At 67.1% G+C, this 114567-nt stretch carries 101 protein-coding genes, 1 tRNA gene, 1 other RNA gene and 1 pseudogene (2 of these 104 cut by a window edge); 31 read left to right on the top strand and 73 right to left on the bottom strand.

Translation table 11 applies throughout. The features are described from left to right. A protein-coding gene (locus RPB_RS10620) for an IclR family transcriptional regulator (RefSeq protein WP_011441006.1) crosses the window boundary here: on the bottom strand, positions 1-826 show its 5' portion. It extends 143 nt beyond the left edge of the window; 826 of the gene's 969 nt are visible here — the first part of the coding sequence; the start codon lies at positions 824-826; the stop codon falls past the left edge of the window. Between the two features lie 514 nt (positions 827-1340). Between RPB_RS10620 and RPB_RS10610 the strand changes: the two genes are divergently transcribed. The 3 genes from RPB_RS10610 to RPB_RS10600 all read left to right on the top strand — a co-directional run bounded on the left by RPB_RS10610 (position 1341) and on the right by RPB_RS10600 (position 5227). Next, positions 1341-2501 carry a TAXI family TRAP transporter solute-binding subunit gene (locus RPB_RS10610; protein WP_011441004.1) on the top strand — a complete coding sequence of 387 codons (1161 nt, stop codon included), beginning with the start codon at positions 1341-1343 and terminating at the stop codon, positions 2499-2501. Between the two features lie 25 nt (positions 2502-2526). Then, positions 2527-4596, top strand: coding sequence for a TRAP transporter permease (locus RPB_RS10605; protein WP_011441003.1), 2070 nt, complete (start codon positions 2527-2529; stop codon positions 4594-4596). A gap of 79 nt (positions 4597-4675) precedes the next feature. Next, entirely contained in the window at positions 4676-5227 is a 552-nt protein-coding gene (locus RPB_RS10600) for a hypothetical protein (protein ID WP_011441002.1), read from the top strand. A gap of 43 nt (positions 5228-5270) precedes the next feature. On the opposite strand, the gene RPB_RS10595 is transcribed toward RPB_RS10600, so the two are convergent. The 4 genes from RPB_RS10595 to RPB_RS10580 all read right to left on the bottom strand — a co-directional run bounded on the left by RPB_RS10595 (position 5271) and on the right by RPB_RS10580 (position 10269). After that, complete coding sequence (locus tag RPB_RS10595; RefSeq protein ID WP_011441001.1) at positions 5271-7379, bottom strand: acetate--CoA ligase family protein; 2109 nt, start codon at positions 7377-7379, stop codon at positions 5271-5273. After that, positions 7376-7744, bottom strand: a complete 369-nt coding sequence (locus RPB_RS10590) for a Zn-ribbon domain-containing OB-fold protein (RefSeq protein WP_011441000.1) — start codon at positions 7742-7744, stop codon at positions 7376-7378. Before RPB_RS10590 ends, RPB_RS10595 begins: the two co-directional genes overlap by 4 nt. Continuing rightward, a complete protein-coding gene (locus RPB_RS10585; RefSeq protein WP_041798189.1) occupies positions 7741-8877 on the bottom strand; it encodes a thiolase family protein in 1137 nt (378 codons plus the stop codon). Before RPB_RS10585 ends, RPB_RS10590 begins: the two co-directional genes overlap by 4 nt. A 177-nt stretch (positions 8878-9054) precedes the next feature. Further along, positions 9055-10269, bottom strand: coding sequence for a CaiB/BaiF CoA transferase family protein (locus RPB_RS10580; protein ID WP_011440998.1), 1215 nt, complete (start codon positions 10267-10269; stop codon positions 9055-9057). 221 nt (positions 10270-10490) lie between these two features. On the opposite strand from RPB_RS10580, the gene RPB_RS10575 reads away from it, so the two are divergent. Then, complete coding sequence (locus tag RPB_RS10575; RefSeq protein WP_011440997.1) at positions 10491-11375, top strand: acyl dehydratase; 885 nt, start codon at positions 10491-10493, stop codon at positions 11373-11375. 190 nt (positions 11376-11565) lie between these two features. On the opposite strand, the gene RPB_RS10570 is transcribed toward RPB_RS10575, so the two are convergent. The 7 genes from RPB_RS10570 to RPB_RS10540 form a co-directional block, all read right to left on the bottom strand. After that, positions 11566-13092, bottom strand: a complete 1527-nt coding sequence (locus tag RPB_RS10570) for a class I adenylate-forming enzyme family protein (RefSeq protein WP_011440996.1) — start codon at positions 13090-13092, stop codon at positions 11566-11568. A gap of 167 nt (positions 13093-13259) precedes the next feature. Then, positions 13260-14429 (bottom strand): acetyl-CoA acetyltransferase, encoded by a 1170-nt coding sequence (locus tag RPB_RS10565; RefSeq protein ID WP_011440995.1) that lies wholly within the window; start codon positions 14427-14429, stop codon positions 13260-13262. 175 nt (positions 14430-14604) lie between these two features. Beyond that, complete coding sequence (gene denD, locus RPB_RS10560) at positions 14605-15591, bottom strand: D-erythronate dehydrogenase (protein ID WP_011440994.1); 987 nt, start codon at positions 15589-15591, stop codon at positions 14605-14607. A gap of 294 nt (positions 15592-15885) precedes the next feature. After that, positions 15886-16809 carry a carbohydrate ABC transporter permease gene (locus RPB_RS10555; protein ID WP_011440993.1) on the bottom strand — a complete coding sequence of 308 codons (924 nt, stop codon included), beginning with the start codon at positions 16807-16809 and terminating at the stop codon, positions 15886-15888. 8 nt (positions 16810-16817) lie between these two features. After that, positions 16818-17771 (bottom strand): carbohydrate ABC transporter permease, encoded by a 954-nt coding sequence (locus RPB_RS10550; RefSeq protein ID WP_011440992.1) that lies wholly within the window; start codon positions 17769-17771, stop codon positions 16818-16820. A gap of 290 nt (positions 17772-18061) precedes the next feature. Then, entirely contained in the window at positions 18062-19387 is a 1326-nt protein-coding gene (locus RPB_RS10545; RefSeq protein ID WP_011440991.1) for an ABC transporter substrate-binding protein, read from the bottom strand. A 100-nt stretch (positions 19388-19487) separates the two neighbouring features. Further along, positions 19488-20552 (bottom strand): ABC transporter ATP-binding protein, encoded by a 1065-nt coding sequence (locus tag RPB_RS10540; RefSeq protein ID WP_011440990.1) that lies wholly within the window; start codon positions 20550-20552, stop codon positions 19488-19490. 238 nt (positions 20553-20790) lie between these two features. Here RPB_RS10540 and RPB_RS10535 point away from each other — a divergent pair, with 238 nt between their 5' ends. The 3 genes from RPB_RS10535 (at position 20791) to RPB_RS10525 (ending at position 24479) form a co-directional block, all read left to right on the top strand. After that, complete coding sequence (locus RPB_RS10535; RefSeq protein ID WP_011440989.1) at positions 20791-22599, top strand: IlvD/Edd family dehydratase; 1809 nt, start codon at positions 20791-20793, stop codon at positions 22597-22599. Between the two features lie 251 nt (positions 22600-22850). Further along, on the top strand, positions 22851-23585 hold the full coding sequence (locus RPB_RS10530; RefSeq protein ID WP_011440988.1) for an SDR family oxidoreductase: 735 nt from the start codon (positions 22851-22853) through the stop codon (positions 23583-23585). Positions 23586-23729: 144 nt separating this feature from the next. Then, positions 23730-24479 (top strand): SDR family NAD(P)-dependent oxidoreductase, encoded by a 750-nt coding sequence (locus RPB_RS10525; protein ID WP_011440987.1) that lies wholly within the window; start codon positions 23730-23732, stop codon positions 24477-24479. A 128-nt stretch (positions 24480-24607) separates the two neighbouring features. Here the strand turns inward: RPB_RS10525 and RPB_RS10520 are convergent, their stop codons facing one another. From RPB_RS10520 to RPB_RS10495, 6 genes are all read right to left on the bottom strand, one after another. Continuing rightward, positions 24608-25402 (bottom strand): cell envelope integrity protein TolA, encoded by a 795-nt coding sequence (locus RPB_RS10520; RefSeq protein ID WP_011440986.1) that lies wholly within the window; start codon positions 25400-25402, stop codon positions 24608-24610. 3 nt (positions 25403-25405) lie between these two features. Then, on the bottom strand, positions 25406-25855 hold the full coding sequence (gene exbD, locus RPB_RS10515) for a TonB system transport protein ExbD (protein ID WP_011440985.1): 450 nt from the start codon (positions 25853-25855) through the stop codon (positions 25406-25408). 3 nt (positions 25856-25858) lie between these two features. Continuing rightward, positions 25859-26800 carry a tonB-system energizer ExbB gene (exbB, locus tag RPB_RS10510; RefSeq protein WP_011440984.1) on the bottom strand — a complete coding sequence of 314 codons (942 nt, stop codon included), beginning with the start codon at positions 26798-26800 and terminating at the stop codon, positions 25859-25861. Further along, positions 26797-27486, bottom strand: coding sequence for a Fe2+-dependent dioxygenase (locus RPB_RS10505; protein ID WP_011440983.1), 690 nt, complete (start codon positions 27484-27486; stop codon positions 26797-26799). Before RPB_RS10505 ends, exbB begins: the two co-directional genes overlap by 4 nt. A 25-nt stretch (positions 27487-27511) precedes the next feature. Beyond that, on the bottom strand, positions 27512-29893 hold the full coding sequence (locus RPB_RS10500) for a TonB-dependent receptor (RefSeq protein WP_011440982.1): 2382 nt from the start codon (positions 29891-29893) through the stop codon (positions 27512-27514). A 251-nt stretch (positions 29894-30144) separates the two neighbouring features. Beyond that, positions 30145-30390 (bottom strand): hypothetical protein, encoded by a 246-nt coding sequence (locus RPB_RS10495; protein WP_011440981.1) that lies wholly within the window; start codon positions 30388-30390, stop codon positions 30145-30147. 308 nt (positions 30391-30698) lie between these two features. Between RPB_RS10495 and RPB_RS10490 the strand changes: the two genes are divergently transcribed. After that, positions 30699-30772 (top strand) — tRNA-Gln (locus RPB_RS10490). A 163-nt stretch (positions 30773-30935) separates the two neighbouring features. On the opposite strand, the gene RPB_RS10485 is transcribed toward RPB_RS10490, so the two are convergent. The 6 genes from RPB_RS10485 to RPB_RS10460 all read right to left on the bottom strand — a co-directional run bounded on the left by RPB_RS10485 (position 30936) and on the right by RPB_RS10460 (position 38625). Beyond that, the gene (locus RPB_RS10485; RefSeq protein WP_011440980.1) at positions 30936-31184 is read right to left on the bottom strand and encodes a hypothetical protein; all 249 of its coding nucleotides are present in this window, start codon (positions 31182-31184) and stop codon (positions 30936-30938) included. 120 nt (positions 31185-31304) lie between these two features. Then, complete coding sequence (locus tag RPB_RS10480) at positions 31305-32498, bottom strand: amidase (protein ID WP_041798668.1); 1194 nt, start codon at positions 32496-32498, stop codon at positions 31305-31307. A gap of 41 nt (positions 32499-32539) precedes the next feature. Further along, a complete protein-coding gene (locus RPB_RS10475) occupies positions 32540-33775 on the bottom strand; it encodes an amidohydrolase family protein (RefSeq protein WP_011440978.1) in 1236 nt (411 codons plus the stop codon). 31 nt (positions 33776-33806) lie between these two features. Further along, a complete protein-coding gene (locus RPB_RS10470) occupies positions 33807-36305 on the bottom strand; it encodes a branched-chain amino acid ABC transporter ATP-binding protein/permease (RefSeq protein WP_011440977.1) in 2499 nt (832 codons plus the stop codon). A 2-nt stretch (positions 36306-36307) separates the two neighbouring features. Then, positions 36308-37177, bottom strand: coding sequence for a branched-chain amino acid ABC transporter permease (locus RPB_RS10465; protein ID WP_011440976.1), 870 nt, complete (start codon positions 37175-37177; stop codon positions 36308-36310). 263 nt (positions 37178-37440) lie between these two features. Continuing rightward, positions 37441-38625, bottom strand: coding sequence for an ABC transporter substrate-binding protein (locus RPB_RS10460; protein ID WP_011440975.1), 1185 nt, complete (start codon positions 38623-38625; stop codon positions 37441-37443). Between the two features lie 281 nt (positions 38626-38906). On the opposite strand from RPB_RS10460, the gene RPB_RS10455 reads away from it, so the two are divergent. After that, positions 38907-39305, top strand: a complete 399-nt coding sequence (locus tag RPB_RS10455) for a nuclear transport factor 2 family protein (RefSeq protein ID WP_245258361.1) — start codon at positions 38907-38909, stop codon at positions 39303-39305. Positions 39306-39346: 41 nt separating this feature from the next. Here the strand turns inward: RPB_RS10455 and RPB_RS10450 are convergent, their stop codons facing one another. The 3 genes from RPB_RS10450 to RPB_RS10440 are packed head-to-tail and all read right to left on the bottom strand — an operon-like array spanning position 39347 to position 43081. After that, a complete protein-coding gene (locus tag RPB_RS10450) occupies positions 39347-40084 on the bottom strand; it encodes a GntR family transcriptional regulator (RefSeq protein ID WP_011440973.1) in 738 nt (245 codons plus the stop codon). After that, entirely contained in the window at positions 40059-41345 is a 1287-nt protein-coding gene (locus tag RPB_RS10445) for an alanine racemase (RefSeq protein ID WP_011440972.1), read from the bottom strand. The genes RPB_RS10450 and RPB_RS10445 overlap by 26 nt, the downstream gene beginning before the upstream one ends. Next, a complete protein-coding gene (locus RPB_RS10440) occupies positions 41342-43081 on the bottom strand; it encodes a hypothetical protein (RefSeq protein WP_011440971.1) in 1740 nt (579 codons plus the stop codon). Before RPB_RS10440 ends, RPB_RS10445 begins: the two co-directional genes overlap by 4 nt. A gap of 74 nt (positions 43082-43155) precedes the next feature. Between RPB_RS10440 and RPB_RS10435 the strand changes: the two genes are divergently transcribed. After that, the gene (locus RPB_RS10435; protein ID WP_041798188.1) at positions 43156-44556 is read left to right on the top strand and encodes a pyridoxal phosphate-dependent aminotransferase; all 1401 of its coding nucleotides are present in this window, start codon (positions 43156-43158) and stop codon (positions 44554-44556) included. On the opposite strand, the gene RPB_RS23790 is transcribed toward RPB_RS10435, so the two are convergent. The 13 genes from RPB_RS23790 to RPB_RS10370 all read right to left on the bottom strand — a co-directional run bounded on the left by RPB_RS23790 (position 44542) and on the right by RPB_RS10370 (position 58758). After that, on the bottom strand, positions 44542-45450 hold the full coding sequence (locus RPB_RS23790) for a glycosyltransferase family 2 protein (protein WP_049824672.1): 909 nt from the start codon (positions 45448-45450) through the stop codon (positions 44542-44544). The genes RPB_RS10435 and RPB_RS23790 overlap by 15 nt on opposite strands. Next, entirely contained in the window at positions 45450-47246 is a 1797-nt protein-coding gene (locus tag RPB_RS10425) for a B12-binding domain-containing radical SAM protein (protein WP_011440968.1), read from the bottom strand. Before RPB_RS10425 ends, RPB_RS23790 begins: the two co-directional genes overlap by 1 nt. Then, positions 47243-47578, bottom strand: a complete 336-nt coding sequence (locus RPB_RS10420; protein ID WP_011440967.1) for a hypothetical protein — start codon at positions 47576-47578, stop codon at positions 47243-47245. The genes RPB_RS10425 and RPB_RS10420 overlap by 4 nt, the downstream gene beginning before the upstream one ends. A gap of 813 nt (positions 47579-48391) precedes the next feature. Next, complete coding sequence (locus RPB_RS10415) at positions 48392-49576, bottom strand: radical SAM protein (RefSeq protein ID WP_011440965.1); 1185 nt, start codon at positions 49574-49576, stop codon at positions 48392-48394. Then, positions 49573-50589 carry a PIG-L deacetylase family protein gene (locus tag RPB_RS10410; RefSeq protein WP_011440964.1) on the bottom strand — a complete coding sequence of 339 codons (1017 nt, stop codon included), beginning with the start codon at positions 50587-50589 and terminating at the stop codon, positions 49573-49575. Before RPB_RS10410 ends, RPB_RS10415 begins: the two co-directional genes overlap by 4 nt. Next, positions 50586-51956 (bottom strand): class I adenylate-forming enzyme family protein, encoded by a 1371-nt coding sequence (locus tag RPB_RS10405; protein ID WP_011440963.1) that lies wholly within the window; start codon positions 51954-51956, stop codon positions 50586-50588. The genes RPB_RS10410 and RPB_RS10405 overlap by 4 nt, the downstream gene beginning before the upstream one ends. Next, entirely contained in the window at positions 51953-53170 is a 1218-nt protein-coding gene (locus RPB_RS10400) for a DegT/DnrJ/EryC1/StrS family aminotransferase (RefSeq protein WP_041798187.1), read from the bottom strand. The genes RPB_RS10405 and RPB_RS10400 overlap by 4 nt, the downstream gene beginning before the upstream one ends. Further along, positions 53101-54045, bottom strand: a complete 945-nt coding sequence (locus RPB_RS23785) for an ROK family protein (RefSeq protein WP_011440961.1) — start codon at positions 54043-54045, stop codon at positions 53101-53103. The genes RPB_RS10400 and RPB_RS23785 overlap by 70 nt, the downstream gene beginning before the upstream one ends. Beyond that, on the bottom strand, positions 54042-55118 hold the full coding sequence (locus RPB_RS23780; RefSeq protein WP_011440960.1) for a Gfo/Idh/MocA family protein: 1077 nt from the start codon (positions 55116-55118) through the stop codon (positions 54042-54044). Before RPB_RS23780 ends, RPB_RS23785 begins: the two co-directional genes overlap by 4 nt. Beyond that, positions 55115-55765 (bottom strand): HAD family hydrolase, encoded by a 651-nt coding sequence (locus tag RPB_RS10385; protein ID WP_011440959.1) that lies wholly within the window; start codon positions 55763-55765, stop codon positions 55115-55117. Before RPB_RS10385 ends, RPB_RS23780 begins: the two co-directional genes overlap by 4 nt. Then, a complete protein-coding gene (gene asnB / locus RPB_RS10380; RefSeq protein ID WP_011440958.1) occupies positions 55762-57510 on the bottom strand; it encodes an asparagine synthase (glutamine-hydrolyzing) in 1749 nt (582 codons plus the stop codon). The genes RPB_RS10385 and asnB overlap by 4 nt, the downstream gene beginning before the upstream one ends. After that, positions 57498-58409: a fatty acid desaturase gene (locus RPB_RS10375; RefSeq protein WP_011440957.1), complete on the bottom strand. Its 912-nt coding sequence runs from the start codon at positions 58407-58409 to the stop codon at positions 57498-57500. The genes asnB and RPB_RS10375 overlap by 13 nt, the downstream gene beginning before the upstream one ends. A gap of 166 nt (positions 58410-58575) precedes the next feature. Beyond that, a complete protein-coding gene (locus RPB_RS10370; RefSeq protein WP_157038799.1) occupies positions 58576-58758 on the bottom strand; it encodes a hypothetical protein in 183 nt (60 codons plus the stop codon). Between the two features lie 176 nt (positions 58759-58934). Between RPB_RS10370 and RPB_RS10365 the strand changes: the two genes are divergently transcribed. Next, a complete protein-coding gene (locus RPB_RS10365; RefSeq protein ID WP_011440956.1) occupies positions 58935-59615 on the top strand; it encodes a hypothetical protein in 681 nt (226 codons plus the stop codon). A gap of 77 nt (positions 59616-59692) precedes the next feature. Here the strand turns inward: RPB_RS10365 and RPB_RS10360 are convergent, their stop codons facing one another. The 8 genes from RPB_RS10360 to RPB_RS10325 all read right to left on the bottom strand — a co-directional run bounded on the left by RPB_RS10360 (position 59693) and on the right by RPB_RS10325 (position 67294). Beyond that, a complete protein-coding gene (locus RPB_RS10360) occupies positions 59693-60514 on the bottom strand; it encodes a hypothetical protein (RefSeq protein WP_011440955.1) in 822 nt (273 codons plus the stop codon). Between the two features lie 53 nt (positions 60515-60567). Then, the gene (locus tag RPB_RS10355; RefSeq protein ID WP_011440954.1) at positions 60568-61098 is read right to left on the bottom strand and encodes a hypothetical protein; all 531 of its coding nucleotides are present in this window, start codon (positions 61096-61098) and stop codon (positions 60568-60570) included. A 210-nt stretch (positions 61099-61308) separates the two neighbouring features. Further along, positions 61309-61686, bottom strand: a complete 378-nt coding sequence (locus RPB_RS25215) for a hypothetical protein (protein WP_041798184.1) — start codon at positions 61684-61686, stop codon at positions 61309-61311. A 288-nt stretch (positions 61687-61974) separates the two neighbouring features. Then, positions 61975-63168, bottom strand: a complete 1194-nt coding sequence (locus tag RPB_RS10345) for a CaiB/BaiF CoA transferase family protein (RefSeq protein WP_041798183.1) — start codon at positions 63166-63168, stop codon at positions 61975-61977. Positions 63169-63457: 289 nt separating this feature from the next. Continuing rightward, entirely contained in the window at positions 63458-63946 is a 489-nt protein-coding gene (gene cynS, locus RPB_RS10340) for a cyanase (RefSeq protein WP_011440952.1), read from the bottom strand. Between the two features lie 42 nt (positions 63947-63988). Beyond that, positions 63989-64906: an ABC transporter ATP-binding protein gene (locus RPB_RS10335; RefSeq protein WP_011440951.1), complete on the bottom strand. Its 918-nt coding sequence runs from the start codon at positions 64904-64906 to the stop codon at positions 63989-63991. Positions 64907-64911: 5 nt separating this feature from the next. Next, the gene (gene ntrB, locus RPB_RS10330; protein WP_011440950.1) at positions 64912-65751 is read right to left on the bottom strand and encodes a nitrate ABC transporter permease; all 840 of its coding nucleotides are present in this window, start codon (positions 65749-65751) and stop codon (positions 64912-64914) included. A 154-nt stretch (positions 65752-65905) separates the two neighbouring features. Then, a complete protein-coding gene (locus RPB_RS10325; protein WP_011440949.1) occupies positions 65906-67294 on the bottom strand; it encodes a CmpA/NrtA family ABC transporter substrate-binding protein in 1389 nt (462 codons plus the stop codon). A 159-nt stretch (positions 67295-67453) separates the two neighbouring features. Between RPB_RS10325 and RPB_RS10320 the strand changes: the two genes are divergently transcribed. Then, positions 67454-69388, top strand: coding sequence for a sigma 54-interacting transcriptional regulator (locus tag RPB_RS10320; protein WP_433993730.1), 1935 nt, complete (start codon positions 67454-67456; stop codon positions 69386-69388). Positions 69389-69483: 95 nt separating this feature from the next. Here RPB_RS10320 and RPB_RS10315 read toward each other — a convergent pair whose 3' ends face one another. The 6 genes from RPB_RS10315 to RPB_RS10290 are packed head-to-tail and all read right to left on the bottom strand — an operon-like array spanning position 69484 to position 77124. After that, complete coding sequence (locus tag RPB_RS10315; RefSeq protein WP_011440947.1) at positions 69484-71802, bottom strand: LamG domain-containing protein; 2319 nt, start codon at positions 71800-71802, stop codon at positions 69484-69486. A gap of 34 nt (positions 71803-71836) precedes the next feature. Next, positions 71837-73486: a branched-chain amino acid ABC transporter permease gene (locus RPB_RS10310; protein WP_011440946.1), complete on the bottom strand. Its 1650-nt coding sequence runs from the start codon at positions 73484-73486 to the stop codon at positions 71837-71839. Between the two features lie 3 nt (positions 73487-73489). Further along, positions 73490-74371: a branched-chain amino acid ABC transporter permease gene (locus tag RPB_RS10305; protein ID WP_011440945.1), complete on the bottom strand. Its 882-nt coding sequence runs from the start codon at positions 74369-74371 to the stop codon at positions 73490-73492. Then, a complete protein-coding gene (locus RPB_RS10300; RefSeq protein ID WP_011440944.1) occupies positions 74371-75111 on the bottom strand; it encodes an ABC transporter ATP-binding protein in 741 nt (246 codons plus the stop codon). The genes RPB_RS10305 and RPB_RS10300 overlap by 1 nt, the downstream gene beginning before the upstream one ends. Then, on the bottom strand, positions 75111-75854 hold the full coding sequence (locus RPB_RS10295) for an ABC transporter ATP-binding protein (RefSeq protein WP_157038798.1): 744 nt from the start codon (positions 75852-75854) through the stop codon (positions 75111-75113). The genes RPB_RS10300 and RPB_RS10295 overlap by 1 nt, the downstream gene beginning before the upstream one ends. Before the next feature lie 10 nt (positions 75855-75864). Continuing rightward, entirely contained in the window at positions 75865-77124 is a 1260-nt protein-coding gene (locus tag RPB_RS10290; RefSeq protein WP_245258338.1) for an ABC transporter substrate-binding protein, read from the bottom strand. Between the two features lie 357 nt (positions 77125-77481). Between RPB_RS10290 and RPB_RS10285 the strand changes: the two genes are divergently transcribed. Continuing rightward, on the top strand, positions 77482-78390 hold the full coding sequence (locus RPB_RS10285; protein ID WP_041798182.1) for a helix-turn-helix domain-containing protein: 909 nt from the start codon (positions 77482-77484) through the stop codon (positions 78388-78390). A gap of 114 nt (positions 78391-78504) precedes the next feature. Here RPB_RS10285 and RPB_RS10280 read toward each other — a convergent pair whose 3' ends face one another. Continuing rightward, positions 78505-78855, bottom strand: a complete 351-nt coding sequence (locus RPB_RS10280) for an S-adenosylmethionine decarboxylase (RefSeq protein WP_011440940.1) — start codon at positions 78853-78855, stop codon at positions 78505-78507. Positions 78856-78959: 104 nt separating this feature from the next. On the opposite strand from RPB_RS10280, the gene RPB_RS10275 reads away from it, so the two are divergent. Both RPB_RS10275 and RPB_RS10270 read left to right on the top strand, forming a co-directional pair. Further along, a complete protein-coding gene (locus RPB_RS10275; RefSeq protein ID WP_011440939.1) occupies positions 78960-80111 on the top strand; it encodes a bis-aminopropyl spermidine synthase family protein in 1152 nt (383 codons plus the stop codon). A gap of 72 nt (positions 80112-80183) precedes the next feature. Next, positions 80184-80651, top strand: coding sequence for a GNAT family N-acetyltransferase (locus tag RPB_RS10270; protein ID WP_011440938.1), 468 nt, complete (start codon positions 80184-80186; stop codon positions 80649-80651). Here the strand turns inward: RPB_RS10270 and RPB_RS10265 are convergent. From RPB_RS10265 to RPB_RS24105, 11 genes and pseudogenes are all read right to left on the bottom strand, one after another. Then, positions 80641-81297, bottom strand: a complete 657-nt coding sequence (locus RPB_RS10265; protein ID WP_011440937.1) for a class I SAM-dependent methyltransferase — start codon at positions 81295-81297, stop codon at positions 80641-80643. The two genes, RPB_RS10270 and RPB_RS10265, sit on opposite strands and share 11 nt — an antisense overlap. 3 nt (positions 81298-81300) lie before the next feature. Then, on the bottom strand, positions 81301-82797 hold the full coding sequence (locus tag RPB_RS10260; RefSeq protein WP_011440936.1) for a Do family serine endopeptidase: 1497 nt from the start codon (positions 82795-82797) through the stop codon (positions 81301-81303). Positions 82798-82986: 189 nt separating this feature from the next. Continuing rightward, positions 82987-83187 (bottom strand): DUF2065 domain-containing protein, encoded by a 201-nt coding sequence (locus tag RPB_RS10255; RefSeq protein ID WP_011440935.1) that lies wholly within the window; start codon positions 83185-83187, stop codon positions 82987-82989. A gap of 274 nt (positions 83188-83461) precedes the next feature. Beyond that, positions 83462-84418: a protease modulator HflC gene (hflC, locus tag RPB_RS10250; RefSeq protein WP_011440934.1), complete on the bottom strand. Its 957-nt coding sequence runs from the start codon at positions 84416-84418 to the stop codon at positions 83462-83464. Further along, on the bottom strand, positions 84415-85587 hold the full coding sequence (gene hflK / locus RPB_RS10245) for an FtsH protease activity modulator HflK (RefSeq protein WP_011440933.1): 1173 nt from the start codon (positions 85585-85587) through the stop codon (positions 84415-84417). The genes hflC and hflK overlap by 4 nt, the downstream gene beginning before the upstream one ends. A gap of 153 nt (positions 85588-85740) precedes the next feature. Next, complete coding sequence (locus RPB_RS10240; protein ID WP_011440932.1) at positions 85741-86280, bottom strand: dihydrofolate reductase; 540 nt, start codon at positions 86278-86280, stop codon at positions 85741-85743. After that, positions 86277-87071, bottom strand: coding sequence for a thymidylate synthase (locus RPB_RS10235; protein WP_011440931.1), 795 nt, complete (start codon positions 87069-87071; stop codon positions 86277-86279). The genes RPB_RS10240 and RPB_RS10235 overlap by 4 nt, the downstream gene beginning before the upstream one ends. 154 nt (positions 87072-87225) lie before the next feature. Then, entirely contained in the window at positions 87226-88230 is a 1005-nt protein-coding gene (locus RPB_RS10230) for a tripartite tricarboxylate transporter substrate-binding protein (RefSeq protein ID WP_011440930.1), read from the bottom strand. Positions 88231-88341: 111 nt separating this feature from the next. Continuing rightward, positions 88342-89859 carry a tripartite tricarboxylate transporter permease gene (locus RPB_RS10225; RefSeq protein ID WP_011440929.1) on the bottom strand — a complete coding sequence of 506 codons (1518 nt, stop codon included), beginning with the start codon at positions 89857-89859 and terminating at the stop codon, positions 88342-88344. 9 nt (positions 89860-89868) lie between these two features. Then, positions 89869-90369 (bottom strand): tripartite tricarboxylate transporter TctB family protein, encoded by a 501-nt coding sequence (locus tag RPB_RS10220; RefSeq protein ID WP_011440928.1) that lies wholly within the window; start codon positions 90367-90369, stop codon positions 89869-89871. A gap of 76 nt (positions 90370-90445) precedes the next feature. Continuing rightward, a pseudogene (locus RPB_RS24105) lies at positions 90446-90765 on the bottom strand (chromate transporter). A gap of 113 nt (positions 90766-90878) precedes the next feature. Between RPB_RS24105 and ssrA the strand changes: the two are divergent. The 5 genes from ssrA to RPB_RS10195 all read left to right on the top strand — a co-directional run bounded on the left by ssrA (position 90879) and on the right by RPB_RS10195 (position 94223). Further along, positions 90879-91247, top strand: a transfer-messenger RNA (tmRNA) gene (gene ssrA / locus RPB_RS24100). 206 nt (positions 91248-91453) lie between these two features. Beyond that, positions 91454-91978 (top strand): SspB family protein, encoded by a 525-nt coding sequence (locus RPB_RS10210; protein ID WP_011440927.1) that lies wholly within the window; start codon positions 91454-91456, stop codon positions 91976-91978. Positions 91979-92070: 92 nt separating this feature from the next. Beyond that, the gene (fumC, locus tag RPB_RS10205; RefSeq protein WP_011440926.1) at positions 92071-93489 is read left to right on the top strand and encodes a class II fumarate hydratase; all 1419 of its coding nucleotides are present in this window, start codon (positions 92071-92073) and stop codon (positions 93487-93489) included. A 264-nt stretch (positions 93490-93753) separates the two neighbouring features. Next, a complete protein-coding gene (locus RPB_RS10200; protein ID WP_011440925.1) occupies positions 93754-93942 on the top strand; it encodes a DUF4169 family protein in 189 nt (62 codons plus the stop codon). Continuing rightward, the gene (locus RPB_RS10195; protein ID WP_011440924.1) at positions 93939-94223 is read left to right on the top strand and encodes a ribbon-helix-helix domain-containing protein; all 285 of its coding nucleotides are present in this window, start codon (positions 93939-93941) and stop codon (positions 94221-94223) included. The genes RPB_RS10200 and RPB_RS10195 overlap by 4 nt, the downstream gene beginning before the upstream one ends. Before the next feature lie 24 nt (positions 94224-94247). Here RPB_RS10195 and RPB_RS10190 read toward each other — a convergent pair whose 3' ends face one another. Further along, positions 94248-98069 carry an AsmA family protein gene (locus RPB_RS10190; RefSeq protein ID WP_011440923.1) on the bottom strand — a complete coding sequence of 1274 codons (3822 nt, stop codon included), beginning with the start codon at positions 98067-98069 and terminating at the stop codon, positions 94248-94250. A gap of 137 nt (positions 98070-98206) precedes the next feature. Then, positions 98207-99634, bottom strand: a complete 1428-nt coding sequence (locus RPB_RS10185; RefSeq protein ID WP_011440922.1) for an FAD-binding oxidoreductase — start codon at positions 99632-99634, stop codon at positions 98207-98209. A 65-nt stretch (positions 99635-99699) separates the two neighbouring features. Between RPB_RS10185 and RPB_RS10180 the strand changes: the two genes are divergently transcribed. Next, complete coding sequence (locus RPB_RS10180) at positions 99700-100233, top strand: thioesterase family protein (RefSeq protein ID WP_011440921.1); 534 nt, start codon at positions 99700-99702, stop codon at positions 100231-100233. On the opposite strand, the gene RPB_RS24095 is transcribed toward RPB_RS10180, so the two are convergent. Beyond that, the gene (locus RPB_RS24095; protein WP_011440920.1) at positions 100230-100403 is read right to left on the bottom strand and encodes a DUF1328 domain-containing protein; all 174 of its coding nucleotides are present in this window, start codon (positions 100401-100403) and stop codon (positions 100230-100232) included. The two genes, RPB_RS10180 and RPB_RS24095, sit on opposite strands and share 4 nt — an antisense overlap. A 318-nt stretch (positions 100404-100721) precedes the next feature. Between RPB_RS24095 and RPB_RS10170 the strand changes: the two genes are divergently transcribed. The 6 genes from RPB_RS10170 to RPB_RS10150 all read left to right on the top strand — a co-directional run bounded on the left by RPB_RS10170 (position 100722) and on the right by RPB_RS10150 (position 106015). Next, positions 100722-103259, top strand: coding sequence for an ATP-dependent helicase (locus tag RPB_RS10170; protein ID WP_011440919.1), 2538 nt, complete (start codon positions 100722-100724; stop codon positions 103257-103259). 8 nt (positions 103260-103267) lie between these two features. Beyond that, positions 103268-103561 (top strand): type II toxin-antitoxin system HicB family antitoxin, encoded by a 294-nt coding sequence (locus tag RPB_RS10165; protein ID WP_011440918.1) that lies wholly within the window; start codon positions 103268-103270, stop codon positions 103559-103561. A 135-nt stretch (positions 103562-103696) separates the two neighbouring features. After that, positions 103697-103891 (top strand): type II toxin-antitoxin system HicA family toxin, encoded by a 195-nt coding sequence (locus tag RPB_RS24090; protein WP_011440917.1) that lies wholly within the window; start codon positions 103697-103699, stop codon positions 103889-103891. An 8-nt stretch (positions 103892-103899) separates the two neighbouring features. Continuing rightward, positions 103900-104190, top strand: a complete 291-nt coding sequence (locus RPB_RS10160; RefSeq protein WP_011440916.1) for a type II toxin-antitoxin system HicB family antitoxin — start codon at positions 103900-103902, stop codon at positions 104188-104190. 140 nt (positions 104191-104330) lie between these two features. Continuing rightward, on the top strand, positions 104331-105251 hold the full coding sequence (locus RPB_RS10155) for an ABC transporter ATP-binding protein (RefSeq protein ID WP_011440915.1): 921 nt from the start codon (positions 104331-104333) through the stop codon (positions 105249-105251). 2 nt (positions 105252-105253) lie between these two features. Beyond that, complete coding sequence (locus RPB_RS10150; protein WP_011440914.1) at positions 105254-106015, top strand: ABC transporter permease; 762 nt, start codon at positions 105254-105256, stop codon at positions 106013-106015. Between the two features lie 79 nt (positions 106016-106094). On the opposite strand, the gene RPB_RS10145 is transcribed toward RPB_RS10150, so the two are convergent. Next, complete coding sequence (locus RPB_RS10145; RefSeq protein WP_041798180.1) at positions 106095-106436, bottom strand: hypothetical protein; 342 nt, start codon at positions 106434-106436, stop codon at positions 106095-106097. A 266-nt stretch (positions 106437-106702) separates the two neighbouring features. Here RPB_RS10145 and RPB_RS10140 point away from each other — a divergent pair, with 266 nt between their 5' ends. Then, positions 106703-107464: a L,D-transpeptidase gene (locus RPB_RS10140; protein ID WP_011440912.1), complete on the top strand. Its 762-nt coding sequence runs from the start codon at positions 106703-106705 to the stop codon at positions 107462-107464. A gap of 37 nt (positions 107465-107501) precedes the next feature. On the opposite strand, the gene RPB_RS10135 is transcribed toward RPB_RS10140, so the two are convergent. Further along, entirely contained in the window at positions 107502-109784 is a 2283-nt protein-coding gene (locus RPB_RS10135) for a spermidine synthase (protein WP_011440911.1), read from the bottom strand. A 360-nt stretch (positions 109785-110144) separates the two neighbouring features. Between RPB_RS10135 and RPB_RS10130 the strand changes: the two genes are divergently transcribed. Beyond that, entirely contained in the window at positions 110145-111755 is a 1611-nt protein-coding gene (locus RPB_RS10130; protein ID WP_041798178.1) for a phytoene desaturase family protein, read from the top strand. Between the two features lie 156 nt (positions 111756-111911). On the opposite strand, the gene RPB_RS10125 is transcribed toward RPB_RS10130, so the two are convergent. Continuing rightward, a complete protein-coding gene (locus RPB_RS10125) occupies positions 111912-112223 on the bottom strand; it encodes a hypothetical protein (RefSeq protein WP_011440909.1) in 312 nt (103 codons plus the stop codon). Positions 112224-112587: 364 nt separating this feature from the next. Between RPB_RS10125 and RPB_RS10120 the strand changes: the two genes are divergently transcribed. Beyond that, on the top strand, positions 112588-113478 hold the full coding sequence (locus RPB_RS10120) for a 50S ribosomal protein L11 methyltransferase (RefSeq protein ID WP_011440908.1): 891 nt from the start codon (positions 112588-112590) through the stop codon (positions 113476-113478). Positions 113479-113498: 20 nt separating this feature from the next. Here RPB_RS10120 and RPB_RS10115 read toward each other — a convergent pair whose 3' ends face one another. Continuing rightward, the gene (locus tag RPB_RS10115; RefSeq protein WP_433993729.1) at positions 113499-113732 is read right to left on the bottom strand and encodes a hypothetical protein; all 234 of its coding nucleotides are present in this window, start codon (positions 113730-113732) and stop codon (positions 113499-113501) included. A gap of 146 nt (positions 113733-113878) precedes the next feature. Here RPB_RS10115 and RPB_RS10110 point away from each other — a divergent pair, with 146 nt between their 5' ends. Continuing rightward, positions 113879-114567 carry the 5' portion of an aminopeptidase P family protein gene (locus RPB_RS10110; protein ID WP_011440906.1) on the top strand. 1141 nt of this gene lie beyond the right edge of the window, so the window shows 689 of its 1830 coding nt (coding positions 1-689); the start codon lies at positions 113879-113881; its stop codon lies beyond the right edge, outside the window.

Raw genomic sequence — 114567 nt, 5'->3', positions numbered from 1 at the left:
TCATCAGGCCGCCATCGGCGTTCTGGATCAGGGCATCGATCGCCGCGCTGAGCCGCAGCAGCACCGGCGCGACCTCGTCGTGGATACGCTGCTCGTCATACATCGCCGCCAGCAGGCCGATATTGACCACCACATAGGTCTGGTACTGCGGCGACCACATCGGCACCGCGATGCCGTTGATATGCGGGCTGAACAGGCCGCAGGAGACCACGTAGCCGCGTTCGCGCAGCATCGCGCGGTTGGCCTCGAGACGATCGCGCAGCAGCGGCGCGTGCTGCGGAAACTCGCGGCTCATCTCCGTCAGCAACGCGTTGGCGACATCCTCGTCGAGCGCCGCGGTGTAGGCGTGGCCGCCGGCGGTCTGCGCCATCGCGATGCGGCTGCCGGTGGTCGAATGCAGGCCGAGCGCATGCGGCGCGCGGGCGTATTCGAAGTACACCAGATGAAACCGGTCGGGGATCAGGAACCCGATCGTGCCGGGGATCTGCTCGGCGACTTCCTGCAGCCGCGTCCGGACCAGATTGCGCAATTGCAGCCCGCGCATCATCGCCGTGCCCATCGCCACCGCGCTCGGGCCGATGCGATATTTCTGGTCGCGCGGCAGATACACCAGCTGCCCCATCCGGGTCAGCGTGTGGGTCAGGCGCGACACCGTCGAGCGCGGCAAGCCGCAGCGGTTGGAGATTTCGAGATTGCCGAGGCGGGTCTCCGCCCCCTCGAAGCAGCGCAGCACGTCGAAGGCGCGCGACACCACCTGAATCACATCGCTTTCGCCGGCGGGGTCACCGCTGGCCTGTCTGCAGAGCCGTTCCGAGCGTCGTCCCATTTTTGTTTTTCCCGCGTGGTTCTTGATGCCGAATGCCCCATGACGGAAGCGCCCATCAGCCCCGCCACGATGCACATTTTTTGATTTCACTCTGCGGAATGAAATTCCACTTACGGACGAAGCTACATCAGCCGATCAGCGACGACAACCTCAACTCGTTCCGCAGTTCGACGGCGTTGCAGCTACTCGACGCAAGATTTTCGGCAGATGCCGCGAAGCGGAAAAACCCGCGATCCGGCCGGCGCCCCGCCGGCGTCGCCGATCGACTTGGCATTCGGCCGCTTCGTCGCCGCCGTCGCTCTCGCCGTGCTGCTGGTCGGCGGCGGGCGTCCGCGCCGAATGCCCGCTGGCGTCCGCCGTCGCCGCGGCGGCGACCTATTGCCGCATCGCCAGACGGCGATCCGCCACGCGCCGCTGCGCACCGTTCGCGCTGCGTCGTTGCTATCGCGAATCCGCAGTGACATGATCGTCGAAACGCAATTCGCCCGAGCGAATGCATGAGGGGGAGAGAAACATGATCCGACGGTTCGGTCCGCTGGCGTCCATCGCCGTCACGTGCGCGACTGTGATTGCAACTCCAGCGCGTGCCGACGAAGCGAAACTGCCGGCGACGTTGGCGTTTACCGCCTATGACACCGGTACCGCGGGCTTCAACATCGCGGTCGCCGTCGGCAAGATGATGAAGGACAAGCTCGCCACCGACGTGCGCGTGCTGCCGGCCGGCAACGACGTCGCCCGCCTCGCGCCGCTGCGCGCCGGCCGCGCGCAACTGGCGTGGATGGGATCTGGCACCTACTTCGCGCAGGAAGGCGTGTTTGAATTCGGCGCCAAGGAATGGGGCCCGCAGCCGCTGCAGATCACCCTCAGCGTGGTCGATTGCAACGGCTCGTCGCTCGGCGTCGCCAAGGACGCCGGCGTCAAGGAGATCAAGGACCTGCGCGGCAAGCGCGTCGGCTTCGTGGTCGGCTCGCCGGCGCTGAACCAGAACGCGCTCGGCATCATCGCCTTCGGCGATCTCACCCAGAAGGACGTCAAGATCGTCGAATTCGCCAGCTACGGCGCGATGTGGAAAGGCCTTGTCAACAACGACGTCGACGCCGCCTTCGGCACCACCATCACCGGGCCGGCGAAGGAAGCCGAGAACTCGCCGCGCGGGCTGATCTGGCCGCCGATGCCGCACGCCGACAAGGCGGCGTGGGAGCGCGTCAAGAAGGTCGCGCCGTTCTTCAATCCGCACATGTCGACCTGTGGCGCCGCGCATCAGCCGGGCAAGCCGATCGAACTGTCGAACTACCCCTACCCGATCGCGACCGTCTATGCGACGCAGCCGGCGGATCAGGTCCACGCCATCACCAAGGCGATGATCGTGAACTACGACGTCTACAAGGACAGCGCCCCGGGCGCCACCGGCCTCGCGGTGAAGACCCAGACCATGAAATGGGTGGTGCCGTTCCACCCCGGCGCGGTGAAGGCGCTGCAGGAGGCCGGGCAATGGAGCCCCGAGGATCAGGCGCACAATGACGCCCTGATCAAGCGCCAGGCCGTGCTCGCCGCAGCATGGAAGGACTATACCGCCTCCGCGCCGTCCGGCGACAAGGAGTTCGTCGACGGCTGGACGGCCGCGCGCGCCGCGGCGCTGCAGAAGGCGAAGATGCCGAACGGATTCGCGCAGTAGCCGCCCCGACATCGACGGGGGCCACATGCGCCGAGACCAGCACGCCTCGCGGCCGACCAAGCGGATCGTGTTCGACGATCCGCATTCGGTCGACAACATGCAGGAAGCCGAAGTCACGCGGGTCCGCTCCCTGCGCGGCGCCTGGCGCTGGGCGCTGATCGCCGCCGCGGCGGCGACGATCCTGCTGTGCATCAACCAGCAATTCTCGCTGCGGTTCTTCGTCGGCTACACCCAGCTCAACACCGAGTATTTCTATCTCCTGATCGCCTTGATGCTGCCGTTCACCTTCCTGATCTTCCCCGGCTCGGCGCGGGCCCGGCTCGACCGCGTGCCGTGGTACGATATCGTGCTGTTCGCGCTGACCGCCGTCTCCGCGCTGGTGCTGATGGCCTATGTCCGCAAGGCCGCCGAGGCCGGCTGGGAGTTCGGCGGCGCGCCGACGCAGGTGTTCGTCGCTGGGCTGGTGATGTGGGCGCTGCTGATGGAGGCGCTGCGCCGCACCGGCGGCTGGAGCCTCGTGCTCTGCGTGTTCCCGTTCACGGTGTATCCGCTGTTCGCCGGCGCCGGATGGCTCGGCCCGCTCGGCGGCTCGCAATCGACGCTGGAACAGGCGACCGCCTATCACGTGCTGTCCGGCGAAAGCCTGCTCGGCATCCCGATCCAGGCCTTCGCCGACACCGTGATCGGCTTTCTGGTGTTCGGCACCGCGCTGATGATGACCGGCGCCGGCAAATTCTTCATCAACCTGTCGTTCGCGATCTGCGGCACGTTCCGCGGCGGCGCCGCCAAGGTCTGCATCTTCGCCTCCGCCCTGCTCGGCATGATGTCCGGCTCGATCATCTCCAACGTGCTGACCGCCGGCACCATGACCATTCCGGTGATGAAGAAGAGCGGCTTCCGCGCCTCCTATGCGGCGGCGATCGAGGCCTGCGCCTCGACCGGCGCGGTGCTGGCGCCGCCGGTGATGGGCGCCACCGCCTTCGTCATCGCGCAGTTCCTCAACGTCTCCTACGCCGAGGTCGCGCTCGCCGCGATCATCCCGGCCGCTCTGTTCTATATCGGCCTGTTCATGCAGGTGGACTCCTACGCCGCGCGGCACGGGCTGGAAGGCATTCCGCGCAGCGAGCTGCCTGCCTTGGGGCAGACGCTGAAGGAAGGCTGGTACTACGTCTTCGTGATCGCGTTGCTGGTGGTGATGCTGCTGCACTTCAAGCGCGAGAGCCACGCGCCGTTCTATGCCACCGCGCTACTGCTGGTGCTCAACCAGATCTTTTCCCGCGAGACGCGCTGGACGCCGGCGACGATCGCCCGGTTCTTCGAGGTCAACGGCCGAACCTTCGTCGAGCTGATCGGCATTCTCGCCGGCTGCGGCCTGCTGATCGGCGCGTTCTCGATGACCGGCGTGATCTCCAGCCTCGCCGGCGACCTGCTGCGGATCGCCGGCGACGACGTGTTCCTGCTGCTGGTGATGTGCGCGGTGACCAGCCTCATCCTCGGCCTCGGCCTGACGACGACCGCCTGCTACATCTTCCTCGCCATCCTGGTGGCGCCGGCGCTGGAGAAGCTCGGGCTGAACCGGATGGCGGTGCACATGTTCATCTTCTACTGGGGCATGCTGTCGTCGATCACGCCGCCGGTGGCGATCGCCTCCTTCGCCGCCGCCGGCATCGCCGGCTCGCCGGCGATGAAGACCGGCTGGGAATCGATGTGGGTCGGCAGCATCATCTATTTCATCCCGTTCTTCTTCGTGATGAACCCGGCGCTGGTGCTGCAGGGACCGGACCCCTATGCCGCCGCGCTCGGCCTGATGGCGCTGGCGGCGCTCGGCACGCTGTTCATCTGCGGCGGCATCCAGGGCTATCAGGTCGGTATCGGCGATCTGCGCCGCGCCGGCGCGCTGCAATGGCCGCTGCGCGTGGCGCTGGTGATCGGCGGCTTCGTGCTGGCGACGCCGGGCGGCGGCATCAACCCGCTGTCGCAGACGCAGATCACCGGGCTCGGGCTGTGCATCCTCGCGCCGACCGTACTGATCGCGCTGCTGCTGGTGCGGCGCGGCGGACGATCGCGAAATATCGCAAGTCCGTCGCTGCGGTGAAGATTTTCGCGATTATTTCACTGGACAGCCTCGGGCCGTCGGCGGAGCATCTCGGCATTTCATAGCCGGGAGTTTTGCAATGCAGCGCATAATGGAAGTGACTTCGGTTGATATCAGCCTGGTCAAGACCAAGCCTCCGCAAATCCTCATCGTCGCCCACGGCACCGTCCCGACGTCGGGATGGAAGACCCCCGAATTGTCGCCGTGGTTCTACGTCCGCCCGCCGGACGACGGCATTCAGGACTTCGACTTCGTCGCCGAGGAGCCGGGCGGCATCGTGCTCGAAGTGATCACCACGGTCGTCGCCGAGACGACCATCCCGCGCGATCCGGCCGACTATTGGGGGCCGGGCCAGCCGCTGCGCGGCGTCCGCATCCACGCCCGCGGCAACGCCAAGGAGGCGTTACTGGACACCTCGGACAAGGCCATGCAGGCGGTCGCCCTGTTCGGCGGCGACGCCACGCCATGGCCGTGGTTGCTGCCCGGCCGGTCGTCCGACTGCGGGCTGACCGGCAAGTCGCTGCGCGTGTATCACTCCGGCGACATCTTGACGCTCGACTATCGGCCGGACCGCGCCAATATCGAACTGTCGCCCACCACCGAACGGATCGTGCGGGTCTGGTTCGGGTAACGACGGAGATTGCGGCGCGTCGTCCGTCCGGCGCGCCGCCACGTCAGACGCCGTGGAACACCACGGCGTCGACCACGACGCAGCCCTGACCTTCGCTGCCGAGCATCACCGGATTGAGGTCGAGGCTGGCGACGCGCGCGGCGGGATCGCGCATCAATGCGCCGACCTTCACCACTGCGTCGACCAGCGCGTCGAGATCCATCGGCGGCTCGCCGCGGACGCCTGCGAACAGCGGCGCGATCCGCAGCGACTGCAATGCGTCGCGCACATCCTGCGCCGTGAACGGCGGCAGCAGCAATCTCGTGTCCTTGACGATCTCGACATATTTGCCACCGTCGCCGACCACCACCACCGGCCCGAACACCGGATCGCGATGCGCGCCGATCATCATCTCGCGGCGGCCGCCGGCCATCGAAGCGACGATGACGCCGTCGAAGCGCGAGCCGTTTTTCGCGATGATCTGCTCCATCTCGGTGAAGATGTCGCCGGTGGTATCGGCCGAATTGACGCCGAGCCGCACCAGGCCGAGTTCGGATTTGTGGGCGATATCGGCCGAACAGCCCTTCACCACCACCGGACCGCCGATGATGTTGAACGCCGCGATCGCCTCGTTGCGCGACAGGCACAACCGATGCGGCACCACCGGAATGCCGCGCGCGGCCAGCAGACCGAGACTGTCCGCCTCGTTCAGCATCGTGGTCTCCGCGGCGGGCGATGCGATCAGCGCCTCGCCCGGCGCCAGCGCCGTGCGGCGCGCGCGTGTCTTGGCCATCAGTTCGCGATGCGCGAGGAACTGATGCAGCGCGGTGACCGCCTCGACTTCGGTCGGAAACACCGAGGTGCCGTTCGCCGCGAAGGCCTGCGCCACGCTCGGCTGCGTCGCCGCCACCACCAGCGGCTTGCCGGTCTGTTTGCCGAACGCCGCCGCATCGCGCGAGAACGCTTCGACGTCGTAGCCCGGCCCCGCCACCGGCACGCCGATCAGGAACGCATCGGCGGCGGGGTCCTCGGCGATCACCGGCAGAATGTCGCCGAACAGCGCGCTGTTCGACAGCAGCGCCGCGGTGAGATCGATCGGATTGGTGGTGGTGGCGAAGCTCGGCAGGATGCCTTTCAGCTTCGCGTCGGTCTGCGGCGCCAGCTTCGCCATCGGCATGCCGACGGAGGTTGCGGCATCCGCGGTGAGCACGCAGACGGCGCCGGAATTGCTGATCGCCACCAGCCGCCGCCCCTGCGGCTTCCAGTCCTTGAGATACAGCTCGGTCGCCTCGACGAGGCCGCGCATGTCCGGCGCGCGCCAGATGCCGTGATGTTCGAAGAACGCGTCGACCACGCGGTCCTCGTTGGCGAGCGCGCCGGTGTGCGATTGCGCCGCCGCCTTGCCGGCGTCGGTGCGGCCCGACTTCAGCGCGATGATCGGCAGGTCGCGATCGAGTGCGATCGACGCCAGCTCTTCGAGATAGCGCTTGTCCGGGATGCTTTCGAGGTACAGCAGCATCAGCTTGACTTCGGAGTCCTCGGCGACCGCGCAGGCCAGTTCGCCGACGGTGATGTCGGAATCGTTGCCGGTGGCGTGGGTGTGGCGGACGCCGATGCCCTTCTGGCGCAGGAAGCCGACCGGCACCGTCGACAGCGCGCCGGACTGGCTCAGCATCGCGACGTGGCCCTTGGCGTCCTCCGCGGCGCGGTCCATGTCCATGAACATCGTCGAGAACGACGCGATCGCGCCGGTGCCGAAATTGGCGAGGCCCTGCGAGTTCGGACCGACGATGCGCATCCCGGCCTTGTGCGCGGCAGCGACCATGCGGCGCTCTTTCGCCTTGCCTTCGCCCGCATCGACCTCACCGAAGCCCGACGCCATCACCACCGCGATCTTGACACCGAACGCCGCGCAATCTTCGACCGCGGCGATGGCGTTGTCACCGGCGACCGCGACGATCACCATCTCGGGCGCTTCCGGCAGATCCTGCAGCGACGCGTAGCTCTTGTGGCCCTGGATTTCGGGCCGGCTGGGATTGATCGGATAGATCTTGCCCGCAAAGCCGAACTTGCCGAGAAAATGCACCGGCCGTCCGCCGACCTTGTTGGGATTGTCCGAGGCGCCGATGATGGCCACGGATTTCGGATCGAGGGCGGCGCGGAGACGGCTCATGCAGAGGTCCTTTCGAAATAGGGAACGAGGCGGCCGGTGAAGCGCGCAAACCGCGCGCGCACCCGGTCGCCGATGGCGAGATCTTGGGCGCCGTGCGCCATCATGCGGAAACCTTCCGCGGTGTCGATCAGAACGATCTTGAAGGGCACATGTTCACGCGCCTCCGGCGTCGCGGCGCGATGCACCAGCGTCGCGGCGTGGACGACGCCCTCGCCGCTGGCGCGCAGCGTGGCGAGATCGTTGCTGCCGCAAGCGGCGCAGAAGTCGCGGCGGAAATACTGCACGCCGCCGCAGGCGGTGCAGCGCTGATCGCTGATGGCCTCGTCGCCGGCGGTCCAGTCGGAGATCATCGCCGGCTCACTCATCGCACCCGCTCCAGGAACATGCTGACATGCGACGACAGCACGCCGCCGTCGCCATGCAGCAACGCCAGCGAGGCGTCGCGGACCTGGCGATCATCGGCCCGACCGGTCATCTGCAGATGGGTCTCGACCAGATGCGCCATCGCGCCACCGACGCCGCAATGGCCGTAGGACAACAGCCCGCCATGGGTGTTGAGCGGCATCGCGCCGTCGCGCGAGAAGTAACCATCGCGGGCGCGCGCCGCCGCCTCGCCGCGGGGCGCGAGGCCGAGATCTTCCAGCAGCATCAGCAGCGTGATGGTGAAGCTGTCATACACCGCGGCGTAGCGAATATCGCCGAGTGCCACGCCGCTCGCAGCTTTGGCACGCGCGATCGACTGCTCCGCGCCGGACGGGCCGTCCGCCGGCATCGCGGTGACGTGCTGATGGGTATGCGCCTGGCCGCAACCGCGGACCTTGATACGATGAGTCGTGGTCGGCTCGCGGCTGACGATCAGCGCCGCGCCGCCATCGGACACAGGACAGCAATCGAGCAGTTTCAGCGGCGTGGCGATCGGCTTCGACGCCATCACCTCGGCGATGCTGATCGGCTCGTGAAACTGCGCACCGGGATGGAGGGCCGCGTGCGCGCGCATCAGCACGGCGAATGCGGCGAGGTCTTCCTCGCTGACGCCGTGCTGGTGCATGTAGCGCGACGCGACCAGGCCATAATACGCGGGGATGGTCGGGCCGAGCGGCACTTCGTAGACCGGGTGGCCGACCTGCGCCAGCGCCTGCACGGAGGCGTCGCGGCTCTGCCCGCTCAGGCGATTTTCGCCGCCGACCACCAGAATGTTCTTCGCCGCACCGCTCTCGACCAGCTGATGCGCCAGCATCGCCATCGCCATCCCGGTGGCGCCGCCGACCTGCACGGCGTGGCAGTAGGCGGGACGAATGCCGAAATGCTCGGCGAACACGGTGGCCAGCATGATGTGCGGCATCGTCGTCGAATAGCCGCACAGCAGCCCGTCGATGTCGGAGCGGGTCAGTTCCGCATCGGCGAGCGCCTGCTCGGCAGCGTCGCGCATCAGCGACAGCGTCGTCGAACCATCGATCTTGCCGAACGGCGTGAGGCCGACGCCGGTGATGTAGCTCATGATGAACGTCCGACGCTTGGCATCATCCTCACTTTCGTCATTCCGGGGCGCGCCCCTTGGCGCGAACCCGGAATCCATAGCCACCGCCGGGAGTATGGATTCCGGGTTCGCGCTACGCGCGCCCCGGAATGACGAACGAGAGGGTGTCTGCGATGGTCAGCGATCACGCGCATCGATTCAACTCGCCACCTTGCCCGCCGCCGGCAGCTTCAACGCGCCGCATCCAGCCAGCGCCTCGATCTCGTCGTCGCTGTAGCCGGCCTCGCGCAGCACCTCCGCCCCCTGCTCGCCCAAGCGCGGCGCGAGGCGCTGGCGCGCGACGGGCGTCGCCGCAAAGGTCGCCGAGACTCTCATGTCGCGGATCGGGCCTTCGCTCGGATGATCGACGACGGGGAAGAAATCGGTCGCGACCAGATGCGGATCGTCGAGCAGGCTTTCGAGATCGTGCATCCGCATCGCCGGCACGTCGGCGGCATCGAGCAGTTCCGTCCACTCCGCCGTGCTGCGCGTCAGGAAGATCCGCGCCAGCTCGGCATAGACCACGTCGATGTTCACGGCGCGCTTGGCGAACGACGTGTAACGCTCGTCGCTCAGCAGATCGTCGCGGCCGATCGCGCGCAGGAAGCTGCCCCACTGCTTGTCGTTGTACACCATCGCGCAGATGTAGCCGTCGGCGGTCTGGTACGGCCGGCGGTCCGGCGACAGGTGCCGGGCATAGCCGCCGCGATCGAGCGGCGGCTCGTAGGTGAGCCCGCCGAGATGATCACCCATCACGAAGCCCGCCATCGTCTCGAACATCGGGACGCCGACGCGCTGCCCCTGTCCAGTGCGGTCGCGATGCACCAGCGCGGCGCAGATCGCGCCGACCGCGGTGAGCCCGACGATGCGGTCGACCAGCGCGTTAGGCACGTAGCGCGGCGTGCCGTCACCGATACGCGCGTTCAGCGCCGGCAGCGCTGTCGCGCCCTGGATTAGATCGTCATAAGCGGGTTTGGCCGCATAGGGTCCGTCCTGGCCGAAGCCGAACAGCCCGGCATAGATCAGCCGCGGATTGATCGCCGCGACCTCGTCATAGCCGAGCCGCAGCCGCGCCATCGCCTGCGGACGCACGTTGTACACCAGCACGTCGGCGCCCGCAATCAGCCGCAGCGCGGCGTCGCGGCCGGCGGCGTGTTTGAGATCGAGGCAGATGCTGCGCTTGTTGCGGTTGGCATTGAGGAACACCGGTCCCATGCCGGGATTCCGCGCCGGGCCGATCTGCCGCGTGACGTCGCCGTCGGGGGACTCGATCTTGACGACATCCGCGCCGTAATCGCCCAGCATCTGGGTCGCGTAAGGCCCCATCAGCACCGACGTCATGTCGACGATCGTCACGCCTGCGAGTGGCCCCATCGTCGCGATCGCTCCCCGGTGCGGATAGCGGCGCTCTCGGGGCGCCGTCGTTCCCGTGTAGCGTGGAGCGCGCGCGAAGATCAAGCGCGCCCGGCCGCATGGCGCCCAGCCGGCCGGCGATGTTCCGCGACACGGAATCGCGTGCGGACATTGACCGCGACGGCGGATGTCTGCATTGAGCGGTCCGGCCCCCGCGCGACCACACCGCCAGAGACCGCCAGATGACGACGCACCACAAGACGTTCCTCGCGCCGCCGTCCTTGCCGGCGATGGGCCTCGGCGCTTTGTGGCCGTCGTCCGGCTGGCACGCCGAGCAGGGCTTCCCCGAATTCAGCTTCATCTGGCGCGACTACCGCATCAGCCGACAGGCGCTCGACGTGCTGCAGCGCCTCGCCGGGCGCAACGACGACGTCACCACCGAGCGGCTGCTGCTGCTGGCGCCGCACGTCACCGGATTCCGCCTGACGCTGGCGATGCTGATGCATCCGCGCTGGCCGATCCCGATCTGGCGCGCACTACAATTGCGCAACCGGATGATCCGTCATGGCGACGTCAAGGTCGCGTTCCCGTCCGACCTGATCGCGCGGGCGATCGCCTGGCGCGTCCATGGCAAAGGCATCGAACTGGACGTCCACGCCCGATTGCTGCAGGGCGCCGATTGCCCCTGGGAAAGCATCACCACGTTCTATTATCGCGGCCGCTTCACGCCGCTGTTTTCGCGCGGCGCAGCGGATGGTGCGCCGTCCGCGTCGCCCGTGGTCGATCCCGCGCTGCCGCCGGTCGCGCATTGGACGGTCGAGGGCGGCCAGCGGCTGCGCTTCACGCGGCTCACCGGCGATACCAATCCGCTGCATCTGCTCGACGCCTATGCGCGCCGGGCCGGCTTCGCCGCGGCCTCCGCGCATCCGCAGCGGATCGCCGCGCAATGCCTCGGGCACCTCGCGCCGACACAGGCGCCGCCGCGCCAGCTCGATCTGTGGCTGAAAGGCCCGGTGTATTACGGCCGCGCCGTCACGCTGCGGCAGGCCGCGGGCGACGACGGCGACGATTTCGCGCTGTGGGTCGACGGCGACGAACGGCCGGCGATGGTGGGCGTGATGCGTTGATCCTGTTACTCCAGAGTGACTCCCGTCCGCAGCCGTCATCCTGAGGTGCGAGCGTAGCGAGCCTCGAAGGATGCGGTGACAGGGACTGCGGCTCATCCTTCGAGGCCTGCCACGCCGCGACGCGGCGTGGCAGGCACCTCAGGATGACGCTCGTGGATAGGCTGGGCCGCTGCCCCAATGACGGCGGAGACTAAGTCACCATCTTGCGCAGCTCGGTCTTCAGCACCTTGCCGTAATTGTTCTTCGGCAACGCTTCCAGATAGACGTAGCGCTTCGGCCGCTTGAAGCGGGCGATGGCGGCGAGGCAATGCGCGTCGAGCGCAGTGTCGCTGGGCTCCGATCCGTCCGCCAGCACCACACAGGCGACCACGGTCTCGCCCCATTCCGGATCGGCGACGCCGATCGCCGAGACCTCGCGCACCGCGGGATGCGTCAGCAGCGCTTCTTCCACTTCGCGCGGATAGATGTTGGTGCCGCCGGAGATGATCACGTCCTTGGAGCGGTCCGACAGCGTGAGAAAGCCGTCCTCGTCCAGGCGCCCGACATCGCCGGTGCGCAGCCAGCCGTCTTTCAGCGTCTCGGCGTTGGCGTCCGAATTGTTCCAGTAGCCGAGCATCACGGTCGGGCCCTTGGCCTCGATCTCGCCGGTCTCGCCGGCCGGCAGCACCTCGCCGTCAGGCCCGGTGATCCGCACCGACAGCGCGCTCTGCGCGGTGCCGACCGAGGCCAGCCGCTGCAGATAGCGCGGATGATCGACATCGGCGTGCAACTCGCGCTTCAGCGACGTGATCGCCATCGGCGATTCGCCCTGGCCGTAGATCTGCACGAAGCGCTGGCCCATCACGTCGAGCGCGTCGCGGATGTCGGCGAGATACATCGGGCCGCCGCCGTAGACGATGGTGCGCAGTCCCTCGCCGCGCTCGCCGCGGCGCCTTGCGGCCTCGACCAGCCGCTTCACCATGGTGGGCGCGGCGAACATCGCGACGTTGCCGAGCTGCTTGCCGAGCGTCAGCACCTCGTCGGGGTCGAAGCCCTTGGAGGCGGGCACGACGTGACGCGCGCCGAACCGGGTGTGGATCATGTTGTAGAGCCCGGCACCGTGCGAGATCGGCGCGGCATAGAGCGCGGCGTCATCGGACGACACCGTGTCGACATCGGCCAAATAGCACAGCGACATCGCGATCAGATTGCCGTGGCTGAGCATCACCCCCTTCGGCCGGCCGGTGGTGCCGGAGGTGTAGAACAGCCAGGCGAGATCGCCGTCCTCGCGCGCCGCCGGCGCCGCCGGCCCGTCGCCGCTACGGGCGCGAATGTAGGCGTCGCTGTCGAGCGCCAGCGTCGCCATGCGGGCCGGCAATTCGCCCGCGGCCTCGTTGAAAGTGTCCGCGGTGTCGTCGCAGATCAGCGCCAGCTTGGCGCCGGAATTGCTGCAGATCCACGCCGCTTCCTTGCCGTGCAGCTTGGCGTTGATCGGCACCGCCACCGCGCCCGCCCACCAGATGCCGTACAGTGCCTCGAGATATTGCGTGCAATTATGCGCGAACAGCGCGACGCGGTCGCCGGAGACGATGCCGTAGTCGCGCTGCAGCGCTGCAGCGAACGAGGCGGCGCGCTGCGCGAACGTCGCGTAGTCCGCCTCGATCGTGGTGCCGGTGAGCAAGGCCGGCGCGGACGGCCGCAGCCGTGCGCTCGCGGCGAGCCATTCGGACAGATTCATCGCAAGCCCCCGCAAATCGAGTGTTCAATGGGGACGCGACTGCCGGCCCGCTTGCCGTCATGGCCGGGCTTGTCCCGGCCATCCACGTCTTTGCCGCGTCCACCGCCGAAGGCGTGGATGCCCGGGACAAGCCCGGGCATGACGGGCGAGAGAGCCATCGCGTTGGATTACTTCGCCGGCTCGAGCACCGAGACGTAGTTGGCGACGGCGGCGCCGCCCATGTTGAAGATGCCGCCGAGCTTGGCGTCCTTGATCTGCATGCCTTCCGGCGCCTGGCCGAGCAGCTGCATCGCGGTCAGCACGTGCATCGACACGCCGGTGGCGCCGATCGGATGGCCCTTGGCCTTGAGGCCGCCGGACGGATTGATCGGCAGCTTGCCGTCCTTCTGGGTCCAGCCTTCCTTGATGGCGCGGGCGCCCTGCCCCTTCGTGGTCAGCCCCATCGCTTCGTACTCGATCAGTTCGGCGATGGTGAAGCAATCGTGGGTCTCGACGAAGGAGAGATCATCGAGCGTGATTCCGGCGTCGGCCAGCGCGCGCTGCCAGGCGACGGTGCAGCCTTCGAACTGCAGGATGTCGCGCTTGGACATCGGCAGGAAATCCTGCGCATGGGCGCGGGCGCGGATGTTGACGGCCTTGCCCATGGTCTTGGCGTTCTCCGCCGAAGTCAGCACCAGCGCGGCGGCGCCGTCGGAGACGAGCGAGCAGTCGGTGCGCTTCAGGGGGCCGGCGACGAACGGGTTCTTCTCGCCCTCGGCGCGGCAGAACTCGAAACCGAAATCCTTGCGCATCTGCGCATAGGGATTGGCCACTCCGTTGTGGTGGTTCTTGGCGGCGATCATGGCGAGGGCGTCGGACTGGTCGCCGTATTTCTGGAAGTATCGTTGCGCGATGATGCCGAACACCCCGGCGAAGCCCGCGGGCGTCTCGCCGTCTTCCGGCAGATAGGAGGCGCGCAGCAGGTTCTTGCCGATTTCCGGGCCCGGCGTCCGCGTCATCTGCTCGACGCCGACCACCAGCACCACCTTGGCGGCGCCGGCCTCGATCGCGCGGATGCCCTGATGCACGGCGGCGGAGCCGGTGGCGCAGGCGTTCTCGACCCGGGTGGCGGGCTTGAAGCGCAGCGCCGGATCGGCCTGCAGCACCAGAGCGGCGGTGAAATCCTGCGGCGAGAAGCCGGCGTTGAAATGCCCCAGCACGATTTCATCGACATCGCCGGCGGCGATGCCGGCATCGGCGATCGCCTCATTGGCGACGCGGACGATCATGCTCTCGACGGTCTCGGCGTCGAACTTGCCGAAGGGCATATGCGCCCATCCAACGATGCTGGCGGTCATGGCGTTTCTCCTCGATCGGGTTGCTGGTTTGGCCGGAATATAGGACGACCGTCAGCCAAAAGCATCCCCCCGTGGGACGCATAAAGACTCGTCATGCCCGGGCTTGACCCGGGCATCCATCACACGAAGAAGCTGGATCGCCGGGTCAAGCCCGGCGATGACGCCTGTGCGTTAGTCAGGCGGCAAAATTCCCGCCCAGTTCGTCCTCGATGTGAATCCGGATGATGTCGTCGAAGCTCTGTTCCGCGGTGGTGAAGCCGAGCGCGAGCGCGCGGTCGGTCGCAAAATTGCGCGGCCAGCCGGCGACGATGCCCATGATCACCGGATCGGGCTCGCGCCTGATCCGCGCCACGACGCCCTTGCCGGCGACGCGTTCGAGCGCCGCGATCTGTTCGCCGACGGTGGCGGCGAGACCGGGCATCGACAAATTGCGGCGCGGGCCGATCGCCTGCGTGTCCATCGTGCCGGCATGGATCAGGAAGCTGACCGCGGAGCGCGGCGAGGCGTGCCAGTGCATCACGTCGTCGGAGACCGGCAGCACCGCCTCGTGGCCGGCGAGCGGCTCGCGGATGATGTTGGAGAAGAAGCCGGAGGCCGCCTTGTTGGGCGTGCCGGGGCGGACGCAGATCGTCGGCAGGCGAATGCCGACGCCGTCGAGAAAGCCCTTGCGGGTATAGTCGGCGATCAAGAGTTCGCAGATCGCCTTCTGGGTGCCGTAGCTGGTGAGCGGCGCGGAGAGGAATTCGTCGCCGATTTTCTCGGGGAACGGCGCGCCGAACACCGCGATCGACGAGGTGAACACCAGCCGCGGATGATAGTCGTCGCCTTCCGCGCGGATCGCGTCGATCAGATGCCTCGTGCCGTCGAGATTGATGCGGTAGCCCTTGTCGAAATCGGCCTCGGCCTCGCCGGAGACGATCGCGGCGAGATGGAAGATCACCTCCGGCCGATGCGCCACCAGCGCCGCCGCCTGCCCCGGCTCGGCGAGATCGCTGACGATCGTCGTGATCGGCATCGCCGCCTTGGCGGGCGTGGCCGGCGCGACCACGTCCTGCAGCGTCATCCGGGTGATCTCGCGATCACCGAGGCGACCGTCGGCGAGCAGCCGCTCCGTGAGTTTGCGCCCGACCATGCCGGCGGCGCCGAGGATGAGGATGTGCAAGGTTGATGTTTCCCTATCGTTCGTCATTCCGGGGCGCGCGAAGCGCGAACCCGGAATCTCTTCCGGGGAGAGATGCTAGTGTGCTCGTGTCAGATTCCCGGTTCGCGCGGCGCGCGCCCCGGAATGACGGCTTGAGATGCTGGGCGTACTTATCATGCCTTGGTGACTCGTCACCATCCTTCGAGGCTCGCTGCGCTCGTACCTCAGGATGACGCTGTGGTTGGAGCCGTCACCCTGAGGTGCTCGCCCGCTCGGGCGAGCCTCGAAGGGCGGCGGCATGTTCTGCACGAGCGACTATTCCTTCACCGCGCCGGTCATCGCCGACACATAGTGCTCGACGAAGAACGCATAGAGGATCACCAGCGGCAGCGAGCCGACCAGAGCGCCGGCCATCAGCGAGCCCCATTTGTAGATGTCGCCGTCGACGAATTCGTTGACGATCGCCACCGGCACGGTCTTGTTCGGCGTCGACTGCAGGAAGGTCAGCGCGTAGATGAACTCGTTCCAGCACAGCGTGAACGAGAAGATGAAGGCCGAGATCAGCCCGGGCACAGCGAGCGGCACGATGATCCTGGTGAGGATCTGCCAGCGCGAGGCGCCGTCGATCAGCGCGCATTCCTCGAGCTCGAACGGGATGGTCTTGAAATAGCCCATCAGCAGCCAGGTCGAGAACGGGATCAGCAGCGTCGGATACACCAGGATCAGCGACAGCGGCGAGTCGAACAGGCCGTAGGCCTGGATCACCGAGGCCAGCGGAATGAACAGGATCGACGGCGGCACCAGATAGGCGAGGAAGATCGCGCCGCCGACGCTGTCGGCGCCGCGGAACCGCAGCCGCACGATCGCATAGGCGGCGAGCACGCTGGCGACGATCGACAACGTCGTCGCGGCGGCGGCGACATACATCGTGTTCCACAGCCAGCGCGGATATTGCGTCTCGAACAGCAGCTTGGAAATGTGCTTCAGCGTCGGCTTGACCACCCAGAACGGGTTGTAGGTGTCCATGTCGATCAGCTGCTCGTCGGGTTTGATCGAGGTCAGCGCCATCCAGTAGAACGGGAACAGCAGGATCACGACGATGATGAACAGCGGCAAATACAGCGTCACCAGCCGGCGCGGCAGCGATTCCAGATAGCTCATGCCCTCGCTGTCGTCGTCCCGGGCGACGGTCGCGGCCTTGACCGCGAGGCGCGGGTCGGAGGCGGTGGTTTCAGTCATGGCGCGCCTCAATCATTGTCGGTTCCTTGCTGCCACTTGCGGCGCTGCATGCCGAACCAGGAGATCGAAATCGCCGCCAGCAGGAACGGGATCATCGCGGTGGCGATCGCCGCGCCCTCGCCGAGCCGGCCGGAGAGAATGCCGCGCTGATAGCTCAGCGTCGCCATCAGATGCGTGGCGTTGACCGGCCCGCCGCGGGTCAGCGCCCAGATCAACTGGAAATCCGTGAAGGTGAACAGCACCGAGAACGTCATCACCACGGCGATGATCGGCGTCAGCAGCGGATAGGTGATGTAGCGAAAGCGCTGCCACGCGGTGGCGCCGTCGAGTGTCGCCGCCTCGTACAGCGACGGCGACACCGTCTGCAGACCTGCCAGCAGCGTGATCGCCACGAACGGCACGCCGCGCCAGATATTGGCGAAGATCACGGATGCGCGCGCCCAATTGGGGTCGCCGAGGAAATTGATGTTCTGGTCGATCAGGCCGAGCTTGATCAGCGACCAGGAGATGATCGAGAACTGCGAATCGTAGATCCACCAGAACGCGATCGCCGACAGCACGGTCGGCACGATGAACGGCACCAGCACCGCGGCGCGGATCATCGCCTTGAACGGCATGTGCCGGTTGAGCAGCAGCGCCAGATACAGCCCGACGGCGAATTTGATGGCGCTGGCGACCGTCGTGTAGAGGATGGTGTTGAACACCGACAGCCAGAAGATCGAATCGTCCCACAGCCATTCGTAGTTCTCGACGCCGACATAGACGCCGTCGCGGCCGATCCGCGCGTCGGTGAAGCTCATCCAGACGCCGAGGAACAACGGATAGGCCAGGAACAGGATCAGGAACGCCGCCGCCGGCATCATGAACCACAGCGCCAGCCAGTTGCGGTTGGTCGAGAGCCGCTGCCACGCGGACGCGCTCCCCTGCGACCGCGCCGGCACCGATGTCTGGATGCTGGTCATCGCGGGGTTCTTTCTGGTGGCGGACTAGGCTGGTTCATCATCACCGACCCGTTGTTGCTCTTGGTCATACCCGGGCTCGTCCCGGGCATCCACGTACTGAGTCGCCATGCCCGTTGCCGTGGATGGCCGGGACAAGCCCGGCCATGACGGTGCGTTCTTAACCCGTCATTGCAAGGAGCACCCGGATCGGCGCTTCGCGCCGTCCGGGCACAGGCTCCACGACGAAGCAATCCAGGGGCTCGTTACGCGTGGCTCTGGATTGCTTCGCTGCGCTCGCCATGACGCCTCCCCTAAGCCCGGAAGATGCGCTTCGCCGCGCGTTCGGCGCTGCTCATCGCCGTCTTCACGTCTTCGCGGCCGGTGCAGTAGTTGGCGAACATGTCGACGACGACGAAGTCGGCGATCGCCGCCGCCGCGTTCTCGCCCATCTGGCCGTCGCCGGCGGGCGTGGAGGCGGTGCGGCCGACGTCGCGATACGGCGTGTTCTTCGGGTCCGCGGTCCACATCGGGTTCTTCTCGAAGTCGAGCAGGAACGGCGACAGATAGCCCTGCGCCGCCTCGACCCACGGGTTGAACTGTTCCGGCTCCATCATGAAGGCGGTGAACGCCTTGCAGGTCTGCGGGAACTTGGTGAAGTTGTAGATCAGGATCGGGAAGCCGAGATGCAGCTCGCGGGTCTTGCCGCTGACGCCGGCGGGCAGATGCGCGTGGCCGATGTCCGCCGCCATCTCCTTGTTGTCCTTCTTCGCCGCCACGTAGATCGAGATGCCGTTGACGGTGAGATAGAGCTGGCCGGCGAGGAACGCCTTGTTGTTGGAGGCGTCGTTCCACGACGCGGTGCCGGGAATGAAGTTCTCGTACAGGCCCTTGACGTAGTCCAGCGCCTTGGCGGTCTCCGGCGAATTGACGACGACCTTGTTGTCCTTGTCGATCAGCTTGCCGCCATGCGCCCACAGCGCCCAGTGCACCCAGCCATTGGCGTCGCCCGAGGCGTGGCCGAGCGCCATGCCGCCCGGCGTGCCGTTCTTGTTCATGGCCTTCATCAGGTCGGAGAAGCCGGCGAGATCCTTGGGGAATTCCTTGTGGCCGGCCTTCTCGGCGGCGCTGATCCGGTAGTTGACGAGGCCGCCGGTGGCGGCGACCGGAATGCCGATCCACTTGCCGTTGTACATGCCGTAGGCCTTGCCCGACTCCGTCCATCCGCCGCATTTCTTGGCGAGATGATCGGCGACGTCGGTGACGTCGGCGCATTTGCTGGGGAACAGGAACGGCAGCGAATACAGCCCCCACACCATGTCGAGCCCCTGCCCGGTGTTGGCCGCAACCGAGGCTTTCGGCTGGATGTCGTCGTAGGATTCGTTGGAGACGTTGATGGTGACGTTGTTGGCTTTCTGGAACGCGTCGACGATCTTCATGAAAGCCAAGTCCTCGGCTTCGACGAAGCGCTTCCAGCGCAGCAGATTGATCTTAGCGCCGGCTTCCGGCTTCCACGGCGAGGTCTGCGCCCAGGCCTTGGCGTAGCCCAGCAACTGATCCGCCGACATGGTCGCCGCCGCGGCCAGTGTCAGCGCGCCACCTTTCAGCAACGAGCGGCGATCGAATGTGAAGTCAGTCATCGTCCGTTCACTCCTCTGTATTGCTTATTTGGTCCTGATTGCGATCGTACTCGTCTTGTCACTTCCTTCGTCGATCCGGAACGCCGTTCGATCGGAACGGTCAGAGCCGCGCGCCGGTCTCCCTGTCGAACAGATGAGCGACCTGCGGCCGCGGCTGCAGATGGATGACGTCACCGGGCTGCACCCGGTGCCGCTCGCGAAACACCGCGATGATCTCCTGCGCGCCGACGCGGGCGACGATCTGGGTTTCCGATCCGGTCGGCTCGACCACCACCACCTCCGCCGCGATGCCGGTGTCGGCGAAGTCGAGATGCTCGGGGCGGATGCCGTAAGTGATCGGACGCCCGTTGCCGCCCGCCGGCGCCTCGGTGATCGGCAGCCGCGCGCCGTTCGCGGTCTCGACGAAGGGCTGGCCGCCATCGACCGTCAGCGTGCCGTCGAGAAAGTTCATCGCCGGCGAGCCGATGAAGCCGGCGACGAATTTGTTGGCGGGGTTGTCGTAGAGATCGAGCGGTGCGCCGATCTGCTCGACGATGCCGTCCTGCATCACCACGATCTTGTCGGCCATGGTCATCGCCTCGATCTGGTCGTGGGTGACGTACACCGTCGTGGTCTTCAGCCGCTGATGCAGCTCCTTGATTTCGGTGCGCATCGCCACGCGCAGCTTGGCGTCGAGATTCGACAGCGGCTCGTCGAACAGGAACACCTGCGGATCGCGCACGATCGCCCGGCCCATCGCGACGCGCTGGCGCTGGCCGCCGGAGAGCTGCCGCGGGAAGCGGTCGAGCAGTTTGCGCAGATCGAGAATGTCGGCGGCGCGATTGACCTTGTCGTCGATCGCCTTCTGGTCGGCACCGCGCAGCTTGAGCGAGAAGCCCATGTTCTGGGCGACGGTCATGTGCGGATACAGCGCGTAGTTCTGGAACACCATCGCGATGTCGCGTTCCTTCGGCTGCACGTCGTTGACGATGCGGTCGCCGATCGAGATCGTCCCGGAAGTGATTTTTTCCAGCCCCGCGAGCATTCGCAGCAAAGTCGACTTGCCGCAGCCCGAAGGGCCGACCAGCACCACGAAGGCGCCGTCCTCGATCGGAACCGTCACGCCATGCAGGACTTCGAAGCCGCCGAATGATTTCCGCACGTCGTGAATCTGCACCGACGCCATACGTCACCTCCCGGGCCGGCCTGTTGAATGCGGTCGTTGCCGCAGGCCGGATGTTTGTTGACGAAGCTCTTACCAGACTTTTGCAGAGCTGTCGCGCCGACAAATTAACTCGCGCCATCGGCATCTCCGCCAATTGCGGAGCCGCACACGGCATGTCAGCATGCGCCGCCGCCGAATGAATCACCATCAATAAGCTCGAGACGCCCGAACAACGGGCGTGTGCGCTGCGGGAGAAACGATGACCAAGATCACCCCGGGGACCGCCCGACGCAAACTGCGTTCCAGCGAATGGTTCAACGATCCGCACAATCCGGCGATGACCGCGCTGTATCTCGAGCGCTATCTGAACTACGGACTGACGCGCGGCGAACTGCAGTCCGGCAAGCCGATCATCGGCATCGCCCAGACCGGCAACGACCTGTCGCCGTGCAACCGCCATCATCTGGAACTGGCGCAGCGCGTGCGCGAAGGCATCCGCGCCGCCGGCGGCATCGCGATGGAATTCCCGGTGCACCCGATCCAGGAAACCGGCAAGCGGCCGACCGCGGCGCTGGATCGCAATCTGGCTTATCTCGGTCTCGTCGAGGTGCTGTTCAGCTATCCGCTCGACGGCGTGGTGCTCACCACCGGCTGCGACAAGACCACGCCGGCCTGCCTGATGGCGGCGGCGACCGTGAACATCCCGGCGATCGTGCTGTCCGGCGGGCCGATGCTGAACGGCTGGCACAATGGCGAGCGCTCCGGCTCCGGCACGGTGGTGTGGAAATCACGCGAGCGTCTCGCCGCCGGCGAGATCGACTACGAGGAATTCATGGAGATCGTGGCGTCGTCGGCGCCGTCGGTCGGCCATTGCAACACCATGGGCACCGCGTCGACGATGAACTCGCTGGCCGAAGCGCTCGGCATGTCGCTGCCCGGCTGCGCCGCGATCCCGGCGCCGTATCGCGAGCGCGGCCAGATCGCCTACGCCACCGGCGTGCGCGCGGTCGAGATGGTGTGGGAGGATCTGAAGCCGTCCGACATCCTGACGCGCGAGGCGTTCGAAAACGCCATCGTGGTCAATTCGGCGATCGGCGGCTCGACCAACGCGCCGATCCATCTCAACGCGCTGGCGCGCCACATCGGCGTCGAGCTTTCGATCGACGACTGGCAGAGCATCGGCCACAAAATTCCGCTGCTGGTCAACATGCAGCCGGCGGGATTCTATCTCGGCGAGGAATATCACCGCGCCGGCGGCGTGCCGGCGGTGGTGCGCGAGTTGATGCAGCACGGCAAGATTCACACGGACGCGCTGACGGTGAACGGCCTCACCATGGGCCAGAACTGTGCCGGCGCGCCCGCGCCCGACGGCGACGTGATCAAGTCCTACGACGGACCGCTGGTGCAGGACGCAGGCTTCCTGGTGCTGCGCGGCAATCTGTTCGAGTCCGCGATCATGAAGACATCCGTGATCAGCCTCGAATTCCGCGAGCGCTATCTGTCCAGCCCGAACGACCCCAACGCGTTCGAGGGCCGCGCCATCGTGTTCGAGGGGCCGGAGGATTATCACGACCGGATCGACGATCCGGCGCTGAAGATCGACGAGCACTGCATCCTGTTCGTGCGCGGCACCGGGCCGATCGGCTATCCGGGTGGCGCCGAAGTCGTGAACATGCAGCCGCCGGCGGCGCTGATCAAGCGCGGCATTCACTCCCTGCCCTGCATCGGCGACGGACGCCAGAGCGGCACCTCGGGCTCGCCGTCGATCCTCAACGCGACGCCGGAGGCCGCCGCCAATGGCGGGCTCGCGATCCTGAAGACCGGCGACCGCGTCCGCATCGATCTGAACACGGGCAGCGCCAATATTCTGATCAGCGACGACGAGTTGAAGCAGCGCCGCGCCGAACTCGAGGCGCATGGCGGCTTCGCCTACCCGAAGCACCAGACGCCGTGGCAGGAACTGTATCGCCAGACCGTGGGCCAACAGGCCACCGGCGCCTGCCTCGAACTCGCGACGCGCTACCACGACATCGCCGGCACGGTCGGCGTGGCGCGGCATAATCATTGATGCGCCCGTGCTGACGAAGGACCTCTCCTCGCGTAGCAGCCGAACCTCTCCCCGCGTGCGGGGAGAGGTCGGAAGTTGCGCGCAGCGCGACTTCCGGGTGAGGGGGCGCTTCGACACGGCCGAGCCGCTCGGCCTCGCCGAGACGCCCCCTCACCCCAGCCCTCTCCCCGCACGCGGGGCGAGGGAGCGCACCTCATGCGCGGCGAGGGCCAACACCTAGCTCAAGCAAGAAATGCACGAGAGGAAACACCATGTCCGACCGACTGAAAGGCAAGCGCGCATTCGTCACGGCAGCGGCGGCGGGGATCGGCCGGGCGTCGGCGATCGCGTTCGTGCGCGAGGGCGCCGAGGTGTTCGCCACCGACATCGACGAGGCCGGGCTCGCCTCGCTCGCCAAGGAAGGCATCGGCGAAGCGGCGAAACTCGACGTACGCGACAGCGACGCGGTGGCCGCGATCGCAAAGCAGGTCGGCGCCGTCGACATCCTGCTCAACGCCGCGGGCTTCGTGCATCACGGCACCGTGCTCGACTGTTCGGACGCCGATTGGGACTTTTCGTTCGACCTCAACGTCAAGTCGATGCACCGCACCATCCGCGCGTTCCTGCCGGGGATGCTGGAGAAAGGCGGCGGTTCGATCGTCAACATCTCGTCCGCCGCCGGCGTCTTCAAGGCGGCGCCGAACCGCTACGTCTATGGCGCGACCAAAGCCGCGGTCGCAGCACTCACGCGCGCGATCGCCGCCGACTTCATCACCCGCGGCATCCGCTGCAACGCGATCTGCCCGGGCACGATCGAGACGCCGTCGATGCTCGGTCGCGCCGCCGCCGCGGGCCCTCAGGGCCGCGAGATGTTCGTGGCGCGCCAGCCGATGGGTCGGCTCGGCACCGCCGAGGAAATCGCAGCACTCGCGGTGTATCTCGCCAGCGACGAAAGCGCCTTCACCACCGGCGTCGCGCACATCATCGACGGCGGCTGGACGTTGTAAGGCTCTCTCAATGATTGGAGACCGTCATTGCGAGGAGCGAAGCGACGAAGCAATCCATAGCGCCGAGCACGTGCCGCGGGATTGCTTCGCTTCGCTCGCAATGACGGAGAGATACTGAGAATTGGACAGAAAGGCGCGTCAACCATGAACACCATCGATCTCAACCATCGCTGCGCCGTGGTCACCGGCGGCGCGCAGGGGTTCGGGCGGGCGATCGCCGAGCGGTTTGCGGCGTCGGGTGCGCGGGTGGCGATCTGGGATCACGACATCGCGCTGGCCGAGACCACCGCCAAGGAAATCGGCGACGATGTCGTCACCGCCTATCAGGTCGACGTCACCGATCCAGCCGCGGTCGACAAGGCGCGCGACGCGACGATGGCAGCGTTCGGCAAGATCGACATTCTGGTCAACAATGCCGGCATCGCCGGCATCAACAAGACGGTGTGGGACACCGACTACGAGGAATGGCGTAAGGTGCTGCGGATCAATCTCGACGGTCCGTTCATCGTCTGCAAGTCGATCGTGCCGTTGATGATCGCGCACAAATACGGCCGCATCGTCAATATTGCCTCCATCGCCGGCAAGGAAGGCAACCCCAACGCGGCGCACTACTCGGCCTCGAAAGCCGGGCTGATCGCGCTGACCAAATCGCTCGGCAAGGAGCTGGCGTCCTATGACATCGCCGTCAACGCGGTGACGCCGGCGGCGGCGCGGACCGCGATCTTCGATCAGATGACGCAACAGCATATCGACTTCATGCTGTCGAAAATCCCCAAGGGCCGCTTCGTGCTGGTGGAAGAACTGGCCGCGATGGTGGCGTGGCTAGCGTCGGAAGACTGCGCGTTCTCGACCGGCGCGGTGTTCGACATTTCGGGCGGCCGGGCGACGTACTGAACGAAGGCTGTACGACCAACCGTTCGTCATTCCGGGGCACGACAGCGAAGCTGGCGTGAACCCGGAATGACGAACGAGATCAAGTGTTGTGCGGGGCGCGGTACGGCGCGTCAGGGGAACGGGTCGAACTACCCCCTGCCCTTCGTCCTGAAGATCACCGGCAGGCTGAAGGTCAGGCCTTCGTCGGCGATCAGCGGCGGCGGGGCTGGGACCGGGTCGGAGCGCTTGATCATGTCGAGGGCGGCCTGATCGAAGGCGGCGTCGCCGGAGCCTTCGACGATCCGGGTCGAGAGCACGTGGCCGACCCGGTCGAGCTCGAAGCTGACCACGATCCGCACGTTCTTCTGGCTGCCGTCCTTCGGATAGCGCTTGTGCTTGTCGAGATAGGCGACGAGCTCCTTCTGCCAGGTGGCGCGGATGCGCTGCGCGGCCTGACCGACGCCCTGGGCGGGCGCGACCGAGCGCGGGCCTTCCTTGGCGGTCTCGTTGCTCGGCATCGCGGTGGCTTCGGCGGCGACCGACTCGGTCGAGGCCTGCTGCTGCACCACGGCCTTTTCCTTGACCTCCTCGTCGGGCTTCTTCACCTCCTGCGTGGTGACGACCCGATCGGCCTCTTCGGTCTCCTGCGGGACGTCCTTGGGCAGGTCGGTTTCCTGCACCTCGGCCTTCTGCTCGTTGAGCGCCGGTGACGCGGCCGACGCATCGGTGTCCGGACCGGGCGGCAGATCGGTCGCCTCGTGCTTCGGCGACATCATCTCGAGGCCGACCTCGATCGCCGGCGCGCCGAGCGCGTCGTCGTCGACCTCCACATCCCGATTCGCCATCGCCAGCGCGACGCCGCCGACATGCAGCGCGACCGCGGCGACGCCGGCGATCAGCCAGAGCGTGCGCGAGGACTGGTGGGAGAAATCGTACTCGGTCATGCGCTACTGCGCCTCCGGAGTTCGCCCTGGCACGCCTTCCAGCGCCACCAGCTTGATCTTGGCGTAGCCGCCGGTGCGCAGCATTTCCAGCACGTCCATCAGTTCGCCATACGGCACAGCACGGTCGGCGCGCAGGAAGATGAAGCGGTCCTTGGTCATATCCGGCATCGCATCCAGCGTCCGCACCAGATCGACGCGCTTGACCTGCTCCTCGCCGATCGCCACCGCCAGATCCGGCTTGATGCTGACATAGGTCGGCTTGTCCGGGCGCTTCTGCGGCGTCGCGGTCGAGGTCGGCAGGCTGACCGGCAGATCCACCGTCGACAGCGGCGCCGCGACCATGAAGATGATCAGCAGCACCAGCATCACGTCGATGAACGGCGTGACGTTGATCTCGTGGGTCTCGTCGAAATCGTCGTCGAGGCCGTCGGAATCGTTGAGCGAGACCGCCATCGCCTACTCCGCCGCGCGCGCGTGCCGGCCGGTGCCGTGGCTGCGATCGAGATCGCGCGACAACAGCCGCAACGCCGCGCCCGACGCCCGCGCCACCATTTCGAGATAGACCTTAATCTCGCGCGAGAAGTGATTGTAGATGATCACCGCCGGAATCGCCGCGACCAGGCCGATCGCGGTGGCGAGCAGCGCCTCGGCGATACCGGGCGCCACCACCGCCAGATTGGTGGTCTGCGATTTCGAAATGCCGATGAAGCTGTTCATGATGCCCCACACCGTGCCGAACAGGCCGATGAACGGCGCGGTCGCGCCGATGGTGGCGAGGAAGCCCATGCCGTGGCGCATGTGCCGCGACTCGGCGCGGACGATTTCGCTGAAGCTCGACGCGGCGCGCTCCTTGATGCCCTCGTCGCTGGCGAGCCCGGCCGAGACCCGCGCCTCGCGCAGCGCCGCCGCGAGCAGCATCGACACCGGGCTGGTCTTGTCGCCGAGCGCGAGCTGCGCTTCGGACATCGATCGCGCGTCGGCGATCTGCTTCAGCGCCGAGCGCAGCCGCCAGCGAGCGCGGCCGAGTTCGATCTTCTTGGCGATGAGGATGGTCCAGGTGATCATCGAGGCGAGCGCCAGACCGACCATCACCGCCTTCACGACGATATCGGCCTGCAGGAACATCGACCACGGCGACAGTTCCGTGAGACCCGGCGCCACGCTGCCGTTCGGCGTGGTCCCGGAGGCAGGCAAGGCCTGGGTTGCGGCCTGGGTCGCGCCGGTGGTCTCGGGCGCGGTCGTCCTCTCCGGGGCGGCCGCCGGCTGTGCGGCGGAGGGCGTCGACATCGCCGGAGACGGTTGCGCGGGCGCCGGCTGCGCAAACACCGACGCCATCGGCGCGAGCATGATCGCGGCAACCAATGCGACGGTGATCGATCGAATTTTCGACAGTTTCATACTTCGGCCCAGTAGCGGATGAGGTTGTGATAGATACCGGTCAATTTGACCGTTTCAGGGTCATCTCGTCCCAGCCGCTCGACGAGAGCCTGAATGGCCCCGTCGAGGTCGTAGATCATGCTGCGCGCATGGGCATCTCGTATCATGCTCTGCAGCCAGAAAAAAGACGCGACCCGCGCACCGCGCGTGACCGGCGTGACCATGTGCAGGCTGGTCGACGGATACAGCACGCAATCTCCCGCCGGCAGCTTGATCTCGTGCGAGCCGTAGGTGTCTTCGATCACCAGTTCGCCGCCGTCGTATTCGTCCGGCTCGGAGAGGAACAACGTCACCGACAGATCGGTACGGATCCGCAGCCCGGTGAGCGGATCGCCGCGCACCGCGTTGTCGACGTGAATGCCGAAATGATGATTGCCCGCCGCGGCATAGCGGTTGAACAGCGGCGGGAAGATCTGCAGCGGCACCGCCGCCGAAACGAATTTCGGATTGGCGGTCAGCGCCTGGATGATGCGACGGCCGAGCGCACGGGCGAGCTCGCCGTCGGGCGGAAGCTGCTCGTTGCGCTTGACCATGGCCGACTGCGCGCCGGCGGTGGAACGGCCGTCTTCCCAATCCGCGGCATCCATGACGTGGCGGAACTCCGCCACCTCATGCCTGGACAACACATCGGGAATGCAAACCAGCATGGCAGCTCCGGTGGCGACGCGCGTGTCAGAGCGCGGCGCGCAAACTGAGCCAGACCGAACGGCCCGGCGCGATGAACACGAACGGCGAGTTGCTGCGATAGAACGCGTCGTAATAGGTCGTGTTGAAGATGTTGTTGACCGACAGCTTGGCGGTCAGGTGCTTGTCGACCTTGAATTCGACGAAGCTGTCGAACCGCCAATGCTCCGGCAGCACGTTGCCGTTGATGGCGCCGAAGGTGCCGCCGTAGATCTTCGAGGCGTAGGTCGCCTGCCCGCCGACCTCCCACTGCTCGCCGATGCGATATTTGGTGAGCACGTTGAACGACTGGTGCGCGATGTTGGCGAGCTTGGCGCCGACCTGGGTCGGATCGATCGATTGCAGCACCTCGCTCTCCATCAGCACCAGACCGCCGAACACGCTCCAGCGCTCGGTCAGCTTGCCGGAGACGCCGAGGTCGATGCCGCGCACGCGATAGACGCCGGTGGACAGGATGGTGCTGCCCTGGGTCTCGCGCGCGTTCGATTTCTCGGTCTGGAACAGCGCCCCGGTCACCAGCAGGTGCCGATCGAACAGTTCCCATTTGGTGCCGACCTCCGCCGCCTTGTTCAATTCGGGCGACAGCGCCTGGAAGGTGGTGTTGTTGACCACGAGGCCGCCATAGGCGGTGCCCGAAGCGTCGAGTTCGGCGCCGACCGGATTGCTCGAGGTGGCGTAGGCGGCGTAGAGGCTGGCGTAAGGCAGCGGCTTGACCACGCCGCCGACATTGTAGTTCCACATCCCGGACTGCACGCCGGTCGATGTGCTCGCGGTGTGGCCGGTGATGCTGTAGTCATCGTAGCGCACCCCGCCGTTGAGGATGACGAAATCGTTCCAGTTCGCGGTTTCGATCAGGTAAGCGGACTTGGTGTCGACGGTGATGAAGGTCGGGTTGTAGGCGCGCTGCGGCGTGCTGGCGAACTCGAACTCGTTCGGCGGCGACAGCAGCGGCACGGTGATGCGGCCGCCGGTCTGGAACCCGGTCAGTTCCGAGGTCAGCCCCGCATAGGTGTCGCGCATCACGCTCTCGCGCGAGATTTCGGCGCCGCCGATCAGCGCGTGTTTCACCGGACCGGTGTCGAATTTGTAGGTCAGGTCGGTCTGGTTGGCGAGCACGTTGGTGACCTGATAGCGACTCTGCGAGGCGAGCTGCACGGTGGTCGCGGTCGGATTGCTCGGCAGTGTGCCGATGTAGTCGAGCACCGAACGGCCGGCGCGCGAACGATTGCTCAGCGTCAGATCGGGGGTGATGGCGAACTCGCCGATCACGGTGCCGAAATCCTGCTGCGCCTTCTGGAAGTCGCGATTGATGAAGCCGTAATAGGTGTCGCGCGGAACGTTGACGCTGGTCGAAGGCTTCCGCAGCGTGGTGTTGTAGGGCACGCCGAAATCCGGCAGGCCGTCGAGATCGGTGTGGACGTAGTTGGCGGTGACCTTGACGGCGTCGGTCGGCGTCCACTTCACCGCGGCGAGCGTGCCCCAGCGGTCGTCATAGACGTAGTTGCGCCCGGCGACATTGGCCTTCTGATACAGGCCGTCGAACCGCACCGCGAGCGTCGGGCTGATCACCTGGTTGACGTCGACGGTGACGCGCTTGGTGGCGTCGGTGCCGAAGGTGGTCTCGGCCTTGGTGAAATTGCCGGCGGTGGTGGCCTGCTTGGTGACGATGTTGATGGCGCCGCCGGCGGTGCCGCGGCCGGCCATGGTCGAGGCCGGGCCGCGCAGGATCTCGACCTGCTCGGTGAAGAAATTCTCGCGGATCGAGATCGCGGGATCGCGGATGCCGTCGATGAACACGTCGTTGCGGGCATCGAAGCCGCGGATGAAGAAGCGGTCGCCGAAGGCGTTGCCGCCCTCCCCGGTACCGAGCGTGACGCCGGCGGTGGAGCGCGCGATGTCGCGCAGCGAGGTGGCGTTCTTGTCTTCCAGGATCTCTTTGCTCAGCACGGTCACGGTGCGCGGCGTGTTCAGCAGCGGCTCGGTGAACTTGGTGCCCGACAGCCGGTCGACCTTGTAGGGCGCATCCGCGTCGGCATAGGGGTTGCGATCCGCCGACAGCGCGCCGGCATTCGGGAACGGTACCGGCGCCACCTGAGCCGGCTGAGCCCGCCGCGCCGCGCGACGCAGCGCGGTGCGGGCACGGACCTGGTCGGGCGTCGGCTTCGCCGCCGGACGCGGTCGCGCCACCGGGGCGTCGACGGTGACCGCCGGAAGGCTGGATTGTTGCGCCTCGGCGCCGCCGATCGACGCCACCGCGATCATGCCGGCGACGGCCGACACTTTGCGGCCGTAGTGATTGTCGAGTTCGTCGTTGAAAGTCCGGATCGATGCTTCCGCGCGCAACGATCTCGGCGCCTTTGCCCCATTCATATCGCCCATCGCCCCCGAAAAGTGCAGTTGCTAATTACCTGCAGCTTCCCGTGGTATCGGCCGCCATTTTGAGGGTCAACTTGCGCGCGCCTTTGTCGCATTGGAATCACTCAAGATCAAAATGGTTCTAAACAAACACCTCCGCAAACATCCGGAGACGACCGGCCGAAAAATCGGATTGTGCCGAACAGACAAGCATTTGCGCAATCCTTGCGCGTCGGCATGCGGTGCGCGGATAGTGAGGCCTGGTGTCACTCGGACGGCGGGCTCGGCGGCTTCATCAGCGAGAACAATTCGTCGACGGTCTGCTGCGCGATGATGCGGACGCGGTCGGCATCGAGGGCTCCGCCGATTCTGATTCCGCTCACCACCGCGCGGATCTCGTCGCGAAATTCGCTGAGGAAGCGCAGCGGGTCAGGTTGATCATTGGCGACCCGCGCGATCAGGCCGGTGATCAGAATCTGGCACGCGATCATTCGCCCGTTCAGCTCTTCCATACAGCGCTCCGAGGGGCCGCGGCGACGAAATGGCCACACCCGCTGCGGCGGATATGACCGAGCGCGGCCCTGCAGACAATTGGAAGAGTTCTCAACTGCCACGGTCGCCCCTGTCGGCCGAGGTCGCGCTGGCGGCGAAGGGAGGCGCCCGCCTCTGCACAGCCGAGCCGGCATTCGCCATCAGGAAGCCCTTGCGGGGACCGGCCGAGCCCGTTAGAAGTCGCCCCACATCCGAGGCGCCCGGCAGATCGATTCAGCCCGCGCCCCGGCACCAGCGTAAATGCCTGATTTCGTGAGGCATTTTCCGGTGGGGAATGGTGTAACGGTAGCACAACAGACTCTGACTCTGTTTGTCTAGGTTCGAATCCTAGTTCCCCAGCCATTCCGGATCGAGCAGCCGCCTCGACGCATTCAGCACCCGGCCGTGGCCGCGATCGACCGGAGAGGTTTTCGTGAGTCACTGCAGGGCCAGCCGCCCCGTGATGCGGCCAGCACCACACGACACGTACCCGCCGGCTCCACCTCAGCGCAATCACCCGCTCTCCCTACAGCTCCGACAGATCGCTCGGCACATCGCCGAACGCCTTGAGCAGCACCGCGTCGTGAAACTCGCCGATCAAGGGATCGCCGGTGCGGCTGAACGCGACTGCGCCGGCATTGCCGCTGGTCCGCGCCAGCACCTCGGCCCTGCGGATGGCAGCGGATGCGCTCTGGCACTCCGCCGGCTCACCCGGCACCACGCCGTCGTCCGCCGCAGCGAAGGGCAGCGCCACGTAGTAGGTGAGATCGGCCATCGAATCGCCCTCCGGGCCTGACTGCGCGGCGAAATTGTTCACACTATGTTCTTATCGAGTCAAGCGGCGCGCGAGGCCGACGCGGTGCGCGGCGAAGCGGTGAGACGCGCGACGCCGGCCTCAGCGCGGCTTCGTGCTCCCCGCCTCCAGCTCCGCCGCGAGCGCCAGCAGATCCTCGTCGCAGGCGCGACCGCCGATCAGCGAGAGGCCGATCGGGCAGTCGTCGAGCGTGGCGAGCGGCAGCGACAGTTGCGGCAGGCCGGCGTGGCCGGCGGGGCAGAGCAGTTCGAGCGAGCGGGCGCGGAAGGTTTCCAGCGCCTCGCCCGTGCTGTTGCGCAGCGGCGCGATGCCGGGGGCGGTCGGCGCGATCAGCACGGCGTCGTCCTGCAGCAGCGTCCGCATCGTCGCCGTGATGGTGTCGCGCAGCGCTTTCGCTGCGACGACTTCGGCCGGATCGAGCACCGCGGCGGCGGCGAAGCGTTCCTTGACGCCGGGGCCGAACGCCGGCTTCACCGCGTTCACCCACGCGCCATGCGCCGCCCAGGCCTCGGCGGATTGCAGCACGCGAAACGCATTGCGCCATGCCGGGCGCTGATCGCCCGCGACCTCGACCGGCTCGGGCTCGCCGAGCATCGCGGCGAGCTGCGCGAGCCCGGGCTGCAACACCTCGACGACGCGCGGCTCGAGCGCGGCGAACAGATCGCGCGCGATCAGCACGCGCTTGGGCCGCCGCGGCGCGCGGACGCCGTCGAGCAGCACCTCACCCACCCGCGCCATCAGCGCAGCGCTGCGCGAAAACCAGCCGACGGTGTCGTAACTCGGCGCCAGCGGCACCGCGCCGTCGAGCGGAATCCGCCCATGCGTGGTGCGGATGCCGTAGACGCCGCAATAGCTCGCCGGCAGCCGCACCGAGCCGCCGGTGTCCGAGCCGATCGCGAAATCCACCAGCCCGCCGGCGGTGGCCGCGGCCGAGCCGCTCGACGAGCCGCCCGGAATCCGCCCCGGCGCGGCCGGATTGATCGGCGTGCCGTAATGCGCGTTCTCGCCATTGAGGCTCCACGCCATCTCGTCGGTGTGGGTCTTGCCGACCATGGTGCCGCCGGCGGCGAACAGCCGGTCGACCACGGGCGAGGATTGCGTCGGCACCGGATGGGTCGCCAGCCATTCCGGGCTGCCGGCGCCGGTCGGCAGACCCGCGACGTCGAAGAAATCCTTCACCGCGAAGGTCAGCCCGGCCAGCGCGCCGCTGTCCTGCGTCCGCCGATCGCCCCGGCCATGGGTGCAGAACGCGTTCAGATTGTCGTCGACCGGCATCGTCATCTCCGTGAGTTTCTTGTTGTCGCCGCGCGGCGAGATCAGTTCGGCTTGTGCAGGATTGCGGCGGGCTTGTCGAATGTGCGCAGGCCGCGCTTCAGCCCGAACAAAGGCTGCGCGATCTCGCAGACCGCCTGCGCCTTGGTGGCGCAATCCAGCACCACGAGATCGGCCGGATGGCCGACGGCGATGCCGTAATCCGCGCGGTTGATCAGCTTCGCCGAGCCCGACGTCACCATGTCGAGGCAGCCCGTGAGATCGGCGGTCGCCGCGACCTGGGTGATGTTGGCGTAGAGATTGATCATCCGGATCAGCGAGCAGTCGCCGAACGGCGTGAACGGGTTGAGCACGTTGTTGGTCGAGATGCTGCAATTGACGCCGTGATGACGCAGCCAGTGCGCCGGCGTCACGCCGCGCGGCACGTTGAACTCGGCGTCGCGGCCGGTGAGAAACAGATCGGTCGCCGGCAGCACGGTGACGGCGACGCCGGCGTCCGCAAGGCGCTTGGCCGCGGCGTCGAATGCGGCCTTGGGCATCGCCGACAGCTTCGTCACATGCCCGATCGCGACGCGGCCGCCCCAGCCGGTGGCGTCCGCCATCCGGCAGACCTCGTCGAGATCGAGATGCGCCGGGTCGAGGCCGAAATCGAGATGGAAGTCGATATCGACGCCGAACTGTTTGGCCATCTCGAAGATGCGGCCGATCTGGCCGTGGGAATCCTTGTCCATATAGGGCGCGCCGCCGACCACGTCGGCGCCCTCGCGCAGCGCCTGCAGCATCACCGCGTCGCAGCCGGGATCGTCGAGCAGGCCCTCTTGCGGAAACACGCAGAGCTGCAGATCGATCGCCCAGGCATAGTCCAGCTTCAATTGCTTCAGCGCGCGAAAGCTGGTGAGCCCGACCCGCGGGTCCACTTCAACGTGGGTGCGCATCTGATTGGTGCCGTTCTTGATCGCCTTTTCCAGCGTCTGCGACGCGCGCTGGTACACGTCCTCCTCGGTGAAGCCGCGCTTGGCTTTCACCACTTCGGCGATGGCCTCGTCGAGCGTACCCTTCTCGCAATTGCAGCGGCCGAGCAGGCAGGATTTGTCGAGATGGATATGGGTTTCGACGAAGCCCGGCACGACGAGGCGGCCGCCGCAATCGTGCTCCGGCGCGCCGGTCGCCGGCAGGCCCGCCTCGATCGCGGCGAAGCGTCCGGCCTTGATGCCGATGTCGAGCGCCGTCTCGGGACGATCGACGACGGCGGCGTTGCGGAGAATGAGATCGAACGTCACGGAAGGACTCCTGAACAAGAACGGGCGCGCGTCACTGCGCAGCTTCGGCATGGCCGAGATAAGCGGCCTCGACCTCGGGATCGCTGGCGAGCGCCGCGGCGCTGTCGTCGCGGACGATGCGGCCGCTGTCGATCACATAGCCGCGGTCGGACACCGCCAGCGCCAGCACGGCGATCTGGTCGACCAGGAGGATGGTGATGCCCTCGTCGCGCAGATCGGCGAGCACGTCGTAAAGTTCGTTGATCATTGCGGGCGCAAGCCCCAGCGACGGCTCGTCGAGCAGCAGGATGCGCGGCTTCGCCATCATGCCGCGCGCGATCGCCAGCATCTGCTGCTCGCCGCCGGACAACAGCCCTGCCCGGCTGTTCAGCCGTTCGCGCAGCCGCGGAAACCGCTTCAGCACGGCTTCGATCTCGGCGGCGTAGTCGACGTTGGTCCGCGTGTTGGCGCCGAGTTCGAGATTGTCGTAGACGCTGAGTTCGGGAAACACCTGGCGGCCTTCCGGCACCAGCGCGAGGCCGCGCGCGGCGATACGATGCGCCTCGATCGTCTCGATGCGTTCGTCGTCGAGAATGACGTCGCCCTGCACCGGGCGCAGCAGGCCGGAGAGCGCGCGCATCATGGTCGATTTGCCGGCGCCATTGGCGCCGATCAGCGCCACCATCTCGCCGGGCCGCACTTGCAGATTGACCTTTTGCAGCACCGGCGCGGCGCCATAACCGGCGACCAGATCGATCACGTCCAGCACCGCGTCGCGCGAGCCGTCCCACGGCGTCTCGCGGCCGCGCGCGCGCATTTCGGCGCCGCCGAGATAGGCGGCCAGCACCTTCGGATCGCGGCGGATGACGTTGGCGGTGCCGGCCGCGATCGGCGTGCCGGCGTCGAGCACCACGACGTGGTCGGAAATCCCCATCACCAGCCGCATGTCGTGCTCGACCAGAATGACGGCGATTCCGAGATCGGCGATCCGGCGCAGCAGGCCGCTCAGCGCGTCCTTGTCGGCCGCCATCAGCCCGGCGGCGGGCTCGTCGAGCAGCAGCACGCGCGGCCGCATCGCCAGCGCGCGGGCGATCTCGACCAGCCGGCGATCGACATGCGGCAGATCGCCGGCGACCGCGGCCAGCGCGCCGCGATAGCCGACGAAATCGATCAGCGCTTCGGCCGCGGCCTCGTCGGCGTCGTTGGCGGCGAAGGCCAGCATCGAGCCGAGCCGGCCGCGGCGCATCGCGATCAGCACGTTGTCGCGCACGCTCATGGTCTCGAACAGCTTGGTGGTCTGATAGGTGCGGCCGATGCCGGCGCGCGCCACCTTCCACGCCGGCTCGCCGGCGAGTTCCTGCCCGCCAAGCCGGATGCTGCCGGCGTCGGGCTTGTAGAAGCCGCCGATCATGTTGAGCACGGTGGTCTTGCCGGCGCCGTTCGGGCCGATCACGCTGGTGACCATGCCGGGCTCGGCGATGAACGACACCTGCGAGGCCGCGCGGATGCCGCCGAAGCTGATGCCGATGCCGCTCACCTCGAGCGCGCCGCGCTCGGGCGACGCGGCGAGAAACGCGGCGACATCGCCGGGCTGCGCCGGCCGCGGATCGATCCGGCGCACCAGCCGCGCCAGCGTGCCGAGGATACCCTCCGGCGCCAGCCACAGCACCAGCAGCAGCAGCAGCCCGAAGAACAGCAGCCGATATTCGGCGAGTTGCGACAGCATCTCCGGCAGCACCACGGTGATGGCGGCGCCGACCACCGGGCCGAGCACCCATCCGGCGCCGCCGACGATGCAGGCGAACAGGAACAGGATCGACTGCGAGAACGGAAACGAGTCCGGCGCGACGAAGGCGATCAGCGCCGCGAAGATGCCACCGGCGATGCCCGCCAGCGCCGCCGACAGCACGAACGCCGCCGCCTTGACGCTGACCGGATTGAGCCCGATCGAGCGTGCCGCGATCTCGGCGTCGCGCACCGCGACCATCGCCTTGCCCCAGGCCGAGCCGGCGAGCCGATAGAACAGATAGGTCGAAGCACCGGCCAGCCCGATCGCCAGCAGGGCGATCTCGCGCTCGGTGAACATGGTGCCGGCCAGCGTCGGCGGCGGCAGCCCCATCAGGCCGTTGGAGCCGCCGGTGAGGCCGCGCCATTCGATGGTGAGATGCTGAACGATGAAGGCGAAGGCGATGGTGATCATCGCGAGATAAGGCCCGCTGACGCGCAGCGCCGGCAGCGACAGCAGCAGACCAATGGCGCCGGCGATCACGCCCGCAAGCGGCAGCGCCAGCCAGAAACTCAGTCCCTGCAGGGTCAGGATCGCCACCGTATAGGCGCCGATCGCGTAGAAGCCGACATGGCCGATCGAGATCTGCCCGGTGAGCCCGACCAGCACATTGAGACCGACGCCTACGATGCAGGTGAGCGCCACCATCGCCAGCACGAACGGCAAATAGCCTTCCGCCCGCGCGGCGTAGAGCGCGGCGATCGCGGTGAGGATCAGCACTGTCGCCGGCATCGCGTAGCTGCGCAATTTCGTCGGAAGCGTCATCGTCAGACCTTGTTGATCGCGGCGTGGCCGAACAGGCCGTTCGGCCGCAGCGCCAGCGCCAGGATCACCACCGAAAACACCACGATCTGGGTGTAGACCGAGCCGAGGAACGAGGTGACCAGCGCCTCGATCAGGCCGTAGGCGAGACCGGCGATCACCACGCCCCAAGCCGAGCCCATGCCGCCGAGGATCGCCACCGCAAACGCCTTGATGCCGAACAGCGTGCCCATCTCCGAACTGACGCTGAACAACGGCGCGATCAGCAGGCCGGCGAGACCGGCGAGCGCCGTCGACACCATGAAGGAGATCGCGATCGTGCGATGCACGTTGATACCCATCAGCCGCGCGGCGTCGGGGTTCTGCACCACCGCCAGCAACGCCTTGCCGCGCCGCGTATGGCGCAGCAGCAGATGCATCACCGCGGCGGCGCCGATCCCGACCAGCGGGATCACCAGTTGCAGCGGATACACGCCGGCGCCGAAAAGCCGGATCGGTTGGCTCGCCCAGTCGGAGGGAAAGCCGCGCGGCTCCTTGCCGAAGGTGAACATTACCGCATTGTCGAGCACGATGCCGGCCGCGACGGTCGCCATCAGCCAGGCATTGGAGCCGCGCACCACGAACGGCCGCACCAGGATGCGCTCGACCACCAGGCCGAACAGCGCGCAGACCCCGAGCGCCGCGACGATCGCCAGTGGCATCGGCCAGCCATATCTGACCCCGAACGTGTAGCCCAGCACGGCGCCCAGCATCATCGCCGAGCCCTGCGCGAAATTGACCGTATTGGACACCACGTAAGTGATGTGGAAGCCCAGCGCGATCAGCCCGTACATGCTGCCGAGGCCGATGCCCGAGATGATGGCGGAGGTGAGCATGGGAATCCTTAGGAGAGAACGTTTGGTACCAACCTCTCCCCGCCCTTTGCGGGGAGAGGTCGACCGGCGAAGCCGGTCGGGTGAGGGGCCAGGCACGAAGCCGCCTTGCAACCAGTCTCTCGGGTCACCCGGTCTGCGCACCATCCGACCCGAAAGCTATCCGATCGGTCGGCGCCGTGCCTGGCCCCTCACCCGACTCGAACCGGCTTCGCCGCTTCGAGCCACCCTCTCCCCGCCAAGAGCGGGGAGAGGGAAGAGGGCCGTCAGTTCGTCAGCGGCAGGATCTCGGCGCCCTTGAAGTAGGTGAACAGATAGTCCGAGGGCGACAGCGCGTCGTGATTGTCGGCGGTGAAGGGCTTGTTGTAGGTCTTGATCAGCCCGTCATAGCTGCCGATCTGGTAGAAGCCTTCGCGGACCTTCGGGCCTTCGGTCGAGCCGGCCTTGGCGATCGCCAGCGCGGTGAGATGCATGGCGTCGTAGGCATTGGCGATGCCGACCGCGGGGGTGACGTCGGCGGCCGTCTTGACCTCGGGATATTTCTTCTTCAGCGCGTCGAACAGCGCCACGGCTTTCGGGCTGGTGTTGCCGGAGAAGCTGAAGGTCTGGATGAAGTGGACCTTCTCGGCGCTGGGGCCGGCCAACTCCGTGAAACGCCCGCCGGCCGGGCCCCAATGCGACACCACCGGCACGCTCCAGCCCATCCGGTCGAGCGACTTCACCACCTGCGCGGAGGGCGCGACATTGGCGACCATGAACAGCGTGTCGGCGCCGGCGTCCTTCAGCCGGGTGAGCTGCGGCACGACGTCGACGTCGCCGGTCTCGAATTTCTCGATGCCGGCGGCGGTCATCTTCTTGGCGTCGAGCGCGCTCTTCAGCCCGGCCTCGTTGGATTCGCCCCAGGGATTGTTGATGAGGATCATGCCCGGCTTCTTGGCGCCGTATTTCTTGACCGCGTAGTCGACCAGCGCGATGTCGACCAGTTCGTCGACCGCGGAGACGCGGAACACGTAGTTCTCCGGCGCGCCGTTGCGGGTGATCTTGGTACCGGCGGCCCAGACGCCGATGAACGGCACCTTGGACTGATTGGCGAACGGCACGATCGCCATCGACACCGGCGTATCGATGCCGCCGAAGTAAGCGGCGACCTTCTCGCGCTGCACCAGCTCGCGCGCGGCGATCACGCCCTTGGCGGGATTGCTCTCGTCGTCGCGCACCACCAGTTCCAGCTTCTTGCCGAGCACGCCGCCCTTGGCGTTGATCTCGTCCAGCGCCAGCGACAGACCGCGGACGATGGCCTCGCCGGACTTCGCCGACTGGCCGGACATCGCCGCCACCAGGCCGACCTTCAGGGTCTCCTGGGCCGATGCCGGCCCGACAGCGATCAGTGCCAGCGACGCGGCGCCGGCCGCGAGCAACAGGCGACGCGAAATATGGGAAGCGAAACTCATCACGGGCTCCTCGCAGGATGAAAGATCGCATCCTGGCTAGCAAGCGCTGTGCCATCCCGGAGATCGGCGCCAAGCCGCCGGAATTCGCGAGAAAGCCCACTGAGACCGCCGTTTTTCGCGACCGCTGCCCATTATCCAGACAGCGCCCGCACAAATCGTATACAATTTTTGTTGGAAACGGATACGATATCTGGCACCGGGCTTGCTTGGACCGCCCCGCCCGTTGTCGCATGTTCAGGAGAATTCCCGTGTCATCATCCCGCGCCGAAACCGCGCCGTCCATGGATCAGACCGCCGCAGCCGCGGCGCTGGTCGAACGTTTTCTCGTGGCGTCGATGGTTCCCGACCCCGAGACGGCCGGCACCTTCATGGCTCCCGACGTGGCGATCACCTTCACCGGCGGCCGCAAATTCCAGCATCCGCGCGAGGCGACCGCGTTCAACGCCGGCCGCTACAAATGGGTGAAGAAGAAGATGGAGCGCACCGACGTCGCGCCCGGAAACGGCGAGACCATCGTCTACAACACCGGCACGCTGTACGGCGAATGGCCCGACGGCACGCCGTTCGAGGGCAATCGCTATGTCGACCGTTTCGTGGTGCGCGACGGCAAGATCGTCAAGATGGACGTCTGGAACGACAGCGCCGAGCGGTTGCTGACCCGGCACGGCATCGAGGCGTAAGCATTGCGAGCGAAGCGAAGTCATGACGCTGTTGGCGCGGCTCAACGCTTCTTCGCGCCGGCTTTCCTGGTCTTCGGCAACGCGGCCTCTTTCGCATAGGGCGACAGGATGTCCTGGATGTCGCGCGCTTCCGGGGCGTGCGGCACGATCAGCGCGCGCTCGGCCACTGCGTCGAGATGATGATCCATCAGCGCGGTGGCGCGGGTGGCGTCGCCCGACGCCAATGCGGCGATGATGGCGCGATGCTCGCTGACGGCGCAATCGGCCGAATGCGGCCGGCTGTACAGCGCGAGAATCAGTCCGCAGCGCGAGGCGACCTCGCTGACATAGCGCGCCAGCACCGGATTGCCGGTCATCTCGGCGAGCCGGATATGGAACGCGGTGGCGAGCCGGATCGACAGCGGCACATTGCTGCCCCTCGCCTGCTGCTCGGCGTCGACATGCTGCTCGAGTTGCCTGATCTGCTCGCGCGTCAGCCGGCCGGCGAGCCGCGCCACCACCAGCCGCTCCAGCCCGATCCGGACGTCGAAGATGTCGCGCGCCTCGTTCCAGCTCGGGGTCGCGACCGCGGCGCCGCGATTGCGGCGCAGTTCGACCAGCCCTTCCGCGGCCAACCGGCCCAGCGCGGCGCGGACGATGGTGCGGCTGGCGCCGAATTTCTCGCCGATCGCGTCTTCGGGAAGCTTGGCGCCGGGCTGCAGCGCCTGCTCGATGATGGCGTGCCACAACGCCTTGTAGATGACCGCGCCGCGATCAGGAGCTCGTGGGGATTTTGCCATCGCATCGAAATCGCTGGAGTACCTCGCGTGATTGCCACAGCGCCGGCCCGAATGCAATTTGCGGCGACAGGACGATGACGCGCGCGCCGTCGATCATCAGTTCGGCCGGCCAGTCGTGGCCGAGGAAGTTCAGCGGGCTCGCGTGCTTGGCATAGGCTCCGCAATTGGCGAACGCCAGCAGGTCGCCGGCGGCGAGATCGCACGGCAGCTCGGCGGCGCCGGCGAGGCGATCGATCGGCGTGCACAGCGGCCCGGCGATTTCGGTCGGCTCGCAAGGCTCCCCCGATCGCGCGCCGACCCGCGCCACCGCCACCGGCCGGCGCAGCGACCGCATCGTTCCGGACAGGCCGAGCACGTGATGAATGCCGCCGTCGAGCAGCGCGTAGCGCACGCCGAACGACCGCTTCACATCGACCACGCGCGCGACGTAGCAGCCCGCGGGCCCGACGAGATAGCGCCCGGATTCGGCGGCGAACTGCAGCGGCCGGTCGCCGAACACGCCGGCGAGCGCGGCGAAACACGCGCGGACCGGCGCGAGATCGAGCGGCGCGTCGTCGGCGTAGAACGGCGCACCGAAGCCGCCGCCGAAATTGACGAACTGCAGATCGAAGCGCGACCCGAGCGACGCCGCCACGCGCGCAAAGGCGTCGAACCGCGCGATCAGCTTCGCCGGATCGAGCGTCTGCGACGCCTGGTGATTGTGCAGGCCGACAATGCGCAGACGATCGAGCCGCGCGGCGCGCGCTGTGACCTCGTCCAGCGCGTCGGTATCCATGCCGAACGGCGAAGGCCCGCCCCAGCCGCCGCGGCGTTCGCCGCCCGGCCCGAGATTGACGCGCAGGGCGACGCGCACCGTCGCGCCGCGCGCGACGCACAGCGCCTGCAGCGTGTCGAGCTCGGCGACGGATTCCGCCTGCACCGCGAAGATGCAGGCCTCGATCGCGCAGCGCAGCTCCGGCGCGGTCTTCGCCGGGCCGGAGAACACGATGCGATCCGGCGCGACGCCGCAGGCGAGCGCGAGCCGCAATTCGCCGCCCGACGCCACTTCGGCGCCGAGGCCCTCGCCGGCGAACAGCCGGATCACATCGGGCGCGGGATTGGCCTTCACCGCGAAGAACAATCGCGCGCCCGGCGGCAGCGCCTCCTGCAATCGCGCCGCGGCGGCGCGCATCGCCGGCGCGTCGTAGATGAACAGCGGCGTGCCGTGGCGCGCGGCGAGCGTCGCGACCCGATCGGGATCGAACGCGGCCGGGGCGCTCATCGCGGTGGCTCGTCGCCGGGCCGCAGCCGCAGCGTGCGCGCCAGCACGGCGATGTCGAGGCCGGCGGCGACCACGACCGCGACTTCGGACGGATACGGCCAGCGCCAATCCGCCAGCGACAGAAACGGTGCAGGTCCGCCGTCGGCCGCCGCCGGCCAGCGACGGATTCGCGGCGCCACCGGCCAGCGCGACGACGCCACCAGCATCGCGTCCCAGCCCCCGGCCTCGACCTCGGCGCGCAGCGCGACGCCGTCATGCGTCACGGTCGCGGTGACGGGTAGCGCCGCGGGACGATCGGCCACGATCTCGCAGCGGCCGCAATTCAGCAGCACGCGCGGCGCGATGCCGAGATGATCGAGGTCCGCCGCAAATCGCAGCGCCGGCGCGCCGCAATGCGGACAGGCCTCCTTGCCGTCCGCCGCCATGGTGGCGTGTGGAATCCACAGATCGCGCAAGCTGCCGCGGGCGGCGGCGTAGGCAACGCAAGCGCGGCGCAGGCGCGCCCGCGTCGCCGCATCCTGCGACTGCCGATAGCCCTGCAGCGCGCTGCGCAGATATCGCCGCAGGCTCGCCTCACGCCGCGCCGGCTTCGGCAGCATCTGCGACACCGGCCCGTCGCGCACGCAGAGTTCGATCAGACGCGCCGCCGGATCGGCGGCGGCGAGCTGCACGCCGCGCGGCGGCCTGCGGGGCCGCGCCGCCCGCGGCTGCGGAGCCTCAGTGCGCAGCGGCGCGATCCGCAGATCCGGATCGCCGAACAGACAGAGCTGATAAGCCGCGCGCTGCGCATCGGCGCGCGCATTGACCGCGGCGAGCGCCTCACCGACGGTCGCACCCGCCATCAGCCGATCGAGCAAAGCGGCCGGCAGCGTCGCCGGCGCCATCGTGATCCGCCATGTCGTCAGCAGCGCCGCGATCGACGGACTTTCCGCGAGCAGCACGCCCGCGCCCCACACCCGCCCGACCAGCCCGTGCTGCGACGGAAAGCCGATGCAGGTGTTCCAGATCAGCACCCGCGCGGCGATCTGCGAGACGGTGAGCTGCGCCGCGCGATGCGCATCGGAGCCGAGGTGGTGCCGGTTGCGATAGCAGCGCGCGGTGATCCGGCACACCGGCGCAGCGTCGGGGGGCCGCGCGCGCCACACGTCGTCGACCGGGCACAGGATCAGCGGCCCGAGATCGCCGTCGATGCCGTCGCCATGGCCGTGGATCAGCACCACGCTGTCGCCGCGGCCGAGCGCGGTGCGGATCTCGTCGGGGCGTGACCTGCGCCCGAGCAGCGTCGAGTCCGCGGCCGTCATGGTCTCGATGTCGAGGCCCGGAATCAGCTCGACCCGATGCGGCCGATCCTCGCCGCCGGCGGCGAGCGCCGCGGCGCAGCTCAGCAAACGGCGGCGCAGCCGCTCCGGCGTCGCGCCGATGATCAGGCCCGGATAGGCGTCGCGGCGTTCACCGTACAGCGCGTCGATCATTTCGTCGTCGATCCGCGCGGTCAGCGCGACGATGACCTTGCAGCGGGCGAGCGCATCCGCGCCGGCCGTCGTCGTGACCATGTATCGGCGACCCGTCAGCTCCGCATACAGCGCCGCTGCGGACACAGCCTCGTCGCCGAGGGCGACGATGTCGCCTGCGTCGGGCCGAGCTACACCTGCGCCGCGCACTTCGATCAGCAGTTCGTCTCCGCTGCTACACGACGCGCGGATCATGCTGCGATCATCGCGATTGAAGTTGCGCATCTGCACAATCTTTGCGAGTATTTCCTCATCGACGCGCGTACCGCAAGCGTCGTCCGCTCTCCCGGATCGTCGCGATGACCTATCGCTCGCTGGAACGCGCCAACGCTTACTTCTACGATCCGGCGCGGCGCCGCGCGGTGATCGCGCGCCATGGCGGCGTCGGCTATCTGTCCTCGGGCGTCAATCATCTGCAGACGCCGCGCGTGCTGCTCGATCTCGCCGCGCGCGAATTGCGCGAGCGGCGGCTGATCGAGAACTACACCGCGCCCGGCGGCGCGCTCGGCATCGGCGCGGCGATCGCCTTCGAGATGCACGACCGGCTCGGCCGCCCGGCCCGCGGTGCGATCGCGCCCGCCAATGTCTGCCTCACCGTCGGCGCCACCGGCGCGCTCGCCGGCGCCTTCCGCTATCTGGCAGACGAAGTCTGTGCCCGCAGCGCGCTGGTGCTGGGGCTGAACTACAGCTTCTTCTCCATCGTCTGCGACGAGGTCGGCATCGCCTATCGCATCGCGCGGTCCGAGCTGCGCGACCGCCTGCTGCCGACCGCCGACGAGGCCTGCGCGCGGATCGCCGCGGAGCGGCCGGACGTCGTCGTGCTGTCGCAGCCGACCAATCCGTCCGGCGAGACCTACGACTCCGGCGAATTGCGCCGTGTCGTCGACGCCGTCGCGCAGGCCGGCGGCTGGCTGGTGTTCGACGAGGTGCCGTCGCTCGCCGCCGCCGACGAGGACGATCTGCCGGCGCCGCTTGCGGACGACACGCTCGCGACGTTTCCGCCGCGGCTGATCTGGATCGGCAGCTACTCGAAATCGCGCAGCCTCGCCGGCCTGCGCGCCGGCTATCTGCTGGCGGCGCAGCCGGTGGTGGATTTCGTCCGCAAGCACAATGAGCGGCAATCCTGGTCGCCGGTCAATGCCGGCTCCAGCGCGCTGACCGCCGACATGATCCTGCGGGTGATGGCGCGGCGGCTGCGCCGCTCGCCGGGCCGCGACGCGCAGCGCATCGTCGCCCGCACCGCGCGCGACGCCCGGCACTATCTCGAACTGTTCGCGCCGTTCTCCGACGATTTCGCCCGCTTCGACGGGATCTGGCGCTTTCTCGACGGCGAGTTGGACTGGCCGACGGCGCTGGAGAGCTACACGGCCGACCTCGCCACCATCGGCGCGACCTGCCGCGCCAACTGGAGTGACTTCGAACAGCGGATCGGCCCGTATCTCGCGCACCGCATCGCCTTGCAGTCCGGCTTCAACCATTGTGTCCGGCTCGCGACCGGGATGACCGAATGGGACTTCGTCACCGCCGCTTTCGACCAGGCGGGCACCGATTTCTACACCGAGACGGTGTTTGCCGATCACGACGACGCCTCCTCGACAGACTTCTGGGTCCGGGTCTCCTGCGCCGCCGAGCCCGACATGTTCGAACGCGGCGTCGATCGTCTCGCGCACTTCCTCGACGCCGCGTCAGCCCGCCGCTGACAGCGCCGGGCGCCGGTCGTCGGCGAGGATCAGCGCCTGCACCTCGCGGATCGCGGGGTCGCGGTGCTTGGCGAAAAACAGATCGAAACTGTCGTCGAAGCTCGACAGCGAGGCGCCACGCGGATGATCCAGATGCGCCGAGTAGATCCCGTCGGCCTCGACGAAGCGCGCGCCGCCGCGCCACAGCCGGTAGCCGAGCTCGATCGCCTCGGCGCCCCAGCGCAGGCCGAATGCCTCGTCATAACCGCCGCTCTGCATAAACAGCGCGCGCGACAGCGCGACGCCGGAGCCGGAATAGCCGAGCCATGGAAACCGCGGCGGCCGCTGCGCCAGCGCCGCCGACACCAGCCGCTCGAAGCGATTGCGATGCCGGCATTTTCGCGTGATGGCGGGCCAGTCATCGGTGATCATCGCGCGGGAGATGCGCTCGCCGAAAAGCCGCGCGTCCGCCGCGCGGCCGTCGTAGCGCAGGCCGCGCTCGGGATCGCGAAACGCCGCGAGATAGCGCAGCTGATACACCGGCGCGCGGACGACGCGATCGGGACGGCCGCCGCACAACGTCACGCAACGCGCGACATAGTCCGGCGACAGCAGCACGTCGTCGTCGACGAACAGCAGCAACTCGCCGCGCGCCGCCGCCGCGCCGCGATTGCGCGCCGCCGCCTGGCCGATGCCTGCGGTCCGGATCAATTCGACCTCGAGACCCTGCGCGCGCAGCGGCGCCAGCAAGGGTTCGATCGGCGCGGCGCTGCCGTCATCGACCAGGATGGTCTCGATGCGGCGTGCATTGCCGCTGCGCTGGCACAGCAGTGCATACAGCATCAGCACCAACCGCTCCGGCTTGTCGCGGGTCGGGATGATGATCGAGATCGCCGGCGGCTGCGACATCGCCATCACGCGGTCGAAACGATCTCGCCCAGCCGCGCGCCGATGGCATGACCAGCAACGGCGCGGCGGCGGCCGGTATCCTGCAAGGCCACATGCAGACCCTCCGGAAAGAAGCGGCGCTCCTGCGCCTCGACATGAGCCAGCGCGAGCCCGCGCAGATCCGGCTGCGGCGCGCGCGCCTGCTGCATCGCGATCGCCTGATCGATCAGCAGCCGCATCAGCGCGGCGAGCGACGCCCCGATCGAGCGGCGGAACGCGGCGAGCCGGCGCACCAGTTCGAGGCGATCGGTCCGGTCGCCGCGGCGCGCCTCGCTGCGCAGGCTCTTCAGAAACGGCGGCAGCACCTCGTCGATCAGCACCGACCAGCGATTGGCGGCGGCGTTGAGCGCGCGCCAGAACGCCGCGACATAGACATCGTCGATGCCGACGTGCTGATAGGTCACGGTCTCGCACCAACGATGAATATCGGCGTCGGAATAGCCGACCGCGGGCGGCGTCGGCCGGCCGTGCACGCTGTCGTAGCGGCGCGCGGCGGCGGTGCCGCAATGGACCTTGAGCTTGTTGACCAGCCACAGCGGCTGGCCGCTGCGCCACAATTGGTTGCGCTCGATGAAGCCGATCGTCTCTTCGATCTCGGAGAGGTCGGACTCCCAGTCGAGCAGGATCAGGCTCGGCATCATCTCGATGCGCAACCGCCGCGCCAGCGCGATCGCGGCCTCGTTCTGCGCCACCGTCTGGCCTTTGGCCCAGCGCTTCAGCGTCCGCGCCGAGCCGGATTCCAGGCCGAACAGGATCTGGTCGAAGCCGGCGGCGCGCAGTCTGACCAGAGTCTCCGGGATCAGCGAGTCGACGCGGCATTCGGCGTGGAAATGGATCGCGAGCCGGCGGCGCAGGATCTCGTCGGCGAAGCGATGCATCCGCGCGTTGCTGTCCTCGCCATAGCCGAGGAAATTGTCGTCGGCCATGTAGAAGCGGCTGACGCCGTGATCGCGCACCAACTCTTCGATCTCGTCGACCACGTCGACCGGATCGCGCATCCGGTAGACGCCGCTCTTCAGGCTCCGCACGCTGCCCGGCACAGTGCAGAAGGTGCAGAACGCCTTGCAGCCGCGCGAGGTGGTGAGATAGGCGCTCGGCGCCGGCAGGCCGCGGGCGCGGATCGACGCGAGGCCGTCGCGCGCCGGATGCGGCAGGCGGTCGAGATCGAGCGGCGCGCCGCGCGGATTGCGGACGATGCCGCCCGGGCCGCGATGCGCCAGCGCCGGCACGTCGCTCGGCGCCTCGCCGCGTTCGATCGCATCAGCGAGCCGGCTCAACGCCGCCTCGCCCTCGCCTTCGACGACGTAGTCCACGAAGGCGAAGGTGCCGAGCAGTTCCTGCGACAGCGCGGTGGCGAGCGGACCGCCCAACACGATGGCAAGACCGGGCCGCGCCGCCTTCAGCCGCCGCGCCAGCACCAGCGCATTGCCGAGTTGCAGATCGTACAGCACCGAGAGGCCGACGATGCGCGGCGCGAAGGCCAGTAGTTCGGCGAGCAGCGCATCGTCGTCCAGCCCCTCATTGGCGGCGGACAGCACGCGGACGATGCGGCCGTCGCGCCGCAGCGTCGCCGCGAGATATTCGATGCCGAGAAATTCGCGCGACAGCGTGAAGTCCGAGCCGAAGGTGGCGACGCTGTCGCAGATCTCCGCGTAGCTGCGCAGCATCGTCTCGCGATGCTCGCGATCGGGATCGCCGGCGAAGGGCTGTTCGCGCGGCCCGACCAGCGCCACCCGCAGCGGCGCGCGCGCGGCGCCGGTCATGCGCCGGCCGACCCGATCGCCGGCGTCGCGAGCTCATCGGCGTGCGCCGCCAGCCATGCGGCCCAGGTGGCGACCGAACACAGCGACGGATCGAGCACGGCTTCGTCCGGAATATCCAGATTGAGATCGGCCTCGGCGTTCAGCACGAATTCCAGATAGTCGACCGAGTTGAAATCCAGCGAGGTGAAGGTCGCGGTCGACAGATCGACATCGTCCGGCAGGCCACCCTTGGCCGCGAGAATGCCCCCGAGAATGCGGGTCAGGGCTTCGCTGAGCGTGTCCGCCCGCGTGTCGGGCGGCGTCGCGAGGCTCGTCGGATGGGCCTGGACCATGGCTGCGACCTCCCTGCCGGCGCCGCAAGCGGCGCAACTTCTGTGATAACAGCGCCAGCTTTGCAACTTATACGGTTTCTGTCAATCTGATTTCCCGTATTGGTTGTATTCATCGACGCGTCGCTGCGCGCCGATCTGGCAGAGGCCCATGTCCGACTTGATCGACGAGAACCGCGCCTGGGGGCGCAGCATGTTGCGCGAATTCGCCGCCAAGCAGCAGCTGGTGCCGATGGCGCATATGTTCGGCGCCACGATCGGCACCGCCGACATGCGCCAGCTCCGCGCGCTCGCCGCCGCGATCCGGGCGATCGACGACGGCCTCTGCGACGGCGAGGCGCTGCGCCGGCTGCTGCGTTGCGAGGGTGATGCCGGATCGGCGGGCGCGATGCTGCGTGCGGCAACGCCGACGTTGAACACCGAGGAAGCCGGCTTCGCGCTGGCGCTCGCCTATCTGCCGTTCGAGGTGCCCGATGCATTCGCGGCCAATGCGCTGCGCCGCGCCTCGCTGAAGCGGATCGCCGCGTTGATCGACCCGCGCGCGGCGCTGACGCCGCGGACGCGACTGTTCGTCGCCCAGCAGCTCGCGCCGGCGACATCGCTGGACCGGCTGGTCGCCGCCACCGCATCGGTCGCGGCCTTGCGCGACAACTCCGCGCAAGCCGATCATGCCGAACTCTGCGCGCCAGAAGCCCGCGACCGGCTGCGCCGGCTCGGCGCCGCGACCGAGGGCTGGCTCGCCGACAAAGCGGCGTTCGCGGCGGCGCTGCAGGCCTGCCTCGCGCACGACTGGCCCGGCGCGCAGGCGCAGGCGGCTCAGGTCGCGGCGCGCGCCGGCATCGCCATCGGCGACGCCGATCCGCCGGCGCTGGCCGATCTGCTGCTGATCTCGCTGCTGCCGAGTTGCGATACGATCGACGCCGTCAAGCGGCTGACGGCGGCTTCGCGTAGTTCGACCAGCCGCGCCCGGGCCGCGGCGGAGTGATACAGCGGCAGCCGCGCCAGCGCGTCGAGCTCGATCTCGCCGTCGAGATACAGATTGAGCATGTCGGCGGCGCTGAAACAGTTGCGACAGACCGGCACCCGCGGCCGCTCGCGCGTCAGCAGGTCGTACATCTTGTGCGTGCCGACCCGCGCCGCGACCGATGCGGCGCCCTCTTTGCGCAGATCGCCGATTGCACCGGTCCAGCCCACCGGGCACGGCGTCACCGCGCCGGTGTCGAAGAGTTGCACGGCGGCCGTGACGAGATGGCAGCGCCGCTCGCGCTGCGCGCCGCCGGCGTCGAGGAAATCCGCGAGCGTCGTGTAGTAAGCGGCAGGCCCGAGCACGTCGGGATGTGTCCGCACGCAGGCCCGCAGCGTCGCCGCGAAGGCGCGGCGCGCCTCGGCCGGAAACAGCACTGCGGCAGTGACGCCGCGCACCGGGATCGGCACCGCGACGATGCGGCAAGGCTGCGCTGCCAGCACGTCGAGAAAGGCCGGAAAGCCCTCGGCATTGGCCGCGCTGATCACGCTGGTGATCTCGACCGTCTCGCACGCCTGAACCATCGCCGCGAACGCCGCCATCACCCGGGCGCCGATCCGCGGCGAGCGCCACCGCATCGCGTTCATCGCCGCGCTATGGCCGTCGAGCGACAGGTTGAACGAGACGTTGCCGCGCCGCGCGATGCGCTGCACCGTCGCGGCGTCGAGTTCGGTGCCGTTGGTCAGCACCTGGACATGCGCGTAGCGCTGCGCCAGCTCGGCGATCAGCTCGGCGGCGTTGGCGAGCAGGAACAATTCGCCGCCGCTCAGCTTGATCAGCGGCGCGTCGACCTGCGCGGCGAAACCGTCGAGCATCGCCAGCACCTCGGCGATCGCGATGGTCGCGCCCCTGCCGCGCCGCGACGCCGAGGTGACGGCGCCGTAATCGTCGGCGTCGGCGACGCTGGTGCAATAGCTGCATTTCAGGTTGCACCAGTTTCCGGCGACGATCAGGTCGTGATACAGCAGATGCTTCATCCGCCATCCTCCGCTTGCACTTCATCGCCGCTGCGCCGATAGCAACGCTCCACCGCGCCGCGCTGCGCAATCCGTGCGGCGTGGGCGATGCAGAGTTCGATCTGCGGCGCGCGCAGCCGCGTCTTGAAGATCGCCAGCGCCGCGCGCTTGCGCTCCAGCGCGGCGGAGATATCGCGGAAACGCGGCGCGCGCTCGCGCAGCTCGACGCCACCGCGCCAGCCGGCCGCGGCGTAAGGCAAATCCTCGTAGTAAGCGACGGCGCCGGGCGACAGCCCGAGCGCCGCCGCGATCGCCGGCCCCGCCAGCGCGACGACCACGTGATCGAGATGGCCGCCGATCGCGGCCGGCGCGTACAGGCTGCCGATCGCTGCTCGGCCGAGCGCGTTGCGGATCGCCGCCACGGCGCGCTGCGCCACGGCGTCGATCTCGCCCGCAAACCGATCGGCGACATCGCGCGGCGGCCACCCCATCGTCGCCGACAGGCCGAGCCGATGCCGGTCCTGCGCGCCGGCGAGGCCGAGCGAGACGGCATCGTAGCCGAGCAGACGGCCGGCCAAACGATCCTCGGCGCAGGCCACCGCATCGAGCCGCTCGGGCGGCACGCGCAGCCCGGTCTGATAGGATTGCGAGGTGAACGCGTTGACCACCAGCGTGCGGCGTCGTGCCTGCGCGATGGTGCCGCCGAGTGACAATGCGGCGTCGTCGATATGCGGTGACAGCACCACGTCGACCGGCGCCGCGCGATCGATCGGCCGGGCCGGCGGCAGACGCAGCAGATAGCCGGCCTCGATCAGATCGCGCGCGGCGGCGCGCTCGCTGTCCGACAATTCGTCGTCGTCGAATTCATGCCCCTCGGCAAAGCGCGCGACCAGCGCGCGGGCCGGCGCCGGCAGCGCGATCACTCGGCCGCCGAGCGTCTGCAGGCCGTCACGATGCGGCACGACATGCGGCAGCAGCGCCACCGCGTCGCGCGCGCAGCGATCGATTTCGATGCTGCGCCCGGCTGCGTTCATCGCGGCTCGCCTTGCATCTCGCCTCGCGCCGCCCCGCGGCGCAGCCGCGCTTCGGCGAAGCTGCGCAATTGGTCGCGATCCGGTTTGCCCGCCGCCGTGCGCGGAAATTCGGTCCGGGTCAGCACGATCATCGGCGTCTGCGGCATCGCAGCCAGGCTGATATCGGCCGCCGACACAGCCTCATCGCGGCACTCGCAGATCAGCACCAGATCATGGATCTCGCCGCGCTGCGGCCGTGGCAGCGCCAGCGCCACCGCATCGCTGACGCCCGGCGCCGCCCGCGCCTGCGCCGCCAGCGCGGCGCAATCGATCAGATGGCCGTTGATCTTGACGCGATCGTCGATCCGTCCGCGCAGCCACACCCGTTGATCGTCGTCGACCTCGGCGAGATCGCCGCTGCGCCACAGGCCGCGCTGCATTGGTGGCGTCGCGGTCTTGCCTTCGAGGCTGAGGATCGGGTGGTCGAGATCGACGATCAGTTCGCCGATGTGGTCGCCCGGCCGGGGCGACACGACACGGACGCCGCGGAACGGCCGGCCGAGGCAGCCCTCGGGCAGCGACTGCGCCGCGCCGAAACTCGCGCCGGTTTCCGACGCGCCGTAGTTGCGCGCGAGGCCGCAGCCGAATGCGCGGCGAAACTCCGCGTCGAGCCGGCCCGGCACGGCGCCGGCGCCGGCGATCACCAGCTGCGGCGCGCACCGCAGCGGCTGATCGCGCTCCTGCGCCGCCTCGATCGCAAGCCGCGCCATCGGCGGCGTCAGCACGACGATGTCGGCGCCGCCGCGCAATGCGTCCGCCAGCGCGCGTGGCCGGAACACCGGCGCGACTTGCACCACGCAGCCGGCCGCGAGCAGACCGAGCATCGCGCCGAATGCAAACGAGTGCGTGATCGGCGCGGCCAGATAAGCGCGCGCGCCGGCGGCCGGCGCGTAGCACGCGGCATAGCGCTCCGCCTCGGCCGCGAGGCTCTCGAACGACCTGCGCGCCAGCTTCGGCCGCCCCGTCGTTCCCGACGACGTATGGATCACAGCCACAGCGTCGGTGCGCGGCGACGCATCGTGCAGCACCGCGCCGTCCGGCCAGCTCCGCACGCGAACATCGGCCGGCCAGTCGCCGCAGCGATGCGGATCGACGCCGAACACCGCAACGCCGCCTTGCGCCCACACCGCGAGCGTGGCGCGTACCAGATCGGCGCCGGCAGGCTCGGACAACACCACGCGGTCGCCCGGCGCGATCCATCGCGCCGCCGGATCGGTCTCGGCGTCGTGCCAAGCCTCCGCGATCGTCACGTCGCGGCCGTCCGGCAGCAGCACCCGTCCGCGTCGGATCAACGCGATCAGATCATCGATGCGGCGCGGCGCGCTCATGCCGTCTCCGACAGCGACAGGGGCGTCGCGGCGCGTTGCGGCTGTCGCAATTCGCCGATCGCGCGGGCGATGTCGGCGAACAATTCGTCGTCGCCGAGCAGGATCGGATGCGCGAACCAGATCGCCGCACGCGACGCGGCGGCGGCGACCGGCGTCGCGATCCGCGCGTAGTCCGGCGGCGGCGTGGACGATCGCTGCAACCGCTGCAACGCCGGCGGATCGAACATCCCGGTGCGGTGGATCTCGGGAAAGCAGCGATACGCCGGAATGCCGAGGCCGCGCAGCTCCGCCGCCAATTGTCCGGCGTCGCGGCCGCCGAACGCGGCCGGATCGAACCACGCCATCGTCATGTAGCGGCCGTGGGCTTCGACATAGTCCCGGCGCGCCAGCGGCGTCAGTCCGGCGGCGCGCAGATGCGCCTCGAAACACGGCGCCGCGCGCTCGCGCTGGGCGCCGAGCGCCGGCAATCGCGCGAGCTGGCCGTGCAGCAGCGCCGACTGGAATTCGGTGAGCCGCATATTGGTCGCGGGCATCAGATGCCGATAGTCGGTGTCGCCCTTCGGCCGGCCGCAGGAATGCAGCGCGAAGCTGCGCGCGGCGAGATCGGGCCGGTCCGTAGCGATCGCGCCGCCCTCGCCGCACGTCATCAGCTTGCCGGACTGGAAACTGAAGATCGCGGCATCACCGAACGTGCCCAGCGCCTTGCCGAACGCGCGCGCGCCATGCGCGTGGGCGGCGTCCTCGAGCAGCGCCAGGCCGTGGCTGCGGGCGAGCGCGATCAGGCGCGACAGGTCGCAGGAATGGCCGGCCATATGCACCGGGACGATGCAGCGGGTGCGCGGCGTGATCGCCGCCGCCACTGCGTCGACATCGATGTTGAGCGTGTCACGCTCGACATCGACCGGGATCGGCCAGGCGCCGATCCGCAGCACCGCCGACGCCGTCGAGATGAAGGTGCAGGCCGGCACGATCACCTCGTCGCCCGGCTGCACGCCGAGCGCATCGAGCGCCAGTTCCAGCGCCAGCGTGCCGTTGGCCACGACACGGACATGCGCCGCGCCGAGCGAGTCCGCGAAGGCGGCTTCGAACGCGTCGCCGATGCCGCCGTTGCCGCGCCACCACCGGCGCGACTGCAGCACCTCGATCAGGCGCCGCTCGTCCGCGTCGTCGAAACGCGGCCAGGCTGGTATCCGTTCGGAGAACTGACCTTGCATCGTGGATCGCCTCTCGCTGCTGGTGGGGATATTGCTGCCGAGGTTGACGCGCGCGGCGCGAGGCCCCGCGCCAGACCGATCGCCGCGCCGACCAGCGCGGCATCGTCGCCATGATGATGCGGCGCGATCGCGAGCGCGACGCCGCTTCTTTTCAATTCGGCCGCGATCCGGTCGAACAGCGGCGACAGGCCGAGGCCGCCCGCGATCACCACGCGTTCCGGATCGAATAGTGCCTGCAGGATCGCCAACGCCTCCGCCAGCGCGGCGGTGGCGCGATGCAAGGCCGGCTCTGCGCGCGCATCGCCGAACAGAGCGCCGCCCCCGTGCCGTTGCAATGCCCCGCCGGAGGCGACCGCCTGCAGGCAGCCGTCGCGGCCGCACGCGCATCGCAGGCCGGCGGCGGACGGCACCGGCATGTGGCCGGCATCCATCGCCGCGTGATGCGCGCCCACGAGCGGCCGCCCCGCGATGACGACGCCGCCGCCGATGCCGCTGCCGATGCTCAGGCATAGCGTGATCGCGTCCGCGGCGCCGTCGACATCATCCGCCGACAGCGCCGCCGCGGTGGCGTCGTCGAACAGCGCGAGCCTCGCGACGCAGCGGAGCGCATCGGTCAACAGCGGCGCGCCTTCGTAGTCGCGCCGGTTCGGCCAGCGCCGCACCACGCCATCGCTGTCGAGTTCCGGCGCGGTCGCCAGCGCCACCGCTTCGGCGCAGCCGGCACGCCGCCAGGCGGTCTCGATCAGTTTGCGCGCCTCGGCTGGGCCGTCCGGCGTCGGCACCCGCGCCTTGCGGTCGATCCATCGCCCGTCCGGCGCGACCCGCGCGGTGCGCAGCCAGGTGGCCCCTAGATCGACGGCGAAGATCGCGCTCATGCCGCCGCCTCCCGCAAGGCGCCGCCGAGCGCGGCGGCGAACCGCAGCGCGGCGGCTTCCTCGTCCGCGCCGGCGCGGACGCAGCGATGAAAATGTCGCAGCAGGGTCGCGAAGGCGCAAAGTTGCAACTCGGGCCCGGTTTCGAATGTGGTACGGATCTTGTCGCGGCCGTGCAGCCGCAGCACCACTTGCTGATCGCGCTCACGGCGGTTGTCGGAAAATCCGAACAGCCCGCTGAGCACGGCTTCGCCCCGCGCACCGCGCGCCTCGAGCCGCACCAGATCGCCGCGCGCGCTGTCGATCCAGGCGACGCGCAGGCCGATCCGGCAGCCGTCGACCGCCAGCGTGGCGCCGAAGCGATCGTCGGTGTCGTAGGCCAGCGACCCGGCACGGACCTTGCTGCCCTCGACATACCAGGAGGCGCCCGCGCCACGACGCTGTGACGCGCGTTGCACCATGGCGACGTCGATGCGTTCGGCGCGCCAGCGCAGCGCCGCGCCGGCGAGGTCCAGCAGATGATAGCCGAGATCGGCGAACACGCCGGTCCAGCCGTCCGCGCGGCGCAGATGCCACGGCGCCGACGGCACGCCGTGCTCGCGACTCCAGACCAGATCGAGTTCGGTGAGCGGACCGAGCAACGCGACCTGATCGAGCCACAGTCGTGTATCATCGCGAAAGCGGCAGGCGACGCCGCTGACCAGCGCCGCGCCGCTCTGCGCCGCAGCCTGCAGCAGCGCGGCGTCGGCCGTGTCGCGCACCACCGGCTTCTCGACCAGGCACGAGATGCCGGCGGCGAGCAATGCGGTTGCGTGGTCGAGATGACAGGCGTTCGGCGAGGCGATCACCGCCGCATCCGGATGCGCGGCGAGCAACTCCTCGAACGAATCGCAGCGCCGCGCCGCCGGCCACGCATGTGCGGCCCGCTGCAGCGCGGCCGGATCGGGATCGAAGACCGCCACGACCTCGAACAGCGCCGAAAGCTCCGCCAGCGCCGGCTGATAGCAATGCCGGATCACCCAGCCGCAGCCGCACAGGCCGAGCCGCAGCGGTTCCTGCCGCAGCGGCGCCGTCATCGCGCCGGCTCCAGCCGGCGGGCCTCCTGCGCCAGCGCGACGACGAGGTCGGTGACCTCGCCGGGCGTTGCGACCTCGATAACGCCGGCGCGATCCGTGACCTGCGGGCCGCCGCCCCAATGCGCCAGCATCGCGATGCGCCCGGCATTGCGCGCGGCGGCCAGATCGATCGCGGTGTCGCCGACGAAGGCCAGCGCCGCGCCGGCGCCGAGCCGGCGCTCGCACAGCCACAGCCCGTCGGGCGCGGGCTTGCCCGGCGCATCGTCGGCGGTGACGACCGCGTCGACCAGCTCGATCAGGCCGGTGGCGGCGAGGATCGACAGCGTACGCGGCCGATCCTTCCCGGTCACCACGCCGAGCTTCAATCCGGCGCTGCGGATGTGCTGCAACATCGCCACGACGCCGGGAAATGCGCGGGCCTTGGGATCGTGGAGACGCGCGGCGGCGCGAAACGCCGCGGGGAAGCCCGAGGGAAAGCCGAACTCGGCGACGATCGCTTCCAGCGGCATTCCCATCCGCGCGCGAAAGTCGGACAGCCGGGCGCGGCCGTCGAGCGCGTGGTCGGCCGCGGCTGCGAGGAAGGCGGCTTCCACCGCCTGCCAGCTATCGATCAGCACGCCGTCGAGATCGAACAGCACCGCGGTCATGACGCGGCCGCCTGCGCGATCGCGCTCGCGCCGGCGCGCGACGATCCGGCGATCTCGGCGAACACGTCGTCGATTTTCACTGCAGCGCCGCCGCCGTCGAGATGGATCCGGCGGAACAGTTCGAACAGCACGACATCGGTCTTGCTGGCGAAGCCCGCGCCGAACGGCAGACGACGCAGCGCGTCGTCGGGCACCGCGTGATCGCAGGCCTGGGCAAAGCGCGCGGCGTGGCCGCCGGAGGCGTGCGGCATCATCATCTTGGCGCGCAGCGCGCTGTCGAGCAGATGCGCGCCGTGGCGGCGCACCGCGGCGCGGCGCAGCAGCCGCTTGGTGATGCCGAGCGACGTATCGACGATCTCGCCCGGCGGCACGCGCCGCACCACCGCCTGCACCACGGGGTCGAGATAGGGCACCCGCATCTCGACGCCCGCGGCCATCGACAGATGATCCACCGGATCGAGCTGGGCGCGCTCCAGCAGATCCTGCAGCGAAATGTCGAGCGTGGCGCGGATGCCGGCGGCGCCTTTCGCGGCGGCTTCGAGCAGGCCGTCGCGAATGGCGCAGGCGCGGTCGCTGGGAACGAGCCCCGCGGCCTGCGCGCGCGCCTGGCCGTCGGTGAGCGTGGCGATCGTCCCGGCCGGATCGTAGTAGCCGCCGAGCGTCTCGTCGGCGCCTTCGCCGTTGAGGCAGACTTTGGCGCAGCCGCCGATCACCTGGCACAGCAGATGGAAGAACGGCCCGGCATGCAGATCGGGCGCCTCGACCGCCGCGATGGTCGCCGGAATTGCCGCGAGGTAATCGTCGAAGCCGAAGGTCAGCAGCGTGTGATCGGCGCCGATCGCCCGCGCCACGCGCGCGGCGGCGACGGCGTCGGGATGCTCGGCGGTGTCGGCGACGGTGAAGGTGCGCAGCCTGCGGCCCGACAGTTCCGCCGCGGTGCAGGCCAGCATCGCGGAATCGATGCCGCCGGACAGCACCGCCACGACCTCGGTGTCGGCCTGCAGATGGCTGTTCGTCGCCGCCAGCAGCGCGTCGACGAAAGCGAGTTCGGCCTCGTCCTCGCACAATTGCAACTGCGGCGGCGGGGTGCGTAGTTGATACGGCCGCGGCTCGGCGACGTGCAGCCCCTGCCCCCAGTTTACCGTCAGCAGATGGCCGGGCGGCAGCGTCGAGATCCCGGCGAAGAAGGTGTGGCGGCCGGTCGGATAGCCGATCGCGATGAAATCGGCCAACGCCGTCTCGTCGAGACGCGGCGGGCCGAACCAGCGCAGCAGCGCCTTGGCCTCCGAGGCGAACGCGAATTGCGCGCCGCGCTGCGCATAGCGCAGCGGCTTGATGCCGAGCGGATCGCGGATCAGCGTCAGCCGCCCGCGTTCCAGCACCGCGATCGCGTACATGCCGGACAGATGCGTTGGCAGATCCAGCCCCCATTCGAGGAAGCCGCGCAGCACCACTTCCGTGTCGCAGCGCGTCGCGAAGCGGTGCCCGCGCGCGATCAGCATGCGGCGCAATTCGTCGGCGTTGTAGATCTCGCCGTTGAACGCGACCGCGGTCTGCGACAGCGGATCGCGCATCGGCTGCGCGCCGCGTTCGGGATCGACGATCGCGAGCCGCGCCGCGCCGATCTCGCAGGCGCCGTCGCGATGCGTGCCGAGCCCATCCGGGCCGCGATGGCGGATGGCGTCGAGGATCGGCCGCACGTGCGGCGGCGCATCGAGCGAGACGAGTCCGGCTATGGCGCACATCGCGGCGGCTCCGTTCGCGTTGCGGTGGATGCGGATGCGCGCAGGCACGCGGCGATGCCGCGCGCCGTCTCGGCCATCGCCTGCGACAAGGTCAGGCTGTCGGCGCCGGCGCGGCGACGCTCGGCGTGGAAGGCGGGCAGTTGCGGGAACGGCAGGCCGGGTTCCAGATGATGCTCGATGTGATAATTGTCGTAGTGGACCAGATAGTTCCACCACGCCGGCGCCCGGTAGCTGCGCGAATTCTCGGTGATCCGGCGCGTCAGCCGCGGCCGGCCGATATGTTCGTGCACCGTCATCAGGAAGTGCACGGCCGGCGCGACGATCAGCGCCGGCACGATCCAGCCCCACAGCAACAGCCGCGGATCGATCAGCGCCGCGAGCGCGAGCAGCGCGAGCAGGATCAGCGCGGTGGCGACGAACTCGGTCCTCGCCCGATCGCGCGCAGGGGCCTTGAGCACATCGTGCCGGCGCCCGGACAGCAGCGTCGCCGTGGCGCCGATGAAATCGCGCAGCCGCGTCGCCGCGAAGACATGGCCGAGCAGCGCGCGCCGGTTCGAGAAATCCGCGCAGCTGCGGTCGAACACATCCTGCGGCGTGCCGACATAGCGGTGATGATGCAGGTGGCGGACGCGGGTGTCGGTGAAGGTGGTGAGCATCGGCAGGCCGAGCAGCGAGCCGGCGAGCCGGTTGCCGGCCTCGGTCGCGAGGAAGATGCCGTGCAGCGTCTCGTGCTGCAGTTCGAGGCCGTGGGCGTAGACGATCCCCAGCAGCAGCGCCGCTGCGATCCCGGCCGCCGTCCCCGGCACGACGACGATCGCCGCGAGCAGCGCAACGATCGCGCCGAGATAGATGGCGAGCCTGAGCGGCGCATGCGGGTTGGACGGGACACGGCTCGGCATGACGAACTCCTCCGCAATGTCGGACGGCGCGTCGTTGGTGAGATCATCGCGCTCGGCGGGCCTTGATCATCGCCCGCGGCCGCGCGGCCCGGCGCGGCGCCACCCGCAGCCACCGCCCGCACGCGAGAGGCGGCCGGCGCGTGGCGCCGCGGGCGGGCGAGCCCGCCTACCAGTGGAGCTCGTCGCAGACGTCGAGGTCGACGCCGCGCGACAGCAGGTCGACGCGCAGGCGCGCCAGCTCCGCTTCGGCGGTGTGCAGCTTCTCGAGCGCCGAATGGAATTGCTGCAGCCCCTCGAGATGCTCCTTGGACCGTTCGATCTGCACGCCTTCTTCCGCACTGCCAGACATCGTGTCCTCCATGAGTTTGCGCGGGTCGATGATGCAACCCATGATTGTATAACTCGAAATTGCACAACTTGAAAGAGTGTTTCTGTGCGGCACACGCGGACCGCGTCCGGCCGCAAACGCGCGGCGCACGTCAGCCGGACTTGCCAAGCGCACGAACTAGGTTTATATTCCTTGTTATGCGATATCCATTCGAACCCTCCATCATCCGTCTCCGCGTCACGCCCGACCCGAAGTCGGATTCGCCGCCGCCGATCCCCGGCGGGCGCCCGCGCGGATCGCGGCGGCCGCATACCGACGCCAAGGCGGCGGAGGTGCGCCGGCTGATCGAACAGACCGAGCTGACCTACAGCCAGATCAGCGCCAGGACCGGCGTCGGCCGCGCCAGCATCAGCCGCTGGAGCCGCGACGGCGCCTGGACGCGCCCGCCCTTCGCGCCGCGCGCCACCGACCGAATGCCGACCGCGCGCGCCAGCCAGAAGCTGAAATTGCGGACGCTGGCCGAGCGGCTGCGCCAGCTCGCCGAGCAGATGGTCGTCAGGCTCGAGGCCGACGCCGGCACCGATGTCGACCGGCTGATGCAGGCGTTGCAGGTGCTGAAGATGGCGCGACTGGAAGCGATGGGCCGCCGGCGCCGCCGCCGCGAGCCCGCTGACCGGACGCGCACCATCGCCGACTGGCTGTCGGAAGACGAGGCCATCCGCACCGCCCTGAAGGAGATGCGCCGCGGCGGCGTCGACCTCGAACACATCCCGCAGGAGGCGATGGACCTGCTGACGGCCGCGAAACGCCCGGCGGAGGAAACCGACCTCGGCTATAGCGGCAGGGGGCGGCGGAAGCGGCGACGGGACTTCGAATAATGTCTCGCCGGAGCGCGCCGCGCACCGAAACGGAGTTCGGCCACGCGTGGCCCAGGCGCATCCGGCGCGCGCTACTCTTAGATCGCCTGCAGTCCCAACAACTGACGCACGCCGACCGGGCCGGCGTTCGGCCGCAACTGGCGAAGCCCGTCACGAAGTTGCGGAGCCGTCGGCCTTCGACGTGATGCGTGGGCGCGGACCGAAACCACGCGGGCGAACTTCATCACTTCGAACGTCAGATCCGTTTGCGCGATCGCTCCGCACTTCTCGATGTCGTGGGTGGCCTCGTCGTCGTAGTGACGGGTGACCTTGCTGGCCTGTTCCGGCCCGACGCCCGAAGGAAGAGATGGGCGATCGACGAATTCGAGTTGCCCGAGTCCCGTGCCAGTGAAGTCCACGCCGCCGCCGAGCACGACGCCGTTGCAGGGCCCGTTCGGCTTCCAACCGAGAGCTGTCGCGATCGGACTTGGAATCAGTCCCAGCGCTTTTCCCAGTATTTCGCCGATCACGCCCAAGGCGAGACCAGCCGGGCCGGCGACGAAGCCGACCGCCGCGACCAACATTTTGTCCATGATTTCGATCTGAAGCTTCTCGGCTTTCGGATCGGGAATCTGCGTGTCTCCGATATTGGTCACCGAATAGAACACGCGGATGCTGTCCTCGGGCTCGATATCGAAAGGTCCGACGAGAAAATCGCGATCCCAACTTCCAGTACCGACCGTTGCGGGGACGAACGCCATGTCGATGGTGCCGCCTCCGAACGCCGCCGATCGGCCAGAGCATTGCCCACGCACCACCTCGTTGATGGCGACGGCGAACGTGATGATATCGTCATCGGTGTGGCGGCTACGGAGTGAAATGGTCGCAAGCGTTTGCAACCGGAAACCGAAGAGAGCCATCTTGGTCCTCCGTCCAGATCTTCAATCCAATGGTTGTGATCGGTGATCTCGCATCAGTCATCACGCGTTCCTGCGACGGGTGCGCCTGCGGACAGCGGCTGCCAGTAGACTTCGTCGCCCTGGCCCAGCCCGATACGTTTTCCGATACAGATCCAGAGGCTGACATCATTCAACAAGGCCTCCGGCGTGATCGTTGCATTCTGAACGACGATGATGTCGCCGACATTGCCGGTGCGCGGCAACGCGTTGTCGGGAGAGTCGATTCTGTGCAGCCGCAGTCGACCACGGACGCTCAATCCGCCGTCGATCTGGGCGCGGCCTTCAATCCGCCCGTCACCCTTGATTCTGGTCGGGCCACGAATATTGGCGCCGCCTTCGATCGTGACGTTGCCCGGATAGTCGCCGGCGAAATTGAGGGTGAGGCCGTCGCTTTCGTCGTGGACCAGCGCGCGCCGGTGTCCTTCCGCGCTGCTGCGGCGAGCGCTGCTGTCCAACATCAGATCACTCGCGTTCACCTTCAGCACGTTGGATTCGATGGTGACCCACCCGGTTCCCTCGGAGTCCAGCTTGATATCCGAATTCATTCCCACCTCCCTGATGTTGAGTGTCTGCATGACGACGGGTCGACGATCGTGACTTTCATCACGGTCGCGTAACGGTCTCTCGCAGAGCGTTCTTCGCGGAGTAGTTGGGGCGGCACCTCTTCCGAAGGTGCTTTCGCTGAACAAAACAATCGTAAGAAAAATTTCCGAGTATCACTTCCGTCAAAGCGCCGTAACTGTAACATACCTTTTCTATACGCCAAGGGACCTTCGGCCAATCTCGTCATGATGCTGGCCAGGCGGCGCGTAGGGGTCACCCTGGTTCCATTTCATCTGATGACGCGGCGGGATCGCCATACTCAGTGTGCGTGAGGAGCGCTGGCGCGCCGCATGGCGTTGTGCGCGCCGCCGCCCTCTCCTAACCGGCGGCCGGATCGAGCGCCGCCATCGGCCCCGCCTCGCCGGCACCGAGAAGTATTCGACGTGGCGGGCTGGCTTGTTGTTGAACAGCAGCCGGGTCACGTCCGGCCGTGCATCGTGGCCCACGGGGTCGACCGAGGCCTTGGCGAATGCGATCAGGCCGAGATCGATCTCCGCCAGCACCAGCCCTTCCTCGTGGAGATCGAGCATGTGGTCCCCGCGCAGGCCAGGGCGATCGCATCTGAACGTTCGCGCTCGCGGCGCGCATCACCCTCCCCCTCGAAGGAGAGGGTGAAGAGAGCCCGGTGCAAGAGCCTCGAATTCCATAGGCGATTGCTGCCGCGCAGGCGGGAACCCATACGCCGCAGCGTCTCCATTGCCCGCTGCGGCTGAGGCCATCTTTAGCTTGCCAAGCCGGGGGTTATGGGTCCCCGCCTGCGCGGGGACGACTCGTTGCGGATGCGGCGGCTGAATGGTCGGTCGTGGTAACTTACTCGCTCACCCCTCCCCGACCGCGCCGGCATCGACCAGCGCATCGATCTCGTCATCGCTGTAGCCGGCCTCCAGCAGCACCTCGCGCGAGTGCTCGCCGAGGCGTGGGGTCGGGCGGTGCAGGCTGGGGGGCTCTTCGGAAAATTTAGTCGCGGGGCGCGCCTGACGGATCCGGCCTTCGCTCGGATGGTCGATCGCGGCGAAGTAATCGACCGCCTTGAGGTGCTCCTGCTCGGCGACCTCGCTGATCCTCGCAAACGAAGTGTGCGGCACGTCGAGCCGCAGCAGCAGCTCTTCCCACTCCGCGGTGGTGCGGCTCGGCGCGATCTCGTTCATCGCCGCGTAGATCCGGTCGATGTTCTCGGCGCGCGCCACCGGATCGCGCACCTGCAATTCGTCGATCAGTTCGGCGCGGCCGACCGCGGTGAAGAACGCGCACCAATTGTCGCCGGAATACGGCAGCATCGTCATCCAGCCGTCCTTGGTGCGGACCGGCCTGCGCTCCTTCATCCGCTTGTAACCGGCGGGGCCGATCGGCGGATCGAACGCATAGCCGCCGAGCATCTCGATGCTGTTGAAGCCGGCGATGGTCTCCAGCATCGGCACTTCGACGAATTGGCCGCGGCCGGTTCGCTCGCGACTGAACAGCGCCGCCGACACCGCGCCGGCGAGCGCCTGGCCGCAGATCTTGTCGCCGATGAGGCTCGGCACGAAATGCGGTTCGTCGTCCGAGCCGATCGATGACGCCAGCCCCGACGCCGCCTGGATGATCTCGTCGAACGCCGGCCGCGCCGCCCACGGCCCGTCCTGACCGAAGCCGGTCGCCGCCGCATAGATCAGCCGCGGGTTCAACGCGCAACAGTCCTCGTAGCCGAATCCGAGCCGCGCCATCGCGGCGGGGCGCACATTGCTGAGCAGCACGTCGGCGCCCGGGATCAGCCGCCGCAGCGCCGCCTTGCCGTGCGGATGCTTGAGGTCGAGCGCGAGGCTGCGCTTGTTGCGGTTCACTGCCATGAACTGGCCGCCCATGCCGCGATGGCGGAACGCGCCCGAGTAGCGCCACATGTCGCCGGCCAGCGACTCGACCTTGATCACGTCGGCGCCCCAGTCGCCGAGAATCTGCGCCGCATAGGGGCCGAACAATACGCTGGTCAGATCGAGAATGCGGATGCCGGCGAGCGGCCCGGTCGGTGTTGTCATGGCTGTCCACGATGGGGAGTCGGCGAGATTCTGCCGGCGACCATACATGTCCGGCCGCGACCGAGATGTGGGCTCGGCGTCGCATCGGCATGCGATTTTCGCAAGGACGAGAGCCGAGAGGTCGAGGTGGCCCGCCGTGGGCTGTCGGCGCCCGTCTCCATCAACCCGTCATCGGGCCTCGTCCCGGCCACCACGCCTTACTGCACTGCAAGGCCAAAACGTCAATGCCCGGCACGAGGCCGGGCATGATGCATTGAACTGTGGTCGGTCGCGACGCAGCGAGTCCGCCTCACTCCTCCTTGAAGCCGTATTCCTGGTTGTTGCCGGTCGCGCCGTAGTATTTGTAGGGCAGGAACTTGCCCGACATCGTGATCTTGACGCGGTCGCCCTTGGGGTTGGGCAGGCGGTCCATCACCATGTCGAAATCGATCGCCGACATGATGCCGTCGCCGAATTCCTCTTCGATCAGCGCCTTCCAGGCCGGGCCGTTGATCATCACCAGTTCGTAGAAGCGATAGATCAAGGGATCGGTCGGCGGCATGGTGATGCCCTCGCCGCGCATCGGCACCTCGTTGAGCATCGCGATCTCGACCTTGGACAGGCCGAACAATTCGCCGGCGGCGGCGGCCTGCGGCTTGGTCAGCTTCATCTGGCCGAGGATGGCGCCGACCACCAGCACTTCGGAATGGCCGCCGATCTTTTCGCAGATGTACTTCCAGGTCCAGCCTTTCTCGCGCTTGAGATCGACGAGCTTTTCGGTGAGTTGCGCACGCTTCATGATGAGTTCTCCGTGAGGTGGTGATGATGAAAGAGGATGGCGTCAGCGCGCGCGGAGCTGCGCCGGAGCCGACGCGCCGGCGCCGTTCGCGGCCGGCACCAGAGCGGGTTCGCCGAGGCCGGGGCGCACCACCGGCACGGCGAGCGGATCGTGGTTCGGATTGGCGGCGGCGAAGGTCTTGCTGCGCGTCACCAGGAAGTCGACGATGTGGTTGCGCAGCGCGTAGTAATAAGGATGCCGGTGCAGATCGATCCTTGCGCGATCCTTCGGCAGCGGGTTCTCGACGATCTCCGCCACCACGGCGCCGGGGCCGTTGGTCATGAGGAAGATTTTATCGGCGAGATACATCGCCTCGTCGACGTCGTGGGTGATCATGAAGGTGGTCTGGCCGGTCTCCAGACAGATCCGGCGGACCTCGTCCTGCAGCGAGCCGCGGGTCAGCGCGTCGAGCGCCGAGAACGGCTCGTCCATCAGCATGATCTTCGGCGTGATGCTCAGCGCGCGGGCGATGCCGACGCGCTGTTTCATGCCGCCGGACAGTTCCGAGGGCCGCTTGTGCTCCGAACCGGTCAGGCCGACGAGGTCGATGAATTGCTGGGCGTGGGCGCGGACGCGCGCCTTGTCCCATTTGCGCCATTTCGAACTCACCGCATAGGCGACGTTGCCCATCACCGTGCGCCACGGCAGCAGCGCGTGGCTCTGGAAGATCACCGCGCGGTCGAGGCTGGTGCCCTCGATCGCCTGGCCGTCGACGATCACCGCGCCTTCGCTGGGCGCGTCGAGCCCGGCGAGGATGTTGAGCACCGTGGTCTTGCCGCAGCCGGAATGGCCGATGACGCAGCCGAACTCGCCGCGCGGCAGCGACAACCAGAGGTTCTCGAAGATCGTGGTGTCGCCGGCGCCGGCCGCGCCGGGATAGCGCTTGGCGATGCCCTCGATCGAAATGAACTTGTCGATCATCGCGCTCACTCCGGAAACGTGACCATGCGGGTGAACCGCGCCAGGATCTGGTCGAGCAGCATCCCCACCACCCCGATCAGCAGGATCGCAATGATCACATTCACGATCGACAAATTATTCCATTCGTTCCAGACGAAGTACCCAATACCCGTACCCCCTACTAACATCTCGGCGGCGACGATCACCAGCCAGGCGATGCCGATCGAGATCCGCATGCCGGTGAGGATGGTCGGCGCCGCCGCCGGCAGGATCACGGTGAAGGCGCGCCGCACGTTGCCGACTTCCAGCGTGCGCGCGACGTTGATCCACTCCTTGCGCACCGAGGCGACGCCGAACGCGGTGTTGAGCAGCATCGGCCACACCGAGCAGATGAAGATCACGAAGATCGCCGACAGGCTCGAATCCTTGATCGTGTAGAGCGCCAGCGGCATCCAGGCGAGCGGCGAGATCGGCTTCAGCACCTGAATGAACGGGTCGAGCGCCTTGTTCATCAGCGGCGACATCCCGATCAGGAAGCCGAGCGGGATCGCCACCGCGACCGCGATCAGATAGCCGATCGCCACCCGCGCGATCGAATAGCCGAGCTGGATGCCGAGCCCCTTATCGTTGGGGCCGTTGTCGTAGAACGGCCGCTGGATGTGCTCCCAGAGCTTGGCGCCGACGTCGAGCGGACCCGGCATCGCCGATTTGCCCTGGGTCGCTGTCGCGCCCATCAGCGCGGCGTATTCCGGACTCATCTGGGCCACGGCGCCGGTGCCGCGCGTCGCCAGATGCCAGGCGCCGATGAAGGCCGCGAAGATCACCAGCGAGACCACGGCTGCACGAATGCGAAGGGACTTCGTCATGAGGACTCTCTGCTCTCTCCCGCTCGCCGGGAGAGAGGCGGCATGAAGGAATGGAACGATGATTTCGCAACGAGGATGCGCCCCCTCGCCCGGCTCACCGCGCGGAATCGTCCGCGCGCGCGTGCTGGAATAGCAGGGAGCGCATCCCCGGCCATCACGAGGCCTTCTTGATCTTGAAGCTCGCGAGATATTCTTCCGGATTCGAGCCGTCGAACGACTTGCCCATCACCGAGAACGACCGCGAGGTCGTGGTCGGCGGGGTGAGGCCCGCTTCCTTCATCAGTTTCGCGGTGTCGGTCGCCAGATAGACCTGCTCGGCGATCGCCTTGTAGTCGACGTCGCCCTTGACCTGTCCCCAGCGCTTCATCTGGGTCATGATCCAGACCGCGAAGGACTGCCAGGGGAACGGGTCGAAGTCGATCCGGTTCGGCTGCTTGATGATGTTGCCGAGGCCGTCCGCATAGGTGCCGGTGAGGATCTGCTCCAGCACGATCGCGGGCTGGTTCAGGTAGTTGGCCGGCGCGATCGCGGCGGCGATCTCCTTGCGGTTCTCCGGCTTGTGGGCGTAGGCGGTGGCCTCGATGATCGATTTCAAGAGCGCGCCGTAGGTGTTGGGCATCGTGGTGACGAATTCCTTCGACGCGGCGAAGGCGCAGCACGGGTGGCCGTCCCAGATCTCCTTGGTCAGGATGTGGATAAAGCCGACGCCGTCATACACCGCGCGCTGGTTCATCGGGTCGGGCGCGAGATAGCCGTCGATATTGTCGGCGCGCAGATTGGCGACCATTTCCGGCGGCGGCACCGCGCGGATCTGCACGTCGACGTCGGGATCGAGGCCGTGTTCGGCGAGATAATAGCGCAGCAGATAGTTGTGCATCGAATAGTCGAACGGGACCGCGAATTTGAATCCCTTCCAATCCTTCGGATTGCGCTTGTCCTTGTGCTTCATCGCCAAAGTGATGGCCTGGCCGTTGATGTTCTCGACCGCCGGCATGGTGTAGGGGATCGGATTCGAGCCGACGCCCATGGTGATGGCGAGCGGCATCGGCGACAGCATGTGCGCGGCGTCGTATTCCTTGTTGATGGTCTTGTCGCGGATCACCGCCCAACCCGCGGTCTTGATGACTTCGACGTTGAGGCTGTATTTCGAATAGAACCCCATCGGGGCGGCCATGATGATCGGCGTGGCGCAGGTGATCGGGATGAAGCCGACCTTGAGGTCCTTCTTCTCCAGCGGACCGCCGGAGGCGAACGCCTCGGTGGCGGTCTGTAGCGGAAAGAACTGCGAGATCGCCGCCAGAGCGGTTGCGGCGCCGACCGATTTCAGAAAGGCGCGCCGCGAGGCGTCTTGCGGAAACATCGCCCGCATCACCGCGGAGGCGACCACGCCCTCGAACTTCTTGTCGTCGCTCTCCAGCATTGTCGGCTGCAGCGCCGACGACGGATCCGCCGCATGTTCGGCTTCGTTGACGTGCCGGCCGCAGCTACATCCGCCTGCGGTGAGGCGACGGTTGGGATCGAACGGATTGTCGAACGTGGACATGAGACCTCCTGCGCTGTTTGATCAGATCTAACGCAAGGAGCATGCCAGCTCGGCTTTCGGGACCTTCGCCTTCAAACGGCGACAGGCTCGCCGACTTGTTTGCTACGAAATCTCGTAGTATACGATTTTTCGGAGTCGAATTACGAGATCTCGGAGCAAGTGGTGGATCTGCCGGTACCCTTTTCCGCAACCGACACCGATCTGCGCGCGGAGGCCTTCGACGGGCTGATCGAGGCGGCGCTGTTGCTCGATCCGGCCGCCGACCAGATCCTCGAGGTCAATCCCGCGGCCTGCGCCCTGCTCGGCTACGACCGCGCCACGTTGCTGCAGACCCGGATCAGCGCGCTGCACGACCGGCAATTCCCGGCGCTGATCGTATTCACCCAGGCGGTGTTCGACCGCGGCAGCTATTGGACCCACGCGCTGACGCCGAACCATGGCGCCGGCACGCCATTGCGGGTCGAATATGCCGGCCGGGCGCTGCAATCTCGCGGGCGCACACTGCTGCTGCTGACGATGAGCGACCTCGAGCAGCGCCGCCGCCGCCATATCGACGCAGCGGCCGACGATTACATGCGCGACGGACTGCCGGCGTGGCAGCGGGTCGAGCGGGTGTTCGAGGATATCGAGCGCGAGAACCAGTTGATCCTGCGCGCTGCCGGCGAAGGCATCTACGGCGTCAACGCCGAGGGCCGCGCCACCTTCGTCAACCCGGCGGCGGAACGGATGCTCGGCTGGTCGGCCGAGGAGCTGGTCGGTCGGTCGATCCACGCCGTGATGCACCACACCCATCACGACGGCCGTCCCTACGCCGACCACGACTGCCCGATCTACGCCGCGTTCCGCGACGGCGCGGTGCACACCGTCGACGGCGAAGTGTTCTGGCGCAAGGACGGCAAGCCGGTGTGGGTCGAGTACACCTCGACGCCGATCCGCGACCGCAGCGGCGTGATCGTCGGCGCCGTCGTGGTGTTTCGCGACGTGAGCCAGCGCCGCGAGGCCGACGAGAAGCTGCATGCCGCGCTCGCCGAAGTCGACCGGCTGCGCGAGCGGCTGCAGCTCGAGAACGATTACTTGCAGGAAGAGATCCGGATCGAGACCAATCCGCGCGGCATCATCGGCCAGAGCGAAGCGATCCAGACCACGCTGCGCCAGGTCAAGCTGGTGGCGCCGACCACCGCCGCGGTGCTGATCACCGGCGAATCCGGCACCGGCAAGGAACTGATCGCGCGCGCCATCCACGACGCCAGCACCCGCAGCGGCCGGCCGCTGATCCGGGTCAATTGCGCCGCGATTCCGCGCGAATTGTTCGAGAGCGAATTCTTCGGCCACACCCGCGGCGCCTTCACCGGGGCGGTGCGCGACCGCATCGGCCGGTTCGAGCTGGCCGACGGCGGCACGCTGTTCCTCGACGAGATAGGCGAGATCCCGCTGGAGCTGCAGGGCAAGCTGCTGCGCGTGCTGCAGGAGGGCAATTTCGAGCGGGTCGGCGACGAGCGCACCCGCAATGTCGACGTCCGGCTGATCGCCGCCACCAATCGCGACCTGAAGCAGGAGGTGCAGCGCGGCCGTTTCCGCGAGGATCTGTACTTCCGGCTCAACGTGTTTCCGATCGAGTCGGTGCCGCTACGCGATCGCCGCGAGGATATTCCGTTGCTGGCGCAGCACTTCCTCGCCAGCGAGCGGCGCGAGCTGAAATCCGGACTGCGGCTGTCGCAGGGCGACGTGCGGCGGCTGATGCGCTACGAGTGGCCGGGGAACGTCCGCGAATTGCAGAACGTGATCGAGCGCGCCACCATCCTGGCACAGAACGGGCGGCTGCGGATCGATTTGCCGGAGCCGTCCGGCCACCATCCCGCGCCGAACGCCGGCCGGCAGAAATCCGAAACGCGACCCGCGGTGATGACCGCCGCGGAGCTGCGCGATCTCGAGCGCGCCAACATCGTCGCCGCGCTACGCGCGTGCAACGGCAAAGTGTTCGGCGACGACGGCGCAGCGGCGATGCTCGACCTCAAGCCGACGACGCTGGCGTCGCGGATCAAGGCATTGGGCATCAGCGCGACACGGGCCGCGAACGGCAGTGCAGTCGACTGAGATAACACGACCGACCCTTGCCTCGCGCGACAGATCGCCGCTGTTTGCGGCGGAGTACGCCACCGCAACTCCCCAAATTCACCGGCCCGGCGGACTCATCGCCATTGCTTTTCCTCGGCCGACCACGCCCAACCCGGCAGTTTCCCCGGCTTGCTGAATGCCGTGACGACGTTCGCCAGCAGGCGCGATACGTTGTTGTCGAAATTCTGGTACGGCAAAGATTGACTGAAGGCGATCGATCCGGTCGAAAACACCGCGCCGTCATTCGGAGCCGTGAAATAGACCATGTCGGCCCGCACACGATAGTCGTGCGATCCGGACAGCCCTGGATAGGGATAGAGCACCTCCTCCACCACTGTCTGATAGTTGTCGCTGTGTCCGCCGGAAGAGGCGACGATCAGCGAATGCGGCGGGGTGCCGAGCGTCAGATCGTAGCGATCAATCTCGATGCCGCCGGCGGCGCCCTGCGCCAGACCGAAATCGCCGATGATCTCGCCCTCGATGCCGTCCATAATCCATGACACGCGGCGATGCCAGCTATCCGGCATCCGCCGGAACGGCCGCGCCGAATCGAAACCTTCCGAGATGAAGCCGACGCCGAAGATCTTCTGCGGCGGCCGCCCGAGATCCTTCCACAGGCCGCTCTTCTGACCGGTCGTCGCCAGATAGTACTCGCCGGGGCGCGCCTGCCATGCCCGCATGCCGGAATTCAGCTTCCGCACTTCCATGCACCACGGATCATCGCTGTGGTAGCCGACGTTCCAATAGAAGCCGTTGCCGCCGAGATAGATGAACCGGCCGCCGGCGGCGATGTAGTCTTCGGTGGCATCGAGCATCGCTTCCGAGGTGTATTCCGGATGCGTCCCGCTCAGCACCACATTGTACGGCTTCAGCGCATCGGCCCCCTCCCGATGCAGATCCTCGTCGGTCGTCAAATCGTAGTCGTAGCCCATGTGCTCGAGCCAGGCGATGATCGACAGATCCGCCGGGAACTGCCAGGTCACGCCCATCGACGACATCCGCGCCTTCGGACGCATATTCAGGATCGGCCGGCGATAGGTGCTGTAGCAGACGCCTGCGCCATCGGCGTGATGGTCGTACAGCGACAGACCGAACTCGGCGGTCTGGTACAATTCGATGTCGACCTCGGAGAGGATCGGTGATTGTCCGGCGAGCGGCTGCATGATCTCAGCGTCGAAACTGAGATGCTCGTTGGCATAGGCCAGGTAGCTGCCCGTCGGCACCAGAAACAGAATCGGCGCTTTCGGCGCGACGGAGCGGACGAAGAACACGATGTATTCCTCGCGCATGCCCTTGGCGTCGCCGGTGCGCAGCCGGAACGCATAGGCGCCGCTGCGCAGATCCGGCAGCTTGATCGACCGCGTCAGCTCCCACTTGCAATCGATGATGGCATCGTCGTGAAACTCGATGCCACCATATTGCTCGGGCGCGAGCCGGAAGCAGTCGTCGCGGCCCTGCCAGTTGAACCCGGTCTGCGCGCGCACCGGGCGATTGTAGCCCTCGGCGTGCAATCCATAGGGCCCGACATCGATGACCCGATCGCCGATGCCCTGCGCGGTGTAGCCCTGCGCCGTGTCCCAATAGGCCAGCAGGCCATTCTGCGGCGCCAGCCCGGTGTCGCGATAGCGGTCGAGTTCGTCATGCGTCAGCACCCGATCGAACACCGCGGGCCGGTCCAGTTTGCCGTTCAGGCATTGGGTGACGAAATCGCCGCGCAGCGTGTGATGATCCCGCGCGCCCGCGAGCAGGAACGGCACGTCCGGCGGATTGACCGGGCGGAATCGCAACGTCTCGCGCACATGCGAGCGGAAGTCGACATTGGCGACCTTGCTCAGCAGCGAGTTATAGCGGGTCGCTACCCCCTCCTGATACAGCGTCGCCACGCCGGTCGTTGCGTCGAACGTCGCCGCGACGAAGTACCAGTTGTTCTTCAGAACCGGCACTTCGGCGTCGAGATAGTCGACCTCGTGGCCGTCGCCGAAGCCGAATTCGAGAAAGCCGTCCGGGTTGAGCCACAAACCGTAGCCACGGTTGCCGAACGCGTCCCACTTGCCGAGCAGGCATTGCCGTCGGCCGCCGCCCGGGCTGTTCGGATGCACGAAGATACAGAGACTGAAGCTGCCGTTCGGCGCGAGGCGCTGTTCCGGATCGGCCACGGTGAGAAACGAGCCGACCTGGGTGAACTGCTTGCGAACCCGCCACACCCCGTTGGCTTCGCAGGCGATCTCCTCCTCCCGATAGCCCGGTCCGGCCGGATGCGCGTCGCCATGGATCAGTCGCACCAGCTGCGCGTCGACGACGTCGGTGCCATCGGCGTGCACGAAGAACGAGATGTCGTCGCCGGGCTTGACCGAAATCTTGTCCGCGTATCCAAATACTTTCTTTTCGGCCATGGCCTCAGGCTTCTCCAGCGACTGACAGAGCGGATTAGGTTTCGAGCAGATCCTGGACGCGACGCAGGAACAGCGCGTGATAGGCTTCGTCCGGCGTCTCGTAATTGCGGTCCTCGACCATGCGCGGCGCGGTGCCGCGATGACCCGATAGCGCGACGATGCGATAGGCCTTGAATTCCTCCAGCACCATGATCGCGTATTTGTCGATCTGGCCCTGGCGGCGGAAGTAGATCAGCAGGCGTTCGAGCGCTTCGCTGTGCTGGCCGAGCGGCTTGGACTTGTGCTCCGCGATCACTGCGTCCGACACAAGACGCTTGAGGAAATCCCGCTGCATCTTGTCGAAGCGGCGGAAATACACCTGGTCCTTGTCTTCGACTTCGGTGGCCTCTTCGGGCAACATCTCGCCTCCTTTCTCGGCTCGGGTCGATCGCCGTTCGCTCTTCTTTTTGTCGCGCCAGGCTCGGAACTGCGCCTTGATGCCGAAAATGCCGCCGCGCAGGAACAGTACGACGCCGAGCATGATGGCGCCGATCAGGACGAAGCGCAGCGGACCGAGATCGATCAGCACGCGATCGATAAACACCACGATCAGCGTGCCGGCGACCGCGCCCTCGGCGCGCCCGATCCCGCCGATCACCAGCATCGCCAGCGACAGCAGCAGCGTGTCGAACGAGAACAGATTGGGCGACGCCCCGCCGAAATGGACGGCGTAGAAGCCGCCGATGAAGCCGAGCGCCGCCGACGAGATCAGGAACACCATGATGCGGGCGCGGATGAAATCGACGCCGCAGGCCTGCGCGAAGCCTTCTTTCTTCTCCTGCGCCATCCGCAGCAGCCGGCCGAGCCGCTTGCCGTCGACGAAGCGGTAGAGCGCCAGCGCGAGGATCATCACGAACAGCGCGACGTAGTACCCCAGCAGCAGCCGGTTGGATTGCGACAGCCACGCCGGCAGATAGCTGGGCGCGCCGTACAGGCCGCCGGTCGCCGAGCCGAACTGGCGCGACTGCACCACATAGACGCGGCACAGCTCGACCACACCCAGCGTCAGCAGCGCGTAATAGAACCCGTCGAGCCGCATCGCCGGCAGCGCGATCAGGACGCCGAAGGCCAGCCCGATCAGCATCCCCGCGAACGGCAGTACCCACCACGGCAGCCCCAGCGTGATCGCCATATAGGTGGTGCCATAAGCGGCGGCACCGACCACCGCATAGGTCGCGAGCGAAAAGATGCCCGCGGTGCCCACAACCAGCATCCAGCACAGGTTGATGGCGGCGTAGATCGCGAACACCGAGGCCGCCGACATCACGGTATTCCACATGCTTCCCGGCACGAACAGCGGCATGATGAAGAAGGCGGCGAGCGCCAGCATCCACCAGATCGGCCGCTTGTCGACGATCGTCTTCTCGCGCCGCATTGTCTTGGGGTTGTACTCGCCCCGGATGTCGAGTACGCGGCGGCGCGTCGGCCAGTACCGCGTCCGCGTCCACAGCGCGCCGCCGTGGCCGGGCCACTTGTAGTAGTAGCGCAGCCGGCCGACGGGATACATCTTCGGCCGAAACCGCGTGGTTTCGTTCCAGGTCACCTGATGCGACAGGAATGGGTTGGTCGCCACCTCGCGCGCCGGAGTCTCCGGATGCTGCGAGTCGGTCGGGTCGATCCAGATCGGAGCGGTGGTGTCGGACATCGGCTATGCCTCGCGCGCCTTGTCGAGAATTCCGGAGATCCCGCGCGGGCGGATCAGAAGCACGACGATGATGAGCAGGAACTGCGTGATCAGAACGTATTGGCCGCCGAGGAAGGTCGAGGTCAGCGACTCGTTCACCCCCAGCATGATGGCGCCGATGATCGCTCCGGGGATGCTGCCGAGGCCGCCGACCAGCGCGATGCTCAGTCCCTTGATCATCGGCGTGATGCCGCTGAACGGCGCGACGTAATAGGTCTGCGCCAGCAGCACCGCCGCCAGTCCGGCGAGCGACCCGGTCAAGGCCATCACGTAGATGCTGGTGCGGCGGACGCCGATGCCGACGATCGAGGCGGCGTGCGGGTTCATCATCATCGCCCGAATTTCGAGGCCGCGGCGGCTGGAGCGCATCCACAGCAGGATCAGGGTCAGCAGCAGGATCGCCGACAGCGAGGCGCCGAGCTTGTCCGAGGTCACGACGACGCCGAGGATGTCGGCGTTCCAGTTGCCGAACAGCCGCGGCAGCGATTTCGCCCGGGGTCCGAACCACCACAGCAGGATCTGATTGCCGACCAGGCTGATCGCCAGCGTGGCGATCAGCGCGCGCAACGGGAAGTTCGGCTTGTCGTGGATCGGAATGAAGGCGAGCAGACAGACGATCAGCCCGCCGAGCGCGCCGGTCAGGATCCCTGCCGCCATCACGACGACCGGATACGGGCCGATATACACGCTCGCCATCCACGCCCCGTAGCCGGACAGCGCAAAGATGAAGCCGTAGGCCATATTGACCAGGCCGAGGCTCGACCAGGTGACCGAAATCCCGATCGCCAGCGTCCCGTAGATGCAGGCCAGCGTGATCGCGTTGGTGACGATGAAACCCCAATTCATCAGCTGCGCTCCGTCGACATGGACTTGGAGGCCGAGGCCTCGCCCTTCAGCTTGCCGGCGTGCATTCCGATGATGCGATCGACGCTGCCTTCGAGCAGCGCGACGTTCTGTTCGGCGATCACCATCGCCGAGCCGCCGAGCTCGACCGCCATCAAGGCATCGACCACCGAGCGGCCGATCTTCGGCGCCAGCCCGAGCGACGGCTCGTCGACCAGGAACAGTTCGGCGTCGGACATCAGGCCGCGGCCGATCGACACCATCCGTCGCTCGCCGCCCGACAGGCGGCCCACCGGAATCTTCATCAGCTTCTCCAGCGGCGGGAAGATCTGCAGAATTCGCTTCTTGCGGATGCCGCGCTCGGCCCAGGCGCTCTTGGTGAAGGCGCCGCTGTCGAGATGCTCCTCGACCGTCAGGCCGTGAAAGATCTCATCGCCCTGCGGGATCAGCGCCAGACCTCTCCGCACAATTAGATGCGTGTAGCGGCCCGGCCCCTGGCTGCGGGTGCGGCCGACCTCATAGCCGTTGAGCTTGATCGATCCGCGCTGCCAGCCGGTGAGCCCGGCGATCGCCTGAAACAACGTCGACTTGCCGTGGCCGTTGAGGCCGACCAGACCGATCCGCTCGCCGGCGAAGACGGTGAGATCGAGGTCGTGGATCACCCGCATCGGTCCCCAGCCGGCGGATAGTCCCTTGACGTCGAGCACCGCGGGGCGCGCCGTGGCCGTCTCGGGCATACTCATCAATGCAGCCCCCCGCCGGCATCGGTCTCGAAATACGCAGCCTTGACGCGCGGGTTGAGCAGGATCTCCGCAAGCGATCCTTCGGCGATCGTCTCGCCGGCATCCATCACCAGCACCCGATCGGCAAGCGTATCGAGCAGCTCCATCCGGTGCTCGATCAGCACGATCGCGATGTTCAGTTCCTTGGCGAGCACCCGCATGATGTCGTCGAGTTCGTCGATCTCGGAATTGATCAATCCCGCGGCCGGCTCGTCCATCAGCAGCACCGACGGCCGCCGCATCAGCAGACAGGCAATCAGCAGTTTGCGGCGGTTCAGCGTGTCGAGCCGATCCGCCATCATCGCGCCCGGAATCCGGAAGCCGACCAGCCCCGCGCCCCATTCGGCGTCGTCGGGCGTCAGATACGGCCGATACGCCTGCCGCGCCGCTTTCAGAACCTGCGCGACGGTCATGTCTTCCGGCACGATCGGGGTCTGGTAGGTACGGCCGATGCCGAGACGCGCCCGCCGGTGCAGCGGCAGGCCGGTGATCTCGCGGCCGCCATAGGCGACCGTTCCGCTCTTGGGCGAGATGCGCCCCGACAGCACTTCGAACAGGCTGGTCTTGCCGGCGCCGTTCGGCCCGATGATCCCCAGCACCTCGCCCGGCTTCACGTCGAGCGAAATGCCGCGCAGGATCGAACGTCCGCCGAGATCGAGACCGATCTGATCGCAGGAGAAGATCGCGGATGCGGCCATCGTCATCGACCCGGCGTCACCACCACGGCGCCTTCTGCAGCTTGTTCTCGACGAGCACGTCCGGATAGATGATCTTGTGCTCGTTGTTCTGGACCTGGAAGAACAGTTGCGCCATGCCCTTCTCGAGCTCAGCGGCTCCGATCGCATCACCCGTGTCCGGATAGTGCGCACATTCCTGATAGGGATTGTCCATGCTCATGAAGCCGCAGACGCCGCGATAGGAATTCTTGCGGATCCAGTCACTGACGCCCTTGAAGTTCGACGGATCGCCGACGGCCTCCCAGGCGGCCTTGAGATAATACGTCGTGTCGTAACCGTTGCCGGTGTAGCAAAGCCCCATGATGCCGGGAAACCGCTTCTTGTATTTGGCGCGGAATGCCTTGCCCTTCTCGTCCGCATAGACGCCGAGCACGGTGCTCCAGACGAAGCCTTCAGCGGCGGGCCCCGACAGTTCGAGGAACTCGGGCTGCGACGGTCCGTATTGCAGATAGACGAGCGCGCCCTTCAACGGATCGGCGCTGTACTGTTTGACGAAGGCGGCGTATTCGGCGGCGACCCAATGGTCGATCATCACCGCCCCGGCCCCGACCTTCTTGATCTCCTGGATGACTGTGCCCCAGTCCTGCACCGGATACTGGATGTCGGTGATGCCGGCGAGCTTGAACTCGCTCTTGGGGAGCGACGCCTGCAGCGCCTTCGAGATCGTCTGGTTGTAGGCGATCTGTTCCTGGACGATGTGCACGCCGTTATTCAGCGGCTTCCACACCCCCTGGTCCTTCATCGCTTTCAAAAACACCGGGAACGTGTGCCCGTAGTGGACCTCGGACGGGTCAGTCTGAAACACGTGCGAGTATTTGTCGGGCTGCTTGGCGACGAGATCGGTCATGTTGCGCTGAGTGAGGCCCCACAGAAACGGCGCCTTGTAGCGCGCCGACACGTCCGCCACCGGGACCGGCGTGAACACGAAGGCGCAGGACATCGCGTGCACCTTGGCGTCGATCAGCTTGTTGATTGCAACCTGCCCGCTTTCCGGGGACAGCGGGTCGATATCGACCACGACGGCTTTGACCTGACGCCCGAGCACGCCGCCGGCGCCGTTGATTTCTTCCAGGGCCAACGTCGTCCCGTTCAGATAGTCCTGATGATCCGCGACGCCCGCCTGGGCGGTTTGAGCCGTCGGAACCCCGAGCAGGATCGGATCTGCCGATGCCGCACGCGTGACGCCGGACACGAATGGGGCGGGAAAAGCGGCAGCGGCCGTGCCTGCTGACGCCATGTGAAGCAGTTTTCGACGCGAGACCTTGCTGACCATAGACCTCTCCCTGACGAGCGTCCCGGCGGGCGCTCATGTTTCAGAACGTCCGCATCATAAGTAGCCGATCAAAGTCCGGTCTTTCACTGGAGGGCACCTTCTCTACAAGGCCAGCGCACTGCTGATCGACGCCGCAGCGGCAAAGCCCCGTTGAAACGGCACACTTCTTGCGTTTGTATTTCTCGCATTTGTATGTCTGGCGTTTGTATCGAGCCGATCGGGACGTGCCGATCAATCGGGGTCGCTGTGATGAATCAGAGGAATCACTATTCGACGGCCGCGCTAACCGGGTCTGAAAGCATTGCAGCGTGGCGGCAGGCCATGGCTGAAGTGTATTATCGCCTCGATATTCAGGCCCGCCACGATGACCGCGTGGTCGGCGAACTGATCGACGTTCAACTCGGCTCGCTGGGACTGTCCAACTTCAAGGCGGATGCGCAACGGGTGATCAGGCGCAAGGAGTCCGCGAAGATCGACGGGTCCGAAGACTTCGTCTTTCTGTTTCCGATCCGAAAGGGCTTGCAATACGAGCAGCGGGGACGCTCGGGGCTAGCCATGCCCGGAACCGTCTTTCTCCTCAACTCTGCCGAAAATTACGTCATCGACGTTCCGGACGGGTCCGAAAACATCACGATCAAGGTCGACCGCCGCCTTCTGATCGATCGGGTCAAAGGGATCGACGGCCTGTGCGCCTCGATGAATATCGCCAACTCACAACTCGTTCCGGTTGTGACAACGCTCGGCGCGCAATTGCTCAATCTTCCGCCGGGAGAGCACGCCGACCGACTCCAGCAGTCGGTGATCGACCTGATCTGCCTGATGCTGGACTTGCGGGAATCGGCACAAGACAAGACCTTCATCAGGCAGACGCTGGCCTCGTCGCTGTACCATCGGATCGATGCTTACCTGCAGCGCAACCTGCACGATTGCGACCTGTCGCCCGATCACGCCGCGCGAGAGCACAAGATCTCGGTCCGCTACCTGCACAAGGTGTTTCACTTTCACGGCACCTCGTTCGGCCAGCGCCTCCTCGAACTCAGATTGCAGCGTGCGCATTACGTCATTTCAAGACATGGCGCCACCACCACCATCAATCTTGGTCAGGTGGCCTATGAATGCGGGTTCACGAGCCAGTCCTATTTCTCGACCTGCTATCGGAAACGCTTTGGCTTGACGCCACGCCAGACCGGGAAGTCCGATCGACAATCCGCCGCCGACGCCGGAAGCTGAATCAGTCGCGGGACCAGGCCACCCCACAGCCGTTGACGGCGCAATGCAGGCGCGACGCACCGCCGTCAACCGCGGGCGCGGATGTGCCGAGCCGATCGACCGGATTCGAGCCGCTCAGGGCCGCGCGGCGATCTTGCGCGGCACGTGGTGCACCGTCATCTCGCCGTCGGGGCAGACGCTGCGCTTGACCTCGGCGAGGACGCGGTTGAAATCCATCTCCGGATTGCACAGCAACACGTCGAGCAGCAGCAGCCGGTATTCCGGCCAGGTGGTCAGCACAATGTGCGACTCGGCGAGGAACAGCGCGATGGTCAGCCCATGCGGGACGTAGCGCACCTCGTAGGAGCCGATGATGGTCGCGCCGACGCTCTGGACCGCGGCGCGCGCGGCCGCTACCAAGGCGGCTTCATCCTCGATCACCGGCAGGCAGTCGTACAGTTCCGCCAGCGCGTGGGTCATCAACATCGGCGATCGGTCCTCAATGGCGGTTCAGTTTCAGCGCCTGTTTGGCACGGATGGCGGCGCGGGCCAACCGCGGCGCTGCCCGTTGTTTTGCGGAGCCGTCGGCCATGGCTGACCCCGAAATCCTGAAAACCATCGCCGAGGCGACCCGGCTGCGCGAAGGCCCGGCCGGCGTCGAGGCGATCCTGCGTGCGGTGTATCGCTCGGGCTCGCTGCGGCTGCAGGACGTCGCCCGCGAGGCCCGGCTGCCGATGCCGATTGCCACCGCCGTCCGCCGCGAACTGGAGAAGGCCGGGCTGCTGGAGCGCAAGCAGGGCCTGGCGCTGAGCCCCGAGGGCCGCGACTTCGTCGAGCGCGAACTCGGGCTCGGCATCACCATCGACGTCACCTGCCCGGCCTGCGCCGGCCATGGCGTGGTGATCCCCGCGGATTTCCAGGCGCAGGTCGGCCGGCTCGCCGCCATCATCGCGCAGGCGCCATCGGTCGATGTCACGCTGGATCAGGCGCCGTGCACCCCGGAGACGTCGCTGCTGCGTGCGCTTCTGATGCTGCAGGCCGGCGCGCTGGAAGGCCGCCGGGTGCTGCTGCTCGGCGACGACGATTCGGTGTCACTGGCGATCGGCCTCGTCGGCCAGGCGCTGGGCAAGGCCGACCTCACCCGCGGCGTGGTGGTGGTCGACGCGGACGAGCGCCGGCTCGCCTTCCTGCGCGAGAATGCTGCCCGCGAAGGCATCGCGCTGCGCACGCTGCATCACGATCTGCGCCAGCCGCTGCCGGCCGAGTTGCAGGGCGCGTTCGACACCATCGAGACCGACCCGCCCTACACGCTCGAAGGCGCGAAGCTGTTTCTGACGCGCGGCCGCGAGGCGCTGGCCGGCGACGGGCTGTGCTACTTTTCGTTCGCGCAATGGCCGCCGCGGCAGATGCTGGCATTGCAGCGGGTGTTTCTCGATCTCGGCCTCGCGGTGCAGACGATCCGGCCGGGCTTCAACGCCTATGCGGGCGCCACCGTGCTTGGCAATGTCGGGCAACTGATCGAACTCGCCGCCGCGGGCCCGGCCGCCGCCGCATTGCCGGCGTGGCAGGGACCGCTGTACACCGCCGAGATCAATCCGCGGATCCGCGCCTATGTCTGCACGTCATGCGGCCGCGAGGCCGTCCTGGGGCGCGGCTCGACGCCGGAGACGATCGAGGCGTTGAAGGATCAGGGATGCGCGAATTGCGGCGGGCACAGCTTCCGCCGCAAGACCGGCGGCTGAACCCGCGGAAAGACGGACTTGCCCGCCGCAGCGGTTCGTGCGAACGCGGCGGCTGAATTCTGGAGTTGAACGATGACCGACAAGCCCCTGCACACGCTGCGCCCGCTGGAGCGCGCGGATCTCGAGAAGATCGGCTGGATGGAAGCCGAGATCGCCAAGATCTCGTTCCCGGACGATCCGATCACCGATGTCGGCTTCTATGTGAAGAAGCTGGAGAAGCTGTTCGGCGACAAGGAAGCCGCGACCTTCGTCGCCGAGCGCGACGGCGAGATCGTCGGCTGGTCCTATGTCAGCATCCGCCGCAACTTCATCACCAAGCAGCCCTACGGCGACTATCACAGCATCTACATCGACCCGTCGCAGCGCGGCTCCGGCCTGTCGAACCTCTTGATGAATTCGGTGTTTGACTGGTGCAAGGCGCAGAAGCTGGATCATGTGGTGTTCCGCACCCGCGCCACCAACGAACCGATGAAGGGCGTGCTGGCCCGCGTCGGCTTCGTGCCGACGCAGATCTATCTGGAAAAGCCGCTCAAGGATTGAGCGCGGCATCGGCGCCGGGCGCGCGCTCTTCCGCAGCACCGCGCGGCAGCACGAACACGTCGTAGCGCACCGTCTTGCCGGCGATCTGGTAGGACGGCTTGCGCACGCCGGCGAGCGGCTCGGCACGCAACGGCCATTTCAGCACGACCCGGCCGCAGCGCGCCGACAGCGCCGCCTGCATCAATTCGCAAACGTCGGGATCGGCGCCGACCAGATCGCGCAGCAGCCGCATCTCCTGCTTGACCAATGCCGTCTTGGTCCGCTCCGGATGCATCGGATCGACGGTCACGACATCGGCCTGCAGGGTCGGAAGCAGGTCGCGCGCATCGCCCTGGATCAGAGTCATCCGGGCGACGACGCCGGCGAGCTCGGCGCTCTCCGCCTGCGCCGCGGCGAGCCCTTGCGCGAGCAGCGCGTGCACCTGCGGCGACCGCTCGATCAACGTGACGCTCGCGCCCATCGACGCGAGCAGGAAGGCATCGCGGCCGAGTCCTGCGGTGGCATCGATGACCTGCAGCGCGCGGCCGGGCGCCATGCCGGTCGCCTTCAGCAGCGCGTGGCTGCGGGCGGCGCCGGAGCGCAATTTGTAACCGACCGCGCCGCCGACGAAGTCGATGGCGAGCGCAGATCGGCCGGCCGCGGCCATCGTCTATTGCAGGCTGAGCGCCACGAAGCGCAGTTCGCCGGCTCCGTTCGAAACCAGCAGCAGCACCGACTTCTTGCCGTCCTTCTTGACCTGATCGATCCGCTTCTTGATATCGGCGGCGCTGGTGACCGCTTCCTGCGCCACTTCGACGATCACGTCGCCGGCCGACAGCCGCTTCTCGGCGGCATCGGAGCCGGTGTCGACGCCGACCACGACGACGCCCTTGACGCTGTCCTTGATCTTGTACTTGCCGCGCAGGTCCTTCGACAGCGCGGCGAGGTCGAGCCCGAGCGCCTTCTGTGTCACCGGCTTTTCCGGCTCCGGCTGCGACTTCGCGGAGGCCGGCTGCGGCTTGGCGCCGTCGTCGAGGCGGCCGAGCGTGACCTGCTTGGTCTCTTCCTTGCCCTTGCGGATGATCACCACGTCGACGGTCTTGCCGACCGCCGTGTCGGCGACCACGCGCGACAGATCCTTCGGCTCCTTGACGTCCTTGCCGTCGAACTTGACGACGACGTCGCCGGGCTCGATGCCGGCGGGCTTGGCCGGGCCCTTGTCGTCGATGCCGGCGACCAGCGCGCCGCGCGCCGGCTTGATGTTGAGGCTTTCGGCGATCTCGTCGGTGACCTGCTGGATCCGCACGCCGAGCCAGCCGCGGCGCAGCTCGCCGAACTGGCGGAGCTGATCGACCACCCCGACCACGGTCTTCGAAGGCACCGCGAATCCGATGCCGATCGAGCCGCCGGACGGCGAGATGATCAGCGTGTTGACGCCGATGACTTCGCCGTCGAGGTTGAACAGCGGGCCGCCGGAATTGCCGCGATTGATCGCGGCGTCGGTCTGGATGTAGCTGTCATACGGCCCCGAATTGATGTCGCGGTTGCGCGCCGAGACGATGCCGGCGGTGACCGTGCCGCCGAGCGAGAACGGGTTGCCGATCGCCACCACCCATTCGCCGAGCCGCAGCTTGTCACTGTCGCCGAACTTCACCGCCACCAGCGGCTTGTTCGCCGGCGGCTTGAACTTCAGCACCGCCAGATCGGTCTTCTTGTCGACGCCGACCAGCTCCGCCTTGATTTTGGTGCCGTCGTTCATGATCAGGTTGATCTCGTCGGCGTCGGCGATGACGTGATTGTTGGTCACGGCAATGCCGGCGGTGTCGACGATGAAGCCCGAGCCGAGCGAGTTGGTCTTGCGCGGGCCGCCACCGCCCTTCTCGCCGCGGCGGTTCTTGAAGAAGTCCTCGAAAAACTCCTCGAAGGGCGACCCCGGCGGCAGATTCGGCTTGGCGCTGTTGCCCTCGCTGGGCGCACTCTTGGCCTCGACGGTCTGGCTGGTCGAGATGTTGACCACGGCGTCGATGACCTTCTCGGCGACGTCCGCGATGCCCTCGGGGCCGCGGGCCTGCGCCGGCGCCGCGGTCAAGGCGGCAGCCGCGCCGAGGCACAAAGCCGTCAGCAGAGGCTTGAACCGGAAGCTCAAGGCGGTGATCGCAACGGGCATGATCGGAACATCTCCTGCATCGAGGCCGGGCAAATTGGGCGCAGCCGCTTGAAAACTCTGCGCCCGATCCGGGGACCGGCGCACGCATCGGAATCGATCGAAGCTACCCCATCCGCTGCACCGATTGCGGCGAAAAACGGACGTCCGTGCTCACGATGCCGTTGAAAACCGGCCGATCCTGTCCGCGGGTCAGCGCCGGACCATCCAGATCAGGATCAGGCCGAGCACGGCCGAGACGATGCCGACCACGCGCAGGATATTGTCCGGAGTCGCCAGTGCGCTTTTCATCGCGCGCCGCATCCAGTTCGGGCTCGCGGCGAAGATCAGTCCTTCCAGCACGAACAACACACCCACCCCGATCAGGAGGTCGGCGAACGCGAAAGACCCCATACGACTGTATCCTCCCGGCCGGGAGACTTGCCCGACAGCCATTATCGACGAAAGCGCAGGCCCAAGCCTGCGCTTCTGAATTCGGGTCTGTTTTAGTCCAGCCGATCGGGGAACGCAAAACGCATTCCAATATCGAGATCCGCTCGCAAAGATACCGTTGACGCCGGTTTCGCGCGAAATGGTTTCGCGGGAAACGGGCACCGGATCGGGTCATGACGACCCGTCACGACGGCGATCCGGTGCCCGGTTCTGGTTTCGATCAGAACCGGAAACGCTAGCGCGGCGCGGCGGCCGGTTCAGGCATTGCCTGCCCCGTCCCGCCCGGCGCGGGAGCCGCCGCAGTCGCCGGCCGTATCGCAGGCCTGCCGGACGAATTGGCGAAGAAGCGGAAGAACTCCGAATCGGGCCGCAGCAGGAAGCGGGTGTCCGAGCTCTTCAGCGACTGATCATAGGCCGTCATCGACCGATAGAACGAGAAGAATTCCGGGTCCTTGCCGTAGGCGGCCGCGAACAGGCGGTTACGCTCGGCGTCGCCCGAACCGCGGATTTCTTCGGCCTGCGAATTCGCCTCGGCGACGATCACGGTCGCCTCGCGGTCGGCCCTCGAACGGATCTCCTGGGCCTTCTGGGCACCCTGAGCGCGGAACTCGGCGGCCTCGCGCTGACGTTCGGTCTGCATCCGCTGATACACCGCCTGGCTGTTCTGCTCCGGCAGATCGGCACGGCGGATACGCACGTCGATGACCTGAATGCCGTAGCCTTCCGCCTCGCGGTCGAGCTGGGCACGAATCCGCTGCATCAAGCCCTCACGCTCGTCGCGCACCACCTGAATGAAGGTGACCTCGCCGAGCACGCGGCGCAGCGCCGAGTTCAACAGCGTCGTGAGCTGGATGTTCGCGGCCGGGATCGACCCGATGCTCTGGTAGAAGCGCAGCGCATTGTTGATGCGATAGCGCGCGAACGCATCGACCACGAGCCGCTTCTGATCGGACGCGATGACTTCCTGAGACGGATTTTCGAGATCGAGAATCCGCTTGTCGATGCTGATCACGGTGTCGATGAACGGCGCCTTGAAATGCAGGCCCGGTTCAGTGACGACGCGCACCGGCTCGCCGAGCCGGACGAGCAGCACCTGCTCGGTCTGGCGGACGGTGAACAGCGACGACCAACCGACGATGATCGCGACCAGGAGGACGATCAGGGCGACGATACCTGCGATTCCGGTCTTCATCGGCTGCCTCCGCCCTGGGTCTGCTGGTTCTGCGGCTGCGTCGGTGTAGCCGGCGCCGTGCGGCGCGGGCTCAACTCACTCAGCGGCAGATACGGCACGATGCCCTGGCCTCCCCCGGGGCCAGACCCCGAATCGTAAACGAGCTTCTCGGCCGGGCCGAGCACACGCTCCATGGTTTCGAGATAGATCCGCTGACGGGTCACGTCGGGCGCCTTCCTGTATTCTTCATAGACGTCGAGGAAGCGCGCGCTCTGGCCCTTGGCCTCGGCGACCGCCTGTCCTTTGTAGCCTTCGGCGGCCTGGATGATCTGGGCGCCGCGACCCTTGGCGTCCGGGATGACCCGGTTGGCGTAGGTCTGCGCCTCGTTCTGCAGCCGCTCGAGGTCGGCGCGCGCCGCCTGCACGTCGCGGAACGCGTCGATGACCTGCAGCGGCGGGTCGACCTTCTGCATCTGCACCTGCTGGATGAGAACGCCGGCGCCGTAGCCGTCGAGCGTCTTCTGCATCAGTTCCTGGACGCCGCCCTCGATCGTGGTTCGGGCGCCGGTCAGGATCGGCTGGATGTTGGAGCGGCCGATCACTTCGCGCATCGCGCTTTCGGCGACGGCCTTCACGGTGCCTTCCGGGTTCTGGATGTTGAACAGGAAATTGCCGACGCCGTCGGGCTTGATCCGCCACAGCACGGCGAAGTCGACGTCGACGATGTTCTCGTCGCCGGTCAGCATCAGGCTCTCTTCGGGAACGTCACGCACCGTCGTGCCGCGCCGCGCGGGGTCGTTGATCATCGTCATGCCGATACTGATCGTCGACACGCGCAGCGCCTTCGGCAGCAGTACGGTCTCGATCGGATACGGCAGATGATAATTCAGGCCCGGCTGAACGGTGCGGACATGCTTGCCGAAGCGCAGCACGACGCCGAGTTCTTCGGACTGTACCCGGAAGAACCCGGACAGGCCCCAGATCGTCAGCGCGCCGAGCACCGCGATGGCGATGCCGAGACCGCTGAAATAACCGCCGGGAAGCAACTGCTGAAGCCGGTCCTGGCCGCGACGGAGCAGATCTTCCAGGTCAGGCGGCCGCGGCCCCGATCCCGATGATTGCGGCCCGGAGCCCCATGGCCCCTTCGGACCAGAACCCCACGGTCCTCCGCCTTGATTCTTCCACGGCATCAAAAGTCTCCTCAGCGGTCCGGCGATCGTGCGGACCCCAATTCGTGAACGGCTTTATAGGGGACGGGCCCGGCAGGCACAACGCGCGTCGTCACTTGTCGCGAGCTAAGCCCTGCCGCAATTTTGTCAATGTGGATCGCGCGGTGCTCAAGGTTAACGTGCAGTGCAGCGTCGATAGGTCACATACGAGACATCGGCGCTGTCCTGGGGGCCGGCTGCGTGATGCGTCCGAGCCGTTTCCTCCCACTGCGACGGGTCGAGCGCGGGAAAAGTCGCATCGCCCGGCGGGCTCGCATGTACCTCGGTCAATTCGATCCGAGTCGCGCGCGGCAGCCAGTGCGCATAGATTTCCGCGCCGCCGATCACCGCGATTTCGGTGGCAAAACGCCGCATCGCATCGCCGCATGCGACTTGCTCCGCGGCGTCGAATGACGGCACGACCACCACGCCGTCCGCATGGAAGGTCGGGTCTCGGGTCACCACGATATTGGTTCGTCCCGGCAACGGCCGGCCGATCGACTGATAGGTCTTGCGACCCATGATGATCGGCTTGTTCAGCGTCAGTTGCTTGAAGCGCTGCAGGTCGGATTTCAGCCGCCACGGAATCGCGTTGTCCCGCCCGATCACGCCATTGTCGGCAACCGCCACGATGAGGACGATCGACAGTCGCGAGCTAACTCCCGGGCTACTCACACCGCCACCTCCGCCTTGATGTGCGGGTGCGGATCGTAGCCGTGCAGGGTGAAGTCTTCGTAGCGGAAGCCGAAGATGTCGGTCACGGCGGGATTGATCGCCATCGCCGGCAGCGCGCGCGGGGCGCGGGTCAGTTGCAGCCGCGCCTGCTCCAGATGATTGGAATACAGATGCGCGTCGCCGAGCGTGTGGATGAAGTCGCCGGGCTTCAGCCCCGTGACCTGCGCCACCATCATCGTCAGCAGCGCGTAGGACGCGATGTTGAACGGCACGCCGAGAAACACGTCCGCCGAGCGCTGATACAATTGGCACGATAGCCTGCCGTTCGCGACGTAGAACTGGAACAGGCAATGACACGGCGGCAACGCCATCTTCTCGACATCCGCCGGATTCCACGCCGTGACGATCAGCCGACGCGAGTCCGGGTTGCGCCTGATCATGTCGACGACATGGGCGATCTGATCGATGCTGCGGCCGTCCGCGGTCGGCCACGAGCGCCATTGCGCGCCATAGACAGGGCCGAGGTCACCGTTGGCGTCCGCCCATTCGTCCCAGATCGTGACGCCGTGGTCGTGCAGATATTTGATGTTGGTGTCGCCCTGCAGAAACCACAGCAGCTCGTGAATGATCGCCTTGAGCGGTAACCGCTTGGTGGTCAGCATCGGAAAACCGGCGGCGAGATCGAACCGAAGCTGATGGCCGAACACCGACAGCGTGCCGGTGCCGGTGCGGTCGTGTTTTTCGGCGCCGTCGCTCAGGATGCGTTCGAGCAGGTCGTGGTACGGAATCATCGGTCGGCGGTGTCCGGAATGGCGCCGGCGTGGCGTCCGCCGGGAGCGGTCGCTGCGCGAGGCTGCGGATCTTCGGATTTCATGCCGAAAATACCCCTGCCGGTCGAAACAACAAGGTTTGATCGCGGCAGGTCAGCTGTCTTCAACCGTTTTGTCAGTCGCTGGCTCGCTTCAGCACCTGCCCCCATTTCTGCAGCTCGGTCCGCAGGTGCGCGTGAAGCGCGTCCGGCGTGCGCTGGTCCGGCGGGGGAACGATGCCGCCGAGGCCGATCAGCGGATCGCGGACCTCGGGCCGGTCCAGCGCCCGCATCACCGCAGCGTTCAAGACGCCGACAATTGCCTCCGGCGTGCCTTTCGGCACGAACATCGCGTTCCAGGCTTCGACCTGGAACGCCGGCAGACCGGCCTCGGCGGCGGTCGGCACGGTCGGCACGGCAGGATCACGTTCCGGACTGGCAATGACGTAGGCCCGCACCGCGCCTTCCCGCAGCGGCGGCACCACGTTGACGATCTGGTCGCACATATAATCGACCTGCCCCGCCGCCAGAGCATCCATCGCCGGCTTCGTTCCATTGAACGGAACGCCGGTGGGATCGATCCTGAGCAGATGATTGAGCAGCGTGCACGAGGCATAGGACACCGATCCGACCCCCGCATGCGCCATATTGAGGACGTGGGTGTGGCCCCGCACGTAAGCGACGAATTCGCCGAAATCGGCCGCCGGGAAATGCCGACGCGCCACCAGCAGCACCGGCATTCGTGTCAGCAGCGCGACCGGTGCGAAATCGGCATCCGGATCGTAGCCGAGCTTGGGATACAGCGCGACCGCCGCAGCATGGGTCCCCATATGACCGACGATCAGCGTATAGCCGTCGGGCGCGGCCCGCGCCGCGCGCTGGGTCGCCGTGGTGCCGCCGGCGCCGACGACGTTCTCGATCGCGATCGGCTGGCCCAACGTCTTCGACATCTCGGCAGTGACGATCCGCGCCACCACGTCGGTCGGGCCGCCCTTTGCGAACGGAACGATCACGGTGAGCGGACGTGCCGGATAGTCGGCCGCTGTTTGACCGACCGCCGGCTCGCCCGCAAGCGACGCCGAAACCGCGATGACGAGACCGACGACGCGCCTGGACGCGATCGCGCGCGCGATGCAATGCATGTTCCGCCTCCGGCAGAAATTCCTTGCCAATATCGAGATGATCGGGAGCGAATGACCCGATCGAGTATATCAGACAGTTCACGACGCTGACGTCTGCGTCGCGCAAATCGATCAGTTCTCGGACTCGACGAAAACCTCGTCGCGCTTGCTGCGCAGCGACGGAAGCACCGCGAGCACCAGAAGTCCTGCGGCTACCGCGAGCAACGTCGCCGACAGCGGCTGGGTCACGAAGATCGTCGCGTCGCCGCGCGAAATCAGCAGCGCCCGGCGCAGATTCTCCTCCATCAGCGGTCCGAGCACCATTCCGAGCAGCAGCGGAGCCGGTTCGAAATCGTGCTTGACCAGCCAATAGCCGATCAGTCCGAAAATACCCGCCATCACGACGTCGATCGGCGCATTGTTCACCGAATAGATGCCGATGGCGCAGAATACCACGATCGCCGGAAACATCAGCCGGTACGGCACGCGCAGCAACCGTACCCAGACTCCGACCAGCGGCAGGTTGATGATCAGCAGCATCAGATTGCCGATCCACATCGAGGCGATCATGCCCCACACCAGTTCCGGCTGATTCTGCATCACCTGCGGTCCCGGCACGATGCCGTGAATGGTCATTGCGCCGACCATCAGCGCCATCACCGCGTTCGGCGGAATGCCGAGCGTCAGCAGCGGGATGAAAGACGTTTGCGCAGCGGCATTGTTGGCGCTTTCCGGCCCCGCCACGCCTTCGATCGCGCCCCGGCCGAACCGGTAGGGCGTCCGGGAGATCTTCTTTTCCAGCGTATAGGCCGCGAACGACGCGATCACGGCGCCGCCGCCCGGCAGGATGCCGAGAATCGAGCCGAGCACGGTCCCGCGGGCGATCGCGGGCGCGGCGTCGCGCAGATCCTTCCGGGTCGGCATCAGGCCGGTGATCTTCTGCTGCACCAATTGCCGATCGGCCTCGGTGCCGCCGTCGAGGTTGCGAATGATCTCGGCGAAGCCGAACACCCCCATCGCTACGGTGGCGAAGCCCAGACCGTCGGCGAGTTCGGGAATGCCGAAGGTCATGCGGGACGCGCCGGTTTCGATGTCGGAGCCGATCATCGACAGCAGCAGGCCGAGCGCGATCATCGCGACCGCCTTGAGCACCGACCCCTTCGCCAGCACCACCGCGAAGATCAAACCGAGCACCATCAGGGAAAAATATTCTGCCGGCCCGAACTCCAGCGCCAGCTTGGTCAGCGGCGCGCCCAGCACCGCGATCAGCACGGTGGCGAAACAGCCGGCGGCGAAGGAGCCGATCGCAGCGATCGCCAGCGCCGGACCGGCCCTGCCCTGCTTGGCCATCTGGAAGCCGTCGAGGGTCGTGACCACCGAGGTCGCCTCGCCCGGAATGTTGACCAGGATCGATGTGGTCGAGCCGCCATATTGCGCGCCGTAATAGATACCGGCGAGCATGATCAGCGCGCCGATCGGCGGCAGGCCGAAGGTGATCGGAAGCAGCATCGCCACGGTGGCGATGGTGCCGATGCCGGGCAGCACGCCGATCAGCGTGCCGACCAGGGCGCCGACGAGACAGAGCCCGAGATTCATCGGCGAGGCCGCGACCTGGAAGCCGAGCGCGAGATTGGAGAACAGATCAAGCATCGCGCGCGCTCACCGGATCAGGACAGACGGATACAGCGGCATCGGCAGCCCCAGCGCATAGGGGAACAGCAGGCTGCAGCCGATCGTCAGCGCGATGCCGACGAGGACGGTTTCCTTCCAACGCGTCTCGGGGGTTCCGAGCGCGGCGATCAGGAAGCTGGCGAAGGCGGAGATGATCAGTCCGAGCGGGCGAATCGAGACGGCGAAACACAGGATGGCGAGGCCGACGAACAAAGGTCCGCGCCAGTGAAATTTCGCCATCGGTTCGCCGTCGACGAGGACGGCGGTCACCGTGAGGACGATGCCGATCCCGAGCAGCAGCAGCGCGAAGATCCGCGGCGCCGTGCCGGCGCCGAACGAAAAGCCCTGCATGCCCTGAAGATCGCTCGATGCCCACAGCGCGAAGGCAGCCACCGCCACCAGAGCGAGGCCGCCGATGAAATCCTGCGGTCCGCGAATCCATTTCGGAAACAGGGATTTGTCCGAGATCCCGCTCGGCGTGTCGCTCATCGTGTCCTCCCCGTTGCCGGGCTTCGTCGCCCGTTTTTGTTATCGGCGGCGTGGCCGTCCTGCCTACTCAGTTTCGTCAGACAACGCCAGCGAAACCCAGAGCGCCGCCGGCGATCAACAGCCACAGCGGATTGAGCCGTGTTGCCGCCGTGAGCATTGCGGCGGCCGCGGTGACGAGCGCGGTCGGACGGCACATCGCCGGCGTCGCGACTTTCGCACCGGCGATTCCGGCGACCTGATAGCCGATCAACGTGACGATCAGGACGTTGGGGATGCCGGAGACGATCGCGCGATCGCATAGGCGTCGGCGAATTGAACGTCGGCGTGAGGCACCTCGACGACGATGCGATGGATCTCCGGCACCGCGGCGTTGGCGCCGATCGCGAACAGCGACATCCGGGCGAATGTCGCGGCCAGACGGCTCCCTACCAACGACCACCGGCATTCTTGCCGGCTGCCTTTTCCCCTCCGGCCGGGCTGACCGGATAACTTACGTTTTGCCGGCGAACGCCCTTCCGCCCCAAGCCATTGCCCCCTATATTGGGAAGGTCGGGGCAACCCGACTATGGAAATAAATGGCCGTCGTAATAAACCATTCGGACCCGGGGGCAGTACCCGGCGCCTCCACCCAAGCCCGCCTGTTTCGAGTTGGAAGCGCGGGCTTCGGCGGGGGCGAAACAGGATCGACGAGGGCGTAAAGGGCTTGCTTTTTCCCGGTATTGTTCCGCCGTTATCGGGCTATGCAATAGTTGCCAACGACAACTATGCTCCGGTTGCTCAGGCTGCGTAACGCAGTTTGAAAGACCAAGTCTGAAGTCCTGACGGGTTAAGCTCCGTTTGGCGGGGTTCGGAGGCACCTGGCAACAGAAGCCTCCACTTTACTTTTCCTCCACCTCCCCTGGTGCCTTCCGTCGACGCCGGGGAGCACAATAATTCCAACGTGATGCCTGCTGACCCCGGGCCTTTGCCGGGTTACGATCCGTCCGGTCGGCGCGAGTCGGGCCCTGATGCCGATGGTGATCAGTGTCGAAACGTCCGGCGACGGGACCAGCGAGCACAGCACGAGGCGGGCACAGGACAGGTCATGGCCACCGATCACATCCGATACGACGTCCTCGCGCGCGAAGCCTTGCGCGGCGTGCTGCGGCAGGTCCTGACCGACGTCGCTCAGCACGGCCTGCCCGGCGAGCACCACTTCTTCATCACCTTCCTGTCCAAGGCCGATGGCGTGAAGCTGTCGCCACGGCTGCTGGCGCAATATCCGGAGGAGATGACCGTCATCCTCCAGCATCAATTCTGGGATCTGGTGGTGACCGAGGATCGTTTCGAGGTCGGGCTGTCGTTCGGCGGCATTCCGGAGCGGCTGGTGGTGCCGTTTTCGTCGATCAAGAGCTTCTTCGATCCGTCGGTGCAGTTCGGCCTGCAATTCGAAGCCGGTGACGGCGCCGCTGAAGCTGCCGACACCGACGCCCCGGAGATCGCCCCCCCGGCTCCGAGCCCGGCTTTGCCCGCCGCGGCCGATTCCGGGCCTGCCGAAATTGCCGCCGACGAGGCGGTCAAATCCGAAGGCGCCGAAGTGGTGCGGCTCGATCGCTTCCGCAAGAAATAGGGTTTCGCGCAGCCGTCGCGCCCCCTCCGCCGGCCGCGGCGCGGCCTGCGGGGTTCTTTACGATTCCCCCGCTGACCGACAGGACGACCGCGATGGCCCGTAAGCCCGATGCCCCCAAGCTGGGGGCGACCCGCAGCGAAACCGACAGCTTCGGTCCGATCGAGGTCGCCGCCGACCGCTACTGGGGCGCGCAGACCGAACGCTCGCGGCAGAACTTCCGGATCGGCCGGGAGCGGATGCCGATCGGCCTCGTGCACGCGCTCGGCATCGTCAAGCTCGCCGCCGCCGAGACCAATCGCGAACTCGGCCTGCTCGACCAGCGCCGCGCCGGCGCCATCGTCCGCGCGGCACGCGAAGTGATCGACGGCAAGCTCGACGATCACTTCCCGCTGGTGGTGTGGCAGACCGGCTCCGGCACCCAGACCAACATGAACCTCAACGAGGTGATCGCCAACCGCGCCAACGAGCTGCTCGGCGGCGAGCGCGGCAGCAAGACGCCGGTCCATCCCAACGACCACGTCAACATGAGCCAGTCGTCGAACGACTCGTTCCCGACCGCGATGCACATCGCCGCCGCGCAGGCGATCGTCGCCGATCTGATCCCCGGCCTGACGATGCTGCACGACGCGCTGCGCGCCAAGGAGAAAGCCTTCGCCAAGATCGTCAAGATCGGCCGCACCCATACCCAGGACGCCACCCCGCTGACGCTCGGCCAGGAGTTTTCCGGCTACGCCGCGCAGGTCGCGAGCAGCCTGGCCCGGCTGAAGCTCGCGGTGAAGGAACTGTATCCGCTGGCGCAGGGCGGCACCGCGGTCGGCACCGGCCTCAACACCCACCCGAAATTCGCCAAGGCGTTCGCCAAGCGCGCCGCCGCGCTGACCGAGCTGCCGTTCGTCACCGCGCCGAACAAATTCGAGGCGCTGGCGAGTAACGACGCTTACGTCTCGGTGCACGGCGCAATCAACGCCGCCGCGACCGCGCTGTTCAAGATCGCCAACGATATCCGCCTGCTCGGCTCAGGGCCACGCTCGGGACTCGGCGAGCTGATCCTGCCGGAGAACGAGCCGGGCTCCTCGATCATGCCCGGCAAGGTCAACCCGACGCAATGCGAAGCGCTGACGATGGTGTGCTGCCAGGTGTTCGGCAATCACACCACCATCACCGTCGCCGGCAGCCAGGGTCACTTCGAACTCAACGTCTACAAGCCGGTGATGGCGCAGGCGATGCTGCAGTCGGTCGGGCTGCTGGCCGACGCCGCGCGGTCGTTCACCACCCATTGCGTCGACGGCATTCGCGCCGACGAAGTCCGGATCGGCGAACTGATGCAGCGCTCCTTGATGCTGGTGACCGCGCTGGCGCCGAAGATCGGCTACGACAACGCCGCGAAGATCGCCAAATCCGCGCATCAGCGCGGCACCACCCTGAAACAGGAGGCGTTGCGGCTCGGCCTGGTGAGCGAAGCCGAGTTCGACCGGCTGGTCCGTCCGGACAATATGACGCATCCTGGATGAGCCGTGCCGTCGCGCAGACTGACCAAAAATGCCATTTTGGAAATTGATGTAAATCATATCCCTTGCTCGTGCGGATTGATCAACTTGATCTCGCAGCGTTGTGATTTGGTAATTTTAATCCGCCGTCGGCGGGCCGGAATTAGCAGCAACCTGCAGCGGTGAGGACTGTATTCTTGATGGTGATCGAGCCGCCTATGGCTTCGTGCATTCGTGCCCGGCCCTGAGCGACGCCCGTTGCCGATTAGTCGATAATGGGTGTTCGTAATGGTGGATGTGGTCAATTTGAGACGTTTCAAGAAACGGGCGGAGCGGGAAGCAGCCGCGAAGCTCGCCGACGTCAATCGTGCGCGATTTGGCAGGACCAAATCGCAGCGTGCGAGCGACGAGCATCGGGTCGGTCGCGCCAATGAACTGCTGGATCAACATGTAATCGGTGGCGAGGACGCGTCATGAAATCGCCGGTCGTCAAACGATCGATCGTGGTCGCGGGCCACAAGACCAGTGTCAGCCTCGAAGAGGCGTTCTGGAACGGCATGAAGGAGATCTCCGGCGTGCGGGACATGACTTTGTCCGAGCTCGTCGGTGAAATCGACGGCAATCGTCAGCAGGGCAATCTGTCGTCGGCGATTCGCCTGTTCGTGCTGGACTACTTCCGCAGCCGCGCGATGCAGCAACCGCAGCAGCCACAGCCCGTGGTCGAAGCCAAGGTCGATAGCAGCATCGTGGCGCACTGATCGACTTCGTCGGTTGGTGCGCAGTTAGTTGGCCGCCCGCGAATTGTTCGGGGGCGTGAGAACCAAAGGCGGGCGCGACCGGGACGGTCGCGCGTCGCCCGGTGCGGGTTTGATTTCCAGAGCCGGCGGTAGCGGCGCTAGCTTCTCGCGTGTGCCGGGCTTGTCGCTGGTCGCGGCTTGGGGCGGCCCAGCTTGGGGCGTCGCGGTTCGGGGCGGCACGGCTTGGGGCAGCGGTGCAACGGGCACAGGCTTCGGCGTGGCGGCCCGTGGTGATGGCTGCGATGGCGACGGCTGTGACGGCGCGCGGCGCGGGTCGGCATCCGGCAACGGCACCAGCGGTGAGGCCGCGCCCTGCTGCGACTCGGTCGGCGCGGGCCCGTTCGATGGCGCTGCCTTCGACGGCGCTGCTGGTGCAAGGCTGTTCTGCGCCGGATTCGCTGCGGCAATCGGCGCCGCTCCGTCGGAAGCCGGACGCGACGCCGGCAATGCCGGCGGTTTCGCCTCCTGCTCCAGGCTTTCCAGCTTCTTGGTCTCGCGATCGATCCGCTGCACCGTCAACCAGGACGACAGCGCCGACAGATCGACGTTGCGCGTCAGCCGCTCCGGCGGGCCGGCTGCGAAAATCCGGATGTCGGGCGGAAGCCCCGGGCCGGTGCCGGTCAGCGCCAGCGTGGCGCGCAGATCGGCCTGCCCCGCCGGGATGTCGTAGCCGCCCGAGATCACCGCCCGCGCGCCCTTGGCGGTCAGCGGCGTGGCCGCGACCCGCAGACGCCCGTCGGCGAGGCTGAGCGGGAACTGCGCGCTGTCGACCGCAAGCGTTCCACCCGACAGAACCGGCTCGACCATCCGGGCGAGGCTGGCTTCGTCGATCGGTGTCGGCGACTCGCCGGCCCGCATCGCGACCTCGAACGCCTTGGGATCGAGCCCAGGGATTTGCGCCCGCTCCAGCGTCAGCGTGCCGCCGCCGGCCAGAGCGCCGCCCAGCGCCGAAGCGCTGCGGCCGACGCTGTCGAGCGTGATCTGCAGCGACGCTTTGGCCGCCGGCATCGCCTGCTCACCGTAACGCAGCGCCGACGCATCCGCACCTGCCAGCCCGACATCGGCGTCGAACGCGACGCCGGCATCGCCCGGCCTGGCGTGCAGCACGACTTTGGCGTCGCCGCCGCCGAGCTTGCCCTTGGCGTCCAGCGTCAGGGTCCGGCCGTCGTGGCGCAATAGGCCGCCGAACGGCTGCAGCTCGGCGCCCCCGGGCAGCGTCGCGCGCAGCGCCTGGAAAGCGACCTTGCCGCGCCAGCCATGCAGCAGGCCGCGGCCGAGCGGCTCGGCCGGATCGTGGCCGGTGACGCCGAGCGCCAGCTGCAGCGCCGGCCCGAGCGCCAGCGCATCGAGACCGGCCTCGCCATCGACGCCGATCTCGTCGCCGAGCGTCAGCGCCAGCCGCCCGCGCAGACGCGCGCCGCCGAGGCCGGCGTCGATCTCGTTGAAGCTCCACTGCCGGCCGGCGACCGCGAGCCGCGAGGTCGCGCTGATCCTCGCTGCATCGCCGCCCGCCGCAGCAAGGTCGAACAGCGGCGCCAGATCGACCCGGCGCGCATTCAGCGACAGCGTCGCCTTCGGTTCGGCCGCCCACGGCTCGACCGGGCCGTCGGCCGCGATGTCGAGAGCTGCGCTCGTCAGATGCGCCTTCACCTTCAGCGGCCCGCCCCACGCGCCGGACGCGGCGAGGTCGAGCGTACCGCCGCCCTCGCCGGCGGCGATCGCCCGATCGAGCCCGAGCAAGGTCAACAACGAGACGCCGCGCTCGGCCGACAATTTGCCGCTCAGGCTGATGTTGCTGCGACTGAGCGCGTCCGCCTTGAGATCCCCGATGTCGGCGCCGCTCGGCGTCGCCTTCAGAGTTACCGTACCCTTGAGCGGCCGGCTGTCGATCTGCGCCACCGCGCCCGCATTGACCTGCCCGGCCTTCGCCTTGTCGGCCTCGAGTGTCAGCGCGATCGAAATCCGCGCATCGCCTGGCGCGGCGCCGGGCCCCTCGCCGATGGTCTTCAGCCGTGCGGCGATGGTCGGCGCGACCTGATCGAGCGCGTCGGCGATCGGGCGCAGCGACGGCGCGAGCGCCGCGAGATTGAGCCGACCGATGGCGTTGGCGCGATCGAGCCGGCCGTCGCCTTGCAGCGTCACGCCGCTTGCACTCCGGGCCTCGAGCTGATCGAGCGAGACGGTGCCGGGTCCGTAGCCGAACTTCGTCCGCAACGGCCGCCAGATCTGGCCGCCGGATGTGGCCTCTTCGAGATCGAGCGCGACGCTCGCCTGCTCCGGCCAGTTGTCGCGCGGACCCGCCAGCGAATGCCACAATTCGGTGGCGGCATCGAGATCGACCCGGTCGCCCGCCAGCACGGCCTCGATCCGGCCGCCGCGATCGACCGTCCGGCTGGTGGCGATGCGGCCCCGCAGCGTGCCGCCATCCGCCTCGATCGTCAGCGGATCGATCGTGACCGCGTCGGTCGACGCGGCGACGCGGCCCTGCATCCGCAAGGGCTTCGCCGGACCGACCCGTGTCGGCGCGCGCCCCTGCAGCCACGCGGTGAGCAGATCGGGATCGGCGGACTCGATCGTCAGCGTACCGTTGAACTGATCCGACGCGCCGGCCGGCCCGCCACCCCCGCTCAGCGCCAGCCGCGAACCGCCGGGCGCCCGCAGGGCGAAGCGATCGATCCGCCACATCGCGCGGTCGGAGCGCAGCTCCGCGGCAATTTCGGTCAGCGGCCGGCCGCCGAGCATGATCTGCTCGGCGTCGAGCACGAGCCGCATCGGTAGCGGCGGCTGCGGCGTCATGCCGATGCGGTCGCGCAATTGCCGCAGCCAGCCCGCCGGGTCGTCGCCCTCCGCGGCCAGCAGCCTGTCGCCGTCGAGCTGGCGCGCCGCCAATCTGGCGGTGAGCAGCGGCGCTGCGCCGAACCGGACGTCGCCGGAACCGGCGAGCTTCAGCGCGCGCTCCTCAGCCCCCCAGCTGACGTCGAGCTGATCCAGCGCCGCCAGCGCGGGATCGGCTTTCACCTTCGCCGAGATCCGCCACGGCGTGCGCGAGCCGTCGGGCGCGGCCGTCGCCGAGAGCATGGCGGTGCCCTCGAACCGCGGCGAGCGGCCGGCGAATGCCAGCACGCCGTCGAGATCGGCCGTCACGCCACGCCCGGCCTGATCGACCGTGAGGTGCAGTCGCGTGCCATCGTTCGTCGCCTGACTCGTCCCTTGGCTCGCCGCCGCCCGCCCGGCCGACAGCCGGAACGGATAGCGCGTGCCGTGCATCAGGAAATTGCCGTCGCCGCGCAGCGAGGTGCCCTGGGCGCGCAGATCGCCGGCGAAAGCGATGTCGCTGAGTTCGAGCGTGGAGCGGCTGGCGGCGTCGTGCAGCGCGATCCGGCCGGTCAGATTGAGCCGGTCGATCGACAGCGCGGCGAGGTCGGACAGGCCGGAGGCCGGCCAGTCGAGCCGGCCGTCGGCATCGAGCCCGAGGTCGAGCGCAAAGCCGTTGACCGAGAGTTCGTCGGCGCGCCATTCGCCGCGCATCAGCGCGCCGAGGCTGAATTCGACATCGAGCTTGGCGGCGCGGATGCGGCCGGGATCGTTAGCGCCGCCGATGGTGACGTCGCGCAGCCGTAGCGTCGGCGTCGGCAACAGCCTCGCGTCGAGGTCGCCCGCGACCCGGACCGGCGCGCCGGCGAGCCGCGTCGCCTCGGTCTCGAACTGATCGCGGAACTGATTCCAGTCGACCACGAAAGGCCCGACCAGGGCGGCGAGCAGCGCCACAATCAGCGCGATGGCCAGGCCGAGCAAGGTCGTCTGCAACGCGTGTGTCCCCCCGGGCGATCAGCCTGCCCCGGCCAACGATCATTAGCTCCGTCTTATCAACGCATAACAACGAATGATGGCGAACTCACAGCAATTTCCGCCGCACATCAGGGTGAGGCGGAAATATCAACACTTCAAAGCCCTTGCGGCAGGATCTTGCCGGGATTGAAGATGTTTTGCGGGTCAAGCGCCTGCTTGATCGCGCGCATCGCCTGCAGCGCCTCGATGCCGAGTTCGGCTTGAAGATATTTCTGCTTGCCCTGACCGATGCCGTGTTCGCCGGTGCAGGTGCCGTCCATTGCCTGCGCCCGCTCGACCAGACGGTGCATGAACTCATCGGCGCGCGCCATCTCGTCGGCGTCGTTGACGTCGCATAGCAGCGAGCAATGGAAATTGCCGTCGCCGACATGGCCGACGATCGGCGCCAGCAGGCCGAGCCGCGCCATGTCCTGCTCAGTCTCGGCGACGCAATCGGCCAGCCGGGAGATCGGCACGCAGACATCGGTGGCGACCACGCCGACGCCGTCGCCGGGCCGCAGCGCCCGCACCGACCAATAGGCGTCGTGCCGGGCCTGCCAGAGCTTGTTGCGGTCTTCGGGCCGCGTCGTCCAGGTGAAGTCGCCGCCGCCGCAATCCTTGGCGATCGCGCCGAAATTCTTCGACTGCTCGCCGACCTCGACCTCGCTGCCGTGGAATTCCAGCAGCAGCAGCGGCGTCTCCGGCAGCGTCAGCTTGGAATAGGCGTTGACGGCCCTGACCTGGGACTCGCTGAGCAGCTCGATCCGCGCCAGCGGGATGCCGGTCTGGATCGCCAGGATCACCGCCTGGCAGGCGTCGGTGACCGACGAAAACGAGCACGAGGCCGCCGCGATCACCTCGGGGATGCCGCGCAGCTTGATGGTCAGTTCCGAAATGATGCCGAGCGTGCCCTCGCTGCCGACGAACAGATGCGTCAGGTCGTAGCCGGCGGCGGACTTTTTGGCGCGGGTGCCGGTGGTGATGATCTCGCCGTCGCCGCGAACGACTTTCAGCGCCAGCACGTTGTCGCGCATGGTGCCGTAGCGGACCGCATTGGTGCCGGAGGCGCGCGTCGCCGCCATGCCGCCGATCGAGGCGTCGGCGCCCGGATCGATCGGGAAGAACAGGCCCTGGTCGCGAAGGTCCTCGTTCAGAGCCTTGCGGGTGACGCCGGGCTGGATCACGCAGTCGAGATCCTCGGCATGAACGCTGAGGATCTTGTTCATGTCGCGCAGGTCGATCGAAATGCCGCCAGCCGGGGCGTTGACGTGGCCCTCCAGCGAGGTGCCGGTGCCGAACGCGATCACCGGCACGCGGTATTTGGCACAAATGCGCACCACGTCCTGGATGTCCGCCGTCTCCTGCGCCATCACCACCGCGTCCGGCGGCTGGTTCGGCAGCCAGGTGGTGGTGTGGCCGTGCTGTTCGCGAACCGCGAGCGACGTGACGAGACGGTTGCCGAACCGCGCCGCGAGCGCTTCAATGGCGCTGGCCACGGCCTGCGGCTCGGCGCGCTTCGGCGTGTTGGTGATGGTCAGGCCCACGATAAAAATCCTCCGGATCGGATCGACCGTGGCAAAGGATACCGGAGGGGTCAAGGGAGGAGCATTTGACTTTGGAAGCAGATCGCAACGTCGACGCCGGCAGCATCGCCGCGCCGTTCGTCACCACCGTGATGCAGATCGAACCGGCCTGGATCGACTACAACGGCCACCTCAACATGGCCTACTACAATGTGCTGTTCGATCGCTCGATCGATCAGATGTGGCTCGAACTGGGGATTGGTCCGGACTATCTGAAAACCCGCGGCGGCTCGACCTTCACGGCGGAGTGCCACGTGCGCTATCTGCGCGAGGTGCATCTCGGCGACCCGGTGCGGGTGCACGTCTACCTGATCGCAGCGGACGAAAAACGCATTCACACCTTCGAGGAACTGCGCCACGCCGAGGAAGGCTGGCTGTCGGCGACGTCCGAGAACATGACGATGCATGTCGACATGGGCGTCCGCAAAGTCGCGCCGTTTCCGCCCGACATCCGCGCCCGGATCGAGCGCGTCGCCGAGGCGCATCGCGCGGCGCCGCGGCCCGAGGGCATCGGACGAAGCATCGCAATGCCCTCGAAGCGCGCGGAGCCGGTGCGCTAGACTCGCGTGCGGCCGCGAACCAGGCCGACCACCGCGGAGACTAGGAAAAGCACGATCGCGATGAAGAAGATCACCTTGGCGATTTCGATCGAGGCGCCGGCGATGCCGCCGAAGCCGAGCAGACCCGCGATCAACGCGACGACCAGAAAAGTGACAACCCAACCCAGCATGAGACCATCTCCGTTTCGCTTGGGACTTGTCCGCGCGGGACGTCCCTGAGGACCTTGGCTCGGCGAGCGAACAGCCGCGCCGTCTGGCGAACCAATCCGTCGCCGGAACGAAAGTTCCGGCGCGTTTCCGTGCGCGCAGGGCCATAATTTGCAGCGTGTTTGCGGAACGAAAATTCGTGGACGCCTGTGTTTGCGGGGCCGCCTTGCGCGGGACAACCTGTCGTTTCGGGCTCGCAGACCCCATATCGCCGGATAATCCTGCTATGAAGGCTCCCCATCGCAAGCCCGCGGTGCCAACGTGGGTCAAAGACGATTCGCATGACTGAACCGAACAAGCGCGCCAATCCCGACCTCTCCGGCTATCAGCCCGCCGCCGGCGGCATCGCCGCGCGGGCGCGCGCCTCCGCGGCGCCGGCCTATCTGTCGGGGCTCAATCCGGAGCAGCGCGAGGCGGTCGAGACGCTGGACGGCCCGGTGCTGGTGCTGGCCGGCGCGGGCACCGGCAAGACCCGGGTGCTGACGACGCGGATCGCCCACATCCTCTCCACCGGCCGCGCCCGCCCCGCCGAGATCCTGTCGGTGACCTTCACCAACAAGGCCGCGCGCGAGATGAAGCTGCGGCTGGGGCAGATGCTCGGCCAGGCGGTCGAGGGCATGCCGTGGCTCGGCACCTTCCATTCCATCGGCGGCCGCATCCTGCGCTATCACGCCGAACTGGTGCAGCTCACCTCGAACTTCACCGTGCTCGACACCGACGACCAGATAAGGCTGCTGAAGCAGCTCCTCGCCGCCGACAATATCGACGACAAGCGCTGGCCGGCGCGGATGCTGGCCGGGCTGATCGACGGCTGGAAGAACCGCGGCCTGACGCCGTCGCAGGTGCCCGCCGGCGAAGCCGCGAGCTTCGGCAACGGCCGCGGCGGCAAGCTCTACGCCGCCTATCAGGAGCGGCTGAAAGTGCTGAACGCCGCCGATTTCGGCGATCTGCTGCTGGAGAACATAAGGCTGTTCCGCGAGCACCCCGACGTGCTGCGGCAATATCAAAGCCGCTTCAAGTTCATCCTGGTCGACGAGTATCAGGACACGAACGTCGCGCAGTATCTCTGGCTGCGGCTGCTGTCGCAGGCGCCGTCGTCCTCCTCGTCGTCATTGCCGGGCTTGACCCGGCAATCCATCATTTCTCAAGAAGATGGATCACCGGGTCGCGACGCTTCGCGTCGGCCCGGTGATGACGACAGAACAAGCGGCGATGTCGCTGCGCCTTCCTCGCCCCCCAAAAACATCTGCTGCGTCGGCGACGACGATCAGTCGATCTATGGCTGGCGCGGTGCCGAGGTCGACAACATCCTGCGCTTCGACCACGATTTCCCCGGCGCCAAGGTCATTCGCCTCGAACGCAATTATCGCTCGACCGGCCACATCCTCGCCGCCGCCTCGCATCTGATCGCCCATAACGAAGGCCGGCTCGGCAAGACGCTGCGCACCGAGGACGTCGACGGCGAGATGGTCACCGTCACCGGCGCGTGGGACTCCGAGGAAGAAGCCCGAGGCATCGGCGAGGAGATCGAGCAGCTGCAGCGCCAGGGCCACAAGCTCAACGAGATCGCCATCCTGGTGCGCGCCTCGTTCCAGATGCGCGAATTCGAAGACCGCTTCGTCACCCTCGGCCTGCCCTATCGCGTCATCGGCGGTCCGCGGTTCTACGAGCGCGCCGAAATCCGCGACGCGCTGGCGTATCTGCGCGTGATCAATTCGCCGGCCGACGATCTCGCCTTCGAGCGCATCGTCAACGTGCCGAAGCGCGGCCTCGGCGACGCCACCGTGCAGCTCTTGCACGACCACGCCCGCAAGCGCCGCATTCCGCTGTTCGAAGCGTCGCGGCTGGTGGTCGAGACCGACGAGCTGAAGCCGAAGGCGCGCAGTTCGCTGCGCGGGCTGATCGAGAATTTCGAGCGCTGGCAGGTGCAGCGCAACGCGCTGTCGCATACCGAACTCGCCGAGATCGTGCTCGACGAGAGCGGCTACACCGAGATGTGGCAGAAGGACCGCTCCGCCGACGCCGCCGGCCGGCTGGAGAACCTGAAGGAACTCGTCCGCTCGATGGAGGAGTTCGAGAACCTGCAAGGATTTCTCGAACACATCTCGCTGGTGATGGACCGCGACGGCGCCGCCGACGAGGACGCCGTCAGCGTGATGACGCTGCATTCCGCCAAGGGCCTGGAATTCGAGACGGTGTTCCTGCCCGGCTGGGAGGAAGGCCTGTTTCCACATCAGCGCGCGCTCGACGATCAGGGCCGCGCCGGGCTGGAAGAAGAACGCCGCCTCGCCCATGTCGGCATTACGCGGGCGAGGCGCCGGGCGAAGTTGTACTTCGCCACCAACCGCCGCATCCACGGCACCTGGAACACCACGATCCCGTCGCGCTTTCTCGACGAACTGCCGCAGGCCAATGTCGAGATCACCGAGTCGAAAGGCGGCTCCGGCTGGGGCGGCATGAGCGGCTACGGCCCGTCGCGCTTCGACAATGTCGAATCGTTCGGCTCCAGCTACTCGACGCCGGGCTGGCAGCGCGCCCAGGCGCAACGTAAAAACGGCGGCGGCCGCAGCGGCGGCGGCGGTTTCAGCGAAAGCGGCGCGTCCTACTCATCCAGCCCCCGCCGCGCCCCGTTCACCATCGAAGGCGAACTGGTCGCCAAATCCACCGGCACCGACTCCGACTTCACCGTCAGCGACCGGGTGTTTCATCAAAAGTTCGGCTACGGCCAAGTGACGAAAATCGACGGCAACAAGCTCACCATCGCCTTCGACAAGGCCGGCGAAAAGAAGGTGGTCGATAGTTTCGTGCAGCGGGTGTAGAGGCCACGATGGTTCACTACGTCGCCTTGATCCACCAGGACGCTGACGGCAGCTACAGCGTGTCGTTTCCCGATATCCCCGGGGTCGTCACCGCCGGCGAGACGCTGGAAGAGGCGAAGGAAGAAGCCGCCGAGGTGCTCGTCTTCGCGGCCGAGGATTGGACCAACCCGGATGGCTCGACCGTGTTCAATCCGCCACGCACGATCGACGAGTTGCGCAAAGACCCCGCCTTCGTCGAAGACAGCAAGGACGCAATCGTCGCCCTGATCGAATACCCCGCCCGTGCCCACGCGGCGGAATAGATGCTTCGGAGAGGATATCACTTTCGACAAAGCCGCTTGGTTTGCGCGATGCCAAAAATTTTCTTGGGGATTCGTCGGTTGACGTGCTCTGCATGGCTTTAGCTTCGGAGGTCATCGAATCACAGGAGATGACCCGTGCTTGCAACGAGCCGCGACATTGTCCGCCGTCTTGAACGTGAAGGCTGGACCTGCGTCCGCATCACCGGATCGCATCACGTTTTCAAGCATCCGGATCGCAAGGATATCGTAACTGTGCCGCATCCCAAGAAGGACTTGGGAAAGGGGCTTGTTCGTGCCATTTATAAGGGCGCAGGCTGGAAGCCCGATTGAGGTTCGCCATGACCCACTACATCGCCATCATCGAAGAAGCCGGACCGGAATTCGCGGTCGGTGTCTGGTTTCCCGATCTGCCGGGCTGCGTCTCGGCGGGCGATGATGTCGACGAGGCGTTGCGCAATGCGCCCGAGGCGCTGGCGCTATATCTCGAAGAGGTCGAGCAAGAGGGCAAACCGCTGCCGAAGCCGCGCACGCTGACCGAGTTGAAGGCCGATCCCGAAGCGGCCGAGGACATCCGGAATTACATCGTCGCCCTGATCGAATACCCCGCCCGCGCCCACGCGGCCGAATAGGAGCCGCCGCGGCGCAGGGATTGCTGGCGCATTTGGCGCCACCTGTCGGTTGCGCCCGCCCGCCTGCGTCCTTATGTAACCGACCCGCGTGACAGGCTGTGCCCGCAGCCTCTTGTTCAGCGTCCCAGCCTGCGAGCCCCATGGCCCCGATCATTTCCATCTCCAATCTCAGCAAGACCTATGGCACCGGCCGCAAGGCGCTGAACGGCATCGACCTCGACATCATGCGGGGCGAGATCTTCGCGCTGCTGGGGCCCAACGGCGCCGGCAAGACGACGCTGATCGGCACGATCTGCGGCCTCGTCAATGCCACCGAGGGCAAGGTCAGCGTCGACGGCCACGATATCGTCGAGGGCTATCGCGCGGCGCGCGAGATGATCGGACTGGTGCCGCAGGAGCTGCACACCGACGCGTTCGAATCGGTCTGGGACACGGTGACGTTTTCCCGCGGCCTGTTCGGCAAGGCGAAGAACCCGGCCCATATCGAGAAGGTGCTGCGCGACCTGTCGCTATGGGACCGCAAGGACAGCAAGATCATCACGCTGTCCGGCGGCATGAAGCGCCGGGTGATGATCGCCAAAGCGCTGTCCCACGAGCCGCAGATCCTGTTCCTCGACGAGCCGACCGCCGGAGTCGACGTCGAATTGCGCAAGGGGATGTGGGAGGTGGTGCGCGCGCTGAAGGCGACCGGCGTCACCATTATTCTCACCACTCATTACATCGAGGAAGCCGAGGAAATGGCCGACCGCGTCGGCGTCATCAACAACGGCGAACTCATCCTGGTCGAGGAAAAGGCCGCGCTGATGCGGAAGCTCGGCAAGAAGCAGCTCGAACTGTATCTCGACGAGCCGCTCGGCGCGATCCCGCCGCAGCTCGCGGCCTACGATCTGGCGCTCGCCGACGACGGCCGCAAGCTGGTCTACACCTACGACACCCGCGCCGGGCACACCGGCATCACCGCGCTGCTCGGCGACATCCGCGCCGCCGGCATCCGTTTCCACGATCTCGACACCAGCCAGTCGTCGCTGGAAGAGATCTTCGTCAGCCTGGTGAGGGCGTGAGCATGAACCATCGGGCCATCAAGGCGATCTATCTGTTCGAGATGGCGCGGACCTGGCGGACGCTGATGCAGAGCATCGTCTCGCCGGTGCTGTCGACCTCGCTGTATTTCATCGTGTTCGGCGCGGCGATCGGCTCGCGGATCGATCAGATCGAGGGCGTCAGCTATGGCAGCTTCATCGTGCCCGGGCTGATCATGCTGAGCGTGCTGACGCAGAGCGTGGCGAACGCGTCGTTCGGCATCTACTTCCCGAAATTCACCGGCACGATCTACGAGATCCTGTCGGCGCCGGTGTCGTTCCTGGAAATCGCGCTCGGCTATGTCGGCGCGGCGGCGACCAAGTCGATCATCCTCGGCCTGATCATCCTCGCCACCGCCTGGCTGTTCGTGCCGCTGAAGATCGCGCATCCGCTGTGGATGCTGAGTTTTCTGGTGCTGACCTCGGTGGCGTTCAGCCTGCTCGGCTTCATCATCGGGATCTGGGCCGACGGCTTCGAGAAACTGCAGATCGTGCCGCTGTTGATCATCACGCCGCTGACGTTTCTCGGCGGCAGCTTCTATTCGATCTCGATGCTGCCGCCGATCTGGCAGACCATCGCGCTGTTCAACCCGGTGGTCTATCTCGTCTCCGGCTTCCGCTGGAGCTTCTACGAGATCTCCGACGTCGATATCGGCATCAGCGTCGCCGCGACCTGCGGCTTTCTACTCGCCGGAATGGCCGTGGTGTGGTGGATCTTCAAGACCGGCTACCGGCTGAAGGCCTGATGGTCCGGATGCCGAGCGATCGGACAAAGAAAAAGGCGCGACCCGAACGGCCGCGCCTTCTTTGGAAACCTTCGCCGGATCAGCGGCGATAGCAGCGGAAATTGCCGCTGCGGGTGTAGTAGCCCTTGCAGCGATGGCCGCGATGATAGCGCACGCCGCGGTTCGGAAGACCGAGCACGCCGTTGACCGCACCCACCGCGCCGCCGACGCCGGCGCCGATCGCGCCGCCGACCACACCGCCCACCGGCCCAGCCGCGCGATTGCCTTCGCGCGAGCCTTCCTGCGCGCCGCGGACGATGCCCTGGGCATGGCCGATCGTCGGGATCGCCAGCAGCGCCAGCGCCAGCGCGGCTGCGGCCAGCATCGCCTTCAGCGACGACTGGTCGGCGCGAATGGCGAGCGTCTTGGTTTTCGTTCTCATTGATGTGAATCCTTCGGGATTGTCCCCCGATCGATCGTCGGAGCAGACTTGCCGCACATCAACTCGCAGCGACCGGTTCGGTTCCATCCAGCCCCGATTTTGCCGCAGCTCGGTCTTGGCCCCGCCCGGCGCAGCGGCGAATTAACGATGCCCACGGTTTTCGACCTGCGGCGCGGCCGGCACTGGAAACTGCGCGGGCCACTATGCATATTACCGTCGGGGACGGGGCGTGAAGTCGAAGGATCGGGCCGAGGAGGCCGTCAAGCATGCGTTCGTATCTCGTTTCCCTCGCCGGCCTGATCCTGCTGGCGACCGCCGGCACCGCGCAGGCGAAAGTCGCGATCACCGTCGACAAGGACAATCAGCAAATGACCGTCGCGGTCGATGGCGTCGAGCGCTATCGCTGGCCGGTCTCGACCGGAAACCCGTCGCACGAAACGCCGAACGGATCGTTCCAAACCTTCCGGATGGAGCCCGATCATTATTCGAAGGAGTTCGACGATGCGCCGATGCCGCACGCGATCTTCTTCACCAAGCGCGGCCACGCCATCCACGGCACCGACGCCGCCGGCAAGCTCGGCGTGCCGGTGTCGCACGGCTGCGTGCGACTGTCGCGCGAGAACGCGTCGAAGCTCTATGCGCTGGTCGAGAAGGACGGCGTGCTCAACACCACCGTCACCCTCACCGGATCGTCGCGCGTGGCGCTGGCGCGGCAGCCGGCCAACCGGACGGCCACCGCGGCGGCGCGCCGCGCTCCGGCGCCGGTCTATGACAGCGCCGGCGAGCCGGTCGAACTGGCGCCGCGCGCGCAGCCACGTGTGGTCGCGCCGCAGGTCGTGGACGACGGCTACATCTATCCGGCCGACGGCAGCGACAGCCGCCGCTACCCGGCTCCTCCCGGCTATCGCCGCGGCTACGCCCAGCCGCAGTATCAGCACTCGGATGAAGACGCCTACGCGGCCCAGGTCTATCAACCGCAGCGCTACTACCAGCCGCGCGGCTATTACGGCGGCTACTCGGCGTATTGAGCCGATGTGACGCGCGCTGTGTCGGTCAGCTCCTCGTCTACTCGTCGCCTTCCCGCAGCCGGCGCCACACGGCGCCGAGGACGTTGGAATAGTCGTCGGTCCACACCCGCTGATGCGGGCGCGGCGTCGTCAGTTTCCAGTCCGGCGAGGACGCGATCACACCGACATCTTCAGGTTCGCGCGCCGAGATCACCACCGAGGTGGCGAAGATGTACTCGGCATCGCGCTCCGGATCGTCGCCATAGGTCCAGCTCTTCAGGCCGTTGGCGGCGGCGATGCCGACCACGACGCTCGAGAGTTCGAGATGCCGGTTGGAGACGTGCATCAAGACCGCGCCCTGCGGCGCCAGCTTCGATTTGTAGATCGCCATCGCCTCCCGGGTGGCGAGATGGATCGGGATCGCATCTGATGAATAGGCATCGACGATGATCAGATCGTAGCCGCCGGCGGGCTCGCCGGCGAAGGTCAGGCGTGCATCGCCCATCACCGGATCGAGGTCTGGGGCGCATTTGCTGACATAGGTGAAATATTTCGGGTCGCGCGCGGTATCGACCATCGACTGGTCGATCTCGAAGAAGCGCCAGCTTTCGCCGGGCTGCGCAGCGCAGGTGAGCGATCCCGCCCCGAGCCCGATCACGGCGACCCGGAGCGGCCCGGCTTTGCGGGCGCGCATCGCGGCGATCCCGCGACCGATACCGCCGTCCTTGTCGTAATAGGTGATCGGCTCGGGCCGGCCAGTGACCGGCGTGCCGTCGTCGTTCAGCATCTTCTCGGCGCCGTGGATCGTCGTGCCGTGCAGCAGCACGTGATACTGGCCGTTCGGCGTCACCTGGATCTTGTGGACGCCGAAGAAGCTGCGCACCGTCTCGACCCGGCCGTCGTCCGCCGGATACAGCCGCGTCAGCGTCAACGCCAGCACCACGGTGGCGAACACCTTCCAGCGGTTGGCGCGCAGCGCCAGCGCCGCCAACACCGCCACCGCCGCCACATCGCCGACCAGCAGCACGCGGTTGATGCTGAGCCATTCGAACACGCGGCCGGAGCTGAACGCCGGCGCGATCAGCACCACCGCGAGCGCGGCGAGAAACGCCCAGTACCACCGCGTCCAGGCCGGAACGCGCTCGGAGGCCTGCGGCCGGCACAGCACCGCCAGCGCCAGCAGGATCGGATATTCGGCGATCCAGGAAAAACTGTAGGGCGCCACCAGCCCCGCGAACAGGCCGCCGACCATGCCGCCGAACGACAGCGCGACATAGAAGCCGGTGAGATGGCGCGCATCCGGCCGCGTCCGCGCCAGTTCGCCATGGCAGGCCATTGCGATGATGAAGAACGACAGCAGATGGCCGCCGAGCACGACCAAGAGATTGGGCGTGCCGGTGTAGGCGAGCAGCACCGCGATCACCGCGATCGCCAGCGGTTGCGCCGCCAGCATCCATTTGTGCGGCAGCAATGGCCGCGACTGGAACACCAGCACCCAGGTCAGCAGATACAGCGACAGCGGCAGTACCCACAACAACGGCGCCGCCGCGACATCGGTCGAGATGTGGGCGGTCACGGCGATCAGCAGGCCGGACGGCACCGCGGCGAGGAACACCCAGCGTGCCCGCATCATCCACGACGGCGCGACCGCGCCCGCATCGTCCGCGCCGGTGCTGGCGTTGATGTCCATCTGCGGCGAGCGCAGCAGCAGATAGCCGCAGCCGGCGATCAACAGGATCAGGAGGCCGTATCCGCCGGTCCAGACGATGTTCTGCGCGCGCAGCGTCAGCGCCGGCTCGAGCAGCACCGGATATGACAACAGTGCGAGGAAGCTGCCGATATTCGACGAGGCGTAGAGGAAATACGGGTCCGGCCCGTTGGGATGGCCGGTGCGCACGAACCACGCCTGCAGCAGCGGATTATTGGCCGCGAGCGCGAAGAACGGCAGGCCGATCGACACCGCGAACAGCCCGAGCAGCCAGAACGCATAGCCGCTCGCCGGCGGATCGCCCCACCCGGCCGCGATCGACAGCGGCAGCGTCAGCAGGGCCGCGACCAGCAGCACCAGATGGATCGCGACCGGAACGGCGCGATGGCCGAAGCGGCTGATGTAATGCGCATAGGCGTAGCCGCCCAGCAGCAGCGACTGGAAGAACACCATCGCCACCGACCACACCGCCGGCGAGCCGCCGAGCCGCGGCAGCACCATCTTGGTGAACAGTGGCTGGACCGAGAACAGCAGCAGCGCGCTGGTGAAGATCGCGGCGGTGTAGACGATCAGGATCACCCGATTGCGCGCTTCGGAATTGTGAGCCGCAACGGGCGGCATCGACTCGGTCATACGGTCTCCAGCCTGGATGATCCGGCGATGCCGGCGCAGAACATTGGACGTCACGGCGACGCGAACGCCCCCGGCAAGCGGGCCCGATGCGACGCCGCCGCCGACCATCGCAGAACCGGAGGCCGCCATCCACTCGGATCACGCCACCGCGACGTTGTGCCGTGGCTGCGGAGCAGACCATGGTGCCATGGCTGCGGAGCAGCCCGTGGACCATGGCTGCTGAGCGGCCCGTGGACCATGGCTGGGCGCGGCCCTTGTGCCGATCGGCCGGTCTTTGATATTCCATCCCTGATGACGGAGTGTGGACTCCGTGTGGCCGCCGCGGCGCAGGAGCCGCCGCCCGCCCCTCCTGGAACAGCCATGTCCGATTCCGACGTGCTGATCATCGGCGCCGGTCACAACGGCCTCACCTGCGCCGCCTATCTGGCGCAGGCCGGGCTGACGGTGAAGGTCGTCGAGCGCCGCAGCGTGGTCGGCGGCGCCGCGGTGACTCAGGAATTTCATCCCGGCTTCCGCAATTCGGTCGCGGCCTACACCGTCAGCCTGCTCAACCCCAAGGTGATCGCCGACCTGAAGCTCGCCGAGCACGGGCTGCGCATCGTCGAGCGCCGGGCGCAGAACTTCCTGCCCGACCCGAACGGCAAATATCTGCTGACCGGGGCCAAATACACTGCCAGATCGGTGGCGCATCTCAGCAAGCCCGACGCCGGCAAGATCGACGGTTTCACCGCCGAGTTGGAGACCATCGCCGACGTGCTGCGGCATTTCGTGCTGCGGGCGCCGCCCAATCTGGTCGAGCGCTTCGGCGTCGGCGCCGTTCGCGAGGGCCTCGCCGCGCTCGGCGCCGCCAACCGGCTGCGCGCGCTGACGCTGGAGCAGCAGCGGCTGCTGCTCGATCTGTTCACCTGCTCGGCCGGTGAGATGCTCGACGCGCGGTTCGAGCACGATCTGGTCAAGGCGCTGTTCGGCTTCGACGCCATCGTCGGCAATTACGCCAGCCCCTACGCCGCCGGCTCCGCCTACGTCATGCTGCACCACGCCTTCGGCGAGGTGAACGGCAGGAAGGGCGTCTGGGGCCATGCGGTCGGCGGGATGGGGGCGATTTCGCAAGCCATGGCCGCCGCAGCCCGCGCCGCCGGTGCCGAGATCGAAACCTCGGCCGGCGTCCGCGAGGTGCTGGTCGAGAAGGACCGGGTGGTCGGCGTCACGCTCGACGACGGCCGCGGCCTGCGGGCGAAATACGTCGCCGCCAACGTCAATCCGAAGCTGCTCTACACCAGGCTGCTACCGAAGGATGCGCTGCCGGGGGATGTCCACCGCCGCATGACCGCGTGGAAGAACGGCTCCGGCACCTTCCGCATGAATGTCGCGTTGGCCGGCCTGCCCTCGTTCACGGCGCTGCCCGGCACCGGCGACCATCTCACCGCCGGCATCATCATCGCCCCCGGCCTCGATTACATGGACCGCGCCTGGAGCGACGCACGCGCGCACGGCTGGAGCCGCGAGCCGGTGGTCGAGATGCTGATCCCATCGACGCTGGACGAATCCCTGGCCCCGCCCGGCCGGCACGTCGCCAGCCTGTTCTGCCAGCACGTCGCGCCGCAACTGCCCGGTGGCGTGTCCTGGGACGACCGCCGCGACGAGGTCGCCGATCTAATGATCGCCACCGTCGACCGCTACGCCCCCGGCTTCGCCGCCAGCGTGCTCGGCCGCCAGATCCTGTCGCCGCTCGATCTCGAGCGCGATTTCGGCCTGCTCGGCGGCGACATTTTTCACGGCGCGCTGAGCCTGAACCAGCTGTTCTCGGCCCGGCCGATGCTCGGCCATGCCGACTACCGCGGGCCGCTGAAGGGCCTCTACCACTGCGGTAGCGGCGCCCATCCCGGCGGCGGGGTCACCGGCGCCCCCGGCCACAACGCCGCAGCCGCGATCCTCAACGATCACCGCAGCCTGTTCACAAAGCGTGGATAAAGCTGTGCGTAAGCCTGTGGATAGGCTGTGGAAAAGTCGTGGTTAAAGCTGTGCGCGAATCTGTTGAAGCGCAGTTTCAATCGCGGGGACAAGCTGTGGATGGCTGCCGCGAACGAGGGCCTCAATCCGCGGCTCGGGAACGGGCAGTTCGCGCCCTCAACCCTTCAGACACCGCCGCGCCTGGTTGATCTGGGCCCAGGAATAGCCGTTCTTGACCGCCCAGGCGATCGACTTGGCTTTGCCGTGTTCGGCGACATTGTAGCGGACGGTGGCGCAATCGACGGTGGTCGCGGGCGGTGCAAAGGACTGCTGCTGCTGCAAGGACAGCGGCTGGTACGACGGTTGCTGTTCCGCGACCGCTTCGACCGTACCGGCAAAGGAGCCGGCTAGGCACACCGCAACGACCGCGTAGATGCCGCCGCTGCGGGTCGACTTCGAAAATGAAACTACTTCGCCGGTATTGATCATTCGCCCTCACGTTGGGTTGCGCTCTTGCCGAGCGCGGAGGGGGCGCCGATGCTCAATCCAGCAGTCATGGACACGGGCACGTCATTGGCCCAGTCCGCACCACTCCTCCGGGGGTTCTTAAAGCAGGAATCGTCAGGCCGATCCCCACTCTGTGTCCCTTGGGACACAAATATGGCTTTTTGGTTACCAGCCGTATCTCAATTTAACGGCCAAATCCTCGGTGACCACTCCCAAGCTACCGCAAGCGGCATCTTCAACCCTGTGGGTAAGTCGTGGACAAACCCTGCCTTTCGGGCGCAGAAACTGGGGACATTGGGTTGTCCATCACATCAACGACGCTCCCCTGCCAACCATCGGACCTGCCATGCCTGATCCCGCCCCCACCACCCGCGCCAGCTTCGTGATCGGCGACGAGGCCACCGCGCGCCGGATGACCGATCTGCTCGGCGAGAGACTGGGCGAGGGCGAACTGGCGATCGCGGCGTTCGAGCGCCCGGATCGCGCCTGGGAGGTCAGCCTGCATTTCGGCGAGGGGCCGGATCTCGACGGCATCCGCGCGCTGGTCGCGCAGGTGGCAGGCGACGCCGCTTCGGCCGCCATGACGGTCGAGACCATCGCGGCCAAGGACTGGGTGGCGGCCAGCCTCGAAGGGCTGGTCCCCGTCCCGGCCGGCCGCTTCATCGTCCATGGCAGCCATGACCGCGCCCGCATCCCGCCGAACAAGCTCGGTATCGAGATCGAGGCGGCGCTGGCCTTCGGCACCGGCCATCACGGCACCACCCGCGGCTGCCTGACGCTGCTCGATCTGGTGCTGCGCGCCGGCCCGCCGCGCAGCGTGCTCGACCTCGGCACCGGCACCGGCGTGCTGGCGATCGCTGCCGCCAAGGCGCTGCGCCAGCCGGTGCTGGCGACCGACATCGACCGGCAGTCGGTCGCCGTCGCCAGGGAGAACGCGCGACTCAACGGCGTCGGCAATCTGGTGCACGCCGAATGGGCCACCGGCTTCGCCTCGCCGGCCTTCGCCGCCCATGCGCCGTTCGACCTGGTGCTGGCGAATATTCTGGCCAACCCGCTGCGCGCGCTGGCGCAGCCGATGTCCGAGCATCTGGCGCCGTCGGCGCTGGTGATCCTGTCCGGCCTGCTGCAGCCGCAGGCGCAGAGCGTGATCGCGGCCTATCGCGCGCGCGGCTGCGTGCTGCTCCGGCAGATCGTGATCGAGGGCTGGAGCAGCCTGCTGCTGGCCAAGACGTTCTGATGGCGAAGACGTTCTGAGGACTACTTCCCGGGCGGCTTGGGGAAGCGGACATAGACGCCGTCCTTCGGCACCGCGCGCTTGCCGCGCGCCTCGGCCAGCCGATCCAGCATTTGAGTGATGACGCCGCGCTGCTTCTTTTCGGAGGGATCGCCGGTCGCCGATGGGTTCGGATGTGGATTCGGACGAGCAGGCGGAGAAATCTTCTCGAAGGAAAAAGCAGCCATGTGTATCCCCTCATCGTTGAGTTGAGACACTCCCGGGTTCTCCCGGACGCGTTATCAGAATGCCGACGCACCCTCGCCTGTCGCTTGCAGGCCTGATAAATCAAGCATAACTCGTGCCATAAGCAAAGCTTTTCGCGGGCGGCCGGCGCGTTCGCGGACCATGAGGACCAGCAGCGATGTTCGAAGCGCATTTCCAGACGTTCGAGGAGCCGGAAAGCGGCGTTGCCCTCACTGCGCGGCTCGCGGCGTTTCGCGAGGAGATGGTCCGGCGCCAGCTCACCGGCTTTGTGATTCCACGCGCCGATCAGCAGCAAAACGAATACGTGCCGGCCTGCGACGAGCGGCTGGCCTGGCTCACCGGCTTCACCGGCTCGGCCGGCATGGCCGTGGTGCTGGTGCATCGGGCCGCATTGTTCGTCGATGGCCGCTACACGCTGCAGGCCGCCCAGCAGGTCGACGGCAAGGCCTGGACGATCGAGTCGCTGGTGGAACCGCCGCCGGAGCGCTGGCTGGAAGCGCATCTGAAAGACGGCGACCGCCTCGGATTTGATCCGTGGCTGCACACTTCTTCGGCAGTCGAACGGATGCAGGCGGCCTGCGCCAAGGCCAGCGCGGAGCTGGTCGCGGTCGAGAGCAATCCGGTGGATGGGGTGTGGACCGAACGACCCGCGCCGCCGCTGGGCCAGGTCAGCATCCACGGGCTCGAATTCTCCGGCGAGAGCGAGGCGGCCAAGCTCGAGCGCATCCGGGGCGAGCTGACACGGCTGAAGGCCGACGCGCTGGTGCTGTCGGACTCGCACGCGGTGGCCTGGACCTTCAACATCCGCGGCGCCGACGTGTCGCATACGCCGCTGCCGCTGTCCTA

The sequence above is a fragment of the Rhodopseudomonas palustris HaA2 genome, assembly GCF_000013365.1.
Lineage (GTDB): Bacteria > Pseudomonadota > Alphaproteobacteria > Rhizobiales > Xanthobacteraceae > Rhodopseudomonas > Rhodopseudomonas palustris_J.
Note: the sequence above shows the minus strand (reverse complement) of the source record. Positions and strands in the feature narration are given on the sequence as shown.

Bases quoted from the DNA above. Each gene is read 5' to 3' on its own strand.
- RPB_RS10195 (WP_011440924.1), top strand. From the start codon at position 93,939: ATGAAATCGCCGGTCGTCAAACGATCGATCGTGGTCGCGGGCCACAAG.
- RPB_RS10535 (WP_011440989.1), top strand. From the start codon at position 20,791: ATGACCAAGATCACCCCGGGGACCGCCCGACGCAAACTGCGTTCCAGC.
- RPB_RS10280 (WP_011440940.1), bottom strand. From the start codon at position 78,855: ATGTTGATGACCCACGCGCTGGCGGAACTGTACGACTGCCTGCCGGTG.
- RPB_RS10295 (WP_157038798.1), bottom strand. From the start codon at position 75,854: ATGACGATGGCCGCATCCGCGATCTTCTCCTGCGATCAGATCGGTCTC.
- RPB_RS10265 (WP_011440937.1), bottom strand. From the start codon at position 81,297: ATGGCCGCGGCCGGCCGATCTGCGCTCGCCATCGACTTCGTCGGCGGC.
- RPB_RS10345 (WP_041798183.1), bottom strand. From the start codon at position 63,168: ATGACAACACCGACCGGGCCGCTCGCCGGCATCCGCATTCTCGATCTG.
- RPB_RS10440 (WP_011440971.1), bottom strand. From the start codon at position 43,081: ATGCGCAACTTCAATCGCGATGATCGCAGCATGATCCGCGCGTCGTGT.
- RPB_RS10385 (WP_011440959.1), bottom strand. From the start codon at position 55,765: ATGACCGCGGTGCTGTTCGATCTCGACGGCGTGCTGATCGATAGCTGG.
- fumC (WP_011440926.1), top strand. From the start codon at position 92,071: ATGGCCCGTAAGCCCGATGCCCCCAAGCTGGGGGCGACCCGCAGCGAA.
- RPB_RS10275 (WP_011440939.1), top strand. From the start codon at position 78,960: ATGGCTGACCCCGAAATCCTGAAAACCATCGCCGAGGCGACCCGGCTG.
- RPB_RS25215 (WP_041798184.1), bottom strand. From the start codon at position 61,686: ATGCTCGATCTCCACGAGGAAGGGCTGGTGCTGGCGGAGATCGATCTC.
- cynS (WP_011440952.1), bottom strand. From the start codon at position 63,946: ATGAAGCGTGCGCAACTCACCGAAAAGCTCGTCGATCTCAAGCGCGAG.
- RPB_RS10220 (WP_011440928.1), bottom strand. From the start codon at position 90,369: ATGAGCGACACGCCGAGCGGGATCTCGGACAAATCCCTGTTTCCGAAA.
- RPB_RS10365 (WP_011440956.1), top strand. From the start codon at position 58,935: ATGCGATATCCATTCGAACCCTCCATCATCCGTCTCCGCGTCACGCCC.
- RPB_RS10255 (WP_011440935.1), bottom strand. From the start codon at position 83,187: ATGGGGTCTTTCGCGTTCGCCGACCTCCTGATCGGGGTGGGTGTGTTG.
- RPB_RS10120 (WP_011440908.1), top strand. From the start codon at position 112,588: ATGCCTGATCCCGCCCCCACCACCCGCGCCAGCTTCGTGATCGGCGAC.
- RPB_RS10135 (WP_011440911.1), bottom strand. From the start codon at position 109,784: ATGACCGAGTCGATGCCGCCCGTTGCGGCTCACAATTCCGAAGCGCGC.
- RPB_RS10580 (WP_011440998.1), bottom strand. From the start codon at position 10,269: ATGGGGCCACTCGCAGGCGTGACGATCGTCGACATGACGTCGGTGCTG.
- hflK (WP_011440933.1), bottom strand. From the start codon at position 85,587: ATGCCGTGGAAGAATCAAGGCGGAGGACCGTGGGGTTCTGGTCCGAAG.
- hflC (WP_011440934.1), bottom strand. From the start codon at position 84,418: ATGAAGACCGGAATCGCAGGTATCGTCGCCCTGATCGTCCTCCTGGTC.
- RPB_RS10170 (WP_011440919.1), top strand. From the start codon at position 100,722: ATGACTGAACCGAACAAGCGCGCCAATCCCGACCTCTCCGGCTATCAG.
- RPB_RS23780 (WP_011440960.1), bottom strand. From the start codon at position 55,118: ATGACGGCGCCGCTGCGGCAGGAACCGCTGCGGCTCGGCCTGTGCGGC.
- RPB_RS10525 (WP_011440987.1), top strand. From the start codon at position 23,730: ATGAACACCATCGATCTCAACCATCGCTGCGCCGTGGTCACCGGCGGC.
- RPB_RS10575 (WP_011440997.1), top strand. From the start codon at position 10,491: ATGACGACGCACCACAAGACGTTCCTCGCGCCGCCGTCCTTGCCGGCG.
- ntrB (WP_011440950.1), bottom strand. From the start codon at position 65,751: ATGACGAAGTCCCTTCGCATTCGTGCAGCCGTGGTCTCGCTGGTGATC.
- RPB_RS10495 (WP_011440981.1), bottom strand. From the start codon at position 30,390: ATGGAAGAGCTGAACGGGCGAATGATCGCGTGCCAGATTCTGATCACC.
- RPB_RS10420 (WP_011440967.1), bottom strand. From the start codon at position 47,578: ATGGTCCAGGCCCATCCGACGAGCCTCGCGACGCCGCCCGACACGCGG.
- RPB_RS10555 (WP_011440993.1), bottom strand. From the start codon at position 16,809: ATGACTGAAACCACCGCCTCCGACCCGCGCCTCGCGGTCAAGGCCGCG.
- RPB_RS10325 (WP_011440949.1), bottom strand. From the start codon at position 67,294: ATGTCCACGTTCGACAATCCGTTCGATCCCAACCGTCGCCTCACCGCA.
- RPB_RS10125 (WP_011440909.1), bottom strand. From the start codon at position 112,223: ATGATCAATACCGGCGAAGTAGTTTCATTTTCGAAGTCGACCCGCAGC.
- RPB_RS10435 (WP_041798188.1), top strand. From the start codon at position 43,156: ATGACCTATCGCTCGCTGGAACGCGCCAACGCTTACTTCTACGATCCG.
- RPB_RS10355 (WP_011440954.1), bottom strand. From the start codon at position 61,098: ATGAATTCGGATATCAAGCTGGACTCCGAGGGAACCGGGTGGGTCACC.
- RPB_RS10230 (WP_011440930.1), bottom strand. From the start codon at position 88,230: ATGCATTGCATCGCGCGCGCGATCGCGTCCAGGCGCGTCGTCGGTCTC.
- RPB_RS10270 (WP_011440938.1), top strand. From the start codon at position 80,184: ATGACCGACAAGCCCCTGCACACGCTGCGCCCGCTGGAGCGCGCGGAT.
- RPB_RS10540 (WP_011440990.1), bottom strand. From the start codon at position 20,552: ATGGCGTCGGTGCAGATTCACGACGTGCGGAAATCATTCGGCGGCTTC.
- RPB_RS10370 (WP_157038799.1), bottom strand. From the start codon at position 58,758: ATGTCTGGCAGTGCGGAAGAAGGCGTGCAGATCGAACGGTCCAAGGAG.
- RPB_RS10290 (WP_245258338.1), bottom strand. From the start codon at position 77,124: ATGGCGTCAGCAGGCACGGCCGCTGCCGCTTTTCCCGCCCCATTCGTG.
- RPB_RS10460 (WP_011440975.1), bottom strand. From the start codon at position 38,625: ATGAGTTTCGCTTCCCATATTTCGCGTCGCCTGTTGCTCGCGGCCGGC.
- RPB_RS23785 (WP_011440961.1), bottom strand. From the start codon at position 54,045: ATGAGCGCGATCTTCGCCGTCGATCTAGGGGCCACCTGGCTGCGCACC.
- RPB_RS10520 (WP_011440986.1), bottom strand. From the start codon at position 25,402: ATGACCGAGTACGATTTCTCCCACCAGTCCTCGCGCACGCTCTGGCTG.
- RPB_RS10470 (WP_011440977.1), bottom strand. From the start codon at position 36,305: ATGACGCTTCCGACGAAATTGCGCAGCTACGCGATGCCGGCGACAGTG.
- RPB_RS10445 (WP_011440972.1), bottom strand. From the start codon at position 41,345: ATGAGCGCCCCGGCCGCGTTCGATCCCGATCGGGTCGCGACGCTCGCC.
- RPB_RS10450 (WP_011440973.1), bottom strand. From the start codon at position 40,084: ATGGCAAAATCCCCACGAGCTCCTGATCGCGGCGCGGTCATCTACAAG.
- RPB_RS10465 (WP_011440976.1), bottom strand. From the start codon at position 37,177: ATGCTCACCTCCGCCATCATCTCGGGCATCGGCCTCGGCAGCATGTAC.
- RPB_RS10200 (WP_011440925.1), top strand. From the start codon at position 93,754: ATGGTGGATGTGGTCAATTTGAGACGTTTCAAGAAACGGGCGGAGCGG.
- RPB_RS10610 (WP_011441004.1), top strand. From the start codon at position 1,341: ATGATCCGACGGTTCGGTCCGCTGGCGTCCATCGCCGTCACGTGCGCG.
- RPB_RS23790 (WP_049824672.1), bottom strand. From the start codon at position 45,450: ATGGCGATGTCGCAGCCGCCGGCGATCTCGATCATCATCCCGACCCGC.
- RPB_RS10455 (WP_245258361.1), top strand. From the start codon at position 38,907: ATGGATCAGACCGCCGCAGCCGCGGCGCTGGTCGAACGTTTTCTCGTG.
- RPB_RS10480 (WP_041798668.1), bottom strand. From the start codon at position 32,498: ATGCCGGTCGACGACAATCTGAACGCGTTCTGCACCCATGGCCGGGGC.
- RPB_RS10285 (WP_041798182.1), top strand. From the start codon at position 77,482: ATGGCTGAAGTGTATTATCGCCTCGATATTCAGGCCCGCCACGATGAC.
- RPB_RS10130 (WP_041798178.1), top strand. From the start codon at position 110,145: ATGTCCGATTCCGACGTGCTGATCATCGGCGCCGGTCACAACGGCCTC.
- RPB_RS10160 (WP_011440916.1), top strand. From the start codon at position 103,900: ATGACCCACTACATCGCCATCATCGAAGAAGCCGGACCGGAATTCGCG.
- RPB_RS10315 (WP_011440947.1), bottom strand. From the start codon at position 71,802: ATGGCCGAAAAGAAAGTATTTGGATACGCGGACAAGATTTCGGTCAAG.
- RPB_RS10165 (WP_011440918.1), top strand. From the start codon at position 103,268: ATGGTTCACTACGTCGCCTTGATCCACCAGGACGCTGACGGCAGCTAC.
- RPB_RS10530 (WP_011440988.1), top strand. From the start codon at position 22,851: ATGTCCGACCGACTGAAAGGCAAGCGCGCATTCGTCACGGCAGCGGCG.
- RPB_RS10590 (WP_011441000.1), bottom strand. From the start codon at position 7,744: ATGAGTGAGCCGGCGATGATCTCCGACTGGACCGCCGGCGACGAGGCC.
- exbD (WP_011440985.1), bottom strand. From the start codon at position 25,855: ATGGCGGTCTCGCTCAACGATTCCGACGGCCTCGACGACGATTTCGAC.
- RPB_RS10415 (WP_011440965.1), bottom strand. From the start codon at position 49,576: ATGAAGCATCTGCTGTATCACGACCTGATCGTCGCCGGAAACTGGTGC.
- RPB_RS10310 (WP_011440946.1), bottom strand. From the start codon at position 73,486: ATGTCCGACACCACCGCTCCGATCTGGATCGACCCGACCGACTCGCAG.
- RPB_RS10260 (WP_011440936.1), bottom strand. From the start codon at position 82,797: ATGCCCGTTGCGATCACCGCCTTGAGCTTCCGGTTCAAGCCTCTGCTG.
- RPB_RS10210 (WP_011440927.1), top strand. From the start codon at position 91,454: ATGGCCACCGATCACATCCGATACGACGTCCTCGCGCGCGAAGCCTTG.
- RPB_RS10545 (WP_011440991.1), bottom strand. From the start codon at position 19,387: ATGACTGACTTCACATTCGATCGCCGCTCGTTGCTGAAAGGTGGCGCG.
- RPB_RS10485 (WP_011440980.1), bottom strand. From the start codon at position 31,184: ATGGCCGATCTCACCTACTACGTGGCGCTGCCCTTCGCTGCGGCGGAC.
- RPB_RS10600 (WP_011441002.1), top strand. From the start codon at position 4,676: ATGCAGCGCATAATGGAAGTGACTTCGGTTGATATCAGCCTGGTCAAG.
- RPB_RS10140 (WP_011440912.1), top strand. From the start codon at position 106,703: ATGCGTTCGTATCTCGTTTCCCTCGCCGGCCTGATCCTGCTGGCGACC.
- RPB_RS10585 (WP_041798189.1), bottom strand. From the start codon at position 8,877: ATGAGCTACATCACCGGCGTCGGCCTCACGCCGTTCGGCAAGATCGAT.
- RPB_RS10335 (WP_011440951.1), bottom strand. From the start codon at position 64,906: ATGATCGACAAGTTCATTTCGATCGAGGGCATCGCCAAGCGCTATCCC.
- RPB_RS10155 (WP_011440915.1), top strand. From the start codon at position 104,331: ATGGCCCCGATCATTTCCATCTCCAATCTCAGCAAGACCTATGGCACC.
- RPB_RS10225 (WP_011440929.1), bottom strand. From the start codon at position 89,859: ATGCTTGATCTGTTCTCCAATCTCGCGCTCGGCTTCCAGGTCGCGGCC.
- RPB_RS10150 (WP_011440914.1), top strand. From the start codon at position 105,254: ATGAACCATCGGGCCATCAAGGCGATCTATCTGTTCGAGATGGCGCGG.
- RPB_RS10565 (WP_011440995.1), bottom strand. From the start codon at position 14,429: ATGACCGCCAGCATCGTTGGATGGGCGCATATGCCCTTCGGCAAGTTC.
- RPB_RS10570 (WP_011440996.1), bottom strand. From the start codon at position 13,092: ATGAATCTGTCCGAATGGCTCGCCGCGAGCGCACGGCTGCGGCCGTCC.
- RPB_RS10405 (WP_011440963.1), bottom strand. From the start codon at position 51,956: ATGAGCGCGCCGCGCCGCATCGATGATCTGATCGCGTTGATCCGACGC.
- RPB_RS10425 (WP_011440968.1), bottom strand. From the start codon at position 47,246: ATGACCGGCGCCGCGCGCGCGCCGCTGCGGGTGGCGCTGGTCGGGCCG.
- RPB_RS10505 (WP_011440983.1), bottom strand. From the start codon at position 27,486: ATGCTGGTTTGCATTCCCGATGTGTTGTCCAGGCATGAGGTGGCGGAG.
- RPB_RS10410 (WP_011440964.1), bottom strand. From the start codon at position 50,589: ATGAACGCAGCCGGGCGCAGCATCGAAATCGATCGCTGCGCGCGCGAC.
- RPB_RS10400 (WP_041798187.1), bottom strand. From the start codon at position 53,170: ATGCAAGGTCAGTTCTCCGAACGGATACCAGCCTGGCCGCGTTTCGAC.
- RPB_RS10300 (WP_011440944.1), bottom strand. From the start codon at position 75,111: ATGAGTATGCCCGAGACGGCCACGGCGCGCCCCGCGGTGCTCGACGTC.
- RPB_RS24095 (WP_011440920.1), bottom strand. From the start codon at position 100,403: ATGCTGGGTTGGGTTGTCACTTTTCTGGTCGTCGCGTTGATCGCGGGT.
- RPB_RS10360 (WP_011440955.1), bottom strand. From the start codon at position 60,514: ATGGCTCTCTTCGGTTTCCGGTTGCAAACGCTTGCGACCATTTCACTC.
- RPB_RS10375 (WP_011440957.1), bottom strand. From the start codon at position 58,409: ATGCCGAGCCGTGTCCCGTCCAACCCGCATGCGCCGCTCAGGCTCGCC.
- exbB (WP_011440984.1), bottom strand. From the start codon at position 26,800: ATGAAACTGTCGAAAATTCGATCGATCACCGTCGCATTGGTTGCCGCG.
- RPB_RS10500 (WP_011440982.1), bottom strand. From the start codon at position 29,893: ATGAATGGGGCAAAGGCGCCGAGATCGTTGCGCGCGGAAGCATCGATC.
- RPB_RS10605 (WP_011441003.1), top strand. From the start codon at position 2,527: ATGCGCCGAGACCAGCACGCCTCGCGGCCGACCAAGCGGATCGTGTTC.
- RPB_RS10305 (WP_011440945.1), bottom strand. From the start codon at position 74,371: ATGAATTGGGGTTTCATCGTCACCAACGCGATCACGCTGGCCTGCATC.
- RPB_RS10145 (WP_041798180.1), bottom strand. From the start codon at position 106,436: ATGAGAACGAAAACCAAGACGCTCGCCATTCGCGCCGACCAGTCGTCG.
- asnB (WP_011440958.1), bottom strand. From the start codon at position 57,510: ATGTGCGCCATAGCCGGACTCGTCTCGCTCGATGCGCCGCCGCACGTG.
- RPB_RS10235 (WP_011440931.1), bottom strand. From the start codon at position 87,071: ATGATTCCGTACCACGACCTGCTCGAACGCATCCTGAGCGACGGCGCC.
- RPB_RS10550 (WP_011440992.1), bottom strand. From the start codon at position 17,771: ATGACCAGCATCCAGACATCGGTGCCGGCGCGGTCGCAGGGGAGCGCG.
- RPB_RS10595 (WP_011441001.1), bottom strand. From the start codon at position 7,379: ATGAGCCGTCTCCGCGCCGCCCTCGATCCGAAATCCGTGGCCATCATC.